We start from the raw sequence: 115,343 nt of genomic DNA on the forward strand, positions 1-115,343 counted from the left end.
CAGTTTGCCCGCGAGTTTGTCCTGGAAAATCTCTCTGGCAAAGCTGGTTTTACCGCAATGCGTCGCCGCGAAGCTGAACACCCCATTGAAGAAGTGGGTAAGGATTTGCGTGCGATGTTTAGCTGGCTGAAGAAAGTGTAGAAAAACCAATTGAAAGGTTTGATTTTCGCGCACGAACAATCAAACCTTTCAATCAGAGCCTAATCCTCTAACACTGGACGTTTCTCACTCCACCGATTCACCGACTCGATCTGAGCTGCCAGAGCAATGATAGTAGCTTCGGCAGCGGGACGACCTACGATTTGTACGCCAACGGGTAAGCCTTCTGGAGTAAAAGTGGCAGGGATGGCGATCGCAGGCTGTCCAGTCGCGTTGAATGGCGGACAGGGCGCAATCCAGTGAATGATTCGCTGGAGCGTTTCTTCAGGAGTTAAGCTTGCAAATTCGCCGACGCGAATTGGGGGATGCAGGTAAACAGGCAATACCAGCACATCATAGTTTTCAAAAAAGGCGATGATGCGACGGGCGATCGTCTGCATTGCCCATACGGCCCTTAAGTAGTCACCGCTAGAGTCGTTGTGAGACAGCAGCCAGCGGTTAAATGAGCCAAGCGCCTCGGCGGGAATACCTGACGCAGCAACACCTGCCCGCCAAACCGCGCTAAATGGCTCAATCAAATCGCTGCAATCAGGACAGGCTTGCTCAACGGTATGACCTAATTCTTGAATGAGAGTAGCTGTTTCTAACACGGCTTGCTGTCCCACCGGATCAGCTTCCCCAATGGGATGAATTCCCGTACTGAAGGCAACTTTAAGCGGCTGAGCTAGTCCCTGCTGTGAGGTTTCGATGAATAGTGAACTGGGAGTCGGCAGCCAGTAAGGGTCACCCGTTTCATAGCCTGCCATCACGTCCAGCAAGGCGGCTGCGTCAGTGACAGTGCGGGCGAGCGGACCGTTAGTAGCAATACCACTTTGACAGTCGCCTACAGGCGCATAAGAAACTCGACCGCGTGACGGTTTGATGCCTACCAAGTTACAGCAGGAGGCAGGACCCCGAATTGAGCCACCCCCATCAGAGCCTTGAGCAATCGAGCAGAACCCGCTGGCGATCGCTGCTGCTGCTCCACCACTTGACCCTCCTGGCGTGTAGTCCAAATTCCAGGGGTTGCGCGTCGGCGGGAACCCTTCCGGCTCCGTATAGGGAAGCGACCCCACCTCAGAAGTCGCTGTTTTGCCTAAGATAATAAATCCGGCTTGCTTCATTCGACTGACAACCGCTGCGTCATGGGTGGCAATCTGATCCTTGAGCATCGGGTTACCGTAGCTACAGGGTACACCCGCTAGCGCATTCAGGTCTTTAATTGCTGTGGGCACACCAAAGAAAGGCGGGAATTTTTCCTCTGGGTCTGCCTCAGTCAGCGATTCAGTCTTAGCTTTTGCATCCTCTAGCGCCAAATCAGCGATCACCGTGAAATAGCTGCCAATCCGAGAATCTAGCCGTTCAATTCGCTCTAGATAAAGCTGCACCAGTTCTAGTGGCGAAACTTCCTTCTTACGAATCAATCGAGCCTGTTCAAGTGCAGGGGCAAATGCTAAATCAACTGGGTTCATAATCCTATCCACGAGTCCTGATGCTGACTTTATCAGCGAATGGTAAACTTCGGTCGCTAAAAGCTACCACATTGGAAATTGGCTAAAGAACTTCCTAGCACGTCAAAATTAGAACGTTGGGTTGCGCTGCGCTTCACCCAACCTACCAAATTACAGGCAGTAGACCTGTAGGTTGGGTTTCGCTCTGCTCTACCCAACGCTTTAGTACTTGCCGCACTCCTCCCTCAGCACGGCGATCGCCCCATTCCATCCAATTACTTTGAGCCTATGGTGCAGGTGGGACATCAGACTTTGGGTCTGGAAAGGCACACTCCACCGTGATTTTGATGTTGCAGCCAGCCGTACCAGAAGCAATGTAGGGTACACCACCCACACCTGTAACGTTTACACCAAACTCCAGAGTTACTTTCTTGACCTCAGCGATCGCCAACTCTTTAAACGCCTTTAGCGTATGTGATGTATATGTGCGAATCGTGCCCTCGATCGCCTGAAAGCTTCGTGCCATCTGCTCTGGCGGTTTAGAGAATGCTCCCTTTGCGCCCCCTCGTCTCACTTCTCCCTCAGTCTCTTGCGGAACGGTGATAGGCGTTTCTACTTCCTCAGTTGCCTCTACATAAATCACCGTGTTTTCGTCAACCTGAATTGCCTGAAGTCTGCTCATGTGAATTTTAGATAAACGCTAGCTGGATTATTCCCGGATTCAAGCTTAGGGTAGTGAGCAGAATCATCACACGGTATTTCACCCATCACTTCAACCCATGCGAAACAGCTGTGTCAGAACTGCGATCGTGACATCAGCTATTTCGTTTTGGCGATCGCCCTTCTGGTAAGCTACATTCGGCGTAACTATGGGAGTTGTAGCTTGCCAACGCAACAACAATCCAATACAGCAATCTTTCTTTGTCAGTTGCTATCCAATCTGTACCAGCCTATTCAAGTTTTCCGTTACGACCAGAAATTGAAGACAATTTACATTCAAGCTGGGGGAGCTGACGAGATCACGTTGATAATTAAAGAAGATGGCAATTGGGATTTTGTCCTATGACACAAAACCTGTATCAGATGACCAATGCAGAACTAAAGCAATTTATTTCAGCACATCGAAACAATGAAGAGGCATTCAGAGCAGCCTTGGAAGTACTGATGAGCCGCCGTGATCCCAATGCTCCATACCAACCTTATCCCTTTGACTTGAATGATCCTGAGGGTGAGGTACAGTCCATTTTTGAAGAGAAGCTTAGAAAGACCGAGCAGTAGCAGTTCAATAGAATATGTCTTCAACGGCGATCGCAAGATGCCAGCTATTGGGAAATCTGTTGTGATAGCAGGAGTTGATAGAGTTCGCTAAGCTGGCTGACGATTTTATTCCAACTAAATTGTTTGCGAACTTGTGCTAATCCACAGGCACCTAGCTGTATTGCCCAAACTTTATTGATTAAGAGGCGATCGATCGCCGTTGCAAAAGCTTCTGTATCTTGAGGCAGAACCCGTAAGCCCGTTTGCTCGGATAGTACTGTAGACTTCAAGCCACCTACATCCGAAGCAATGACAGGGGTGCCACAAGCCATTGCTTCGATCGCGACTAACCCAAACGGCTCGTAGTGGCTGGGAACCACACACACATCAGCCGCTGCATAGTAGAACGGCAACATGTTGTGCTTCACTTGGCCTGCAAATAGAGTTCTCTCATTCAGCCCAATTTCTTGAACAATTCGTTCAATTCGGTTGCGCTCTTGTCCGTCGGGTTGATCTGGGCAACTGCCTCCGACAATGATAAGTCTTAACCGACCTGCAGCAAATGTCTCAGTTTTGACACTAGCGCGAACTAATGTTTCGATTCCCTTGCGAGGATCAAATCGTCCTACGTACAGCACAATCTGCTCATCTAAGTTCAATCCTAATCTGGCTCTGGCTTCGGCTTTAGGGATAGTGTGGAAAATCTCAAGGTCAGTTCCATAAGGAATAATTTCTACTCTTCCCTTACTAGATACCAGGGTGTGAAGATACTCCTGTTCTTGGGGACTGGTTGCAATGACGCAGTCTGCTTGCTCAAGAATTTGTTTTTCAACCGCGAGTCGAGTGAGGGCGATCGCCGGTTGATGAGCCAGCGTTTGATACTTAACAGCTCCCAATGAGTGATAGGTGTGGACAAGTTGCACAGGATGACGAGCTTTTAACTGCAAGCCAATCCAGGCAGAAAGCCAGTAGTTTGTGTGGATGAGAGGATAGTGAACTCCTTCATGACGGCCAAATGCCTCAAATGCTTCTACAAATTGGGGCATATACTCAAAAATTTCATCTCTAGGAATAAACCGCTCCGGTCCCGCAACTAGACGAATGGTGCGGCAATGAGCAGAATGCTGAACAACAGTAGGATCGTCTGGTTTCACTTTGCGAGTGAACATATCCACCTGCCATCCCAGCTTCGCTAGAGTTTCTCCAACATAACGAACATAAACGTTTTGACCGCCTGCTTCTTCAAATCCAATTTCGGCTGCGGGGTCACCGTGGTCGGAGATTAGCGCAATTCGCTGCCTACTTGAGCGTGAATGACTTGGACGATTAGCGTCGCATCCTATATCAAAAGATTGGGGAATTGCCTGACAAACTCTGTTTGAGTAGTAAATCTCACTGTCCATTATTTTATTTACTCAAATGCTCCCAGCGCTTTTAATGAGGCTTTTTGCGGGTCGGTAATGCCCGTAGCTCCGGTGATTTTCGTGTCCTGATAGGGTTTTTCACTGCTCAGAAGAGTGAGAAGTGTTCCCGTTTTAACATCCCAAATAATGATGGATTCGTCATCACTGCCGCTAGCGATCGTTTCACCAGTGGGGCTAAAGGCGATCGCCTTCACCCAATTGGTATGACCTTCTAAAATCTTGAGACATTCGCCCGTTTGAGTGTCCCAAAGCCTAACTGTTTTGTCGCCACTACCACTGGCGAAAATGCGGCCATCTGGGCTGAATGCTACCGACCGGAGAGGACTGCTATGTCCTGCTAAAGCACTGTATTCACCGGAATCAATATTCCATAATCGGGCAGTACAATCCTCATTTCCACTCGCCAAAATACGACTGTCAGGGCTAAAAGTGACAGACCAGACCCAGTTATCATCTTCAAGCGTTTTAACACATTGCCAAGTGCGAACATCCCACAGTCTGACAGTTTTATCATCACTGCCACTGGCGAGGAGCAAACCATTTGGGCTAAAGGCAACTGAACGCAGACGACTCGTATGTGTATTCAATGGAGGGATACATTGCCAGGTGCGAACATCCCATACCCGAATGGTGCAGTCATCACTGCCACTGACAAGCAACATTCCATCTGGGCTAAAAGCAACTGTAGAAACCCAATTGGTATGAGCTTTCAGAATTTTGATACATTGCCAGGTGCGAACATCCCATATCCGAATAGTGCAATCATCACTGCCACTGGCAAGCAACATTCCATCTGGACTAAAGGCAACCGTTCCTACCCGGTTTGTGTGCCCGCCTAAGGCAGCAAAACTTTTGCCAGTGCGACAATCCCAAATTCTCACTTTGCGGTCATCACTGCCGCTGGCGAGAATAAATCCATGCGGACTAAAAGCAACAGTTCCGATGCGATTAGTGTAACCGTTGAGGATTTTGAGGCATTTGCGGGTGTTTGTTTCCCATAGCCGGATCGTTTGATCTTCACTGCCGCTGGCTAGCACATTGTTGGAATTGAAGGCGATCGCCCCAACCCTATTTGTGTGTCCTTTCAGCGTCGCGTCACAAGTGCCATCAGTAACATTCCATAGCTTGATCGTGTGGTCATCACTACTGCTAGCTAGTACCGTTCCATCGGGGCTAAAGGCAACTGACCACACCCAGTTGGTATGCCTTTCTGTTGCCTGCCCAAACACAGTGAGACATTTGCCAAGCCGCACATCCCACAGGCGAATACAGCAGTCTCCACCGCCACTGGCGAGCGTGATACCGTCTGGGCTAAAGGCAACGGATGAAATCCAGTTTTGATGCCCCTCCAAAGTGTGAATACATTGTCCGGTGCGGACGTCCCACACCCGCACGCTGTGATCTTCGCTGCCACTAGCAAGAAGGACACCATCAGCACTGAATGCAACTGACCACACCCAGCCTTTGTGCCCTTTTAAGGTGTTGAGACATTTGCCCGTATTGACATCCCACAGCCTGGCGTGACAGTCATCTCCTCCACTAGTGAGTAGGGTGCCGTCCGCACTAAAGGCAAGCGATCGCACCGGGCCACTGTTTTTCACTTTGTAGGTACGCAAGCAAATTCCTTGATTCACATCCCACAGTTTGATGACCTGATCACCGCCACTGCTGGCGAGACGTGTGCCATCCGGGCTAAAGGCTACAGTTCGCACCCAGCTATTGTGTTTTCCCTGCCACGCTAAATGATGTTTACCGTCCGCGATGTGCCACAACCGAACTTCTCCATCTACATCTCCTGTGGCTAACTGTTGCCCATCAGGACTAAACATGAGCGACAAAATACTGCTCAACGTTTCAGAAAAAACAGATTTTGCCAGATCAGCGCCCGCCAAATTGACATGATGTAAGCTAACAAATCGCAGATCGGCTTGCCAAACCGCAATATCAGAAAAATCATACTCACCACCAATCACCTGCTTAATTTGGCAGAGTAAGTTGATAATATTTCCGCCTGCATATCCTGGTGTGATCGGTCGTTGTTTGGGTAGAGCCGCAAGAATTCGCTTAAGCTGCTGTTCTACCCCTTCTGCACCACCAAAAATAGCAAGTAGTCGATTGATGATTGGTTGAAGAATTGAGCGAATTTGCAAGGCTTTAACATAGTCTTTGGACTCCGCTTTGAGCAGAGCATAGCGATTAAACAGATCGATTTTCTCAGTCTTAATTTCCTGGCAGACCTGTTCAATTAGTTGATCTGTCATGTATTCCATGACCACGGGCTGTAGTGTAAAGGATGATCGTTGCTCAACCTCAATCAGCGATCGCCGTCTCAAGGACTCGATGACTTCTGACAATTCTCCAATAGAAATAGGTAAAACCGTGTCTCTTCGCAGTTCCGCCACTGAAACGGGTTCCAAATTGATGGTGAACCAGTACATCACATCTTTCTCTAACTCAGAAAGGCGCTCAAACTGCTGATCTAACAGGCTACGAATATCTCCTAAAAAGATCGAATCCTCTTCCTGTCCTAAGAAATCTGAAATGTTGCCACCAAAGGTTTCTTGAATTGTGGTTGAAACAATTTTTAAGGCTAATGGGTTTCCTCGATACCGTTCGATCAGTCTCTTGCACTCATCTAGCTCATGTGTTGGAATGGACAAACCTCTCGATTGCAGTAGTGCTTGTGCATCTGTCGCGTGTAACCCTTGTAGTCGAAGCGATCGCACCGTTGATCCTGCTGCTTCTAATAGTGCAACTTCTTTGGGTTTCTCTCGGCTGGTCAGCACCAGGCAGCTTTGATGAGAACTAACTCCTACCCTCGTGAATAACTCACCATAATCCTCATACTCATCTTTATAAGAACCGACCAGCACACCCTGTTGCAGAATTGCCTCTACATTGTCCAGGATTAACAAATAACGATGGCTGTTTAGCCAATCGATGAGTTGTACTAGTCTTCCTTCTACATCTCCAGGCAGTTTAGTTGCGGGTAGATGAGCTAAATTTTGCAGGATATCAGATAAGACATCTTTGAGGAGGGGGGTGTTACGCAGCGATCGCCACAACACCCCTTCAAACTTGTCTTGCGATCGCTCTACTAACTTTGCGGTCAGCGTAGTTTTTCCAATCCCACCCATGCCCAACACAGTCACTAAAGCGCAGTGGTCTACGGTAATCCAGCTTTCTAGCGTCTGTAGCTCAGCTGTGCGCCCAAAGAAAATGGGAGCGCTAGGAATATCTTCTAAACCCGAAGGCAATGCAGTAGACAACGGCTGAAAAGAGCGTTGCTTCTCCAACAAAATTCTTCGCAGCGCCTCTAACTTTCCAGGTGTGCCGCCCGGTATCGCAAATTTGTTGTAGACCGAACCCAACCGTTTACGGACAGCAACCGCGCTAACCCCCAGCGTTTTTGCACTTGCCTCTGCCGTCTGTCCTGCCAGAGCATGACGTAATGCTAGTAGCTCAGCGCTTGATACTTTGTGGGCAACGGCAATGTTATTCAGGAAATCTTCAGGGAACTCGGTCATACAAGAACACCTCTGCACAGGTTCTCAGAGGGCCATTGATTTGAGCTACGACCGAGGAGAACCTAGCTGACTATTTGATAAATCCAATTCTACCGATTGACAAGTCAAATTACCAACACTATACTCATATTATCAACTTGATAAGTCATCTAGAATTAGTTGATAATTCGGTGTGAGGCTGCGTGGCTAAGACACAACCTGATGTAGAGGTATATCGATGTACCTACAGCCCGGTACTCCTGATTCCCTTGATGCACTGTTTGCATCATTAGAGAATGGCATTTATCTATGTCACCACTCTAAAAATGGGGAAGTTGAACTAAATGTTAAAAAGCTGAGTGCTAGCGAAATTGAGATCAGCGTTTATTCGTACTGCGGTTCAATGCGCTGTTCGCCCGACGTGTTGAGAGAGTATTTGGAAAGCTGGACAGATAATGCTAGCAGCGACATTGTTAATCACTGCGGTCATCTCAGACGAGAGGTGCTTAAGGCTTTACCTGAAGGTTACTTGTCTGCAAAGCTGGACTTCTCCAAATGTAAGAGAAGCAATATCTCTCCTGTGCTTTACCTAACGGCTTCTTACCTAACCGATCACAGACGTTGAAATGAAAACTACTCTGTATCAACAATACTAAGTGGCTGTTACAGCTACTAGTTTTGCAATCTATAACTGAATAACTTTTCAGCCAGGAGAGTTGAGTCACTAGCTACAAAGGCTGACAGTGAGATATTGCTGTCAGCCTTTTTGATTAGTACTTGAACTTTCCTTAAAGTCAACAATCACAAAGGATCACAACGTTTGAGAGGTGCATCAAATGGACTTATTTCTACCCGATCGCCCTGAAATCTTTTCAACTCCAACCCAGGGCAAAGTTGATCAAACCATTACTCAAAATCGCCCTGGAAGGGTCGAATGTTTTGGCACCTGTTGGGCTGCACAGCTTTATCCGACAGATTGCATTACAGCGATTTTTCCCGGACAACTTGTCAATGTAATTGGGCGTAAAGGAATCACGCTACTTGTAGTACCGAGTAACTATCGCATGAATGAACTTGAAGATTTGATTGAACCTATCTCGATTTGCGATCGCCAAGACATTTCGTGCTGAAGCATTTTCCAATCAACCAAAACGGAGATTAAGTCATGAAACGGATTAGCTTTAAAGCAACGCAAGGACTTTGCATGGGATGTTTAAGTTTGGCGATCGCCGCTTCCCCTTCTATCCAAGGAACGAAGGCTTTTGCTGTATCGGACTCGGTAAGTTCTAGTTACTCAGTGAATACGTTGTCTGTTAACAACAGACCAATAACAAACGAACCCCAACCCACTCTCTCCTCTAAGGTGACCGGTGGTTTCGTGTTAGGTATAGGAGCAGTACTTGGAATAATTCTGCTCCTTGTAGCATCAAGCCGAAGCAACAGCGGTCAGGCAGGCAACAGTACTCATCTTGCTCGTCCTTCGAGGAGAAAGAACCTTGATTCTGCTGACTTTTGGAGCACCATGCAAGCTACCAATGACGTGAGCAGCAGCAACAGTACGAGCAGTGATTGTAGTAACAGCACTAGCAACAGCAGCTCGGGCGGTGACAGCGGCAGCATCAGTTGGAGTGGCGGTGACTGCAGTGGTGGCAGTAGCTGGGGCGGTGACAGCGGTGGCGGCAGTTGGGGTGGTGGTGATTGCGGTGGCGGCGGTGGTGATAGTGGTAGCGGTAGTTAGGGCAGTGGTTACTAGTATTTCCAAGCGGAATCTGGGAACAAGAAGATAAAAAATGGCACATCTAGTTAGATGTGCCATTCTTGGATTTTTGGGTCAGAAGGGAGATCGCCTCTTATTCACCTTCGCCCAAAATCACCTGGTCAATCACTTCGATTTGACCTGCATCAGTGACAGTCCAGACATCGTAGTTGCCGACCACGTCACCGTTTTCATCAATGTCAACGTTGCCGCTAGCGCCCTGGTAGTTGATGTCTTCACCGTTTCGCAGTGCTTCTAACCCAGCGCAAACGTCAGTGACTTCGGTGCCGCCTTCTGCCACATTACGGAGTTCAGCGGCGATCGCGCTTCCCTCGTTCGAGCCAGCCGCCTCAGCCGCCAACATTAGCAAAGCCGCAGCATCCCAAGTGTGAGGCACAAATGCTCCGGGTGGTTCGCCCTTAGCGTCTTCCCACTTAGTGGTAAAGTCTGCTAGAGCAGGGCCGCCTGCACCAGGTACAGTCCCGATCGCTCCTGCCAGAATATAGCTACCGTCAGCAGTTTTACCCACCGCTTCAGGAAATTCTGGAGTTTGCACCCCGTCAGTTAACAGAATCTGCACCCCTTCAGTCAAGCCCTGTTCGTAAGCCGATTTGAGCAAGAGGCTACCCGTCTCAGCGTAGAGAACTGCAACAACTGCGTCTGGTTCACCACCAAAAGCCGCCGCTGCTTCAGATTCAAAGGTGGTAGCTTTGGGGTCATAACGGGTGGGGTTGTCTTTGTTAACAACTGTGCCGCCACGCTCTTCAAATTCTCTGACAAAGGCTTGCTCAAATCCGACTCCATAGTCGTTGTTGATCACAACAGTAGAGACGTTTTGCCAGCCTTCATCGATCGCCAGTTGAGCTAGCGCTTCTGCCTGATAGGTATCCGGTGGAGCAGTCCGGGCCCAGAAACCATTAAAGTCGCCTGCTGCTGCTTTCTCGGTAAAGACGGGGCTGGTGCTCCCTGGAGACACCATTGGCACCTCAGTCCGAGCCGCGATATCGACTGCTGCGGTAGACACACTGCTAGCAAAAGCTCCTACAACTGCGCCGACCTGGTCTGCTTCAACCAGTTTGGTCATTGCTTCTGCACCAGCAGTTGGGTCAGTCTGGTCATCTTCAACCACCAGGGTGACATCTGCATCATTGACACCACCGCATGCGTTAACCTCTTCCACAATCAGGGGAAGAGCATCTAGCATAGGCTGACCGATAGAGGACAGGTCGCCCGTTGCAGGGAGGAGTGCGCCGAGCTTCAGACCGTCTCCGCTAGCAGCAGCGGTTTCTTCTGTTGCAGGAGCTTCGCCCTCAGCAGCAGGTTCAGTTGGGGCTTCTTGACAAGCCGCAGCCAGGAAACCAACGGTTAAAGTGGCGATCGCTAAATTAATTGCACGAGGCTTAAGAGTGCCTTTGAAATCAAACTTTTTCATCTGAAAATTTTACTCCTCGACTTGTCAAAGGAATGACAGATGGATGACCTGATCAAATCTCAGGTTCCTCCAAATTTCTGTATCTAAGTGAGCCTAATCATAAAACAATATTGCGGAAAAAGTAATCAAATGAAGGGTGACAGGCGAAGAAGCCTATGCTAAGCCTTCAGCTATTTGTCGCTACAGTACTGCCCCTTATAGGGTTGCTGATCCACCAGGACGGATATCAGACAGATACAAAGAGGCGAAGAGGGGCACAGACCAATTCCTTCATAGCTCCTCTTCGCTTATAGCTCCGACTACACGGATCGCTTCCTACAGACTCACTCGTTTTAGGTTGCTGCGTGGGTCAAAGGTGCGGCTGCTGCGAATTTTTTCGTAGTATTCTCGCTCGGTGGCGCTTAGCTCTTGTGGGGCGACGATCACAATTCGTACCAATTGGTCACCGCGATCGCCTTTTGGCTTCGACCAGCCTTTGCCGCGCAGTCGCAGCGTTTGTCCAGAGCGGATTCCTGCCGGAATGTTCATCGTCACATTGCCGTCAGGGGTGGGAACCTCAATCGATCCTCCTAGAACAGCCTCGTCTGGGGCGATCGGCACCTCACACACCAGGTTATCTCCCTCAAACTTGAAGAAAGGATGGGACTGAATTTCCACATTCAGGTACAGGTCGCCTCTCTGTTGCGTGTAGGGGCTAGCCTGTCCCTTGCCTTTTACCCGAATTCGGCTCTTGGGCTTGGCTCCCGGTGGAATTCTTACGTCAATGACTTCACCGCCCAGGTTGAGCCGCTTCTGAACGCCTCTAAAAGCTTCTGATAGCGTAAGTGACAGCGTTGATTCTAAATCTGTGCCTGCGGACATTGAGTCGTCGAACCCAGACGCGTCCTGAAAGCCACCAAAGCCACCGAACGGGGAACTGCCGCCCGGACGGTAGGAGTAGGTGCGTCGTCCCCCTCCTGCTGGCGCACCGCCAAAGCGACCTAGCAATTCGTTGATGAAATCGTCAAAGCTACCGTACTGGCTGAAGTCAAATCCGCCAAAGTCGGTTCCAGCGCCGGACGGCCAGCCACCACGGCCAGCCTGTTTCCAATACTGTCCAAACTGGTCGTATTTTTGCCGCTTGTCAGAGTCAGACAAGACTTCATACGCTTCACTGACTTCTTTAAAGCGGGCTTCTGCAGATTTGTCGCCAGGGTTCATATCAGGGTGATACTGCCGCGCCAACTTCCGATAGGCCTTTTTGATTTCGTCAGCGCTGGCAGTTTTGTTTACTCCCAAAATGGCGTAATAGTCTTTGAAGTCGGTCGCAGCCATCAACCCGTTTCCTCCATAGGCTCTGATTCTAAGCTACCAGGCAGTCAAGTTTGATGCGGTTCGGTTCCTGCCTGATGTGCGATCGCAATTTCCACACCCTCGACCACCATAACCTCTGAATCAAGCTGATCAGCCGTCTTGAGCAACTTATAACTCGCTTTGTGGAAGGCAGAATAGCGGAGCAAGTCGTGCATTCCCTCCTGCACACTGGGTATTGCACCCATTAAACAGCGATGCATTCGCAAGATTACGTCTTCGGGCACATGGCGATCGCGGTTGCGGCTGCGCTCCAGACACGTTTCTAGATCGGTATCCAACCACAGTCCTGTAATTCGGGTAAAACCTGCAACTTTGGCTGCAACAATTACCTGCCGCCGATTTCGCCGCACTGCATTAGTTGCGTCAAAAATTGCCGATCGCGCCTTTCCCTGATTGATTTGATCAACGGCTTGCTGAAACTGTCGCTGCACCTCTGCCCAAATTTTAAGCCAGGAACCCTGAATCGCCTCATCACCAAAGAGCTGTTCTCGAATTGTGTCGGTTGAAATCAGCAAAGCTCCCGACCCAGCAAGCTGCCGCGCCAGGGTAGATTTTCCACTTCCTGGTAATCCAATCAGGAGTATGAGTTGGGACATACAGATAAGGCTACCGTGTATACGCAAGCCTTATCTAAGCCCAAGATGCTGCATTTCGCCCCAATCCCCGAAATCCAGGACTTCTAACCCCTAGCTGACTGACAAATCTTCTAATGTAGTAGCGCGTCAAGCTTAGAACGTTGGGTTACACTGCGCTTCACCCAACCTACCCAACTTACGAATAGTAGAACCGTAGGTTGGGTGGAGCAGAGCATAACCCAACACTTACCTAGATTTCGTTGGGTTAACACACTCGCTTCACCCAACCATGGCATAACCCATAGTTTTGGGAGTTTTGTCAGACAACCAGTTTCCAAGCCTACAAACAGGAGGGTGTTAAATCACTGTCCCATCAGGAATAATGGCATTCTTGTGAATCACAACAATGCCGTTGATGATATGAAACCCATCCTTCTCACGGTCTGCTTCTTCAACGTGATCTTTGTTGATAATTTGCACATCACAACCAATATGAGCATTTTTGTCAACGATGGCGCGACGGATGGTGGTGTTCGCGCCGATTCCTAGAGGAACGTCGGTGCTAGAACAGTCACTCTGCCGCTCTGCGAAAGGTTGGTAATAGTCCGAACCCATAATCAACGTGTCTTGAATCACGCCGCCTGCTTCTACGCGGGTACGAATTCCCAGCACTGAATGATGGATCTGGCAGCTCTTGAGAATGCAGCCATCGCCAATCATCGACTCCGTTACCTGGCAATCCAACAGCTTGGTTGGAGGCAGGTAGCGGGCGCGAGTATAGATCGGAGCACCTTCGTCGTAGAAGCTAAAAGGTGGTTGTGGCTGTTGAGTCAGCGCCAAATTTGCGTCATAGAACGACTCGATCGTTCCGATGTCTTCCCAGTAGCCCTCAAACAAATAAGCCTGAATGTTGTGGTCTTTAGCGGCGGATGGAATGATCTCTTTGCCGAAGTCGGTTTGCTCAAGCGATCGCTTCAAAAGCTTGATCAAAACATCTTTCTTAAACACATAAATGCCCATGGAGGCAATGTAGGGGCTTTCTTTAGCCTGCTCTGGCGTCAGTCCTAGCGTTGTGGTGTCAACCTGCATCCGCAGCAGGTCTTCGCCCTTAGGTTTCTCAGAAAAGCTGACGATCCGCCCAGAGCCATCAATCTTCATCAAACCAAAGCTAGAAGCCCGCTTTTCATCAATTGGCACCACCGAGAGGGTAATGTCCGCATTGGTTTCCCGGTGCCGCTGGACAAACTGGCGATAGTCCATTCGATAGAGATGGTCGCCCGACAAGATTAAATATTCGTCAATATCCCACTCTTCTAGCAGCCAGAGATACTTTCGCACCGCGTCTGCCGTTCCCTGAAACCAACTGGGGCTATCGGGGGTTTGCTGTGCTGCCAACACCTCTACGAAACCGTCTGAAAAGCCTGGAAAGGTGTAGGCACGAGTAATATGGCGATTGAGAGAAGCGGAATTAAACTGAGTTAGAACGTAAATTTTGAGAATTTCTGAATTGATGCAGTTGCTGACGGGGATATCGATCAGGCGATACTTTCCTGCTAAAGGTACGGCAGGTTTTGCCCGCTGTTTTGTCAACGGATACAAGCGGGTACCCGCGCCGCCACCCAGAATAATTGACAATACGTTTTTCACAATGACCTCTTAACTGCCTCTTAACTGCCATTCCATTCCCAAGTCCAGTGTCCAATTGTGAGTGGCAGTTTGCAAGGGGATCAAGGAAGAAAAAGGCTCATTCTTTAGATAGAGGCGGTTTTTTTGACAAAATTTTCCAGAGGATAGATCATTTGCTCTCGCAAGATCACTAAAGATTGTTGATTCTTCGCCTCCGGTAGCTAAGCTTTAGTCGCAAGGCTTCGTATCCCATAAGCGAACATGGATTGAATCAAGGTAAAAATTTTAGGTTGGGGGCTTGCCCCTGCTAATGTCAAACCCGTCTGTAAAGCAGCGGTATCGGTAGGGCGAAGCATTCGGTTACAATCCTTTGCCCCTGAAGCACAATTCTTTTGCCGAATGCTTCGCCCGTACATCAGATAGGGCTTCTTCACAAAATGGCTTCCGGGCTCAATCCACATTTCTGAGTCCGATCGCCTCATGAAGATGGGTTAAGCCATGTTCCTCTAGTTTTTGTACCAGCCCTTCCAAAATGCGGCGCACCATGGCTGGACCTTCATAAATCCAGCCTGTATAGACCTGCACCAGACTGGCTCCAGCAGTAATTTTTTCCCAGGCATCTTCTGCGGTAAAGACACCACCAACGCCAATAATGGGAAGCTTTCCCTGAGTTTGCCGGTAAACAAAGCGAATCACTTCGGTCGAGCGCTGACGTAGGGGAGCACCGCTAATGCCGCCTGCTTCTTCAGTGACGGGCTTACCGGTTTTGCTAATAATTTGGGTTTTAAGTCCATCGCGGCGAATGGTCGTGTTGGTGGCGATGATGCCCGCCAGCTGATGTGCTTGCGCCAAGTTCAGGATGTCGGCGATCGCTTCCCATTCCAAATCGGGCGCAATTTTGATTAGAATTGGCTTGCGCTGGTCATTTTCTTGCTGTAGCACCTGCAAGATTGGTTCGAGTTGTTCTGTTGCTTGAAGCGATCGCAACCCTGGCGTATTAGGAGAAGACACATTCACGACAAAATAGTCTCCCCAGTCTTTCAGCAAACGAAAACTGCCCAGATAATCTGCGGCAGCCGACTCTAGCGGTGTTAATTTAGACTTACCTAAGTTAATGCCCAAAGGAATGTTGGGGCGATCGGCAACCAGCAAGGAACTAGAACCCTCATTTCCTTGCCCTTTTACCCTAGTGGCGATCGCCTGTTTATCGCCCATTGCCTCCAGCCTTACCGCCATTGCAGCTGCGCCCTGGTTATTAAATCCCATCCGATTGAGAGCCGCCTCATCTAGAGGCAGGCGAAACAACCGGGGGCGCGGGTTGCCAGGCTGCGGCTGCAGCGTTACCGTTCCCAACTCAGCAAAACCAAAACCAAAACCAGACCAAATGCCAGCTGCCAGACCATCTTTATCAAAGCCAGCCGCTAACCCGACCGGGTTTGTGACCTCCAGATCCCATAGCTTTTGCTTTAGGCAAGGATGTTCAAAGCAGTAGGCATTCTGAATTTGCTGATAGAGCCAGTGCGGAGGGTCATGATCGCGATTTTGGCTCAGCCAGCTAAATACTTTAATTGTTTGCTGATGCAGCCATTCTGGATCTGCCTTTAAGCCGGAGAATAGAAGAGGACGGATGCCCGTTTGATAAATGTCCAAATTGCCAATTTTGTCGCTAATTCGACTAAAGAATTCAGCTAAAGTTCAGGAGATGTCGAAATGTCTATCTGCCCAAACCAGATGCTCTAACTTCAGAATACCAGTCTATATCAGTCAACTTGACTACATTAGATTGTTCAAACTAGATCGTTCACAGCATTTTGCCCAGCATCAAATTTAGGATAAAAACCATCAATCAAAAATCTGAGCGTAAGGAACTGCGGGAACGATGCAGAAGCCTTGCTACGTCAGAAAGTTCAAAAAAAGTTCAAAAATTGGGGTGCTTTGATTCAAGCAGATCGGGTAAAGGAAAAAGGGCAACCGGGAAAGCAAAACCATACCTTCGACGGGACGCAGCCGAACCAGATGGCTGTAGCAGTTCTACATCATCTGTACTGCGTGTTGGCTTGGCTGCTTTTGGGTAAGATTTTTCCAATCACTTTTCTTTCACTATTCTCAATTTTCTCGATTCAAAGTTAACTTGCATTAGGGGCAGCCCGGACAGAACCGGAGTTAGGTGACATGGGCCAACAAAAAGAGCCATCTGCTTATGAGAGACAACTTGTCGCCTTGGGACGAGCGCTGCAAGTCTTGCGTGAGGAGGAAGATGCAGACGTTCTGATTGAAACGACTCTGACTTATCTCCAGGCTGAATTTGATTATGCGCTGATTTGGATCGGGCTATACGATCGCCTGGATCATCGTCTGCTGGGCAAAGGAGGCAAGACTCCCCTGGGCGATGTCGCTCTACTCAAACAGCGACTTGCCCTACAGCCCGGTGACTTGCTGGAGCAGGTTGTGATTCAGCAGCGGCTTCTGGGTGTGCCTGATTTAAGAGAAGAAGCACGGGCCGGAGAATGGCGCAAGGCAGCTCAAAAATTTAACATTCAAGGCACGATTATTTTTCCGATTCGCTACAAGGACCGATGCTTTGGGGTAGCGCTGTTAGGGTCACACCTGTGGGGCGTTTCTCCCCACTCTGAGGAAAAGGCAAGACTGTCGATGATGCTGGGCGGGCTGGGCGCAGCACTTTACCAAATTGATGCAGACTGGCAGCGACAACAGACGAAGCGGCCAGGGACTCCTCTCCTCACCCTGCTGTCACGGATGCGATCGCTCCCTGCCCTCGATCAGCGGCTAGAGGCAATCGTCACCGAGACGCATCAGTTTATTGGCTGCGATCGCACTAACATTTACTGGTTTGAGCCCAACCAGCGCTTCTTTTGGCGCAGAATGGGCAGACAAAAAAGCACCCTGGGTACGCCAGACGTAAACCCGCCTGCTGCTGAGATTACGGTGCAGGAAGCACCCAACTTTTACCAGGCACTTGCTGCCGACCAGATTGTTTCCATTGGCGAAGCTCACAGTTCCCTCAAAGCGGACACAACCGGGCGACTGATGCAGCAAATTCGGGCGCGATCGCTCCTGGCTGCACCGATTTTATTTCAAGACGAACTGCTTGGTTTCCTGGCATTAGAGGGCAACGACGCTCGAATTTGGCTAGAGGAAGAAAAAAACTACGTGCGCGGAGCCGCCCAACTGGTTGCCCTGACCTCGCCGCTGGAAAATATGGAAGACACCATCCAGCAGGTCAAAACAGACCAAACCCTGACTGCTGAAGTTGCCTATGCCATCTACAGCGATGAAGACTGGGTTTCGACCCTGAGAAAGTGCGCTAATCGCCTTTGTGAGCGGCTTCAGGCAGAACGATTCATCGTCCTGCTTTACGACGCAGACCAGGAAATTTTTGAAATTTGTTTTCAAAGTCAGCCCCAAAATCGCCGTCCTTTCTCTGCCCCTCTGGAAGCCCTGAATGAAGTAGACTGGCAGATGCTCCAGCGCAGCACCGAAGCCGTCGGGGTAGAAAATCTTGATGATGACCTGAAGCTGATGGCGTGGCGGGAGGTCTTGCTTGAACAGGGGGTACAGTCCCTTCTGGTATGCAGTACGGCGATCGGTCGGCCGCTAGAAGGACTGTTGGTAATCGGCCATGAGTCAGCCCGCACCTGGAATCGAGCAGAACGAGAAATCATTCGAGTGGTGAGCCAGCAGATTGGCTTGATCCTGCGGCAGTGGCAGCTTCAGCGCCAGATCGAGCAACAGCAGAAAGTTCACCAGACGATCCAGTGGGGCTTGACCACGATGCAGCAAACCCAGCAGCTAGAGCAGCTGGAGCGATCGGCTGTACAGCATATTTCTCAGGTCTTACAGGTACCATTGGTAACGCTGGTGACGTGGTCGCCAGGGCGAAAGTCTGCCAAAGTTGCAGCCATGTTTTCAAACAGTCAGCCGTTTTCGGTAGCAACCGGCATGGAGATTCCGGTTTACACCGATACGTTGATCCAGTGGGCGCTGCAAACGGATGGGCTATTGCCACTGAGCATCAATGATATCGCCCCAGAAACTCGACAGTGGCTAAACGGGGAAGGCATTGGACAAATCTTGGTAATCGCCATGCGGACTGCTCCAGAGCATGAGCCTGCCGGAATTGTACTAGTTGCCGATCGCCTGGAACGCTACTGGCCCGAGCGACAGCTTAATGCACTGGGAACGTTGGTCAGTCAACTAGCATGGTCACGCCGTTACCTGATTTTGACCGATACCTTAACCGCCCAGCGCCAGGACTTGGAGCGATTGAACTGGTATAAGCATCGGCGGCTTGAAGAAGTGTCTCGATCACTCAGCGTTGGGCTGAGACGGCTAAACGAACTGAGCCACCAAAAAGATGCGCTTGCCAGTATGCGCTATCACCAAATTTTGCGGCAGTTGAGCAACACGCTCTCAACCATGTCCCCACTGCTGAAGAACGAGCAGTGGCAGTTGCATAGTGAGCAGGAGACGATTCCTTTAGCCAGTCTGCTGAAGCGATCGCTAGAGCGGGTCGAGACTTTGATGAAGCAACGCCAAATTTGGTCTCAGGTGCACAACGAGGGAACCGTCACTATCGGCGGTGATATCTGCAAAATTGAGTTTGTGCTGTGTGAGTTGCTTACTGTTGCCTGTCGGCGATCGCCCATCAGTGGTCGAATTGACATCTGGTGCCGCACCCTTGACCCACACTGGCTAGAGCTATCCATCACCGACAATGGCGTGATTGAGCCGCGTTTGTTAGAGGAACTGCACACAGGGCGATCGCAAGACCTACTAGCCCCCTCCACCCTCGACCAACCCCCCGGCTTGCACCTATTCATCTGCCAATCCCTCATGCAGCAAATTGGCGGCGAATTTAACCTCTACAAGCTGGAGGACAGCCGCATCCTCAGCCGTCTAATCATTCCAATTTCCGCCGACAGCAGCAGTGCCAACACGGTCATCGTCCCAAAGACTAGCATCCAGGATGAGTGGTGAAGAGAGGGGTTGGGGTTGGGGGGCTAGGGACGAGCAGAGCGCTGAGAGAGTAAGGAATCATGGAACTGGCAGCAGTCCCTCATCCTTCGTCCTTTTTCCCTACGTCTCCGCTCTAATCTTCACTGCTTCTAAGACAGTCCCTACCTCCGCTTCATCAAGAATTCACTCTGCTGAGGCATTATTGTGATTATGCTGAGATCACGCAGCGAAAGCGGCTAAATTCTACGTGGTTTCCTTGAAACCGGTATAGATTCTTGTATTTCTACTGAACCAAGCAACAAAAGCGACTGCCAGCATGATTAGCCCCTTTGATGAGTTGAACCCCTTGCGCCGCGAGACTTTCAAGTCATCAAGCTAATCGCACAGCGATGGCATCAGCTGATCCAGGTTGTCAGACAGACTTAGACGGAATCCTTCCGACTTACAGGCTCTCCTGGAAGTCTTCGCTTGGAAAAAACTTAAGCAAATTTAGGTTTTCTCAATAGTCTGACTAAGTTTTGCCTGGCAAGCTGCAACTTTCCTTGGTTTAAGTTGTCAAATTCCACATAAAGCAATCGTCAACTCAGGGTGCACAGTTGGAATGCCATTTGAATAAGGTTGAGGTCTTTTGGTTGACAACAGCCATTCTTTTTCTCTAGAGCAACTTCATCACGAAGCAAGAGGTTTGAAGTGTAAAGACTCCGGTTAGCAGTCTTCCGCTTCATCATTCCTTAAAACTTCTTGAGCTAGATGTTGTCATAGATCTGCTGTTGATTTTTGTGAAGGCTTACAGCACAGCCATGCCTTAAATCACAGCAGGCTTAGAAAGAGAGCCCTTAACCTGGTGGCAGACGATCACTTCCACAACGATTTGAATCAACCGGGGAGACGGTTAAACGATGGGAACGGGAAGCGACCTGGGGCACGATTTGGTTAAAAAGGCTTGGGAATTGCTCGAAGACTCGATTATCTATTATGGCGATCGCCCAGTTGGTACGGTGGCTGCACGCGATCGCGAAGTCGAAGCCTTAAACTACGACCAATGTTTTGTGCGAGATTTTGTCTCGTCCGCTCTCCTCTTTTTGATCAGCGGCAGAGCAGAAATTGTGCGTAACTTTCTGATTGAAACTCTGGCCTTGCAAAGTCATGACAAGCAGATGGACTGCTTTAATGCAGGACAAGGACTCATGCCTGCCAGCTTTAAAGTCGAATCTTGGAACGGGCATCAGCACATTGCCGCTGACTTTGGCGAACATGCGATCGGCAGAGTCACTCCCGTTGATTCTTGTTTGTGGTGGATGATTTTGCTTAGAGCATACGTCAAAGCCACTGGGGACATTGACCTGGCCCACCAGCCCGAATTTCAGCGCGGCATCGTACTCATTCTCAAACTTTGCCTTGCCGATCGCTTTGATATGTATCCCACGCTTCTGGTTGCAGATGGGGCGTTTATGATCGATCGCCGCATGGGAGTCTACGGCCATCCGCTGGAAATTCAAGCGCTCTTCTACGCTGCCCTGCGTGCTGCACGAGAACTGCTACTTCCGGGTCGGCGCGGCGACATTTACATTCAGGTGATTAACCAGCGCCTCAGCGTTCTCAACTACCACATTCGTGAGTATTACTGGCTTGACCTGAAGCGGCTCAACAATATCTATCGCTACAAAGGCGAAGAATTCGGCATCGCCGCTGTCAACAAATTCAACATTTACCCCGACTCCATTCCCTACTGGCTCACCGAATGGATGCCTGAGCGAGGCGGCTATTTGGCAGGCAACCTTGGCCCTGCCCAAATGGATTTCCGCTTTTTCTCCCTGGGCAACCTGATGGCGATCATCTGCTCTCTCGCCAGCGTCGAAGAATGCCAATCTATCATTGATTTGATCGAGCAGCGCTGGCACGACTTGATTGGCTACATGCCCATGAAAATCTGCTTTCCTGCTGTCGAAGGCTTGGAATGGAAAATTCTTACGGGCTGCGATCCCAAGAACGTACCCTGGTCATATCACAACGGCGGCAACTGGCCCGTACTACTTTGGACGCTGGTAGCCGCTGCCCAAAAAACTGGACGGACAGAACTTGGCTGGAAGGCGATCGAGATTGCCGAAAGACGACTAGCCGAAGACGAATGGCCAGAATACTATGACGGTCGCAATGGTCGCTTAGTCGGAAAGGCTTCTCGAAAGTATCAAACCTGGACAGTTGCCGGATACCTTTTAGCCAAAGAGCTAATGGCAAACCCTGATCACATGAAGCTGATCAGTTTCGATGAAGATCCTGAAATGCAAGAGCTACTTGGCATTCTTTCAGAATATCGGTGTGGATAGGGACCTGGGTGACTGACAATCTCCTGATGTAGTAGCGCGGCAAGCCTAAAGGGTTGGGTTCCGCTCTGCTCCACCCAACTTACGGTTCTACTGCTTGTAGTTAGGTAGGTTGGGTGAAGCGCAGCGGAACCCAACGTTCTAAGCTTGACGCACTACTACGACATACCCATAGTTCTGGGAGTTCGTCAGTCACCAGGGATAGCGAAAACTCCTGTTAAGGGCGTAGCGGGGCAAGGACTCTGGGACTACTCCAGGGCTATCTGCCGAATGCTACGCCTCTCACAGATTTTGCTCGCTACCAAATTCATTACAAAACTCGTTCCCAGGGTTTACCTTGGGAACAAGTTTTGTCGCCCCGCAAACGCTAAATGATTACAATACAAAGCAAACCTACGGTGCAGGTGTTGCGATGACTTCTGCTTTCACAGATCCTGTCAAATTTGAGCCGCTGCCCGACCACACCCAGCTTCCAGAGTCGGACGGTACGTTTGTGAAAAACTTTCAGGAGCATCCCCAGAGCATTTTGCTGACGGAATCGATTTGGTCCACTCTGGAACGCCTGCACCCTGATGCCCAATTCTGCATTGGTCAAGACTCTGGCATTTACTGGCGGATCACTGAGCCACCCGAACGCGGTGCAGAAGCACCCGACTGGTTCTATGTACCCAACGCGCCACCAACCCTAAATGGAGAAGTTCGTCGCTCCTACGTGCTGTGGCAAGAACACATTGCCCCTCTAATCGTGCTGGAATTTGTCTCGGGTAACGGCTCTGAAGAGCGAGACAAAACGCCCTGGAAGGGCAAATTTTGGATTTATGAACAAGTTATTCGCCCAGCATTTTACGGCATTTACGAAGTGAAGCGAGCCAGCGTTGAGGTGTATCACTTCATTGAAGATCACTATGAGCTATTGCCTGCAAATGAGCGAGGACACTATGCCTTGCCGCAAATGGGTGTAGAACTGGGCATTTGGCAAGGGCAATACAGAAATCTAGATCTACCCTGGTTGCGCTGGTGGGATGACCAAGGAAACCTGCTGTTGACTGGGGAAGAACGGGCTGAACAAGAGCATTTACGAGCTGAACAAGAAAGCCAACGGGCTGAGCGTTTGGCGGCTCAGTTAAGAGCTTTGGGTATAGAGCCAGAAGTTTGAATCAAAAGGGGAACTGGGCGGCAATACCCCTCTAAGCAGGCGTGAACACCGATCCTAGCGATCGCCCCTTACTTCCTACAATTAATTCATACGCTAGTGAGAATGATCTGGAGTTTTGAATTTTGAGTTATGAATTTTGAATTGCTTCTAAAACTCAAAACTCACTACTCAATTCCGCTCTTATAGTTCCTGACTCCCGAACGCCTATGCAACCTACTAACCCCAATCAGTTTACAGAAAAAGCATGGGAGGCGATCGCCCGCACTCCTGACTTAGTTAAGCAGGCGCAGCAGCAGCAGATTGAGACGGAGCATCTGATGCGATCGCTGCTCGAAAAAGAAGGACTCGCTACCAGCATCTTCAACAAAGCTGGGGTGAACGTTGAGCGGCTGCGTGACTATACTGAAGAATTCGTTAACAGCAAGCCCAAAGTGTCGGGGAGCGGCACCTCAGTGTATTTGGGGCGATCACTTGATACTCTGCTCGATCGGGCTGACGAAATCCGCAAAAACTTTGGCGACGAATACATTTCCATTGAGCATCTCTTGCTAGCCTATGCCAGAGACGACCGCTTCGGAAAGGCTCTGTTCCAAGAGTTTAAGCTAGACGAAGCGAAACTAAAGACCATCATCCAGCAGATCCGGGGGAACCAGAAAGTGACCGACCAAAATCCAGAAGGCAAATACGACGCGCTGGAGAAATATGGGCGGGATCTCACCGAATATGCCCGTCAAGGTAAACTCGACCCCGTGATTGGTCGAGACGATGAAATTCGCCGCACCATTCAAATTCTCTCTCGCCGCACCAAAAATAACCCAGTGCTGATCGGTGAACCCGGTGTGGGTAAAACTGCCATTGCTGAAGGCCTGGCTCAGCGGATTGTCAAAGGCGATGTGCCGGAATCCTTGCGCGATCGCAAGCTGATCGCTCTTGACATGGGAGCGCTGATTGCCGGAGCCAAATACCGAGGTGAATTTGAAGAGCGTCTCAAAGCCGTTCTCAAAGAAGTCACCGACTCTCGCGGTCAGATCATCATGTTTATTGATGAAATTCACACCGTCGTCGGCGCAGGTGCAACTCAGGGCGCAATGGATGCCGGAAACCTGCTCAAGCCAATGTTGGCACGGGGCGAACTGCGCTGTATCGGTGCAACCACCCTGGATGAGTACCGCAAGTATATTGAAAAGGATGCTGCCTTGGAGCGTCGTTTCCAGCAGGTTTACATTGACCAGCCGACGATTGAAGATACTGTCTCAATCTTGCGCGGACTGAAAGACCGCTACGAAACGCACCACAACGTCAAGATCTCTGACAGTGCGCTGATTGCGGCGGCGACGCTTTCCACCCGGTATATTAGCGATCGCTTCCTACCTGACAAAGCGATTGACCTGGTGGACGAAGCCGCCGCCAAGCTAAAAATGGAAAGCACCTCCAAGCCTGATGAACTGGACGAGGTCGATCGCAAGATTTTGCAGCTCGAAATGGAAAAGCTATCGCTGCGAAAAGAAGTTGACCCCGCCTCCAGAGAACGGGTAGATCGGCTCGATCGCGAACTGGCTGACCTGAAAGAAGAGCAAAGCGCCCTTAATGCCCAGTGGCAGGCAGAAAAAGAAGTCCTGGAACAGCGCAAATCCTTAAAAGAGGAAATCGACCACATTGTTAACGTCGAAATTCCCCAAGCAGAGCGCGACTATGACCTGAACCGAGCCGCAGAACTGCGCTACGGCAAACTCACCGACCTCCAGCGCAAGCTCGAGGAAACGGAAGAAAAACTGGAGTTGACCCAAAAGACCGGGCGATCGCTGCTCCGTGAAGAAGTCACCGAAGCCGACATTGCCGAAATCATTTCCAAGTGGACAGGCATTCCTGTTAGCAAGCTGGTCGAATCCGAGATGCAAAAACTTCTGCAACTGGAAGACGAACTGCACCGTCGGGTAATTGGTCAGGAAGAAGCCGTCACTGCTGTAGCTGACTCAATCCAGCGTTCTCGTGCAGGACTGGCTGACCCCAACCGCCCCACTGCTAGCTTCATCTTCCTCGGCCCCACCGGAGTCGGCAAGACAGAATTGGCTAAAGCCCTTGCTGCCTATCTGTTTGACACCGAAGAGGCAATGGTGCGAATCGACATGTCCGAGTACATGGAGAAACACGCCGTCTCTCGCCTAATCGGTGCGCCTCCTGGATACGTGGGCTACGAAGAAGGCGGACAGTTGACCGAAGCAATTCGTCGTCGCCCCTACGCCGTGATTTTGTTTGACGAAATTGAGAAGGCACACCCCGACGTGTTTAACGTCATGCTGCAAATTCTTGATGACGGCCGCGTCACTGACTCACAGGGCCGCACAGTGGACTTCAAAAACACCGTGATCATCATGACTAGCAATATTGGCTCTCAATACATTCTTGATGTGGCAGCCGATGATGCCCGTTATGAAGAGATGCGATCGCGCGTCATGGAAGCGATGCGAACCAGCTTCCGTCCCGAATTCCTCAACCGGATTGATGAAATCATCATCTTCCACAGCTTGAAGAAGTCGGAACTGCGCGAAATCGTCAAGCTCCAGGTACAGCGGTTGGCGAAACGGTTGAGCGATCGTAAAATGTCCCTGCGTCTCTCCGAATCTGCCCTCGACTTCCTCGCCGAAGTTGGCTACGACCCCGTATTTGGTGCCCGTCCGCTGAAGCGAGCCATCCAACGCGAACTCGAAACCCAGATCGCTAAACACATCCTGCGCGGCGAATTTATTGACAACGACACCATCTTCGTAGATGTCGAAAATGAGCGGCTGGCCTTCAAACGCCTGCCTGCTGAACTGGTGACGATGTAATTATCTACGCCAAAATTTTCAACAGTGTTAGAGGGTGGTTAATGACCACCCTTTTTTAGTCCCCAAAAACTGAACTGGAGTACCTTAAAATCTGTGCATTCTTTTGCACAAATGGCTCAAAGCGTTTGCCTCTCTCATAGGATTAAAGACATGAGGGAAGCAAACTTTAACGCCATTTTTGAAGAGCTAACGCCTCGACAGCGCAAAGTCCTGCAAGGTTTTCTGGCAGGAGAGACGGACGAGGCGATCGCCACCACACTCTGTGTAGAACCTTCAACCGTTCGCCGTCATCTTGCCAATATCCATAAGGAATTTGGCTTGAGCAACCTGGAAGGAGAACACTATTCTCGTCGGGACGAACTAATCGAACTGTTTACGCGCTATAAGCCAGAAGTGGTCAATCCTGGGTTGGTGAGTGGGAAAGGAGGGCGATCGCCCGATCTCGACTTTCCCGGTAGTTCTCTGTCCTCAGAATCGCCGCTCTATATTGAGCGCCCTCCCATTGAAGCACGCTGTGCAAAAGAAATCCTCAAACCAGGTGCATTAATCCGCGTCCGTGCTCCAAAACAGATGGGCAAAACCTCACTCCTTAATCGCATCATCGCCAATGCTGAAGCTGTGGGATATCAGGTAATTCGCTTAAACCTAAGGCAGGCAGAAGAACAGTTTCTTACCAGCCTGGATACTTTCTTGCAGTGGTTTTGCATTACCGTCAACCACAAATTAAATCTTCCAGTTCAGCTTGATGAGTATTGGGACGATCGCTTTGGCAGTATGGTGAGTTGCACAACCTACTTTCAGGCACATATCCTGGGACAGCTTGACCGCTGCCTGCTACTGGGTTTGGACGAGGTAGATTGGCTATTTGAAGCACCTAAAATTGCCCAAGGTTTTTTTGCTCTGCTGCGAAGTTGGCACGAAGAAGCCAACAATCTAGACATTTGGCAACGGCTTCGACTGGTGGTTGCTCACTCCACCGAAGTTTATATCCCACTGAATATTCATCAATCTCCCTTCAATGTAGGCTTACCCATTCGCCTGACAGAACTTACTGTTGCTCAAGTCCAAACATTAGCGGGACAGTACGGACTGTATCGGCTGTCATCCGCAGAAATAGAACAACTCACAGCTCTGGTTGGAGGGCATCCTTACCTGATCCAGTTGGCACTGTATCACTTACAAAAGGGAGAAACCTCCCTGAATCATTTACTCCAAACTGCGGCAACTCAATCTGGAATCTACAGTAGTGATCTGCGTCGTCAGTGGCAAACACTACGCTCCCACCCAGAACTCATGCAGTCCTTTAAAGCTGTGATTGAAACTAAGGAAGCTAGTAAACCACTAGATCCAATCTTGGCTTACCGATTAGAAAGTATGGGATTAGTTAGGCTGCAAGGCAATCAGATCAGTATCAGCTGTGAACTGTATCAACAGTTTTTTGAGGAACAGCTTTAACTCCTCTCCACTTAAGTTTTATGAGATGAAATATGAGTTTTTCTACCAGCACTGGCTATGAATATCAGGTCGGGGGAAGTCTTAGAATTAACGCACCTAGTTATGTAGCACGTCAGGCAGACCAAGACTTATACCAAGCACTAAAGGCAGGACACTTTTGCTATGTCTTTAACTGTCGGCAAATGGGCAAATCTAGCTTGCGAGTCCGGACAATGCAGCGGCTTAAAGCAGAAGGCTTTATCTGCATCGCGGTTGACATGACCCGGATCGGCAGTGAACACTTAACTCCTCGCCAATGGTATGAACAGGTGATTTCCGAACTATGGAGAGGGGCTAATTTGCCTGGAAAAGTAAGCCTAAAAAACTGGTTACAAGAACATCAGGATCTGGCGCTGGTGCATCTGCTTAATCGTTTTATTGAAGAAGTTTTATTAGTAGAAGTTGCAGCTCAAAATATTGTTATTTTCATTGATGAAATTGACAGTATTCTTAGCCTCAATTTCTCAATCAATGACTTTTTTGCGTTGATTCGAGCTTGCTATAACCAACGAGTTGATAACCCAGAGTATAACCGTATCACTTTTTGCCTGTTAGGAGTCACAACTCCTTCAGATCTAATCAAAGACAAGACTCGTACCCCGTTTAATATTGGACGGGCGATCGCCCTCCACGGATTCCAGCTTGAACAAGCACAAGTACTTACCGGAGGCTTAGGAAGTATTGCCAACCCTCAAGACACTCTGCGCGAAATATTACACTGGACAGGCGGACAACCCCTACTCACTCAAAAAGTTTGTCAACTGGTTGTACAGGAGGTAGAGAAGATAAACAAAACAGTGAGTTTTGGGTCAAATCCAAAAAAACAAAATCTAGAATCTAAAATTCAAAATTCTTCCGCACCTTTGCCTTCTACTTTGGTTCAGCATCTTGTCCAAACTCAGATCATTCAAAACTGGGAATCCCAGGATGAGCCGGAACATCTGCGAACCATTCGCGATCGCCTCCTCCGCAACGAGAAAGTTGCTAGCCGTTTATTAGGACTCTATCAACAGATTTTGCAGCAAGGAGAAATGCCTGCTGATGATAGTGAAGGACAAATCGAGCTGCGGCTTTCAGGGCTGGTAGTCAAGCAGGGAAACGTGCTGCAAGTTTATAACCCTATTTATGCAGCCGTTTTTGATCAGACTTGGGTAGAGCGATCGCTCAACAATCTGCGTCCCTATGTGGAATCCTTCAATGCATGGGTGATGTCTGGCAAACAAGACCACTCACGACTACTACGTGGGCAGGCGCTAGAAGAAGCCCTGAAATGGTCAATGAGCAAAAGCTTGAGTGCCCAAGATGCAGAGTTTCTCCGAGCCAGCCAACAGTTTGAAAATCGAGAAGCTAAACAGTCCAACGAGATCTTAACCAAAGCCAACCGTACAGTTAAACAGCGTCTTCGCATCGGCACAGTTTTTCTCACAACAGCCTTGGTCGCAGCAGGACTCATTGGACTGTGGGCAAGACAATTAGTCGATCGCACTAGAACCATCACCGAAATTGAAAGAGACAGCAATAGTGCTTTAGAACAATTTGAATTTCTGCCGACTGATGCTCTGTTGACTGCCATGCGATCTACACACAAACTAAAACAGATCGCAGAAGGAAAAGTAGAATGGTTTAACTTTCGCTTAGGAATTTTAACTTTTCAGTTTTCAACATATTTCAATATTAGGCAAACAAGCTCAAATTACCCCACTAGTAGTCCAATTCTGGCGCTACAAACTATTCTTGATGACATTCAAGTACAGCAGGTGACGGGCCCATGGGCTAGTCAAACTTGGGTACAGTTTAGTCCACGGGGCGATCGCGTTGCCTTTCTTGACAGCGGAATCGCACCTGACGTAGCAATCATTACAGCTTTAGGTTTGCAGGGCAACCAGTTTTCAAGGATAAAACTACAAGGGTTGTCATACGACAGCTTCATCAGCGGCATTAGAATCAGTCCAGACGCAAAATACATCGCTGTCTACTCAAACTGTCAATCATCTCTATTGGATCTTCAGGGGGATCAGAAATTTGTCCTTCAAACAGAAGGGCGAATCTCTAATGTTCTATTCAGTCCAAATCATAAATACCTTCTCACACTCGAAGCTAGTGTTTCATGTGATAATCCTGACCAAAGTTGGAGTGAGCAAACTGCTCGTCTATGGGATTTACAGGGCAATCAGTTAGCGGTATACGAAGGACTATCATTGTCACAAAATGCCGTATCTTTTAGTCCGCATGGGCAACATATTGCAATGGTTGGAAGAGACAGTATCTCAATTCAAGATTTCCAAGGTAACCAGCTAGCAGCTTTAACAAAGCAAAGTGACGGTAGAAGTTTGGTGCAATTTAGTCCACAGGGCGATCGCATTCTCACAACGGATGAAAATATTGCCTACCTCTGGGATTTGCAGGGCAATAAAGTTGCTACTTTCAGTGGACATCAACACTTCATTGAAGCTGTGCAATTTAGGACTGATGGTCAACGCATTGTTATTGGAGATCGGGAGGGTAACATCCATTTGTGGAATCTTCAGGGAGAACAAATAACAGCGTTTAAGGCACATGCAGGAGGAATCGCAGCAGTACAATTTAGCCCTGATGGACGACAGATCGCCAGCTTTGGAGAAACGGAAGCTAACATTGCAGGAAGCAGTAGTGACCTACGGCTGTGGGATCTCCAAGGCAACTTATTGATAGATTTGAAAAGCCGCGATTTAAGCCTTGAATCGGTTATTCAATTTAGTCCTGATGGCAAACGTATTACCGTAAACGACGATAGTGTAGGCTTCGCCCAAGTGTGGAACCTACAGGGCAATCAGCTAGCTACTTTTGCAGGACAACAAGAGCCAGTTACAGCCTTAAAAGTTAGCCCTGATGGTGAGCATGTTGCTGCAATCCTGGAAAATGGCATAGTTCGAGTTTGGGATATTCGAGGTAATTTACTGTCTGAGTTTAAAGGACATCAGGGTGAACTTAAGAGGATAGAATTTAGTCCAACTGGCGATCGCATTCTTACTCATGGATATTCTTCATTAGGTGAAGGTACAGTAGAAGTTTGGGATTTTGAAGGAAATCAGTCAACAGTTCTATCGGGAAATTGGGGAACGAATTGGCAACGTCCAATTAGCTCAGATGGAAGGTATGTCGCCACCTTTAGGCAGGGCAACACAATTCAAATTTGGGATATGGAGGGAAATCAAATAGCAACCTCACCACCTATCTCTGAAGAACTTGAGTCCTTACAGTTCAACCCCCAAAGCGATCGAATCGTCACAGCAAGCGGCAACGGTATGGTACGCCTGTGGAATCTTCAGGCACAGGAGATAGACTCATTTCAAGCTCATTCTGAGTACGTAAACAGCGCTTATTTTAGCCACGATGGTAAACAAATTATCACCGTTACACCGCCTGATATTTCAAGATCGCTAGACACGGCAGTCAAACTGTGGGACTTGCAGGGCAATCTGATTGGAACGATCCAGGATAGTAATTTTTCCACAGCCACTCAATCGATTTATACCAATGACCTCTCTGATACAATCTTCATTCCAGAAAGCGGAAGGTTTGTTAAACCTTTTGAACAAGTTGCCTTCACCTGGAACATGGAGGGAAATTTGCAGGCGATCAAAGGGCGAACAGGTTGGCTTAAAGAGCCAGTAGAGTCTTATCCAGGGACTTTGCAGGTTAGTTTGAGTGGCGATCGCATTGCCGCGTTAGGTGAAGACAACAGAATTAGAGTTTGGGACAACAACGGCAACCAAATTGCTGAGTATGAAGGATACGCGATGGCACTCAGCCCAGATGGAAAAAGCATTATAGTTGTTTCCCAAGCAGACAACACACCGCGCTTGTGGCGACTGGATGACCTCGATGGGTTGCTGCAACGAGGGTGCAATTGGTTGCAACCCTATTTTGCTCACGGTGACAGTTTTGGTGCTAACAGTGAGCAAGACCGCCAGATGTGTGACTTCAATGATCTAAATGGATGATTTTGAGTGATTGTAAAACGTCCCCACAATTAATTGTGATCCTGGAAGCGAGAGAGCTTGAACAGGCTGATGTCGTGGTTGGTTTTGCCTGCGATCGCCAACTCCATCAAAATCTTGCCTACTAATGTACTGAACTTAAACCCGTGCCCTGAAAAGCCTGCACCAATGATGATTTGAGGATAGTGAGGGTGGCGATCGATCACAAAATGTTTGTCTGGAGTCACAGTGTAAAGACAGCGACGGGTAGAAACAAGTTTGCCATTGGCACCAGGAATGTAGCGACGGGGAAATTCTCGTAAGCGTTCAATCCATTCCAGGTCGGGCGTGTAATCTACTTCACTCGGATCGCTAACAGTCTTCCAACCGTAAAACGGAGTAATTTTTACGCCAGAGCCTTGATAAGTAGGAATGCCGTAAGGACTCTCACCATAGTCTGCATTCAGGTGAGCAATAAATACCGGAAAGCGTCCTGGCTCATAGTCTGTCGGGTTATCGGGTTCAAAAAAGGCAAGTTGGCAGGGCATTACCCTGAGCGGTAGATTGATTCCCTGTTCTGCCAATATTCTTTTTGCCCAACTGCCTGCTGTGATGATCAGGCGATCGCCCCCATATTTGCCCCTAGCGGTTTGCACCTCGACGCGATCGCCCTTCACCCCAATCCGACTAACCGGAGTTTGATCTAGCACCGTTGCGCCACTTGCCTGAGCCAAGCGAATATGGGTCAACACACAGCGAGAAGCAGCCAAAAAGCCTGTGTCTTCCTGGTAAATCGACTCCATTCCCTCGTCAAACCGAAACTGGGGGAAAAGCTTTTGGGCTTCGTGGGTAGAGAGGCGATCGTGCGGTAGATTAGTTTGCTTCAGGCTGGCTTTCAAGTTTTGCATTGTTGGTTCTGAGGGCAAGCCAAAATCAATTCCTCCCGTTTTGAAATAGAGCTGTTCTCCGGCTGCTTCTTGCAGCGCAAACCAGAGCGGATAGGCATCGTGCATCAGGTTCAAATAAATTGGATTGTCGTAGGAATAGCGAATTACTCGTGACAGCCCATGAGAACTGCCCTTCTGATGATCCAGTTCAAACTGGTCTAACAGCAAAACGCGCTGTCTAGCCTGAGTTAAGTAATAGGCTGCGGCACTACCCATCGCGCCTGCACCCAGCACGATCGCATCAAATTCGTTAACGTTTGCAGACATAAGGCTATTAAGTCAGGAAACGGTGACTCAATCAGTGGACTGGTTTATCTACAATACAGGCACAATATGTAGAACTCTTTTAGTGTTCTCAAAAAGATGGAGTCCAGCGTTTAACAGCTTATGGTTACTCTTCCTGCAACTGTCAACGTTAATCTATATGTGCATCGCCAAAAGCCACTGTGGAATGCGATCGCCATTCTCTACAGCTTGTTGAGCTATGTCGGTGGAATTTCTCTGCTGCTGTTGCCTAGCGGTTGGCTCAATGCCGCCGGGGTCATGCTGTTGACTCACGGCTTAGTCTTCTCAGCTTACCTGTCGCACGAATTCATGCACAGTACCATTTTCGGGAATCGGCGCTGGAATGCCATCTTCGGCACCCTAGTGCTGTGGATTACGGGTGGCTGCTACGGGCGCTTTGACAAGCTAGCAAAACGTCACATCGCTCATCACATTGATCGGGTAGATTTTTCTGCGTTCAACCTAGCTGAAACGCTGGAACAAATGCCGAAGCTGTTGCGGCAAACCATCCTCGCATTGGAATGGCTTTACGTTCCAGTGATCTCATTCTGGTTGCAATGGCGCTCCATTTTCAACACATTTCAAGATCCTGAACGTCAGGATGAGCGGTTACGTGTGGCTGCGCTACTACTGATTCGTGGCAGTTTGTTTACACTATTGGCAATTGTTTCACCGAAAGCATTGTTACTTTACTTCTTGTCTTACATTGGCATGATTACAGTGTTGCGGTGGATGGATGCATTTCAGCATACCTATGAGGTTTTTCCACCGGGAACGCCTTTACCAGAGCGCGATCGTGCCCATGAACAGGCAAACACTTTCTCGACACTACTTTCTCAACGCTATCCCTGGCTGAACTTGCTGTTGCTTAACTTTGGTTATCACAATGCTCACCATGAACTGATGAAATGTCCCTGGCATTCACTGCCTGAACTGGATGCAGAACTATTCAGTGGTGAAGAAGTTCACTACGTTTCCCTAGCTCAACTATTGGACAACTATCATCGTTTCCGAGTGACCCGTATCTTTTCAGGGCAAGGACAGGCGGTAGACCATCAAGGAAGCCCTACACCAGATACTTTCTACGGTGCAGTTGGCGTTTCATTTTTAGTTTATTGATGGATGTGAGTAAAACAATGTGCAACCTGGCACTTACTTGAATTTTGTCGGGTTCCGCTTTGCTTCAAATCAACAACGCCGATGGTAATTCTGTAAGCGAATAGATTATGCAGAGGGATGCGAGATTTCGTGTCCCTTCTTTATTATCCCAATTTTCAGCGATACGCATCACCCGCTTAGGGGCTTGGCATTGTCCTGCATTATGCATAACGTTGATAACGGGTCAATTCAACGTTGCACTAACACATAACCCTAGAATATTTCTACAAACGGAGCCTTTATGCCTCAAAAGATTGCAGTCGCGGTAATTCACGGCATTGGAGAAGCAAATCCTGAATTTGCTCAAAAAGATAGCCCCAAATTTACTAGTGGATTTGCAAAAAAGCTAAAGTCAGAGCTTGCCAAAGTGTTAGATGAGGAAGTTGACACGATTGACGCAAAACTGGTGATCGAGCCAATCTACTGGGCTGAGGTAGTGCAAACAATTCAAGATGAATTGTGCGATCGCCTCCAGATTGAAGGCAAGCTCAAAAAATTCTTCCGACTCGGTGAGTTTATTTTTCACTCCCTATCCGACAGCGTTGCCTATCAAGTGACTTCTTCCTCCGCAGCCTCTGACCGCCACATCTACGACGGCATTCACCAGTGTTTTGCCGATACTTTAAAGAAACTAGCTACCAGTGCTGGTGATAAAGCACCACTGTGCATTGTGGCTCACAGCTTGGGTTCTACAATCGCCAGCAACTACATTTGGGATTTGCAAAATAACCAGGCACAGATATCCATAGGCAACACGCCTTTAGAGAAAGGTGAAACCTTATCCCTGTTTTACACCTTTGGTAGTCAAATTGCCTTCTGGTCATTGCGCCACAAAGACTTTGGCACCCCAATTACTGTTCCTTCACCTAAACTTTCACAGCATTACCCCAACCTCAGAGGGGAATGGGTCAACTTTTACGATGAAGATGACTTATTAGGTTATCCAATTCAAAACATTAATGAGAAATACAAGCGGGTCGTGAAGGATAAAAAAGTGAATGCGGGCGGGATGTTGCAAAATTGGAATCCCACATCTCACAATGAATATTGGACTGATGGTGAAGTCATCAAACCGATTGCCAAAACGTTAGCCGATACGTGGCGATCGCTCAATCCCTGAGCTTCTACACATCCATTGTTCCTGGCAGCATAACGTAAAAAGTACTACCCACGCTCAACTGGCTTTCCACCCAAATTTTGCCGTCATGCTGTTCTACAATCGCACTACAAATCGGTAGACCCAGTCCCGTTCCTCCCTTTTGACGAGCATCAGACACATCAACCTGCTGAAATCGCTCAAAGATTAGATCGAGTTTGTCGGCCGGAATGCCGCGTCCCTGGTCTTTGATGCGAATCAGGAGGGTGGGGGTTGGCGATTGGGGGTTGGGGGTTGAGGGTTGGAGGGGAACAGGTGGGGATTGAATTGCAGTTGTGGGCTGATGTGTTGTTGCAGATTGGTTTTGGATTTCGGCGGTGAGCCAAACGGTGCTGCCTTTGGGGGAGAATTTGATGGCATTGCTGAGCAGGTTAGTAAAGACTTGCAGCAGGCGATCGCTATCTCCCATAAACCGAACCGATACCGCAGAAACTAAAAGCGTCACTCCAGCAGTGTCAGCCATTGTCTGCATTGTTTCGGCAGCTTGATGGATCAGGTCAGCTAAGTCACAAGGTTGCTTGGACAGAGTAATCTTGCCAGATTCGATGCGCTCCAGGTCAAGAATGTCATTAATCAGGCGAATCAAGCGATCGGTGTTGTTGATCGCAATTTCTAACATGCGCTGCCCTTTGTCGCTCAAGCTGCCCAGTTTACCCGTTCCCAATAACCCCAGTGAGCCGCGAATTGAGGTAATGGGGGTACGCAGTTCATGACTGACGACAGAAACAAATTCATCTTTCATCCGAGCGATTGCCTGCCGCTCAGTGATGTCATTCAACACCAGCAGCAAGCCATCTAGAGGCAATGCGGTTTGTGAATTGGGAGCCATCGCATAGACCAGCGGCTCTAGCTTGATTTCCAAGCAGCTTTCTCCTCGTTCTAGCTGCCTGGACTGAGCAAAGCCAGACGTTTTCAGGCTATGCAGGTCAGCCTGCCATTCTGCCTCGCTTAGCCAGTGAGGAATTAAGTGAGAATGCAGGCGATCGCCCACCTGCACTCCTAGCCACTTTGCTGCTAAAGGATTGCAAAACCAGATTTGCCCGTTCAGGTCTGCCGCTAAAAGCCCAATAGGTAAACTGCGGGCGATCGCCGCCTGAGCCGACTGGGAGCGTCCAAACTGCTCTGCCAGTTCTGCCAGTTGGGTGACTCGATGCAAAGCAGCAGGACTCTCAGGTAAATCCGAAATCGGCAACGTGTCTTTGCGAGAAACTACTACATCCTGATAGTGACTTTGCCAGAGATGTTCAATTTCTTGCTGGAGTAAGCGATTAAGTTGGAGGCGATCGCCCACCGCCACCACCACTACCGTTCCAGTAAAAAGACCAATTGGTGAAGCGATTGGCAACCAGTAGTTTGCTCGAAACATCAGCAAGCCAAAGATTCCCCAAGCTAGACATAGCCCCAACCACACGGTTGCCTGTAGCTCAGTTCGCCAGTGACTCAAACACCAGCTTAAAACTGGACCCGCAAGGAGCAACCCAAACAGCACCCACCGCTGAGCAAATACATGGAGGAAATTTCCTTGCAGCAAATTGTTGATTGCCGTTGCCTGAAGGTAAACCCCACTCGTAGGCAAATCTTGATCAAATGGAGTCACTAAAGGATCTAAGCCCGTTGCCGTGACGCCAACCAAAATAATTTTGTCTTGAAACGCCTGTAGTGGCACTTTGCCTTGAAGTACATCTACAAATGCATAGTGAGGAGCTTGCTCAACTCGACTCAGCCAATTTATTCGCAGCGGTTGGTTTAAGTCCGGCAGATTAATCGGCTCCTGAATCAGGCTGTAAACCTGAAGCACTGAAACCGATAAAGCAGGCTTCTGCTGAATTTGCAGATTGATAGTATGAGTCAAGCCATCCGGGCTACTGTGCTTGAGAATGTGACCCGTGGCGATCGCCCCTGCCTCCAGATCAGGCGTAGGGGATAGCGGTAAACCGAGCCCATCCCAGGCTTCAGCCAACACAACTAGACTGTGACGCTCCATTGCCGCCTTGAGCTGCAAGTCGTCTGGGCTTGGCTCTGACCAAATCAGGTCAAACGCCACAATGTTAGGCTGCGCCTCCGATAGTCGATCTAAAAGCTGGACATAGCGCTGTCGAGAAAATGGGAAACGCCCCAGTTGCCGCAGACTCGCATCATCAATTTCAATCACAACCACCTGGTCATTCCAGGGCAGCGCCCCTCGCAGCCGAAACAACGCCACATAGGCAGCTTGCTCCAGTGGTTGCCAGCCTCCCCACATCGCCAAAAACACGACTGCCAATGAGGAGATTCCGCCTGGTAATAGTCGCCACCCCATCCGCCGAAGTCGCCTCATACCTGCCCAGATTAAGCTCGAATTACTAAACCTTGACGCAGTAGTGCTTCTGCCATCGTTCGATCAAGCGGCTTGGAGAAGAAAAAGCCCTGCACATATTCACAGCGTAACGCCTTGAGCTGCGCTAGTTGCGCTGCCGTTTCGACCCCTTCAGCAATGACATCCATGCCCAGATTCCAGGCTAATTTGACAATAGCTCTAACGATTTCTAGCTGTTCTCCTTCAGAATCAATCCGGGTAATGAAAGAACGGTCAATCTTCAGCTTATCAATCGGTAGACGATGCAAATACGCTAGAGAAGAATATCCCGTGCCAAAGTCGTCTACGTAAAGCTGTACCCCAAGCGCCTTGAGCTGTTCTAGTACAGCAGTCGCAGTTTCAAGACTGTGCATAATCGCACTTTCTGTAATTTCGATTTTCAGACTTTGTGAGTCTAGCCCCGTCTCCTGGAGAATTTGCTGCACCTGCTCAGGTAAGTCTGATTTTGAAAACTGCTGGGCAGAGAGGTTGACGCTGATAGTCAAGGGTGGCTGACTCGGAAACTGCTGCTGCCACTGGTGCAGTTGGGAGCAAGCCTGATGGAGAACCCACTGGCTAATCAAGCTCACTAGCCCCATTTCTTCTGCCAATGGAATAAATTTTGTTGGAGTTACCAGCCCTCGCTGTGGATGTCGCCACCGAATCAGCGCTTCAAAGCCGCTGATCTTACCGGTTGCGACCGCTACAATCGGCTGATAGTAAAGCTGAAATTCTTGACGCGCCAAGGCTAACCGCAGGTCAGTTTCTAGCCGCAGTCGAGAGGATGCTTTGACTCGTAGCTCAGCATCAAAGAGTTCATAACGAGCTTTGCCTAGCGCCTTTGCCTGATACACAGCGGAGTAGGCGTTGTGTATCAAACTTTCAGACTGATCATGCTTTGTGCCTGTCGCGATGCCAATGCTGACTGAGAGGAATACGTCTTGACCATTGAAATTAAAGGGTGAGGCAAACGCTTGCTGAATTTTTTCGGCAACGGCGATCGCCTCATTCGCATCCTCAATCTGTTCTAGAAAAATGCCAAACTCATCTTCACGCAGGTGAGTAATCGCCTGCACTAGAGGTAAATTTAGAATCAGTCGTTGAGCGATCGCCCGCAGCAATTGATCGCCGACTTCCCGTCCTAAGCTGTCGTTGATTACATTGAAGCGATCGACATCAACTAGCAAAATTGCCAGCGTTTGATCAGCTTGGGCAGTGGCGATCGCCTGCCTCAACTGCCGCATGAACACCATTGGCGTAGGTAAAGCAGTTAACTCGTCATTACAGAGTTTTTGCTGCCAACTTAATGCTGCCAACTGATGCAGCAAAGGTTCTGATCCTGACAGTTGATGAAAAGCACTAAATTCACCGTCTGTTTCCACATCAGACTCCAACACATCAACCAAACGCATCAAGCGCTCTGTATTGCTAAACGCAATCTCCAACATTCGTTGCCCTTTTTCTGGCAAAGTGCCAAGCATGCCGGTCAACAGCAAACCCAGTGCCGCCCGAATTGAGGTCAGGGGTGTTCTTAGCTCATAGCTGACGGCTGAAGCAATGTCGTCTAGCTCTGAATCCAGCTCTAGCGAAAAGCGATGCACTTCTTCAGATTGAGAGTTTGACTCAACGTTTGGCTCAACCATTGCTAAAGACTCCATCCCAACGCGGCGGCAACCTGATCAGCCAGCGCAACGGGGTCAAAAGGTTTAGACAATACAGCCGTCACTCCCAAATCGGCAAATCGGCGCTGATCAGCCGCCTGCACCTTAGCAGTAAGTAGCACAACCGGAATCTGCTGCGTTGCAGGCATTGCCTGGAGCTTTTGAAACGTTGTCGGACCGTCCATGTCAGGTAGCATGACATCTAGCAAGATCGCATCGGGTTGCTCCGCTTCAGCTAGAGCCAGTCCTTCACTGCTAGAACTAGCGGTAATCACCTCCCATCCTCCCATCATCTCAAGACTCGCTTGAGCAACTTCCCGAATATCATCCTCGTCATCGATAATTAGAACTCGCTTAGTTGCCACCAGCTATACCTCCGCTAACTAAATTAAACCGCTCACCACCTGCCGTCGCTCGATTGAGTAGTCGCATGATTAGCGCTTCTAACGCTTCTGGAACAGCCCGGCTTTTGGTAATGAATTCTGTTTGACCCAGGTGACTCAGGTGTAGACGCGATCGCTCCACATCTCCTAATTCTTGGGCAGTGTAGATTATCAATGGCATTTGGCAGAAGTGTTCTTGCTGGCGCAACCACTCTACAACGGCAAATCCACTTCCCTTTGATAAAGTCAGGTCTAACACGAGCAAGTCAGGAATGAAATGCTGGCACAGTTCAATGGCGGCTTGCTGAGTTTGAGCATATGCAGTTTGAACCTGATGGCAACCAAGCATCGCAGCCAAAACTCGTGTTAAGTCTAGGTCATCTTCTACAATTAGCACTCGCCCAACCTGTCCTTGCTGCATCGCGAATTGCTTCAGCATTTGAAACAGAGAAGCGTAATCAGCCGATTGATAAACCCAACCCATTGTGCCCAATAGTTCAAACTCAACTCGTGAAGAGGGGTTATCGAAAATGATTAGGGGAATATCTGGAATGCTATTGCGCTGTTTTAGCAGCGTTAGCAGTTCCCAGTCATCCGTCTTAGGATTATCCAAGTCCAGCAAAATCGCCTTTGGCTGCAAGGCTGCTGCTCTGGCGATCGCCTCTTTCACCGACTTAACGACAACCACCTGATAATTCTGTTGCTCCAGCAAACCTTGCAGCGTCTCAAAATGAGTTGACGCATCGTGGCACATCACAATGGATTGCTTGTTGCCAACAAGCAACCCTTTCAACCCATTGGACTCAGCTAGGGGCAACGTCAGATAAAAGCAACTCCCTTCACCCAACCCACTGTCTACCCAAATTTTGCCGCCGTGTTGCCTGACGATATTGCGGCAAATCGCCAACCCTAGCCCTGTTCCGCCTTTTTGCCGTGAATCAGAAGCATCAACCTGCTGAAACCGCTCAAAGATAGACTCTAGCTTTTCTGGAGGAATGCCACGCCCCTGATCTCTGACCGAAATCAGAAGCATAGGAGGTTTGGCACTACTGTCTTTTGCTCCCGGTGGAACGTAAGTTTCTGCGATCAGCCAGACAGTGCTACCCGCAGCCGAAAACTTAATCGCGTTGCTAATTAGATTGGTAAAAACCTGAATCAATCGATCGGGGTCAACATTGATGCTGACCGAAATGCTGGAGCAGCAGAGAGTCACGCCTGCTCTTTCAGACATGGGCTGCATCATTTCAGCTACCTGTCGCAGCAAATCAGCCGCATTACAAGACTGCTGATGCAGGGTGAATTTATCAGATTCTAGACGCTCCAGGTCAAGGATGTCGTTAATTAGGCGAATCAGGCGATCGCTATTGTTGACAGCAATCTCTAACATCCGATGCCCTTTTTCAGTTAGGGTGCCCATTTTGCCAGTTAGCAACAACCCCAGTGACCCTCGCAAAGAAGTCAGCGGTGTGCGGAGTTCATGACTGACCGTAGAAATAAACTCATCTTTCATGCGCTCTATAGCAGTGCGATCGCTAACATCTCGCCCAATCATCGAAGCCCCCGTAATTTTGCCAGTCTGGTCTTTTACTGGAGACAGGGTTAGAAATACGTCAATCAGCCTGCCATCTTTACGCCGATGTCGGGTTTTGTAGTAATCAAGGTGGGTTTGCGGTTGCAGGCTCTCAGGAATGGGCGATCGCTCATCTTCATTAGGCGGCAGCAGCAATGATGTAACGGTTTGCCCTAGCGCTTCCTCGGCTGAGTAGCCGTAAATTTTTTCTGCCCCCAAGTTCCAGCTTGTAATCCGAGAGTCGAGGCTGGTGCTGAGAATAGCATCATCAGAAGATTCAACAATTGCAGCCAGTTGAGCTAGCGCCACCTCAGCCTGCTTACGATCGCTGATGTCTCTGACGATTACCAGCACTTCGTCTTCACCGCTGACTACTATTCGAGCTTCTTGCGTGTGTAGTACTCCAACCATCTGAAACTGAAACTCATAAATCTGCATCTCACCTGTTTGCAGAGCGCGATTTACATACTGCATTCGTTGATGAGCCAGCTCAAGTGGTATGCACTCGTAAACATTCCTACCCTGCATTTTGTTAAATGGGGCAAACTTTGCTCCATCTTTAGCTGAGACAAAATCTAGGTATGTGCCGTTTCGATTCATCCGAATCAACAAGTCGGGAATTACTTCCAGCAAGGCGTGAGTGGTCGTTTCACTCTTTTGTAGGGCTAACTCCGCCTGACGGCGTTCGGTGATGTCAATCCCAGTTCCAATGATGTATTCCACCGCCCCTTTTGGATTCAGCAGTGCAGTATTTGACCAGGCAATTAGCCGCTGCTCTCCCCATTTGGTCAACCAATAATTCTCGTAGGTGTTTGGAAACTGACCTACCTTTAAGCTGAAAAATTCTGCTTTGACGGGTTCTATCTCTTCAGCAGTCAAAAACACGTTCCAAAAGGGCTTATGTCTAACTTCCTCAAAAGCGAAGCCCGTTGTTTGGACGCAGCGGTTGTTAAAGCGAATAATCTCCCCTTGAGGGTTGAGAACAACGACCAGAGCTCCAACAGTGTCGAGTACTGCCGCACTAAAGTCACGCTCTTGCTCTAGCTTGACTTCTATTTGCCGATGTTTAGCCATCTCCTGACGAATCAGAGAGAAAAACAGCGTTAAAGCTCCAATGTTAAGAGAAGTGATCAGCAGAAATTCACCTCGGTGGGCGATCGCACTCATTCCAATTGCCAGTGCTGCAACCACACCAAACCCTAACGCTAGCCTTTGCCGAAAAGAACCGTGGCGCTTTGTTTTCCTGCGCTCGATCGCCATTCGTTCTAGGTCGGTCAAGTTTCGACGTAGTTCAAGTTGCCGAACAGCCTGTTGTCCTAAAACCTTCAGTGCCTCCACCTGCTCGGCGGTTAGCTCCCGTGGCACCCGATCCAGTACACACAAAGTTCCGAGAGCGTATCCTTCAGAGGTCAGTAGCGTCACCCCAGCGTAGAATCGAATGTGGGGATCGTTTGTCACCAGCGGATTGTCTGTAAACCTTGGATCAGCCAAGGTATCCGGAACAATCAGCATTGATTGCCCAATAGTGTAGCTACAGAAAGCAATATTTCGGGGTACCTGGGGCGTTTCCAAACCAACTTTGGACTTAAACCATTGGCGATCGCCTTCTAACAAACCGACCAAGGCGATCGGAGTCTGACAAATTTGGGCAGCGAGTTGGGTAATGTCATCAAACCCGCGTTCCGCCGCAGTATCCAAAATTCTGTACTGGTGAAGCGCTTGCAGTCTATCTGACTCGTTAGCAGGTAAGGGAGCATTGACCATATTCTTGAGAACTATCCTGAAGCTCACCAGCCCAAAAGTGCAGGTCTGTATGAATGGTTTCGCAAAATTTGCACAGCTTTGGATTTAGCATTCCCTAAATTAGCGATTGGAATCCTGTCCGATTCTTGAAATAGTTGCGGTTGTGAGGGAGTTGGCTTCGTCCGCTCCTACAACCACAATCCATAGAGTTGCAATGCCAGCTATAAATTGTCAGTATCGCTAATTTTTAGGGAATCCTTATGGTGCGGATTGAGTTTCTAGGCTCAGTGATGAATGTCCATGAGAATCTTACTGGTTGAAGATGATGAGCATCTTGCAGAACTGCTCACCGACACGCTAATCGAACAGCACCATACGGTCGATCGAGCCGAGGATGGATTATCAGGTCTGACCCTTGCAGAAGAGCTAGCCTATGACCTAATTTTGCTGGACGTAATGCTGCCCAAGTTGGATGGCATCAGTTTTTGTCGTCAGTTGCGGACGAAGGGCAGTCAAGTTCCAGTCTTGCTCATGACTGCCAGAGATACCAGTACCGATAAAGTCATTGGGCTAGATGCCGGAGCAGACGACTACCTGGTTAAGCCGATTTTTCCTCAAGAACTGCTGGCTCGCATGAGAGCGCTGTTGCGACGGGGAACTTCCTCCCGATCGCCCCTTCTAGAGTGGGGAGAACTATGCCTCGCCCCCAGCACCTGTGAGGTAACTTACAGCGGCACGGTGATGCACTTGACTCCTAAGGAATACGCCATCCTAGAGCTGCTTTTGCGAAATAATCAGCGCGTCTATAGCCGCAGTGCCATTTTGGATCAGCTCTGGGGATTTGAAGACCTGCCCGGAGAAGACACCGTTAAAGCTCACATCAAAGGACTACGGCAAAAGCTCAAAGCAGTTGGAGCAACGGATGTTATAGAAACGGTCTATGGTTTGGGCTATCGCTTAAACATGAATTACTTGAAAAATCCACCGCTGGAAAAGACTGCATCTTTGGTCACCCCTCTTCCCTCAAGCCCGGAGCAGCAAACGCGATCGCTCGTCGCCAAAATTTGGGAAAGAGCCAAAGCCAAAACCCTTCAGCAGATCGAAGTTTTGGAAGCAGCAGTGGGTTTAACCCCAATGCCAGACAAGAGCGATCGCCTATGGAAACGCGCCAAACAAGAAGCACACAAGCTGGCAGGTTCTTTAGGAACGTTTGGTCTGGCAGAAGGCACCCAGCTAGCCCGTCAAATCGAGCAGCTTTTGCAGCTTGAAACGGCACTCAGCCCCGACCAGCAACAGCAGATTCAACAGCAGGTGGTAGACCTGCGCCAACTGTTAGAGGCGGCAATTTGCCCTTCCTTGCCAAAGCAGCCTGAACCTGTAGCAGAAGTTAAAACATTGGTCAGTGCAAATACTCAGGAACCTCTCCTGATGATTGTGGATGACGATCAGACATTGGCAGAACTCCTGAGCGCAGAAGCCCAAAACCGGGGATTTAGAACAGCAATCGCCCCTAACCCTGACATTGCTAGAGTCGAAATCAACCGTAACTCCCCTGATGTGTTGCTGTTAGATTTGTCTTTTGTAGAGTCTGATGAAACAAAATCTAACCACTCAGAACTGGATGAAGCTGGGCTAAAGCTTTTAGCAGAATTGAGTCAGCGCGTTCCTCCCATTCCCGTCCTCGTGTTTACTGGAAGAGGGCAAGAAGTCGATCGGGTTACGGTTGCTCGCCTTAAAGGCAGACGCTTTCTACAAAAACCGACGACTCCCACCGAAGTTTTAGAAGCCGTGACTGAAGTTTTAGCCCAAGACAGAAAAGTAGAGTCGAGCGTTTTGGTCGTCGATGATGACCCGTTAATTTTGCAGGCGCTTCAGACTTTGCTGCAGCCTTGGGGGTTACGGGTAGCAACACTAGATAACCCGTTGCAGTTTTGGGATGCCCTAGAAGCAACCAAACCCGATTTGCTCGTCCTTGACATTGAAATGCCAGAACTAGATGGCATTGAATTGTGTCAGACCCTACGCAACGATCCTCACTGGAATTGGATGCCTGTGCTTTTTCTGACTGCCCATACTGATGCAAGCACAATTCAGCAGGTGTTTGCGGTTGGGGCAGACGATTATGTCAGCAAACCAATCATTGCCCCAGAATTGATTACCCGCATTCTGAACCGCATTGAACGAACTCGACTCCTACGAAATCAGACAGAAACAGACGCACTTACGGGTACGGCGAATCGACAACAATCTACTCAAGAGTTAAGCAAGCTCCTACAACTGGCACAGCGCTCTCAGCAGCCCCTCTCTTTGTCTGTCTTGAGGCTGGATCACTTGAAGCAGATAAACAGCCAGCATGGGCATCGGTTTGGCGACCAGGCATTGCGGCAGGTAGCGCAACTGCTGCGACAAAAGCTTCGCATTGAAGATGTGGTGTCTCGCTGGAGTGGGGCAGAGTTTGTGATTGGCATGTATAGCATCAACCGCAGCGCTGGTATAGAGTGGCTGGCAGAAATTCTAGAAGCCCTGCGGCAGATAGAAATTACGGTCGAAGGTAAAACCTCTCTTCCGATCACGTTCAGTGCAGGAGTGGCTCAGTATCCCGAAGACGGTCTGCTGCTGCGCGATCTTTACCAGTCAGCCAATGCAGCGTTAGATCTGGCTGAAGCAGCGGGAGGCGATCGCGTTCTCCCCGCTTACTGGCAACCAATTCAGGCTGAAGCACTACTCAAAACCGATGTGGTGCTAGTGCATCCCGACCCAAGCTTTGCTCAACCACTGCTGTATGCGCTGGAAACCAGGGGATACCACAATCACTGGCTACAGGATGGCGAGACAGCGATCGAACTTCTAGCGGGAAACGAGCCTGAGGTGCGATCGCAAATTATCTTGATTGGGAGAAACTTACCGGGAATAGACGGACTCGAACTGCTCAAGCACCTGGCGCAAGAGCAGGTGACGCGCCACTCAAAGCTAATTATGCTATCGCTGCCTCCGAGCGAGGCAGAAACGGCTTTAGAACTCGGAGCCTTTGACTACATTTCAGACCCTTACCGCTCGCCTGTTGTGATGCAGCGCTTACGACGAGCTTTTGTGGCTACAAAACTTGACATAAGTTGAATTATCAACTGGCTTTAATGCGATCTCCCCATTCTGATAGACTTTTAGACTGAGGCTCAGTCCGCAAAACGTCGCAAAATCAGTAGTTGGGAGGCATGCCTGGTGGAAAATACACTCGGTTTAGAGATTATTGAGGTGGTGGAGCAGGCGGCGATCGCCTCTGCCCGCTGGATGGGTAAAGGTGAAAAGAACACTGCTGACCAGGTTGCAGTGGAGGCTATGCGAGAGCGCATGAACAAAATCTACATGCGTGGGCGCATTGTGATTGGAGAAGGAGAGCGGGATGACGCGCCCATGCTCTACATCGGGGAAGAAGTGGGAATTTGTACCCAACCCGATGCCAAAGACTTCTGTAACCCCGATGAGCTGATTGAAATTGACATTGCCGTTGACCCCTGCGAAGGCACCAACCTGGTTGCTTATGGTCAGAATGGCTCAATGGCAGTGCTGGCTATTTCTGAAAAAGGCGGATTGTTTGCTGCACCCGACTTTTACATGAAGAAGCTGGCTGCTCCACCCGCCGCTAAGGGCAAGGTGGACATCAACAAGTCAGCCACCGAGAACCTGAAGATTCTCTCGGAGTGCCTCAACCGTTCTATTGAAGAATTGGTCGTGGTAGTGATGAAGCGCGATCGCCACAACGAATTAATCAAAGAAATTCGGGAAGCAGGCGCACGGGTTCGGCTGATCAGCGACGGTGATGTATCTGCTGCCATTTCCTGCGGGTTTACGGGCACCAACATCCATGCGCTAATGGGCATCGGTGCGGCTCCCGAAGGGGTGATTTCCGCAGCAGCAATGCGCTGCCTGGGTGGTCACTTCCAAGGACAGTTGGTCTACGATCCGGCGATCGTTAAAACGGGCTTGATTGGCGAAAGCAAGGAAAGCAATATCGAGCGCCTGACCTCGATGGGCATCACTGACCCCGACAAGGTTTACGATGCTGACGAGTTGGCTTCTGGCGAAACCGTATTGTTTGCGGCTTGTGGCATCACCCCTGGAACGCTGATGGAAGGCGTTCGTTTCTTTCATGGCGGTGCCCGGACACAAAGCTTGGTTATTTCTAACCAATCTCGCACGGTGCGCTTTGTCGATACGATTCACATGCTGTCTGAAGAAGCACCCTCTTTGCAGTTGAGATAAATCAACTCCTCCCCGTTCTTGTAGAGATGGAATTCATCAAGTCTTTTCCTGATGAGTCCCATCCCTGCAAGAACAAATCCCCAGATTCTTGAAGAGTCTGGGGATCTTAAATTCTGCGTAAAAACGACCGACCGTTTTCGTCTACAGATTAGGTACAACAACCAAATTCTTCCCTCGACTTCGTGAGTGTGCCTCTACGAGGTGCATTAGCTGTGTGGAGTTAAAGACGGGCAATCTGAAGAATTGTATCTCAGGGCAATTCATAAAAATTCATGCAGAAAAGTGCGATAGAAGCGGCTTTGGCGCTTTAGCCGCCTACCTTAAGTTGATAAACTTCTTTTAGATTGCTGACTCTTATGGGTTAGTTGTTTATATTACGAAAACTTGATTAATCTCTAGTCTGGCTGATGTTCAAATGCAGTTGTTAGGGTTGAAAAGAGTCGGCTGTTAAAGCGCCTTGTTCGACATACCTAAAAAGACCCCTTTCAGCAGAAGGGCAACCTACTTATCAGCAGACCCGTTCAAAAACTTTGGGAGGAACGATGAATATTGCCGTTGTGGGACTGAGCCACAAAACAGCCCCGGTAGAAGTGCGAGAAAAGCTGAGTATTCCGACTCCGCAAATGGAAGCGGCGATCGCCCATCTCTGTAGCTATCCCCATATCCAGGAAGCTACCATTCTCAGCACTTGCAATCGTCTGGAAATCTACGTTGTCACCAGTGAAACTGAGCATGGAATGCGAGAAGTGGCTCAGTTTTTAGCGGAATACAGCAAATTGCCGATTTACCAGTTGCGCCCTTATCTGTTTACGTTGCTGCACCAGGATGCCGTAATGCATCTGATGCGGGTAGCGGCAGGGCTAGACAGCCTAGTGCTGGGCGAAGGGCAAATTCTGTCGCAGGTCAAGCACACCCACAAAGTTGGGCAGCAGTACAAAGGGATTGGGCGAGTTCTCAATCACCTGTTCAAGAAAGCGATTGAGGCAGGAAAGCGTGTTCGCACTGAAACCAGCATCGGTACAGGGGCTGTTTCCATCAGTTCCGCTGCGGTAGAACTGGCGCAGATGAAGACGCAAAACCTGGCAGCTTGTCGGGTGGCGATCGTCGGTGCAGGCAAAATGTCACGGCTGCTGGTGCAACACCTCTTACCGAGAACACCTGCTCAAATCTGCGTTCTGAACCGATCGCTAAATGGTGCTCAGGAATTAGCCAATCAGTTCAAAGAGGCAGATTTACGGCTGCATACGCTGGCAGATTTGCACACGGTGCTAGCAAATTCTGATGTGGTGTTTACCTGCACTGCTGCAACTGAGCCACTGTTAGACCGCGCCAAGCTAGAGATGATTCTGGAGCCAAATCAGCCATTGATGTTGTTTGACATCTCGGTGCCGCGCAACGTCGATGCTGATGCCAACGATTTGTCTCATGTCCAGGCATTTAACGTAGATGACTTGAAAGCAGTAGTGGCGCAAAACCAGGAAAGCCGCAGGCAGATGGCAATGGAAGCGGAAGCGCTGCTGGAAGAAGAAGTTGAGGCGTTTGAGGTGTGGTGGCGATCACTTGAAACCGTTTCCACCATCAGCAGCCTCCGAGACAAAGTCGAAACTATCCGGGAGCAAGAGTTAGAGAAAGCGCTGTCCCGCCTGGGAACAGAGTTTGCCGAAAAGCACCAGGACATCATCGAAGCCCTTACCAGAGGTATCGTCAACAAAATTCTGCACGACCCGATGGTGCAGCTTCGTGCCCAGCAAGACATTGAGGCACGACGCAAGGCAATGCAGACGCTGCAAGTTCTGTTTAACCTGGAAGGTGCCTCGAACGAGCAGTATAGTTAGGGGCTAGGAACTAAGACTAGGGGCTAGAAACTTAAGTGTTTAAGCCTTTTTTAGAGGGGTGAATTCTTGGGCTGGTTGCTGTTTTGGAGCCAGCTCAAGAATTCATCCCTCTGTCGCATTAGGATTGGGTTAGGCAATCCTGCCCTAAAGCGATCCCAGAGCAGAATCTATGTTTAGCCACAAGCATCTTCTACCCCAGAAAAAAGCAGACTACTGGCGCTGGGCTGTCGGGTTGTTTAGCATTCTGTTTCTGCTGGATCTGGTCAGTTTTCTGATTGCTGAGGGGTTGTGGTTTCAGACGGTTGATTCTCTCCAGGTGTTTTGGGTGCGCGTGCAAACTCAAGGTCTGTTGGGTTTGCTCGCGTTTGGACTGAGTGCGAGTTTGCTATTGAGTAATTTGGCGATCGCCCGTCAACACGCCTGGTTAAAACCGCCCGATGATGCTGATCAGTCAGCCCCGGCAAGAATGGGGTTATTGCAACTTCTGCCATTGACTTTGAGTCTGAGCTTGATTATCGGCGTGATGCTGCTCTATCACGGGCAGGTGGCGGTGAGTCACTGGCATCCTCGGCTCAGTTTGTATAGTGATAATTCTCAAATTCCGGTTAAGTTTCAGCCAGAGTTAGTTTGGCAGATTGGGCAAGAGTTAAGTACTCAGCTCTGGCAGGTGGGGTTTATGGTGGGGCTGGCGATCGCCCTGTTGATTTACCCGCAGCCACTCCTAGTGGGAGCGGCAATTCTGATGAGTCTTGCGTTTGGACTGGTGATTTCAGAACATTGGGCAAAAGTCTTGCCCTACTTTAACCCGACCTCGTTTGGAGAAGTCGATCCGCAGTTCGGACAAGATATTAGTTTTTATATATTCAAACTCCCCGTCTGGGAATTGCTGGAGTTTTGGCTGATTGGGCTATTAACTTTAGCATTTGTTTCAGTTTTGCTGATTTATCTGCTGTCGGGAGATAGCCTCAGTCAGGGCAGGTTTTCTGGGTTTTCGGCAACTCAGCGGCGACATCTTTATGGACTGGGCGGCGGACTGATGTTGGCGATCGCCCTCAGCTATTGGCTCGATCGCTACACCCTGCTTTACTCCAGACAAGGCGTTGTCTATGGCGCAAGTTACACCAACGTCACAGTCCAGCTTCCTGGTTACACCATTCTTAGCCTTTTGGCAGCCCTGATTGGCGCATTTTTGCTGTTTCGCACCCTCTTCTGGACAGCGGCAAGGAGCAATATTTCCCAGCGAGTGTCAACCCGTCAAACGGCATCCCACAAACATCCAGCTTCAACCCCGTCTCGCCCTTTACCCCTCGTTCTCGTCGGGTACCTGCTATTGGCGGCAATGGTCGCGGTTCCTTTGCCGCTTGCCGTACAGCGATTTGTCGTGCAGCCAAATGAGCTAGAGCTAGAGCGACCTTTCATTCAGCGCACGATCACCCTGACGCGCAAAGCGTTCAATCTGGATCAGATTGAGGTTGAAACTTTTGTTCCAGAAGACAACCTGACTACTGAAGAAATTCAGCGAAATGATCTAACGATTAGCAATGTTCGGCTGTGGGATACTCGCCCACTGCTACAGACGAATCGGCAGCTTCAACGAATTCGACTGTACTACGAATTTCCGGGGGCTGACATTGATCGCTACACCTTACTCAACGAAGCGGGTGAAACCGAACGACGGCAAGTGCTAATTGCGGCACGGGAGCTAGACTACAATTCGGTTCCAGCAGAAGCTCAAACTTGGGTCAATAAGCACCTGATCTACACACATGGTTACGGTTTTACGCTCAGTCCCGTGAACACAGCCGGACCAGGTGGCTTACCTGACTATTTTGTTCGAGGAATTGAGCAAATTCCCAGCAGCGATCGCATTCGTGACAGCATTCCCCTGGATAATCCTCGAATTTACTACGGTGAATTAACTAATACCTATGTGATGACGCAAACGCGGGTGAGTGAGCTAGACTTTCCCAGCGGCAGTGAGAATGTCTACAACAGCTATGACGGTCTAGGCGGCGTCGACATTAGCGGCTTTGGGCGACGACTGATTTTTGCTAAGCACCTGCGCGACTGGCAAATGATGCTGACTGAAGATTTTACGCCCCAAACTCGGCTGCTGTTTCGGCGCAACATCATGAGTCGGGTAAGAGCGATCGCCCCCTTCTTGCACTATGACCGTGACCCTTATCTGGTAGTGGCAAACGCAGGTAATGGGCTGGGAATAGACACTGCAGACTCAACTCCTAACTACCTGTATTGGGTGATTGATGCTTACACCACGAGCGATCGCTACCCCTATTCCGACCCTGCCGACAATGACTTCAACTACATTCGCAACTCCGTCAAAGTCGTTGTGGATGCCTACAACGGCAAAGTTCATTTCTACGTTGCAGACCCCGAAGATCCCATTATCAATACCTGGGGCAAGATTTTCCCCAATATGTTTCAGCCGCTCGACCAGTTGCCCACTGCTTTACTGAGTCACATTCGCTACCCGCAGGATTTTTATCGCGTCCAGTCTGACCAGTTGATGACCTATCACATGACTGACCCGCAAGTGTTTTACAACCGGGAAGACCAGTGGCGTGCGCCCAACGAAATCTATGGAGATGAGCAACCGTTGGTAGAGCCTTACTACCTGATCATGAAACTACCTGCGGAAAACAGCGAAGAATTTATCCTGTTGCGCCCCTTTACACCCGTGCAGCGCAACAACATGATTGCGTGGCTAGCAGCTCGTTCAGATGGGGCTGGCGAATCCTCACCTAACCTTAACCGCTATGGCAGACTGTTGCTCTATCGTTTCCCAAAGCAAGAACTGGTGTACGGACCAGAGCAAATTGAAGCGCGAATTAACCAAGATCCAGTCATTTCTCAGCAAATTTCGCTTTGGAATCGGCGCGGCTCCAGGGCAATTCAAGGCAATTTGCTGGTGATTCCGATTGAACAATCTTTGCTCTACATCGAGCCACTTTACCTGGAAGCAGAGCAAAACCAACTCCCCACGCTCGTCAGGGTGATTGTTGTCTATGAAAATCGGATTGCGATGGCAGAAACGCTGGAACAGGCACTAGCAGGAATTTTTCAACCTGATACAAGTAATACACCCACGATCGTGCGTCCTGTAGGAGAACTCTTGCCGCCCGAGGGAGGAGCTTTGTCGCCTTGACAGATTACTATGTTTTCTGAACGTGAAACCTTCTGTTTCGTGTTCAAAATTAAACACATCTCCATTCAGCAATGCCAGCTGAGGCGCTATATGCTGAGAGAAGGAGCCGCTGAGCAATGACCTATGCAAATTTACCTGGACTATAGTGCCACTACACCCACTCGCCCAGAGGCGATCGCCCAAATGCAGCAAATCTTCACGCAGCAGTGGGGCAATCCTTCTAGCCTGCATGAGTGGGGGCAACGAGCTGCGACTGTAGTGGAGCGAGCCAGAGTCCAGGTAGCGGATTTAATCAATGCAACGCCGGATTCTATTATCTTTACGGCTGGCGGCACCGAAGCAGACAACCTGGCAATTATGGGTATTGCACAGCAGTATTCAGTGCCTCAGCATTTGATTATCTCCAGCGTGGAGCATTCTGCAATTTCAGAGCCCGCACGCCTGTTAGAGCAATGGGGTTGGGAGGTGACGCGCCTACCCGTGAATGCTCAGGGACGAGTCAATCCTCAAAATTTGCAGGCAGCACTACGGGCAAACACGGTTCTGGTTTCAGTCATTTACGGACAGAGTGAAGTCGGAACCCTTCAGCCAATTGAAACGTTAGGACGGATCGCTCAGGCTCACGGAGCGCTGTTTCACGTAGATGCAGTGCAGGTAGCAGGGCGATTGCCGATTGATGTACGTCGGCTACCCGTGGATTTGCTTTCTCTGTCGAGCCATAAGATCTACGGTCCCCAAGGAGCAGGGGCGCTGTACGTGCGTCCAGGCGTTGAACTCATGCCGTTGCTAAATGGCGGTGGGCAAGAATTTAAGCTGCGCTCTGGGACGCAGGCGGTTCCAGTGATTGCTGGATTTGGCATTGCAGCTGAACTCGCGGCTGAAGAGATGGCAACCGAAACGCCTAGATTGATTCAACTGCGCGATCGCCTATTTGATCAACTGGCAGACGTACCGGAACTAATGCCCACGGGCGATCGCCTGCATCGATTACCCCACCACGTCAGTTTTTGTTTACTCAATGCTGATGGCGAAAAGCTCAGCGGTAAAACCTTAGTACGGCAGATGAACCTGGCTGGAATTGGCATCAGTGCCGGCTCAGCCTGTCACAGCGGCAAGCTCGTCCCCAGTCCAATCCTGGTAGCAATGGGATATGGCGATCGCACCGCTAAGAGCGGCATTCGCCTCACGCTTGGACGACCGACTACTCTTGAAGACATCGATTGGACAGCCCTGGTATTAAAACAAATCTTGCAGCGAGTCGCCCCTGCTCCCGTTTGTGGCGCTTGTCCTGGCATGTCTTGAGGTATGACTGTTCCCCTGGTATAGCAAGCAACTTGCCCTTTCGACAGAGGTTCAGAGAAATTGCAGCAATTACGCTGCATATCAGTAGAAGGATAAGACTCGGGTAGACAACTGGGAGCTTTACCCACCCAGGGAAAGCAGCTTCAGATTGATCTGTTAGCTGCATCGGATGCGGTAGCATTTCTGATTTAAAGCCCTCAAGAGCCTCCAGCTTGGTGTAAAGCTCTCAGATTACTTTTATTACCCTCAACTTCTTGCCTGACAGAGCATCTTCAGGTCTAGCTAAGAAGCTTATCTTGAACTGGAATTTTAACATCAAGGTTTTCTCACCATGAATCGACTGAATTGCAAAGATTTAATCAAAAGAGCAACTGGCGTTGTTGGTGTTGCCACACTGACTTCCCTGATTGGTCTTCCTGGACTGGCACAAGTCAATCCCAGACCTAGCATCCTTAACGAAGCGCCTTACAACAACAACGCTACCGGGGCAACAGGTGAGTTAAATCCTAATCCCGGTGTTTTTAATGAAGCCCCTTACAACGGTTCCACAACTCCCGGAGCCGTACAGGCTTCTCCCGCAACTACACCTGCCAGCCAAACTCCAACTACTCTATCTGCGGCTCCTGTCAGCAGCTTAGATCAGCAGTTCATGATCATGGCTGCTCAAGGCAACAATGCTGAGATCCAAACTTCGCAGTTGGCGCTAGACCGTTCTGAAAACGAAGAAGTGAGACAATTTGCTCAGCGGATGATCCAGGAACACACTCTGGCAAACCAGCAGCTACAGCAAATTGCTTCCCAGTATGGAACAAACCTGCCTGCTGACCCTGGTCCATTGAACCAGGCGATCGCCGAGCAACTGGCACAGCTTTCTGGCTCAGAATTTGATCGGGCTTACATGGGTGCACAAACTAACGCTCACCTAAGAACGGTCGCCCTGTTCCAAACCCAAATTCAGCAAGGACAGGAAGAATCTCTGAGACAGTATGCAACCCAATTGCTGCCATCGGTCGCAGACCACTACGAAATGGCAAGCACCATGGTGCAACAGTACCGCGCTGACGAGCCTAGCCGTCCGCTTCAGTAGTCCCAGAGACTCAGCCTGATTCAGTCTGAATTTAAAAAGCTGCGCTCCTGTGGAGCGCAGCTTTTTACCTTTCATTTACCTTTCATCCTCAATCCAGGTCAGTTTGTAAGACAGCGGCGATCGCCTTCGATGCCTTTGTGCGAAACTCCTGCACATCCACACGGCTCAGTAGCCAAACTGCGACAAGCATTCCGATCGCCTGACAGGCAAAAACCAAACTAAAGGCAGGGAGCGGACTTTGAAACAAATTTCGTCCCAAGTCGAGCAAAGCTCCTCCTGCGACCGTTGCAGTTGCTTGAGATAGAGCCTGGGACAGTCCCCAGGCACCCACAAATGTCCCGGCAGTTTCTGCTGCGGTCAGGTCTAACATCAGGCTCACCGCACCGTTTGTCAAAATGCCAGAAGCCAGCCCAAACAGCATCACCGCACTCTTGAGCATGACTTGTGTCTCAGTTAAGCCCGACAAAATTACCAGCACAAAACAGCCTGCGGTGAAAAGACAGCCTAATTGGGCAGTTCTTTGCTTACCTAGACGCGGCACGATGACAAAACCTGAAATCGCCATTCCCGCAAGAATGCCATAGCCCCAAAACTGGTTGAGCCCAGCACTTTCACCAAGCGTCATGCCAAACACTTCACGAGCGTAAGGTTCCAGTACGGGCTGCTGTAAAAATAGGCTGATTGTCATTACCATCAGAAAGGTGAAGAAAATTGCCGTTTGTCGGGAAGCCGTGAGAACTTTGAGGGCTGCGCCAAGGGTAATTCGATCTTCCCGTTCGGCAATCGTGGAGCGCGATTGATAGTGGGAATATTTTTTCTCAATCCCAAAGGTTGCCAGCACTCCTAATCCCACAACGGCGATCGGGAAAATAGTAAAGAGGCGATTAATAGAAGGCTGCAACGTCTCTGGAGTGATGCCTTCAAGCATTTTTTCGCCTGCGATCGCCCCCGCTACAATACCCACGATTAGCATTGCCCAGACAATGCCAACTAGCTTTGAGCGGTTTTCTTCCTCCGACACATCCACCAGCAGCGCTGTAAATGGAGTCGAACTGGAGCTAATACACAGCCCGTATAACGCAAACATAAACGCCAGCAATGCTGCCCAACCCGTACTTTGGGCCGTCCAACCCGCAACGGTACTGGCTCCCAATTGCCAAACAACCTGTACTGCTAGATACAAGCAAACCGCCTGAAGCGCCAGTCCAAGCCAGATATAACCCGTGCGATGGTGTCCCAAAATGGGTCTGGAGTCTGACATGTACCCAAACCAAATTCGCGCAGGGGCAACGAACTGATACATGGCGATCGCCCCCGCCGCGATCGTTCCTGGAATTCTTAACTCCGAAATCAAAACCTGGTTTAGTACACCCAGGGTCAATAATGACAGCAGCCCCAATCCCATTTGGAATAATCCCAGGCGGAACATTGTAAACAGCCCAATTTGAGGAACTGCCCTATCTGCTGTGGGTTGAGCAAGCTGCTCATCTGAAAAATTACCTGTCGCCATATTTATAAAACTTCAGTTCTAAAGTTATCAAGCTTTGCTAAAGGATCATCCTGTGGAAGCGTTTCTCTACTCCTTACGATAGAGAATGTTCACGTCCTTGTTAAGAGGCGAACGATGTTAACTTTCACAAGGAACAAAACCATCCATGAGTTTGTTAGGAAACATTATCTGGTTAATCTCTCGCCAGACAACACTTTAAACTGCTGGTTATTGCTCTACTTCCCTTCGGACAGGACTTGCATTAAAAAGCGGTTCTCAAGGTAGAGGCAAGATAAAGTTTTGTAAAGTTACACTCATAGATATCTAACTCTAATTAAGTGGAGGATACTTTGAGTACACAAACCGCACAAACCATTACGCTTGGTACTAATGGTCCAACAGTAGCCGCCCTATGTATTGGGACCTGGGCTTGGGGCGATAAGCTGTTTTGGAGCTATGGCAGAGATTACGATGCAGCTCAGCTTCAAGAAGCATTTAAAGCAGCCTTGGATGCTGGGGTGAATTTCTTTGACACCGCAGAAATCTACGGCTTCGGTGAGTCTGAAAAACTGCTGGGACAATTTATGCAGCAGGCATCACAGCCTGTACAGATTGCTACTAAATACATGCCGTTTCCCTGGCGCTTTAGTGGAGATGCGATCGCCAATACTCTAACCGAAAGCCTCAAGCGCTTGCAGGTTGGTAGCATTCCGCTCTATCAGGTACACATGCCGTTTGACTTTTTCATGAGCAAAAAGACGCTCATGGAAGCTCTAGCAGCAGAGGTCAAACGCGGTCGAATCGGGGCGATTGGTGTCAGTAACTACTCGGCTAGCCAAATGCGAGAGGCATACCAACTGCTGTCAGCACAGGGCGTTCCTCTGGCAGTCAACCAAGTGCCCTACTCCTTGCTGGGTCGGCAAATCGAGACAAACGGCGTGATGGATGCGGCGCGTGAGTTGGGAGTAACCGTTCTGGCATACAGTCCTTTAGCTCAGGGATTGCTGACCGGCAAGTACACGCCAGAAAACCACACCACACCGACAGGGGCACGTCGGATTGATCCTCGCTTCAGCCGTGATGGGTTAGAAAAAATTGCGCCTTTGATCAACCTACTGAAGCGAATTGGGGAAAAGCGCGATCGCACCCCCGCTCAAGTTTCACTCAACTGGCTGATCGCTCAAGGTAATGTGATTCCGATTGCAGGAGCAAAAAACGCAGAACAGGCGCGGCAAAACGCGGGTGCGTTGGGCTGGAGTCTCGACGAAAACGAAATCGCCGAACTCGACCTAATCACCCGTTCCTACCGATAAAGTTAGGTGTAGGGTTTGGTCTTTAAGACATGAAGCTTTGGTCAGACTGGGGATTTAGCCGCGCTGGATGGCGCAATAGTCAGCGGGGTGAATATTGGGTTGTAGCACAAGCGTTACTGATAGTAAGTTTTGTGCTGCTGCCCGTCTACCGACCCGTTGAGCTAGCTCTGTCTCCTGAGTGGCTTTACCTCAGTTGGGCAGTTGCAGGGGCTTTGGGAGTAGGGGCGATCGTCTTCTTCATCAAAGGCATTCTAGACCTGGGCAATAGTCTTACCCCGCTCCCTTATCCTAGAGAGGACGGACAGTTAGTTCAGACAGGCGTATATGCGATCGTGCGTCACCCGCTTTACAGTGGACTGATTTTGGCAGCTTTGGGCTGGACAGTTTTTCAGTTCAGTCTGCCTCATCTGGTTGGCGCGCTAATGTTTGTTCTATTTTTTGATGCAAAAGCAGCCCGTGAAGAAAACTGGCTGATGCAAAAATATCCAGACTATGCAACCTATCGTCAAACCGTAAAGAAGCTGATTCCCTGGCTGTATTAAAGTGCCTCAACTTTACAACAACCCTTAAGAGCTAGGAGTGTATTGCAGCGATCGCTCCTCTGCGGTCAAGTTCGCCTCATTTACATCCCGTCGTAGCACCTGCCCAGTAGGGCTAGCAATCAAGCGGGGAAGCTGCTGCATATCCACCAGTTCCATCGTTCTCATGTCATAGGTAGTGTAGATCGTTTCCTGTGAGTCTAAACCGACATCAACCACCGTTAATGTCTTTTGTGGCGCTAAGTTGCCGTTGAGCAAGCGACGGGCACCAGAACCCAAAAGACCGGAATACAGTAACTCAAGCTGACCCCGATGCCCCGGATAGTAGGCATGATTGTGTCCACTAACGTAAGTGTGAACGTTGTGACGCTCCATTAGGGCGCGTAGCTCTTCTGCTCCGCTCAGATATTCCCCTGGCTCATCTCGCCCAACCGAAATTCCATATAGCGGCAAATGCCCTATCGCAATCCGCAGTTTGGCAGCTTTTGCCGCCTCTGATTCTAACGCTTGCTCAGCCCAAGCCAGCTGTTCTGCCGGGATAGTTGCCGATGATGCGTCCCAAGTTAAGAAGAAAACACCATTTTGTTGAAAGGTGTAATAGAAAGGGAAACCCGCTCGATCGACAAATTCAACCCCCGGATCATGGCTAGGATTGTTCCAATAAGCAGCAGCGATATCCCGGTCCTGTTGGTAAAGTAGCGTCCCGTCGCTGGCGATCGCCCCCGATGCATCGTGATTACCCAAAGTGAAACCGTAGGGAATGTTTGCATTTCGCAGTGGCGCAGCGACATGCTGATCAAATGCTGACCACATTGCTTCAACCTGGGCACGGGGCAAAGACGCATCCTGACCTGCAATCATGTCACCACCACAAAGAACCAGGTTGGGTGCCCAAAAGGGAATCAGCGAAATGGCTTTGTCTACTTCAGGTTCATAGTCGGTAGAGCCATACTGACTGTTGAGGTCGCTGATCACGACAATGCGGGCATCGCCTCTAGGCGGATTAAACAATCCTTCGCTGCCCGGTACGTTTTGAGATACCGGGGTTGGAGTCGCCTCACTCACAGGGCTAGGAGGTTGAGCTTGGGAGGTTTGGGAGGTGACGGGCTGCTGCTCAGTGCTACTGGCAATGATGCGATTGACCAACAGAGCCAGACTACATCCGCCAACGGCTCCACCTAACACCAAGAACTGACGACGTTTAAGACTCATATTCCCAAAGCTAAACCTGTTGCGACACCAATCCTACCTTACTCACACTGCCACTCAAGTTTAAGGGGGCTGTCATAGTGATAGATTGACGTGAGGGGGCAACGATGAGACCGATCGCGTCCGACTGCTTTTTGCTACGCTGAGTTGCTGCATTCGTCGTCGCCCTTAAGCATTGCTGCCCACCAGGGAGGAGTTATGACACCGGATCAGTCAAAGCGTCCAAAGCCAAACCAGCAAAAATTTTGGCAGCAAATCCAGCCTGTCCTTAAAACTCAAAGTCTTCGAGCTTTGCGAACTACGATCCAGGTGCTCGAAGGAATTGTAGAAGAGCTGGAGAAAACACCTGCACCGACTCAGGCAAAATTGTCACCCCCTACAAAACAATCTGCATCTGGAATCAAAGCGGCTCCGGTTGAAACCCTAGAATTTCCAGCTGCACCAACCATGCCAGCAGCTGAGCTGATCGCTAAGCCAGACGAAATTGCTTCAACGCCACCGGAAGTTAAATCTCTTGAAGATGACGATGACAATATCTGGGGCATGGACGAGAGCTTGTCCTTGGATGAACAATCTACTTTAGGTAAACCGACAGAGGCGATCGCCCCTCCCACACCTACTCCTTCAGCCACTCCGCTAACCAGCAGAGCTAATACGCCACTGCCTGCTTCTCAAGGCAGCTTGTGGGCAAAATGGGTAGCGGTGCTTGATTGGGCGCGCGATCGCCTCCCCGATTCGATCAGTGACAGACTATCGGACGCTGTTCTTACCAGTATTGCTGGTGGAGTTTTGGTGCTGCTGGTGTGGACAACGTCTGCCCTGCTACCCAATCAGGCTGAAGAAATAGCTCAAGCACCTCCCGTACAATCGTCTCCCGTAGTTAAACCCACGCCTTCTCCCCAGCTTAAACCCACGCCTTCTCCCCAGCTTAAACCCACGCCTTCTCCCCAGCTTAAACCGACTCCCTCTCCTCAACCCAGCCCGCCAAAACAGGTTGCTCCGGCTCCGACACCCATCGTTGTTCCACCTACTCCAAAACCCACTCCTTCTCCTTCCCCTGTCGTCTCACCGCCTCCAGCTCCACCTCCTTTAGAACTGACTCCCGAACAAAGCTTGATTGCGGCAATTCAAGACCAGGTGGCAGAAGTCACAAATCGCTACGCCAATGGGTTTATTCAATCCATTCAGGCAAACTTCCGTGAGAGTCGGCTAATCGTCAAGGTTAGTATGGGCTGGTATGAGCTAAGTGGCGATCGCCAAAACAAACTGGCTGACGAAATGCTGAAACGAGCACAAGAACTTGACTTCAGCAAATTAGAAATTACTGATACTCAGGGCATACTGCTTGCCCGCAGTCCCGTTGTTGGACCAAGCATGATCATTCTTCAAAGGGAAATGAAAACTAAACTTCCTGCATAAATCATTTTTTGAAGCGTGAATGGTGGTGCGGCTTCGCCGCACCACCATTCACGTAAAAGATTTACTGATCAGGTCTAGCCTCTCTGGTAGCGCATTCCGGGTAGTTGAGAGACAAAGCCCATGAGTTCCAGTTGCACTAGGGCACTGAGAACTGAACCGGTGGGTAGCCCAGATTCCTGAGCAATTACATCAAAAGACGTGGGTTCTGATGGAACTGCCTCCAGAACTTGTTTAATCTCAGGTTCCAGGTCGGTCAGCTGTTCGTCCAGAAGCGAGAGTTGGGAAGGAGGGGAGGGCATGACTTGCAGCCGAGGCATTGCACCCAGCATTTCTAGCAGATGACTTTCACCCAAAATGACGTGAGCGCCTGTATTCAGCAATTCCAGGCAACCTTTAGAACGAGGGTTATCCAATGATCCGGGGAGGGCGTAGACATCGCGGTTATAGTCAGTTGCCAGTCGAGCGGTGATCAAGGCTCCCGATCGATGGGGCGCTTCTAGCACCAAAATGGCACGGCTGAGTCCGGCAATGATGCGATTGCGGCGCGGGAAGTTAGCTCGATCGGGCTGGGTACCTGCGGGATATTCGCTAACGAGGAGTCCCTGTTCGGGAATTCGTTTGGCTAGATTGCGGTTTGACCAGGGATAAACGACATCAACGCCTGTGCCCAAGACAGCGATGGTGCGTCCACCTGCGTTGAGGCAGCTCTGGTGAGCTTCGGTATCCACGCCATCAGCCAAGCCGGATACGACGATGAACCCTGCCTGTGCTAGGGAATCACTGAGTTTGCGAGTCCAACGTCTGCCGTAGTCTGAAGGGTCACGGGTGCCAACGATGGCGATCGCTGGCACCTTCCCCTGGTTCTCTTCTGGAACGACGTTACCGCGATAGTAAAGCACGGGCGGCGGATCAGGAATTTCTAGTAGCAGTCGAGGATAATCGGCATCGGCAGGCGTCCAAAAGTAAGGATTTACCTTTTCATGCTCTTGCAAAATCTCATCAGGATGAAAGCGCGATCGCCTGCTTGCCACGACTGTCGCAGTGTGAGGGCCAAACCCTTCCACCTGCTCTAGTTGTTTGGGGCTGGCTTCCCAGGCTTCTGCCAGACTATCGAAATGGTGATGGAGGCGCATCAGGAGAGTTGGCCCCACTCCTTCAATGCGTGACCAGGCTAGCCAGAATGCACGTTCCCCCAACTGACGCTCCTTAAATGTGACTGAGTCTCAGAAAATTAAAGATTCACTCAACTGCTGCCTGCTGCTTTAAATAAACGAAAACGCTCTTGTCACCAATGTCAGGCGGAATGGGTTGAACTACTTTGCGTAGCGCAAACACGACAAATAAAGCAGCCCAAAGCCCCAGCAGAACTTGCTCTAAAGGAACTGACAAAATTCCAAACAGGTGCCCTAGCAGCAACAAAGGAACCAGAGGGGTCAGCAGCTTGGTTTCAAGACGGTTAAAGCAAAATGCTTCTTTGAAGAAGATACCCGTCAGAGCCGCAAAGATAAAACCAATGCCCAAGATCGTGGTGGGTTGGTGGTAGACCGCCAGAGCAAGGGGTTCGCTGTGAGTGAGGGCAATGGCGATCGCTGCCACAGTGCCAGCCAGCCAAAAAGCCTGCAATGCTCGGTGCAACGGTGCGAGGTAGATGTGAATCGTTAGCAGACTCACCGCTAACCCTATAGAAAAGCAGATATAGAGAACGTTCAAAGCGACAGGAACAAAGGTGTAGTCAGCAAATTTCAGCACCAGAAGAGTTCCCAATGCAAAGCTGAGAGCTGCTGCCATTAGCCCTGCCCGATAGATGATTACGCCCTGGCGATCGCTCTCTGTGATCGTAAATTCGCCAAACTGCCCCTGATAAACTTCTGAATCAGCATTCTGGATAGTGGTCATTGTGTTCCCTCTTCGCAGTGCATTTGTTGTAGCGAATTCTGGTTTTAGGCTCTGCCTGTATTTTAACCAAGTAGGAGGGACAGAATTTTACTTAAAAGTTGTTCAAGCGTAGAACACAAGCTGCACAGAGCTCCCAACGGTCAAATGTAGTTGAGCATCAGCGCTGCCGCCACTGACTGCAATTTCGACCCAACCGTGACTGCCAATCAAAGCTAACAAACTGCCAGGAGAACTATCTGCATAGGTTTGTTTCCCTGGAATCGTCAATTCTGCGATCGCCACTGACCAATTCTTATTAAGAATTTCATATCCAGGAATGTTGGTAATCAGATTGCCAAAATGGTCAATGTGCTGAATTGTGCCTGCGATCGCCCCTTCGGTTCTTATACAGCTCGCTAAAGGGAATTGCTTGAGGGAAGCTAGATCAATCGCAGTTCCCAGTTTCTCTAAAGGAACACCTGAAGCAAGATGTGCCCCCACCGGGGCAAAGATGTCACGTCCGTGAAATGTTGCGCTTGGCTCAGAGGTGCGCCAGTAATTAGAATTCGTTAGCTCAACCGCAGCGATCGCCAAATGCTGATCGAGAACGCCGCTAAACAAACCATTGTCTGGACCTACTAAGAATCCATCTTGAAGCTGAATAGCGATCGCCCTTCTCTCACTTCCTACACCTGGATCGACGACCGCTATATGTACTGTTTCTTTAGGAAAGTACGGATATGCGTTCAGTAGATGAAATCTTCCCGCTGCAATATTTTGGGGTGAAATTTGGTGAGTCAGGTCAACGATGGTTAGGCTTGGGTTAACTTGGGCGATCGCCCCTTTCATCACTCCCACATAAACATCCTGCAAACCAAAATCACTCAGCAGCGTGACTAATCGCCCTGGCAACACCTCATTCATAGGAAGGCTTGAGAAACGGCTTCTGTGTTGATTCTATTGGTTTCCAGCTTACTCAAACAACTGACGCATTCTATTTAGAGAAATGCAATTTGGTGTCCCTGACTCCTCTACACCCCGTTCTGAGTCAGCGAATAAATCTGCGATCGCCGCGTTACTCTACACTTCGTTGAGGTGCTTTTCGTACAAAACCTCATAGGGCTGATATCCAGATTTTTGATAAAACTTAGCTGCAGATTCGTTACTGCATAATAGACCCACTCTGACAATTTTCAAATGCAAGTCAAAAAAGTGCCGTTCAGCCGCTCGCATCAACTCAGCCCCTGCCCCGTATTTTCGCATCGTAGGGACAACATACAGATCGGAAATATAACCGTACTCCCGCTCTTGTTCAACAATATGGAGGTCGCCTTCATCGAGTTTTTCAACGAAACAAACGACAAAGCCGACGATGCCCTCTTGAGACTCTGCTACATAAATCTGACCATTTTGCTGTTCAACGGTTTCTTCGAGATACGCCAGATGAGCATCACCCATCTCAGAACCTGGTGTCCTGTTGGGAGATAACTCACGTTCAGCATCTTGAAGTGCTGCCATTAACGTAACTAGAAACAGTCGGTCTTCAGATTTAGCAGTACGAACCGTAAAACTAGACAATAGCCATGCCTCTCAACTCTCATATAAGATAGTTCAGAGAGGACTACCGCACTGAGCCTGTAATTGACTTTCTGATAAACCAAAGTTTTGCTGGCGACAGAGCAGCACTTGTGCCATGCGCTGCTGAACGTATAAGCGGTGTGCAAACCAGCCAAGGGGCGCACCTAGAAGGATTGCACCAAGGGCAACGCCAATCAGCAGGCTGTTGAGCAAATCTCGCCGCCGAATCCGTTCTCTCTCGTGATGATCATGCTCTGGGGCAACTGTTGAACGTTCCATCGGAGTTATCCACCGGGGTGATAAACAGATCACCTTCTAGCTAAACAACTAAAACTTGAAACTTTATCTCTCTTAAGGTGAAGGTCGTTTGCGCAATAGACAGAGCTTAGACTCAGTCCGCTTCTACGCTGTAAGAGTCTGGTTAATCTAACGTCCGATATAGGTGCTGCTATTCGAGACAGCATTAACATGACTTTCAGTTGTATTTTTGGATAGAGCAGATGACCTCTCAATTGAACCGTGACTTAGAGAAAACTGAAGCGAAGGGAGCCTCACTGTTTGATCGCACCTTTCGAGACAGCGAAGGCAACATTGTAATTGCTCAGATGCCCAATCTGCCTATTCTGCTTGGTTCAGCAGCAGCTTTCCTTCAATTTGTGCTGCCCAGTGGCAAAATCCAAACCGCGTTTGCTCTAATCGCGTTCGGCACTCTGTTCACCTGGGCATGGCAAGAACTGTTTGAGGGAGTTAATTATTTTCGGCGATCGCTTGGTTTACTCGGATTAGTCAGTCTGATCGCGATAGGACTTAACCTCATGGGAGTGTGAGTCTCTGAAGCGAACTCACTAAGCGAATCGCCCCACTCACACTGCGATCGCCACTCAACAGTTTTATTACTCACGTCCTGGCTTGCAATCTGCAAAACCTAATGCCTGTGTATCGAGAAAACTTGCGATCGCACTCAAGGTTGAAAGCGGAGGTGCTGAAGCGATCGCACTTGAGCAATAGTTTCAAAATCACGATCGTTGTGAATCAAAAGTAAATTGTTTTCTAAAGCTGCTTGAGCAATACAGCAATCAATTGGGCTACGAACGGTAAGTCCTTGTCGCCGTAGCTCGTAGTGAATGCGGGCAGCCGCTTGCCAAGAATAGGGCGTGAGTTCGACGTAGCTTTGGGCTTCAAGATAATTAGCAAGAAGAGTCCACTCTTGCTCGTTTAAGCTCCCTTGCAGTAATTCAAGCTGAGTGAAGCGGGTCAGTAAAATGTCGCGGTTAGCAATTAGAGTCTCAAGTTGCTGACGGCTTTGACCGCTGCGATCGCGAAAAACACTAATCCAAACAGATGTATCAATCAGCAACATGACGAGTTTCGCGCAGAGCTTTGTGGTCAAAGTCTGAACTGAACTGAATTTGTCCTGATAGGTCGAGAAGATTTCTCTTGCGGCGCGATCGCACAAGCTCTTGCAGAGCAAGTTTGATTAGTTCTTCTTGAGTGGTAAGGCTAGTAAGTTCGAGGGCTTCATTGACGAGTCCTTCGTCGAGATTTAGAGTAATTTGCATAAGACAACTACTAGGGAAATTGGTTCCAGGAGTGATCAATTTGAGTCTAGTGTAGCTAAACCTCACGCTCTGTTTTTACCATTTCTGTCACGTCATCTGTTCAGGATCTTTCAATCTGCTGTATGTAGCGGTGTGATCGCCTGTCACTAATGCTTCTTAGAAAATGGCGATCGCACCCCTCAAATTACGATCGCCACTCAACAGTTTTATTGCCCGTGTCCTGGCTTGCAATCTGCAAACCCTAACGCCTCTGTATCGAGAAAACTGGCGATCGCCATCTCAATCACTGCTTCGATGGGGTACTCAATTTCAGCAGCATGAGCAATGAGAGCGGTACGAATTCGGTCCGGTAAACGCCCTAAGATCACTTCGGCATCAGTGGGGGAAAGTTGCTCTTGAAGTTTAGCTTGCATCAGCTTTACCTTTCGGTTGGAATTTGGACGTTATATGGAGGTTCAGTGGCTCTCAAAATGATGGCTTCTAGCTCCAATAGTAACGCAGGGTTCCCCCAGTAAGAGACCGTTTGCACTGCAATCCGAATATCTTCATCGCTATACTTATCGAGCCATGCCCACAAGAAAGCTTTGTGTCCACCACTGAAGCGTCCTCGTAAACTCTTCGTTTTACCGATGTAGAGCAATCCGTCGGTTCTGTGCCTGATTGCATAGATGCCAGGACGAGCAGGAATGTTTTCAAATTCACGGTTTAACGGTTGGCACTGTTCAAAAGAAGTGAAGGCGATCGCATCCAAAATCTTCCGAGCTTGAACTTGAAGTTCAAAATCATTTGCTGGCATGAGAGCAAGAGGGCGATTACACAGAAGTTATGCTCTCACGAATTCTGTTACAGTCTACGATCTCGCTACAGATAAGATGTGAGAATCTTTAACAAGATGGCGATCGCCCCACTCACAATGCGATCGCCATCCGATGACTGCTTCGATGGAACAATCAATTTCAGCAGCACGAGCAATCAGCGCGAATCGCTACTCTTTAGTAATTATGTTTAGTAATTATGCATTAAATAATTTTTGAAGAGGAGACAGGTTAGTTGTCCAATAAAAGAATGCATTTGCTTGTTGGCAATGTAGTCTGTGAGATGGCGATCGCACTAGTTCCTATATTTTTTAGGCAAATAGCACGTCCTACAAGACGGTACGCACTGTTAAGCAATCAAAGTTACAGGTTTAACACGTACAAATCTATTTCACTCTCTGTACCATATACGCACACACTGATGCCAACTGACAGAGCCAGCAGAATACTCTGCTACATACAGACCATCATTCATATCTTGTGAACTGTATTTGGGTAAAACAACCGTTTCAACGTTTATTACCTGTATTGGATTATGTTCAATCCACTGATTCATGGCACTAACAACCGCAGAAAAGGGTTCAACCTCTGTAGGTCTGCCGAGAAATCCCCATGCTGTAGCTTGAGGAGCAAAGTCTTTGTACTTAATCAACTTATTCACCTCTTTAGAGAAAACAGCCACAAGTGTTTCAAGAGAAGAATAGCAGTACTACAGCAAAACGTAGCGGCAACGGTTAACCTTCGCTACTCTTTAATGGGACATTGAACATTTTTGAAGAAGGGAACAGGTTAGTATGTCCAACAAAATGGTGCGTTTGCTTGTTGGTAATATATTTTGTGAGATGGCGATCGCACTAAGTCTACTACTAGAGACTGAAGAAACTCCTGCAATATTTTGCTTAAAATTTGCCAATAGTATTGGTGTAACAGTGAAACTAGTGCTAATGTACTACTAAAGTGCATGTGCTGCTGTTACACCTATCTGCTATGTTTGCCTAAATTCTGGTAAAGCAAGACAGATTGTCCTGATGCATGAGACTTCCCTGTGGAGAACTAGGTGTCCCTCATTGCAGGATGGTGTTTGTATGGCTTCCAATTATCAAAAGGTAAAAGCGAGAGTTTTCATTTCCATAGTTTTTGAAATTGCAGGTGAGAGTATTAGTACCATGCCTAATCATGAAGAAATAAAGAGTTTACTTGCCCAAGCAGATTTGACAGATGAAGAGAACCAAGAGTTCAGTAGCTTATTCGAGCAATTAGCATTGAAGGTTAAAAATGATGAGGAAGCACTTGCTCTGATTGCAGATAAACTAGATGAGTATAAGAGACGTATATATAACGCTTTAGAAAGTGAACAAATTGACTTTAATCCTAAAACTTTCTACAAAGACACTTAGACTCTAGCTATTAAGGGTATGAGCAGTTATGTTTCTCGTTAACTCACCAAAGTCAAACGAACGAACTACCAGCTAATATCAACTAAGTCTTATGAAAGCTAAAATTTAGCAGCTTCATCATAAGAATATTGATCAATTAGATCAAGAAATTGGTTCAAATAATCAACGATTGTGTTCTTTATAAGTTCAGAGGACAAAGGATCGCTTTTCGGGTAAAAACTGAGTTTTTTGAACTGATCGGATAGGATACAATTCGCTATTGCTCGAACAATTTTTCTGTAGGTTTCTTTATCAGGCTTACCTTTTTCGTTTATATACCTCATGCCGATGGGCTGTATTGGCATGAGGAAGCCAAGGTCGTTATCAATACTGCAAATTAGCCAAGCACTAAGATATGCATATATATCGACTCTAAGTGAATGAAGATCGTTTCCTACTCTGGTTCTTTCAAGAACCTCTTCGAGTTCTAGATTAAGCCCATCTATAATACCTTGTATAGCAAGCTGCTGTAAAAACTCCTTGTTTAAATCATGAATAACGCATCTTACCTCTCTTGAAGCCTTATTATTTCTAAACTCCTCGTCCAACTTCTTCCCAAATGCAAGTCTATCTTCGGAATAGGCTTCTTTTAATTCCGAATTAACCTCTTGAAGTTTTAGATTTTCATATCCTAGAGATTGCTTTAAATAGGAAAGATAGTTTTGATCTAAACGTTGTCTAAGATTTGAGTTCTTAAGCTGAATTCGAAGTGCTTGTACTTCCTGGTGAAATTCATTTCTTACGCTTTCCTCGATACTTTTAGTAGCAGCATCAAATTCAGTTGCTATTACATCTTTAACTAAGTCATATCCTAAGATAACTAAAGTGGCAGTAGTCATCAGCCCAAGAATATCCTGTTCAACTGGGATTTCCCAAACATTTATTGCTGCCAATAGGAAGGTAAAACTGACGGAGAACAAGTAAAATGCAACTAGATGAGTTATGGTTTGCTCTCTTGTCTGAACTATTCTCTTACCTCTAATACGACTATATATCCTCCACCAAGGCTTAGTAACAGCATTTCTCAACTTACTCATAGGAACTTATTCGCTAGTTTTGGTAGATACAAACTGGTCAGTAATGAGCCGCTTCATGTAATCTTGACATTTCTCGTTATCTTATCAAATTCTTTTATCACGGAATATTATTTACTCAGAACAAACACAACATTAACCAGGTACCCTAACCCTAACTACTTCTCCTTTTGATATCCGCACCATTGCCAATGCCCTTATAAACATCCCAACCAGCGCTCAGGAGGATAACAATCTCACTAGACTAATTTGCTTAAACTGGCAATCAGAAATTTCTAATTAGCAAAAATCTTTAACTTAACTGGAAAATTCTAAAATTAGAATGATATTCTCAATCTAATTTAGGGGTATGAGAATTAGACCAACTTATATTTTTCGCATATTAACTCCTGAGTAGAGATTTTGCCTAGATTGTTCAGTATTCTTTCTGGTTTGTTACACATTTTTCAATACTAGTGTACTAACAGCGATCGCTCCCCACCCCACTCCTTGCAAAACAACCAAATCAAAGCCCATTCCTCAAATCTTGCTCCTCTAATAGATAGGCACAAATAGAACGAGGCAGAGTCTCTGGCGCAGTATTGCTAACCGCAGCCCAGCAACGAGACATGAAGCTCCTCAGTTATTGTCATCAACACAAAAGTTTCTGACATCAAGACAGAAACTTCTGACATGGTTACAGAAACTTCTGACATCAAGACAAAACTCGCCGACATCAAGACAAAAACTTCTGACATGGTTACAGAAACTTCTGACATCAAGACAGAAACTTTTGCAAGCATGTCGCTATAGTTTTAGCTGACTTCTAGGTAGACCGACTAGGATTCTAGTGAGAAGGCGATCGCTCCTTCAAATGCCCTCAGAAAATCCACTTAACTTTATTTAAGGAGCAACAAAATTAGTGTGAAAGTTCGGTGAATTGCACACGTATCGTTTCTGAAATTTGCGGGCAATCTATTCCTATAAGTGTTTTATAGGAGCCAAAATTATATGCCTCGTAAGCGTCGTGCATCTCGCGGTCTTGAGAAAGCTGAGCTTCGTGCTGCTGGCTTGAGAGCGATCGATCCTCAACTGAGTTTTGGTAATTCAGTCACGCTGAGTGAGTTCACCCGAACCATTGACCAACTGCGTCTGAGAATGGAAGCTTACAATACTGCTCTAGCCGTGATTGATGCTTCACAAACTGAGATGGCAGAACTGGAGAAGAAGCTAGGCGAACTAGGTGAGAAACTGATGATTGCCGTTGCCTACACCTACGGCAACGATAGCCGCGAATATGAATTGGCAGGCGGCATTCGCAAGAGTGAGCGAGTTCGCAAAATTAGAAAGGGTCGAACTCGTTCAGAGGCAACTAATTCATCTAATGGTGGTTCTTTAACGGCTTAAGTGAGAACTGTTGAGGCGATCGCCCTTCGCTTCAAAAGCGATCGCCCCCATAAACCTTGTACATCGGGTGGGCAAAGCAACACCGCAATTATCTCAAGCAGCACCATACTCTGTATACTGTCGTTTGTAGGGCGGTTGCAAACCCAGCACAATATCTTCTCTGGGAACACCCATTTCAACTAGTTCCTCAGCAGGATTTAAATCTGTCAGGTTTTGCTGAAGCCAAATCTTTCCGTCCTTGATATCAAAATGGACGATACAACGGTAAACTCGGTCAAACTGTTGCCAACCCACATTTATCCACTGATAGTGATCTCGCTCAGTGTCAAAGATCAGTTGCACTTCGACCTCATCATCTGAAACATCATCCTTGACATATTGGCTTAGTAACGTTTGAATGTATTCCCGATATTGAGCTACCTTGTCCATTGCACTATTACCTCATTAACTGGGTCATACACAATTATCAAGACCTGATATCGTTGTACCGCAGTTTGAGTAAATTCGTATTGAAAAAACGTTTGGTAAACGTCAACGGGAACTGCTAAATACAGGCTCCGCTCTGGTTCAATAGATTCCAAAGCAAGACGATAGCTGAGAAACTGCCCCAATGCGGCGTAGAAGTCTGTAACCGCAGAAGGATTCAAAAAGCTTTTGACTTCAACTGCTATTTTCTCTCCTGCCCGTTCTGCTGCAAATAATCGCTCTGCACCGAGATCTACTCGGAAGTTGACGTTACCAAACTTAAATCTGAGTGGGTCATCAGTAATCGTCCACTGCTCTTTTTGCAGCGCTTGTTTAACAGCTTCGTGAAAAACATCTTTGGCGGACACAGACTCAACCTATAACAATGCATTTCTAATGATACTGATTGATTTTCAAGACTCTTTTTGAGGCGATCGCCCTTCTCCTCAAAAGCGATCGCCCCCTCTTCTTCCTATCCTTCTCGCTTGCGATAACGGGTCAAGATACTCATCACTTCACCTACGTCAGGTGCAGGTAAGAGTGGACTCCATGCGCCGACTTCAGCGAAACCACGACGATGTAAGTTATGGATCGTTTCAATCACACCATCACGAGAACCGATTACTAACACCTGCAAGCGTTCGCGTTCTGGAAGTGGGGCAGTAGAAGGGTTCTCCTCCACGGGTAATGAGTGAGGAGATTCCAAAAAACAGTGAGACATAAGTTGTGACTCCTTAGGGTTTTCAAGGAAACCCAAAAACCTAGCCACCCCGCATTGATTCACACGTTGCAACAGTGAGTGAGAGAACAAAAAGTGAGTTTAAATCTTTCACTTTCATGTCCTGAAGAGTAAGCAACGCTTTTTTGACATGACAAGTCGGGGTGGCTAAGGGAGTGTTAAAATTCACCGTTAGCCGCCAGACTGCCGTTAACAGTTTGGGGGTTAGCTGCTCAAGGCTGCCGTTAACAGCTTTGAGTAGCGCTAGATCCTTGAGTATGGTGGGGTCGTCTGCGTGTAAAGTGACAACCTTAACGTGAGAGCATATCTGGGATGTGAGTCTCTCGTCAAGGTGTTGAGCTACGGATTTTTGAACGAGAGATGAGGGAGCGACCGCTCAAAAAAGACAAGTTTTGTCGGTTAATCGAGGAAATTCACTCAAGATTCAAGAAAAGTTGTCTCAAGTGAATTTTGTGTGAACTTGCAATATCTAAATTTGGTGGGTCACATAGAGAAGCGTCAAACTGTAGCAAAATTAACCTTTCTCAAATGGGGGCAAGGATGACGTACGTCTCTACCGGTAGTGGACAGGTTGGTGTTCTCAACAGTCGCGGTGTGTTTAGGTCGCTCAGAACTGGACCCGTTCTCACAGACATCGCCGAGTCGAAGGGAGGTGCCGTTTTTGGCGTAAATTTTGGCAGTTTGTTTCGAATCAACAGACGATCTGGTGCAGCAACTCGCATAGGCAGCCTGGGAACCAACAACATGAATGCTCTAGAGTTTGATGCTCAGGGCAGACTCTACGGTGCTGGGGGCAATGGCTTTTACCGCATCAACACTAACACGGGCAGAGCTACTCTCGTGTCTCGCATCTCTCGCTTCAACAGCAGCGGTGATATCGCCTATGACGCGCGCCGCAACCGTTTCTTTGCCACCTCCAACGCTCGAACTGCCACAACTGATGACCTGTTTTCCATCACTCCAGGCGGCAGAGCCAGCCGAGTCGGAGCAATTGGCAGGCGCAATATCTTTGGATTAGATGTTAAGGACAATAGGCTGCTCGGCTACACACCCGGTGGGGTAGAAATCACGATTAGCATGAGAACAGGACGCGGCACGTTTAAGCGGAACTTGCAAATTAGCAGCCCGATTTTCGGAATCGGTTAACTTAACTGTCAGGCTTGGGATTGAAAGTTCGGCAACCAGCACTGCATATCCACAGTGCATTTGCACTATCCTAAGAGGTAAGGTGAACTTGCTGTTGGCGATCGCTTGTGACTACTTCTCCCAAGCCCCTCACTCTAGTTAAAGACCCCGAACGTCTGGAGACGCGCCTCAAGGAAATTCCTCCAGAGCCGGGGGTCTATTTCATGCGCGACGCAAACGACAACATCTTATATATCGGCAAGTCAAAGAAGCTGCGAGCGCGAGTTCGCTCTTACTTTCGCGACAATCACGACCACAATCCGCGCATTGCCCTAATGGTGATACAGATTGCCGAGATTGAATTCATCGTCACCGACACCGAAGCCGAAGCACTGGCGCTAGAAGCCAATCTAGTGAAACAGCATCAGCCTCACTTCAACGTGTTGCTGAAAGACGACAAGAAATATCCCTATCTCTGTATTACCTGGTCAGAAGAATATCCACGCATTTTCATCACCCGCAGACGACAAAAGGGCAAAGGGCAAGACCGCTACTATGGCCCTTATGTCGATGTCGGCTCACTGCGGCGAACGCTGCATCTGGTGAAACGCATCTTTCCACTGCGGCAGCGACCTCAGCCATTGTTCAAAGACCGTCCCTGTTTGAACTACGACATGGGACGCTGTCCGGGGGTGTGTCAAAAGCTGGTTTCGCCTGAGGACTATCACAAGATCATGCAAAAAGTGGCGATGATCTTCCAGGGGCGAACGCAGGAGCTAGAAGACATCCTGTCGGCGCAAATGGAAAAAGCCGCTGAAGACTTGAACTTTGAATATGCGGCACGACTGCGCGACCAGATTCGCGGACTGCAATCATTGGGGGCAGATCAAAAAGTGTCGCTGTCAGACGATACCGTATCGAGAGATGCGATCGCCCTCGTTGCAGACGATCAGCACGCCTGCATTCAGCTTTTCCAAATTCGGGCAGGTCGCCTCGTCGGACGGTTGGGCTTTGTGGCAGATGCTCAGTCGGGTACACCCGGAGCCATCCTGCAACGGGCACTAGAGGAACACTTCCAAACCGTTGATCCGGTAGAAATTCCCTCAGAGATTTTGGTACAGCACGAACTGCCCGACGCAGAAATTCTGGCAGACGTGCTTTCCGAGAAACGCGGGCGTAAGGTAACAATCATCGTTCCCCACCGCCAAAGCAAAGCAGAACTGATCGAAATGGTTGAGCGCAACGCCGGATATGAGCTAGCCCGAACCCAACGTTTTGCTGACCGCAACAATCAAGCCATGCTCGACCTGGCAGGATTGTTAGACATGCCCGACATGCCCCACCGCATTGAGGGCTACGACATTTCTCACATCCAGGGTTCCGATGCGGTTGCTTCTCAGGTCGTGTTTGTGGATGGCTTACCCGCCAAGCAGCACTACCGTCACTACAAAATCAAAGATCCCACGGTGACAGCAGGACACTCTGACGACTTCGCCAGTATGGCAGAAGTCATCGGGCGACGATTCCGCCGCTATGCCCAAGACCCAAATCTAAAGCGAGTTGGCAATCCTGACTTCCCCGACTTGGTCATGATCGACGGTGGCAAAGGACAGCTTTCGGCTGTCGTAGAAGTGCTGCGCGAAATGAACCTGATGGAAGACGTAAAGGTCGTCAGTCTAGCCAAACAGCGCGAAGAAATCTTCCTACCCGGAGAATCGAAGCCACTACTCACCGATGCAGAACAGCCCGGAGTGCAGCTTTTGCGCCGTCTGCGAGATGAAGCACACCGATTTGCAGTTAGCTTCCACCGTCAGCAAAGGAGCGATCGCATGAGACGCTCCCGTCTCGACGAAATTCCCGGACTGGGACACTATCGCCAAAAACAGTTGCTTGCCCACTTCCGCTCAATCGACTACCTGCGCGAAGCCAGCCCCAAACAAATTGCAGAAGTACCAGGAATTGGCGATCGCATGGCCCAACAGATTTACGAATACTTCCACCCCTCAGCATCTTCTGCCTCTACAGAAGAATCTGTTTCGTAATCCGTTCGATCAGAGCATCCTACCCTTCTTTCATTCGCATCACCATCCTGCGGAGCAACTGTGGCAAAAAAAGCAGACATCGGCGGTAAGCGGCTAATTGGGTTAGCTCCAACCGCTTGGGTGCAATGGGTGACACAGCAACCCGATGTCGTTGCTGAGGAAATTCTAGGTTCCGAGTTTCAATGGATCAGCCGAGAAAATGATGTGCTGGTGAAAGTGAGCAGTCCGATTCACGGTCAGTTTCTGGTGCTCAACGAGTTGCAGTTGCGCTACACCTCCAAACTGCCATTACGAATGCGAACCTATGCAGCCCTTGCAGAAGAAAAGTACGCTTTGCCCGTCTATCCGGTTCTGGTCAATATTAGACCTCCTGCATGAATCGATTTTTTCCTACGAAACTATCAAGATCGAGCTTCAAAGTTCCCCAAAAATGCAGGATTTAGGAGGCGATCAAATATTCGTGCAGGAGGTCTATTCTTCCTCCCCCTGCAACGGTGACCATTGCCAATCACTTTGAATCCAACTTTCTAGGCATCCATGCTTATCAGGACTACCGAGTCATCAACCTCTGGGAAGTTGAAGTCGCGATCGTATTTGAGCAGTCCTTAAGTGCTTTACTACCCTTTGTGCCCGTATTGAAGCAAGGGGCAGAAGTTTCCGCAGTACAGCAGGCTTTGACCTTACTCCGTCAAGATGAGCAGCTAATTGAGTTGGAATCTCTACTAGCATTTTTTGCTAGCTTTGTTGTTGGGTAGTGAAGTCGTCAGGCAAATCATGAGGTGGGATATGGCAGTGCTACAAGAATCACCCTGGTATCAGGAGATCTTGAAAGAAGGTGAGCGGATAGGCAGACAAGAAGGCAGACAAGAAGGCAGACAAGAAGGCAGACAAGAAGAGGGGCGATCGCTAATCCTAAAACAACTCACTCGTCGCATAGGCACCCTTCCCCCAACAGTGGTGACACAAATTCAGTCTCTTACACTGGAGCAGCTTGAGACGTTAGGGGAAGCGTTGTTAGATTTCAGCACTCTAGCAGACTTAGAAACCTGGTTAGCAGGTCATTTGTAAAGCGATCGACTGTCTCAACTTCAATCCATTAGCGAAGTGGATAAAAATAAGGCAGAGCAAGTTGTTCTTTTGAGAAGATTCACGGTGCTTTCCTTAAGAAGAGATTTACGAATTTTCGTAAAACTGTTTACATCTATCGCCAGATCGGGAGGTGCTATAGTCTGCAGGATGAAGCATAAAGAATAAAAGTTCTTGCTGCTAAAACCCTCATCAGGGGTGCAACGATGTCCACCAGTACACCTTCCACTGCCGCGCAAGCTAACGTGCGCCAAATCAAACCTCAAAACGACGTGTTTATCTCCTACTCACGGCGAGATAAAGCATTTGTCGAAAAATTAGACGCTGCGCTCAGAAGTCTTAACCGTGCCCCTTGGGTTGATTGGGAAGACATTTACAAAGGCGAAGAGTGGTGGAAGGCAATCCAGCGGGGAATCGAATCAGCCAACACCTTCATTTTTGTAATCAGTCCAGATTCCGTCGCTTCGGCTGTCTGTCGGGATGAGGTGACTTATGCGGCGGAGTGCAACAAGCGGTTTTTGCCAATTGTTTGGCGAGAAGGGTTTGATCCAAAGCTGCTGCATCCGGCGATCGCCAGCCACAACTGGCTCTTCTTCCGCGAAACAGACGACTTTAACCCCGCCTTGCAAGAATTGATCCAGGCAATGGATACGGATCTGGTTCACCTTCGTGCCCACACTCGGCTGTTGATGCGGGCACTCGAATGGCAGTCTAAAGCCCAAAACAGCAGCTATTTGCTGCGCGGTCATGACTTGCAAGAAGCAGAGCAGTGGCTCATGCAAGGAGTAAACAAAGATCCCAAACCAACTCCACTGCAAACTCAGTACATTAACAGCAGTAACGAAGCTGAGGCACTAGTTCTTAAGGCAAGACAAAAAGCAAAACGGACGGTCGTATTAGCGACGGTTCTAGTTAATATGCTGCTGGTGACAGGAGCCTGTTTCTGGCTTTACAGCTCAGCTTCGAGTTGGGCTAGACGATGGGTCGAGCGACAATTGCAGGATGCGCTGAATGTGGGACTGGTAGGAATTAACGGAGACGAGTTTGAGGCGATCGCCTACTCCCCCCCCAGTTCAACCAGTGAGGAGTTTTACCAAAACCATCAAGACTGGCTTGTAAAAGTAAACACAGCTCTTCCCAACGCCTTCCCACGCACCTATGCGCCAACTGGAAATCCTAATTCTAATGAGATTATTTGGGTGGGCGACTCTTTTAGAGATCCTGCCCGTGACACCGCCAGTCAGTCAGTCAGCGCAACTCAATATCGTCAGCCCTACACCGTTGATTCTACTTCTCAATATTGGTTAGCCGCAGGGCTAATCGAGCCAACCCTTACCCGCTCCATTTACACCGACGAATTTGGTAGCTGGCTCTCGATTTGTGGACCAATCCAAAACTCTGCTGGACAAGTCGTTGGTGGACTAAGGGTTGACCTTCGCGCAGACTACGTTCGCCGAATCGAGCAGCGAGTCCGAAATGCGTTGCTTACCGCCTACGTCATCGTCTTCATCTGGCTCTTCATTCTCAGCCTGATCATTCTGCGAGCCACCCGTCTCCCCACAGATTCCTTTGCATTAAAAGCAGCCCCATCTCAGAAAAACCAAACCGAGTAACCATCGGCTTAGCTCAAGAATTTACACAATCAGAAGAAAATAGGCGATCGCCTTGCAGCGACCTCCAGCTAGAGCTATGTTTTTAGCTTATGCCAACTCAGAAATTGGAGCTACAAATAAGAGCAACACCCCGACGGGACGTCACTCTTAGTTTGTAACCCCAATTTTTCCTGAAGCGGTGTTACTGAGATACTTCAGCAGTGAGGGGCAAGCCGTTCTGAGAAACGGGTTGGTTGTGCAGCACCATTGTGGTAGTCGTGTTTTCCTCGAAGCCGATGCGCTCGTAAAATTTTTGTTGATGCGTGGTCATCAGGTAGACTCGCTCAACCCGATTCACATGAGGATGCATCAGGACAGTTTCAACCAGCTTACGTCCCAATCCTGCGCCCTGATAGTCAGGGTGAACGACAACGTCCCAAATTGTTGCCCGATAGATGCCATCTGATGTAGCGCGGGCAAATCCAATTAACCTGCCATTATCCCAGACCGTCACAACGGGTTTGCTGTTGGCGATCGCCACTGCCCAATCTTCTAAACGGCGATCGCGTGCCCAGAAAGCCGCAGCTTCAAACAATGCTCGGAGTTGATCAAGGTCAATTTCAGCAGGGCAATTTCCCTGCAAAGCCCCTTCATGAACACAAAATTGAACGTGGCGGCAATCCATCGCGGTCAATCCCCTTCGTTTATTGTCTAGGCTAGACGAGCAACATTCGTACTGACGTTGACCGTCTGGTAGAGAAATGTAGATGTATGTAGGTGGACTGTTTAGTTTTAATAAGTCCCAAGAACCCAGGATAATCCTAATTTTTTAAATCAGGTCAGGATGGGGATACCTACGTATGGAATTCATGACAAAATCTAGATTGCAAACGAGTTAGGTATGTTCAATTCTTTGAAGCTGTTCCGTCGCACCCATCCAAAACCAGTAGTCAAGCCGCGCCGGACTAAGCAGCGGCGATCGCCAATAATTCTTTTCCTGATGCTCCTGCTGTGGAGCCTCGTTTTAGGCTGGGGGCTTGCACAAGCCACAGAAACTAACCCAGGCACCATTGATGTCATAGCGCCACGCTACGAACTAGGACAAGATCTTTACTTAGAGAATTGCGCCACCTGTCATATCGGTGTACCACCAGGAATCATGCCCACCGAAAGCTGGCGACAAATCTTGCAAGACCCGGAACACTACGGAATCCAGCTACCGCTGCTCGTCGATCCACCTCGTCTGCTCGTGTGGGACTACCTGGGGCAGTACTCGCGTCCTGAAGCCGAAGGCGAGCAGATTCCCTTCCGCATCGAAGAATCCCGCTACTTCAAAGCCCTCCACCCCAGAGTCGAATTACCTCAACCCACCCGTTTAGGAAGCTGCATCAGCTGCCATCCCGGTGCAGAGCAGTTTAATTTCCGCAGCTTATCCCCAGAGTGGGAAGACGCACCGTAAAGAGGACAGAATGGGTACTCCGCATCTAGCTCCTAACCCCTAGCACCTCTTCCCGCCCCTAGCCTCTGTTCCAAATGATAGGATTAGGAAAATGATGGCCTGTCTATAACGTCCTCCTTACTATGTTGAAAAATCTGCTGGGTGATCCCAACTCACGTAAATTAAAAAAATATAAGCCCGACGTTGTAGAAATTAATCTACTTGAGGAAGAGATCAAGCCCCTGTCAGACGAAGCGCTGACCGGAAAGACCACAGAATTTAGGCAACGCCTGGAAAAAGGCGAGTCACTCGATGCCATTTTGCCAGAGGCATTTGCAGTCGTGCGCGAAGCCGCAAGGCGCGTCTTGGGAATGCGGCACTTTGATGTCCAGCTTATCGGCGGCATGGTGCTGCACGATGGGCAGATCGCCGAGATGAAGACTGGGGAAGGTAAAACCCTGGTGTCTACGTTGCCTGCCTATCTCAACGCGCTTGAAGGCAAAGGCGTTCACGTCGTCACGGTAAACGACTACTTGGCAAGACGAGACGCAGAATGGATGGGTCAAGTCCACCGCTTTTTGGGACTAAGCGTGGGGTTGATTCAGCAAGGGATGAATCCGGCTGAGCGCAAAAAGAATTACGACTGCGATATTACCTACGGCACCAACAGCGAGTTGGGCTTTGACTACCTGCGTGACAACATGGCCTCCTCTATGCAGGACGTAGTGCAGCGACCCTTTAACTACTGCGTCATCGACGAAGTTGACTCCGTGCTGATTGACGAAGCCCGAACACCGCTGATCATCTCAGGACAGGTAGAGCGGCCCAGCGAGAAGTATGTAAAGGCGGCCCAAGTTGCGAATGCGTTGCGCCGAGGCGAAAAAGATGGTGCTGAAGAGCATTATGAGGTAGACGAAAAAGCGCGCAACGTGCTGTTGGCGGACGAGGGCTACATTGAGGCAGAGCAGCTTTTGGGCGTAAAGGATTTGTTCGACCCGCAAGACCCCTGGGCGCACTATATCTTCAACGCTATTAAAGCAAAGGAACTGTTCATTAAAGACGTAAACTACATCGTTCGCAATGACGAAATTGTGATTGTAGACGAGTTTACTGGACGGGTAATGCCCGGTCGTCGCTGGAGTGATGGACTGCACCAGGCGATCGAAGCCAAGGAAAGGGTGGAGATTCAGCCGGAAACTCAAACTCTGGCAACAATTACCTACCAAAACTTCTTCTTGCTTTATCCCAAGTTGGCTGGAATGACGGGTACTGCCAAGACTGAAGAGGCAGAATTTGAGAAAATCTACAATCTAGAAGTAACCATTGTCCCAACTAACCGCACGACCAAACGGCGGGATGTGTCGGATGTGGTCTACAAGACCGAAGACGCTAAGTGGAAGGCGATCGCCGAAGAGTGCGCCGATATGCACAAAGTCGGTCGTCCTGTCCTGGTTGGCACAACCAGCGTAGAGAAATCAGAAGTGCTGTCTCGTCTGCTGAGTGAGCGGGAAATTCCTCACAATCTACTCAACGCTAAGCCAGAAAACGTCGAGCGAGAATCTGAAATCATCGCTCAGGCGGGGCGCAAAGGAGCCGTCACGATCGCCACCAACATGGCAGGACGAGGAACCGACATTATTCTGGGTGGTAACGCCGACTACATGGCGCGACTCAAGGTGCGGGAATACTTCATGCCTCGCGTCGTTCAGCCGGAGGATGAAAACAGCTTTGCGGTTGCTCGTGGTCCTATGGGCAAAGGCAATCGTGGTGGTGGCAAAGGCTTTACGCCTGGTGAGGGTAAGGTAAAAACCTGGAAAGCTTCCCCTCAGATTTTTCCAACGGAGCTGTCCCTAGACACCGAGCGCTTACTACGAGAAGCAGTTGACTTTGCCGTGCAGCAGTACGGAGAGCGATCGCTCCCTGAACTCGAAGCCGAAGACAAAGTTGCCACCGCTGCCGAAAAAGCACCGGTAAACGATCCGGTCATCATGCGCCTGCGTCAGGTCTACAACCTGATTCTGAACGAATACGAACAGTTCACCGAAGCAGAACACGAAGAAGTGGTGCAACTGGACGGACTGCACGTCATCGGCACTGAGCGTCACGAATCGCGCCGGATTGACAACCAATTGCGCGGTCGGGCAGGACGGCAAGGCGACCCCGGTTCTACTAAGTTCTTCCTGAGCTTGCAGGACAATTTGCTGAGGATTTTTGGGGGCGATCGTGTCGCAGGGTTCATGCAAGCCTTTCGAGTTGAAGAAGACATGCCCATCGAGTCAGGAATGCTCACCCGTGCCCTAGAAGGCGCACAGAAAAAGGTTGAGACCTACTACTACGACATCCGCAAGCAGGTGTTTGAGTATGACGAGGTGATGAACAATCAGCGCCGCGCCATCTACGCTGAGCGTCGCCGTGTCCTAGAGGGGCAAGACCTGAAAGAGCAGGTGATTAAATACGCTGAGAAGACAATGGACGACATCGTCGAAGCGTACATCAACCCCGACCTGCCACCTGAGGAATGGGAACTCGACAAGCTCGTCAGCAAAGTCAAAGAGTTTGTGCATTTGCTCTCAGATATGGAGCCTGACCAGCTAGAAGACTTGACCGTTGGTGAAGTCAAAACCTTCCTGCATGAGCAAGTACGTATCGCCTATGACCTCAAAGAGGCACAGGTCGATCAAATTCAGTCAGGGCTAATGCGTCAGGCAGAACGATTCTTCATCCTGCAACAAATCGACACCCTTTGGCGTGAGCACCTGCAGCGCATGGATGGACTGAGAGAGTCGGTAGGTTTGCGTGGCTACGGTCAGCAAGACCCGCTGATCGAGTACAAGAGTGAAGGCTACGAACTGTTCCTGGACATGATGACCGACATTCGGCGAAACGTCGTCTACTCGCTCTTCCAGTTCCAGCCACAGGTTCCAGCGGCTCCTCAGAAGCCCTCTGAGGTAGTCTAAGCGATTGATTTTGCTGGGAAACCCTGGTTCCAATCCTCAGGGTCCCAGCAAGATTTCAATCGAGACGGCAAAAAACACTGCAGAATTAAAATTTACCCCTCCCAGAGTGAACGAAATTCTGCTAATATAGCGATTCTGTGGCTCTAATTGAGTTGCAGTCGATCTCCAGGAGAGATGGCCGAGCGGTTGAAGGCGCAGCACTGGAAATGCTGTTTGGGCGAAAGTTCAACGAGGGTTCGAATCCCTCTCTCTCCGTTTCATAGCGATATTCACTTTCCAGCTAGCTTGTTTCTAGCTGACCGTTGAATCGTTTCCTCACAATAATGTAATAGATTGAACCTGCTGCTCGGTGCGACAGCTTTCGACCTTATTCTCGATTACATCTGCTGCATATTGAACCCCACCTGCATGGCGAATGGCTCTCTGTAAGCGGGCCGCATTTTGTCTGTAAGACTCGTTCATCAGCACCCGTCGAATGACCTGTCGCAACCTGACGACGTTGGCACTAGATAAGGGCAAAAATTCCCCCACTCCGACCCAGGCAAGCCGTGCCGCAACGCCTAGCTGATCGTCGGCTAATGGAATGGCAACCAGAGGCACTGCATTGCTCAACGCTTCTAGCGTTGTGTTTAGTCCAGCATGAGTGACACAGAGGGAAGCCCGCTCTAGCAATTTCAACTGTGGGGCGTATTTAACCACGATTGGGTTGCCTGGTAGTTTCGGTAATGCTTCTGGCTCCAGCCCTCCTCCCAAAGAAATGACAACCTGAGCTTCTAAATCGACACAGGCTTCTGCAATGGCTTGAAACAAGTGTTTAATTTGGTTGCGTGAAGTGCCTAGTGAGATGTAGATGAGACGCAGATTGCTTAACTTCTCAAAGGGAAAGTCCGTTCTAGGACGACCTGTAGAGTTATGGAACGGACCCGTGAAATAGAAGTAGGAAGGTAATTTGCGGTAAGGATATTCCAACTCAGGGACATGCTGGCTGATGATTGCCAGTTTGGAAAAGCAGTCGTTGTAGCTTGAGTAGGCGGGCAAGTTCCACAATTTCCGATAGCGCGCTATGACTGATATGACAGGACGGCTGATTAGCAGAAGCAACCCGTAAGTAATCTGATTGCGAAGCCGCGCCCACCAGCGAGGGTTAAAAGTCCAGTCTGTTAAGGCAGGTGGAACGTAGCTATCTTGGTAGAGTACCAAAGCGCTACAGATGGTGATGAAAGGCAAATTCAAATGCTCAGCGATGGTTCCTCCTTCAAAGGCAGACATGTCTATAAGTAAAGCCTCAATCCCTGCTTTGCGGATTGCCCTGGGAGCTTCTCGCAGACTGGTAGCTACTCTTATTTTGAAAAAACTGATGCCGCGCCAGAGTGCCTGCAGTCCTGTCAACTCTGCCCGTTTTGGATCGACTCCTGTGTAAGCGATCGCCTCAAAGCCAAGACCTGCCTCTCTTGCTTTTGCTTCTGCACGAGCATCACTCAGAACAGTAACTTGGTGCCCCCGCCGCTGAAGCTCATACCCTAATGGCAGTAGCGTATTCAAGTGTCCCGTTCCACCCAGGCAAAGAATGCCGAAATGAGTCATGCTTGTATCTCTTAATTTTTCTTTGTGAAAGTTTTATAGCAGGTTTCACTAATATTCAGATAGATAGAATGCTGCCTAAATAAGCTTTTTACTCCGGTCTGATTTAGGAAAGCTGAGAATTGCCTTACAAGGCAAACCACTCTAATCACTTGAACTGCTAAGGTAAAAACCTCTTCTTAATTGAGAACTAAGCATTAGAGAGTATCGAGGTACTGTGGGGTGACTGATTAGTCCAGAGTTGTGACTAATGAGCTGAAGGGCTGTCTAAGCATCGCTATATAGTATGAATTGTCAGTTTTTCTTCACTGAAGCTTCATACTTGAACCAGCGACCTTACTTCACATTTACTTGATAATACTGACCTGCTAATCGTGATTGAGAACTTTTGATGAAATTAATCGTCATGAGTGTTTATGCTTAGGGGAAAAAGTTGAAGGCGGACCTATGAAGCTACTTAAATTACTTCGAAACTCTGTCCTCATCTGGCATCTGACCTGCGGAACTTGTGCGATCGCCTTGGTTGGCAGTTTAACTGTTTACCAACGGTCAGTCCTGGCAGATCCACTCACCATTGTTCAAAATCACTGGGATGCGATCGCCTCTCGAAATGCTGATAGAACTGTCCAGCAATATAGCCAGGATGCTGTCCTGTTATGGACTCACGGTTCATTAAGAGGAAGGTATCAGGGGAGCCAAATTTATCAGAACTGGCAGACCTTTTTTAAGAAATATCAAATTGAAAGCAGTCGTATTGTTGAACAGAACAGTAGCGATCGCACCGTTAAAGCAGAAATTGTGGTTATTTCCAAGTCAAATGCAAGCTCTAATCAACAACTTCATCTTTTCTACGAAGTTCGAATTGATGAGCAAGGAAAAATTCTTTATGAAGTCTGGCAAACGAAGGCTCAATAGGGCAGACGAACGCCTGATCATGTGACTAGAATTGTCTGTAGCGTTCAGCAAACTCATCTACCTTGAGCAGAAGTTAATCTTACTTAAGCTCCATTTCAAAACACGCTAACTCTGCCACGAATCAACCTGTACTATCATGCCCACTCAGCACTTGAAACTGACTTGGGAAAAACCTCTGAAGATTTTTTCAAAGTTCTGTTTAGGTTGCTCTATTTGAGTCGTTGGATGAGTACTGAATTGTTTGTAAGTAAGCTGTGCATCTATTTCATGTTAGAAAGCTGAGGTCTGTTTCCTAAACCATTTAGGAGGGTTTTACACGACGAGGTTAACTCGCAGGCAGTTAGTTTTACCTTCTAAAAACTTCATTGTTTCCCAGATTTTATGCTGTGGAACGCAGTAATGAATGGCCCCCACTCGTCTCTTACTGTGCGTGAAGTAATTGCTTGTTCCTGATTGATTGATCATGGGTCTGGATGAGCCATATGACGTTTGAAGATATCTATCAGTTTTTCCGCAATCCACCTCCGTTTTATCTCAATAAAGAACTGGCGGTTTGCTATGTATTGGCCGTTTTACTGCGACAGGATTCTTACGGCACTGAACTGATTCAACTGCTAGAAACTGAATATCCTGTCTATCGCCTTTCTGATACCGTCTTGTATAGCGCTTTGAAGTTTTTGGAAGACAAGGCTGCAATTACAGGCTATTGGAAAAAAGTTGAAGGACGGGGACGACCCCGCCGCATGTATCAAGTTCATCCCGATTGGACGCACCAAGCTCAAGAGTTGGCTCGTCTCTGGCGCGACTATGCTCTGGGGAAAACGCCAAGCCTTCAGCGGTAGCAAAACCACTGGATTGAGGCAAACTTCTACCATAACGGACGAAACGTATGGTGCGATCGCCCCTTATACCTAAGAGCTACCCGTTCGCTTTTGTGAGGGCTTTGCCGTTCAAAGCCCTTACAAGCGACTTTTTCATTAGAAAGCTTTGTATATAAAAACTTGATTGTTAGGGAAAATTTCCCTATGGTCACTACTACTTTTATCGATCTGCAAACTTAGAGCTTCTTCAACAAAAAGTTCTGATTTCAGCAGCTTATCCTGCTTGTCTAGGTATTCGTCTTAGTCCCTCTAACATCAGGAGATTTTCTATCAGTTTTATTCCTGTAGGGACAGATCAACGCTTGCCCAGCCCCAATCACTTCCAACTGGGCGACAGTTCTAAAGATCGCCTTTGGTTCAGTATCTCTGCTAAGCCCTTCAGCAATTGCTACAGACAACAACCCCTTTTATCTAGAGAATGTTGTTCTGGAATGCATTCTGTAGAAAGTCTAAAATTCTTCAAATTCCAGGAATTTTACTGATATTCCTCATCTCCTTAGGAATACATTAGCTGTCCTATTGCAAAGATTACATCCGTCCTTTTCCGCAATTCTACGAGTGCGAGTTGTGGTGTAAGTCTAAGCAAATGTTCTTAGCAGAGGTGCCCCCCTAATGACAGAACAAAAGTTAGAAGCAATTGTCCGTAAGTTCGTGCCCCGACGTGGAATGACTCCTGGTGGTACGGCTGATTATGTCAACATTCCAGGCGGACACCCAGATTTTGAGTTTGAGAATGCGCGTACGACTGGTGCAGTTAAAGGCATTGTCAAATCAACGTTACGCAAAAACGAAGAGGATGGCTTGTTTAAGCCTCAATATTCTGGGCAGTCTCAAGGTACAGTCAGCAGCGAAGCAAGCTTCAATCAGTGGTTTACTACCTACGGAGTCACGGATACCAGCTATGGCAACAGTGAACAAAAAATTATCTTGCCTCTAGCGGAGAAGGCTGGGCAACCTGGTGTTTTTGAATACAGTTCTGAAGCTTTTTTCCCGCTGGATGAGGAAAACCTTTTTGTTAGAACGGATCAGGGACAACCTCAGGTTACGTGGCTGAACACAGAGGGCTTTGAGTGGCGACGCATTCCCACCGCCTCAGGTAGCACGTCTCTAAGAACAATATTTGCGGATGCCCGGGGTGGACAGATTGAGTGGCGCGATCGCCAAAACAAACTGTTGCCCCATACCTATCACTTTACGCTTGAGCTACACCACACCTTTGCTTACAAACCAGGAGCCGAAAACTGGACTTTTGAATTTAGAGGCGACGATGACTTGTGGGTATTTATTGCAGGCAAACTGGTGATTGATCTGGGCGGCGTTCATAGCTCGCTAGATGGACGAGTGCGTCTGGGCGATTTAAAGCTGAACGATCAGGATGAAATTGATCCCAATGGCACTAAGCCTCTCCTGGAGTTTGGCAAAGAATATTCTTTTGACCTGTTTTACGCAGAGCGTCACACGTCCGGAGCTAGATTTAGAATTACGACCTCGATTCCATTTGATCCCAAGGTTGAGATCGAGGCGGGCAAAGATGCTCAGGAGCCTGCACCAGGACAGGTTGCGGTTCCTGCTCAAATGGGCGAATTTACCGTCAGGCTGACCGGAGACAAAACTTCTAACAAACCCCTCGTTGTCAGTTTTCAAACTAGCGGACAAGCCACCATCGGCACGGGTGCTCAAAACAATGACTATCGCTTGAAGCTGAAAGACGCAAACGGCAATCCCCCAGGCGATTGGTTAACGAACAGTGTCACAATTCCAGCGGGGCAAAAAGAGGTCAAGATTGCAGTCGTACCCTTCAGCGATGAATTTACCGAAGAACAAGAAAGCGTAATTCTGACGCTGATTGATGGGCTAGATTATGATTTGGCTGACAAAACAGAAGCTGAGATCAAGATCATTGATTTTGTGCCGCCGCTACCCGTGGTAACGATCCGGGCGACGATTCCTGAAGCAAAAGAGCCAGCCCCCGGACAAGCCGCCCTATCTGAAGATATGGGCGAATTTACTATTAGGCGGGTCGGACAAAATTTGCGAAGACCTCTGACGGTCAAGTTTCGCCCACCCGAAGGGACAGCAACTCTGAACACGGATTATCGTTTAAGGCTTAAGGCTGCTAATGGGGCGCTTCAGGATTGGCTGGCAGCCAATAGCGTCATTATCCCAGCAGGGCAAAGCGAAGTCAGGATTGCGGTAGTGCCAGTTGGCGATCGCAATCAACGCAACCGACCCGTTCGAGAGCCTGACGAAACGGTCATTCTCACACTCAATAATGACCCTGCTTACCAGCGCGGCAGACCTTTGAGGGATGAGGTCGTGATCAAAGATTATGTTGCCCCTTCAAAACCCATCGTCACGCTGCGGGCGATTGATGATGAAGCGGAAGAACCTGCTCCAGGTCAGGCTGCTACTCCGCAACAGGTAGGCGCATTCCTAATTAGCGTTCGGTCGGCAGTTGCCCATTCAGGACTGACAGTAAGATTCAGGTTATCGGGTGATGCTCGTCGGGGCAGCGACTATGTGCTGAAAGATGAATCGGGCAACCTGATTGCGGAGAATACCTTGGCGATTGCTCCTGGCAAAGACAGAGTCAGAATTACAGTCGTACCCCTTGCCGACCGCCTCGGTAGCGAGGGATACGAGTATGTGATCATGACCCTGTTGCGCAGCACAGGTTATGACCTCGGTAGGGAATATGCCGATACTGTGCGAATCAAAGATCGAACCATTTCATCTCGGATGTTGGCAGAGATCGAAGCGATCGACGACAGCGCAGAAGAACCCTTCATCGTCAATGGTCAAGTTGTAGAACCTGGAGACAACGGCACATTTCAGATTCGACTGAGTCAGAAGGCCCCTTCAGGAGGGGTAACAGTCCACTATGCCATTAGTGGAACGACGGAGCGCAGTGACGGCACACGAGATTTCGTTTTAGACCCCAATCGCACCTGGGTACACATTCCTGAAGGCAAACGGCACGACAACATCGTCGTCAGACCCATAGCAGATACGCAGTTTCAAGAAGCTACTGAGACAGTCAGGCTAACGCTCCAACCGGGTTCCAAATACTTCTTACCTGAAAACAAGAAGAAGAAGAGATGGGATGAGGTGTCTATTTCCAACAGGAACCGTGAAGGCAGAATAGGCAGCTAGCACTGAGTCATTGAAGCTGAACGCAAAGCTGAACTGCGTTTCAAACGATTATTACCCTTTGAGTTGCGGAGTATACACAGCGTATACACCGTAGACTCTTTGGGAGAGGAAAAATTGAGGATTTTGGGATTTGGGCAAGGCTTATTCTACGTCCCACTTCCCATTTCCCATTCCACACCCCCTTTACCTGTGAGGTGCTGAACAAATGGCATTCAAATTACTGTGGTCTTTGCTGATTCGGTCGAGCGTTGTTGGAGCAATTTTGTTGGCTGCGACAGGGGCGATCGCCGCTGATATGCCCGTCCCTGCTAAACCCGTCACCGATGCTGAACTCCTGACCTCCAATGGCTCTTCTGAGTCTGAGCAGCCCACAGCACCCGCTGCAATCCCTGCTGTAACTCCGATCGTACAGGTTCTTTCGCCCGTGCCGTCAGAAACTGCGATCGCAGATGAAATTTCTACCGAAGATAAAATTTCTACCGAAGTTAATGAATTTGAGCTAGATTTTGCCGAGCAAGAGCCGGTTGAGCAGAATCTAGTTGAGCAGAATTTGGAGCCAGTGGGCGATCGCTTCGGCAACGACTCAATGGCTCAGATTACCTCCGTCTCTCAGCTTTCGGACGTGCAGCCGACCGATTGGGCGTTTCAAGCCTTGCAATCTTTGGTAGAAAGGTACGGGGTCATCGCTGGATATCCTGACGGCACCTTTCGGGGCAACCGGGCATTGACCCGCTACGAATTTGCCGCAGGTCTAAACGCCGCCCTCGATCGGATCAACGAATTAGTGCAAGCAGGTGTTGAAGACCTTCCTACTCAAGCAGACCTGGATGTCTTGATACGATTGCAGGACGAATTTGCCGCTGAATTAGCCACCCTACGTGGTCGCGTTGACAACCTGGAAGCTCGAAGCGCTGAGCTAGAAGCGAACCAGTTTTCAACCACTACAAAGTTGGTCGGGGAAGCAATTTTTTCAGTCTCTGATTACTTTGGCGACAGTGACAATAATCAAGCTGTTTTTCAGCATCGAGTTCGGCTTGATTTAGTAACCAGTTTCACGGGCGAAGATGCCCTATATACTCGAATTGCCACAGGTAATGCGCGGCAATTCTCACAGCAGCCAACGCTTCCCGTTGATCTTTCACCGGGCACGCCTGATTTGACGGCCACTGCAGAAGGTTCCCTTACGCCCAGAATAGGCGGAGCAACTGACAATGACTTTGTTTTAGATTGGCTTGCCTACTATTTTCCGATCAGTGCAAATGTGAACGCCTACGTTTCTGCGACCGGTGGAATCCATAGCGATTATGTATTTAGCACCGTCAATCCTTTCTTTGAAGACTTTGATGGGGGCAGTGGCTCAATCAGCACCTTCAGTCAGGAAAGCCCCATCTATCGAATCGGGGGCGGTGCAGGCGCAGCCTTAAACTTTGCCTTTGATGAGGATGACACTTTTGTCTTAAGTCTAGGTTACCTGGCTGAGACAGCTAATGACCCCAGCCCCGGTAGCGGCTTGTTTAATGGTGACTATGCCGCATTGGGGCAGCTTACGTTTACCCCAAGCGATCGCTTTCAGTTGGGTCTAACCTACGTTCACGGCTATCATTCCTCCGACAATCCGATTTTTGATTTAGGCGTTGGAGATGAAATTTTTGTCGGCACCTCTCCCGCCAACTTGGTGCATATCGACCGCAACGTGCCTGCTGTCACCAATTCCTACGGCATCGAAGCATCTCTTCAGCTTAGTCCTCGATTAGTAATTAACGCTTTTGGGGGCTACACAGATTTGACCTTGATTGGCACTGAAGGGGGTGAAATTTGGTACTACGGCTTAGGTATAGCCCTCCCTGACCTATTTCAGCCAGGCAATTTGGGCGGCATCTTTGTCGGCGTAGAGCCATATCTGGGTGGGCTGGATGGTGGACTCACCTATCGCAGCGCTGGCTTTGAAACAGACACGACCTTGCAAAACGATACTTCACTGCACGTTGAAGCCTTCTACAAGCTACAGCTCAGCGACAATATTTCCGTTACTCCTGGTTTGGTTTGGATTACGGCTCCGGACCAAAATAGCGGTTTGGACGACTACGTCATCGGCACTATCAGAACTACCTTCACTTTCTAATCACGCTAATAACGTGAGTTTGATAGCGCCATTTTAGCCACACTTTTTACGGCTGAAATGGCGCTTTGTTTGGCTCGTTCAAAAGTGCGATCGCTCCTTCCTGATACCGATTTAAGCTGATACCGATTTAAACGAGTTTCGTGACACATCAATTTCTGTAAGGGCGCACTGCGGTTGCCTACCAGCGTTGAGCCAATTAGCTGAGACGTGATAAAGATCACTCATTTAGCTCACAATTCTCACATTTTTGTGAGTTGAGAATCACCAGGCTCACCACGGAAAGTTGCGATTCTTATCTGTATGAGAGAAATAACGACGGAGTGCTTTACCACTTACTAGAGGATGCCCCCATGACGAACGTGCTGGATCGACCCTATGTAGAAGAAGAACTCGTCGAGACTGTTGAACCCATTGATGAGGGTGTTGAGTCAATTGACGTTAAAAAGCTACTGCCCTTTGATTGGCGCAAGCTGATGATATTGGGTGTATCAATTGATGATGCCAAAAGAATCGCAATCAATCTGATTGTGCGAGAAATTGTGCCGGTCTACTGGCGCAAGCTGATCGAGTTGGGCGTACCCATTAATGAAGCTCACGATATTGCTGAGGCGATCGCCCGCTATGACGCTGCCAAAAAACGCCCCAACCATGAGCAAAAGGAGTTGATCAAGCGCTACTGCCCAACCATCTGCCGGGCTGAACTTTGGCGCTCCAAACTACTCCTGGCATAACTTTTCTAAGTTCAGTTTCAAATTCAGGGTGCATTAGTCTTTGAGTAGTTAACTCAATCGTTGAATCTTAGATAGATACCGAAACAATTTTAATATCCAAACAAATATTGAACAGATACCCGAAAAACAGATGTCCTAAGAGAGTACCAGTTCGTTATTAGGATGTTGTCACGAAATCATGACTGACCTGTCAACGGCAATTCAACCTGAAACTCTGCACCTTGTCCAGGCTGACTGATACAGCGAAGCTGACCGCCATGCCCTTCAACTACAATGCGGTGAGCAATCGACAATCCCAAACCTGTACCTTGTCCTACTGCTTTGGTTGTAAAGAAAGGATCAAAGATTCTAGCTTGAATATCCACAGGAACTCCCGCTCCATTGTCCCGAATCGAGACCGTCACAGAGTTGGAATCGTGCCAAGTATGGACTGTGATTTCGCCCCTACTGCCTGCTGCATCCAGAGCATTATTCAACAAATTTAGAAATACCTGATTGATTTGTCCAGCGCGACATTCTACTTTTGGCAACGCACCATAGTGTTTGTCTATCCTGACTCCTGTTCGGAGACGATGTTGCAGAATGACAAGACTACTTTCAATCCCCTCGTGTAGGTCGACGGGCTTTCGGTCTGCTTCGTCCAGTCGAGCAAAATTTCGTAGGGTTAGCACTAATTCTTTGAGTCGATCGGCTCCTATCTTCATAGACTGAAGCAAATTCGGAAAATCTTCTCGGACAAACTCTAGCTCAGATTGGGAGTTGAACTGGGCGATCGCATCCGGTGGGTCTGGAAACGTCGTTTTATACAGAGAAAGTGCTTCTATCATTGACTCTGCATAAGTTTGAGCGTAAGGCAGATTAGCATAAACAAAAGTAGTGGCATTGTTCAATTCATGAGCAATACCAGCAACCATCTGCCCCAGACTAGACAATTTCTCTGTCTGAATTAACTGCGCCTGCGTTGCCCGTAAATCGTATAGCACTTGCTCTAGCTGACGCGCTTGTGCTTGAGCCTGAATGGCTGATTCCTGTACCTGAGCATGCAATTCTGCTTGGTGAATGGCGATCGCCACCTGGTTTCCAAGCTGCTGTAGCAGATCCATTTCCCAGTTTTGCCAAACCCTTGGTCCGGAACACTCGTGGGCAATCAACAAGCCCCAAAGCTTCGTCCCAATGAGGATCGGCACAATTAAATTAGCCTGAACCTGTAAACGTCTCAAAAAGTTGATGTGGCAGTCATCCAACCCTGCTTGCAGAATGTTGTTAATTGCTCGAATCCGTCCTCCCTGGTACAGATTGGCATATTTGCTAGAAAAGCAATTGTCTTGCCCCATTTCTCCCAGCACCGATACCCAAGGCTCAGCAACGTCTTCCACCACAACCGAGCCTTGCCAGTCTTGAAAAAACTGATAGATTACAACTCGGTCAGTGTCGAGCAACTGCCGCACTTCTCGAACCACCGTTTGCAAGATTGTATCTAGATCAAGCGTGCTACGAATTTGGTTCGTCACAAGGCGCAGCAAGCCTTCTCGCTCTACCTGGCGACGAGTCTCACTGTAGATTTTGGACTGGTTGATGGCGATCGCCACCTGGTTGCCGACTTCCTCTAAAAGCTGTTGCTCCCAGTCCAGCCATTCTCGCTCGCGATCGCACTGGTGTAGCCCAATAATGCCGTTGACTTGCCCTCGATACCACATTGCTGTAGCGAGCGTTGAGCGGATTTCTAGCGATTCTGCGAGCTGGCACGCTTGCTTACTTAAGCCAGGAAATTCTGAATAGCGTCTCAAGCCCAGCGCTCTTGGCTGCTGCATTAGCAGCCGTAAGTAAGAATTTCCCTCAATTGGAACGCGATCACCGATTTGAGTAGGATAGTCTCCCCGACAGTACTCGCCCTGACAGATCAACGTTTTTTGTTCACCCGGTTCTGTAATTAGAATGTCAGCTCGGCTACAGTTAAGCACTTGACACAAGATTCGACAAGCGGAGTTAAGCACCTCATCTAAATCCAAAGTGCTACGAATCTCGTTGTTGATTTGGCTTACCAAATTAGACAGTTGAACCTGCCGTTGCAACTGTAGTGCAACAACCTGTTCGCCATCGACGATTTGCTGTAGACGTAAGCTCTGACTTTCTGCACTCAGGTCAGAAGGTTGAACAGGCTCAGTCACGAATAGCTGACTCAAAAACCAGGGTGTTTCAGGAGACATAAACTTGCTAATAGGTAACCCTGCCCTGGAATCACTCCATTGCAGAATCAGTGGAAATCTCAACCAATGCACCCTAGTTAAGCGATCGCATCTTGAAGTAAATCTACGAGTAAACTCTGATTAGAGCATAAGCACAGCGAACACTCGTCAGCATTTTGGCTTAAACTCTCTGTCACCGCCAGCCTAAATATCAGGCAACACCAGCAGGGAACTCAACCGTCTTAAGTCTAATCGAAAAGTTAGGCTTAAGACCTCTTGACTAACCCAACAACTTTCAGGTTTCCAGCACTGCCAAGTGCGCTTTTTGCGACTTTTGATCCACTCGCCACACTCCGATAATTAAAAAAAGCCACGCTCAGACTAGAAAACCCTATTTGAGTTAGACTGATTGCTTCTATTTCAATTATGAATTGATGCGTAGTATAGCTACTGCAAACACTATTAGAAATCCACCGTTAGATAGAAACGTGAATATTTGTGTTCCAACAAGGTGACTCACCAGAAACTCTTAGCGGACGGTTCTGAGCGATCGCTGTCGGGGCTAACTTTCTCCAATTCTTTGCTTGAGCCTGCAATCTTATTGGCTCCATTTAGCAGGTTGCTGTCGCATCAAATGCAAGGGGGTGCTACTAGTGTCAAAATGAATCCAAAGTACTTCAGAATATGTCCACTCAATCAACCTGGAAGCAAATTTACCCCTCAATTAAAACAGCAGTCGCTTATCTAGAGTCAATCGATCTGCTGTTAACACAAGCTGTCAGAACTCTTGCTGCGTTCTACCAAACAGATTGTTTGCTGTGGGCAGGGTTAGAGACAGAAAATCCAGATTCATTTCAAGTTTACGCAACCTCGGGAGCACGACACTTCGTTACAGGACGTGCCGTTCAACAGTCTTTGTCTCCAACAGAGCTAGTTCTCAAAGACGATTTATCCTCAAACGATTCATTTCCGGCGGTTTGGCAAATTTATCCAGAGACTCTACCGGAGTGGCTGGTCACACAACAGCGACTTCCTCAAGTAACCCAACTAGAAACAGGCGAACTGATTGTACCTGCCACCCACAACGGGCGTTTAAGTGCTGACTTTACCGGCAGTTTTAGCGTTGGGGCGGTCGCCACCAGTGCAGACTCGGTTCGTTCACTCCAGCTTGTACTCTTGCTCAATCGACCGTTGCCTTCCCAAGCGACTGAAGCAATAAGCAAAACTGACCCTGCGGCCCCTGCATCCCCTCAAGGTTGGTCTTTAGCAGAAGTTGAGTCCTTAGAAGTTATCTGTAGCCAGTTAGGCTTAGCTTACAGCGCTCTATACTGGCAACAACGCTTAGAACAAGCCCGACGGCAGGCATCTTTAGTAGGACGCATCGTCCGGTTGCTGAACTCCAATCTTAATCCTGATGAAATCGTTGGGCGAATTGTTGCAGAGTTAGGGCAAGGGTTAAACTGCGATCGCTGTATCCTGATCGATCTACGCAGCACCCCGCCGAGCATTTTGGCAGCCTGGGAACACCCAGACCAACAGTTGCCGCCACTGGAGCGACAGGTGGATCTCGCCCGCTGGCAAAGCGTCGTTGACATATTTATTCAAGATGGGGTTTCTTACCTGGAAGTAGAGCAAGACGGAGTTAATCCTGACCCCTTGCAGGATTGGCTGCACACAATTGGGGCAGTTTCAGCGCTGATTGTACCGTTGTTTATCCAAGCAGAATTTTTTGGGGCAGTTTCGCTATTGTCTTATCAATCTGACAGGGTTTATCAGCTAGATGAATTGCAAACGATTCGCCAAGTGACAGATCAGGCGGCGATCGCCCTCACCAATGCCCAGCACTACCAGAGCCTCTGGCACAAACAAGAAGCGCTGCGAATGCAAAACAATTCAGTTCAGCTAGAAATCGTTCGTGATGATCTCACCCAGTTGATGAATCGCCGTTCTTTAGAACGAGAGCTAGAGCAATTTAGTACCAAAGCAGTTTGGGCTGTACAAGAAAATTTCTGTGTCATTATCCTCGACATCGACTACTTCAAATTGGTCAATGACACCTACGGGCACTCAGTTGGGGATGAAGTGCTGCAACATCTAGCTCAACGGCTCCAGCGCCAGTTGCGGAAAGAAACAGCTATCTATCGCTATGACGGCGAAGAATTTGTGGTGCTATTAGCCGAAACGACGTTAACAGAAGCAGTCGATGTTGCAGAACGATTACGGCAGGCAATTCGGGCGGCTCCGATGAAAACAAGCGCAGGTGAAATCAGCATCACGGCTAGCTTTGGCATCGCTCAGCAAAATTCAGCCCACGATCGCAACGCTTGGGATGTTTTGCAGCGGGCTAATCGGGCACTTGATCATGCCAAACGCCAGGGGCGCGATCGCGTCAAAACCCTCTAAAAGAGCCAACATTACTAAACCAGCATTGCTCAATTTGAGAAAGTTCAGTCACCTTTAAACTGGCGGAGCTAGTGACTCCCCGGATAGACTCGAAGCGGCGTTAAAGTTTTCATTTGAGGCAGAACGTGTATGGCAGTTCACCCTTCCCCCGCTTCTCTGGCCACTAAACCCATTGCATTTGGGACAGATGGCTGGCGAGGCTTGATTGCAGCCGATTTTACTTTCGAACGCTTAGTTCACGTTGCGCCTTTGGCCGCAAAAGCGTTGGAAAAAGAATACGGCAGCAAGGTGGGCACCCGTACCATTGTGGTCGGGTACGACCGCCGATTTCTCTCAGAAGAGTTTGCTCAGGCAACCGCTGAGGCAGTTCAATCCGCAGGGTTTGATGTGCTGCTGTCAGAAAGCTACGCCCCAACTCCGGCTTTCAGTTGGGCAGCAAAGCAGCATGATGCATTGGGTGCGCTCGTCATTACCGCAAGCCATAATCCAGGTGGCTACTCCGGGTTAAAAGTTAAAGGGTGCTTTGGCGGCTCCGTTCCACCTGAAGTCACTAAGCAGATCGAAGCAATGCTGCAAGCAGGTGAAACGGTTACAAATACCGCCACTGGAACACTACAAACGTTTAACCCGTGGCAGAGCTACTGTGAAGTTCTTCGCAGCAAGGTTGATATTCCAGCCCTGCAAGCGGCGATCGCAGGGGGCAAACTGACTGTCTTTGCCGATGTCATGCATGGAGCGGCAGCAGGAGGGTTGGGTCAACTGCTAGGAGTTCCCATTCAAGAACTCAACAGTAACCGCGATCCCTTGTTTGGGGGTGGCGCTCCAGAACCTCTACCGCGTTACTTGTCTGACCTGTTTCAGCAGATTCGCTCCTATCAGCGAAACATACCGGGTGGTCTAACCGTAGGATTGGTGTTTGACGGAGACAGCGATCGCATCGCCGCTGTAGACGGACAGGGAAATTTCCTCAGTTCTCAAATTCTGATTCCAATTTTGATGGATCACCTGGCGACCCAACGCGGTTTCACCGGAGAAATTGTCAAAACAATCAGCGGCTCCAACCTGATTCCGCTGGTCGCCAAGATGCACAACCTATCCGTTCATGAAACTCCCATTGGCTACAAGTACATCGCTGACCGAATGCTCGAAACTCCTGTATTGCTGGGCGGTGAAGAGTCCGGTGGCATCGGCTACGGCAATCACATTCCCGAACGAGATGCGCTGCTTTCCGCACTATATGTGCTAGAAGCAATTGTCCAATCGGGAATGGATTTAAGCGACCTCTACCAAAAGCTTCAGGAAAAAACAGGCTTCACTGCTGCCTATGACAGGATTGACCTACCTCTTGCCAGCATGGAGGTGCGATCCCGCCTACTAGAGCAACTCAAAACCCAAACCCCTAAGGAAATAGCGGGTGCTGAGGTAACTGACTGTCTTGCAATTGATGGTTACAAATTCCAGCTTGCTGACCAAAGCTGGCTATTGATTCGATTCAGCGGTACAGAGCCTGTCCTGCGTCTCTACTCTGAAGCCGCCACCTTGGAGCGAGTCCACCAGATTCTTGGTTGGGCAAAAGACTGGGCAGTCTAGGAAAATGCACGCTTAAGGGGGCACGACATACAGTAGTGGTGTACCATGCCACTGCTGTATGTCGTACCACTGAGAATTGCTATAGCTCAAGCCCTTTACTTGTTCAAAGTCAGGCTTGTTCCTCTTCAGGTATCAGTAAGGACTGCACAAATTCATATAACTCTGCTTCCGATCGCCCTTCTAGCTGTAGATCCTTCAGGTTAATCAATCCTTGGGCGAGTTCTGGCGATCGCTTCTTATAAAGATTATTCGCCGCTAGCAAATCCATAAAGACTTCCTGCTCAATCTGCGTCCGGCTAGCCTCTTCAGAAAGCGGGGAAGCGTAAGCCACAGCCTCCACTTCATACTTGAGCAGAAAAATAATCGCACCGCTGAGCCGTTGAAGCTGTTGCTGGAGCTTTCGGACATCCAGGTCTAATCGGTCAAACCCAACCTGCCCTTCAATCCGCAGTTCCACAATCGGCTTCTGAGACGGATCAAGCTGTTTGGATTGGATAGCCTCTGTAACTTTGGCGATCGCTTCCTGCTCCACCTCTTCCTGGCTTTCCTGACCCCGGGTCATAAACCTCAGGCGCACAATCGGACGCTGATAATAATCCTGCTTTAGCTCGGCTTGAACGCCAGAACCATTCATCTCGACCAGGTAAACACCCCGCTCATAACGAGACTCCTCAACGCTATTTGCCTCTACCGAACCGGGGTTAAAAATCCACCCTTCTACTTCATAGTTCTTGTGAATATGCCCCAATGCCAAGTAGTTAACACCAGCCTGCTTCAAAGGCAACAAATCTGCATAGCGTAAGGCTCCCGCATAACGAGCGATCTGCCCCTCCAAACCATGATGAAACAGCATCAGCGTATGCATCGCCCCAGACGGTAATGCCTCAATTGCAACCGCAATTTGCTCAATCGACTTAGGCGCAGCCGCACCATACCAGTTAGATCCCAGCACCCGCACACCGCAATCCAGGTCAATATAGCCGCCCCGCCGACTCTCCAAATCCCAAGGCTGATAAAACGGTTCTCCCGCCGAAATATCGCCTGGTTCTAGCAATAACAGCAATTCCCAATCTGCTAAATAGCGTAGCCAGCTTGTTTTAGTGCCGTAGGGACGATTATCGTGATTACCCTCGATTGCCAGTACCGGAATTCCAGCCTGCTTCAGCATTTGCAAGCACGTCTGAGCCTGGTTTAAAGTTGCAGGTTGAATGTTGCGGTGTTCGAACAGATCCCCCGCGATGACAACAAAATCAACATCTGCGGCAACTGCGTACTTCTCTAATGCATCGTTAAAGGCGTAGAAAAAATCTCGCGTTCGCTCCTTGCTGTCGTAGCGATCAAAACCCAAGTGAACGTCAGCTAGGTGCAAAAAACGAGGCACAGCTTAATTCCTACACAGCGAAGATCAAGTAGTTTAGATCGAGACAGGAGAAGAAGTTGAAGCTGCCAGTTCTTCAAGTCTTTCCTGTTGATCTTGGGAAATACAAGACTGAATCATCGTCTCTAAATCACCCTCCAATACCGGAACTAGAGTGAAATTCTGCCCCAGGCGATGGTCGGTAACGCGATTGTCTTTGTAGTTATAGGTACGAATTTTTTCAGAACGAGCGCCCGTACCGACCTGCGATCGCCGCATAGAGGTCACTGCCTCCTGCTGTTCTCGCAGCTTCATCTCGTAAAGCTTTGCCCGCAAGATCTGCATTGCCCGCTCTCGGTTTTGCAGCTGCGATCGCTCCTCAGTACAGAAAATCCTAATTCCAGTTGGCTTATGGAACAGGTCAACCGCTGTTTCTACCTTGTTAACGTTTTGCCCACCGGCACCGCCTGATCGTGCCGTAGTCAATTCGATGTCTTTGGGGTCGATCTCAACTTCCACATCGTCTACCTCTGGCATAATCGCCACTGTCGCCGTAGACGTGTGAATGCGGCCCCCCGCCTCGGTTACCGGAACTCGCTGTACCCGGTGAACCCCAGCCTCAAACTTAAGCTTGCTGTAAACGCGATCGCCCTGAATCTCCAGAATCGCTTCTTTAAAGCCGCCCATGTCGGCCAAAGATTCACTCACCAGCTTGACTCGCCAGCTTTGAGTCTCCGCATAGCGCGAATACATCCGCACTAGATCTCCAGCCCAAATACTAGCCTCGTCCCCTCCGGTACCTGCCCGGATCTCCAGCATGATGTTCTTGTCATCATTCGGATCGCGGGGCAGCAACAGAATCTTTAAGCGAGTCTCCAGTTGGGCAGTCTTCTCTTCCAACTCTTCCAACTCCAGAGCAGCCATTTCCCGCATCTCTGGATCACTACCTGCCTCCTTAAGGATCTGCTTGGTTCCAAGTAATTCCTCTTGAGTGGTCTTCCAATCCTCAAAAGCCATTACTGTCTCTTCTAAGGACGAACGAGCCCTTGCCACGCGCTGAAACTCGTTGGGATCGGTTGCCACATCAGGATCAGCTAATCGACGAGTCAACTCATGGAAAGTCTGTTCAACAGACTTTAACTTTTCTAGCAGATAGGACTCAGCCATCGGAAAACCTTCGCATTATCCAGGTAGTAGGGATCTGAACAGTTCTCCATATTCAACCTCAGTTGCATACAGTACAACCAGGCTAAATATGACAGCCAGCATCTCTACTTTTCCTTTTCCTGGGGTGTCTCAGAAGTAGATTGTTGAGTATCCATCATGCCGTATTTCCGCAAGAACCGCTCCACTCGACCCTCAGTGTCAATGATTTTCTGAGTTCCGGTGTAGAAGGGATGATTGCCCGACCAAACGTCTACATGAAGTTCTGGCTTAGTAGAACCAACGGTCATCACGAATTCACCGTTGCAATAAACCTTTGCCTCTGGATACCACTGGGGATGAATATCAGCCTTAGCCACAGCTTTTCTCTGTCCTAATTGATTACTTTGTACAATTCTAACTTTTTTGCATTAGCCTTAAGCGCTATGACGCTATAGACATCTAGCCAAACTTTAGCGCTTAGAGTATTGAGGAGCCTTACGAGCCTTGTGCAAGCCATATTTTTTCCGCTCTTTAGCACGAGGATCACGGGTTAAATATCCTTCAACCTTAAGCGGCTTACGGTTCTCTGGGTCTAGCTCACACAACGCACGCGCAACTCCGAGGCGAATAGAATCTGCCTGTCCAGTCAAGCCACCGCCTCTCGCGTTCACGAGGATGTCGTACTCGTTCTCCAAGCCCAACGTTTCAAGCGGAGCTTTAGCTGCTGAAAGATACGCAGGATTGAACTGAAGATACAGGTCGCCAGGCTTACCATTGACTGTAATTTGACCACTTCCTGGAACCAAACGAACTCGCGCTACAGATGACTTGCGTCGCCCCGTTCCCCAATACACAACTTGATTTGACTTTTCGGTGGCTTGCATTACTCTTCTCCTGGAATGGTCTTAATTTGCAATACTTCGGGCTTTTGAGCTTGGTGAGGATGGTCAGGGCCTACGTAAACTTTGAGCTTCGTAAACAGTTGCCGGCCCAATGTGTTCTTAGGTAGCATCCCTTTAACGGCTTGCTCAATGATTCGCTCCGGCACACGGGCTTGCAGCTTTGCAAATGTCTCAGTTTTCATTCCACCAGGACGACCCGAATGGCGACGATAAAGCTTTTGTGAATACTTCTTGCCAGTAACGCTGACTTTTTCAGCGTTGACCACAATCACAAAATCACCTGTATCCAAATGAGGCGTATAAGTTGGCTTATTCTTACCTCGCAGAACCATAGCAATCTCGCTGGCTAATCGCCCTAGACGCTGCTCAGCAGCGTCTACGACGTACCAGTTTCGTTCTAGAGAAGCTTTTTCGGGGACGTATGTTTTGTTCACAGCTCTAAATATCCTTCAATCATTCAGTATAGAAAATCAAATTGAGAACTTATGATCTAACCGAGCAAATGTTCGAATCTCAACTCATCCACAGTAGGCAAGACAAACTTGGGCTGCGTATCAAACCAAAGCTCAGTAGGAAAAGGGAAGTCGGGGTAGCCAACCCGTAACAAACAAAGACCATGCGGGGGAGCGGCATATCTAACTTGGTCTCGCCTTTCGGAAATCCAAAGTTCGGTAAATTCAGCAGGCGATCGCAACCCTCGCCCAACCTGCACCAGCAGACCCACGAGCAACCGCATCATCCCATATAAAAACCCGCTTGCTTGCAGCTCAATGTGAATAAACGCTCCATCGCGACTACATTTCGCTGTTTGAACCTCCACCCAAGAATGAGGACGACTTGATCCTGCTCGATGGAAAGCTGCCAGATGATGGCGTCCGATCATCGGCGTTAGCGCCTCTTGCATCAAACCCTCATTCAAAGGAGCTTGATAATAATGCCAGGAAAAGGGGCGCACAAACAAGTTGGGACGTTTGTCAGTATAGAGCGAGTAACGGTAGCGTCGCCACAAAGCTGAAAATCGAGCGTGCCAATTGGAATCAACCGCGGCCGAAGCTCGAACCACAATATCTGACGAAAGCCGATGATTGAGGATATCTGCCCATCGATGGGTTGGAACAATTGCAGGCGCATCAAAGTGAGCAACCTGTGCCGCTGCATGTACTCCAGCATCAGTCCTACCAGCCCCATGCAACGTGACTGAGTATCCTAATACAGACTGCAATGCATTTTCGATTTCTTCTTGTACGGTCCGCTGCTGAGGTTGACGTTGCCAACCATGAAAGTGAGTGCCTAAGTATTGAATCACCAAGGCAACTCTCTGTAACTTTACCGGTGTTGGTTCAACATCAGAACTAGGAGCAGCTGTTACCCATGAAGACTGCATAGCAGGTGTAGACATGACAACAGCTTAAGTCAGTTCAATAATTGCCATTTCAGCATTATCACCTCGACGATTAACGGTGCGAAGAACGCGAGTGTAACCTCCTTGGCGATCTCTGTAGCGCTCTTTGGCTTGCTCAAATAACGCATGAACGAGTTGCTTATCGTAAAGATAACCCAACGCTTGACGGCGAGCAGACAGAGAGCCGTCCTTAGCCAGAGAAATCATTTTGTCTGCTTCAGAACGAACTGCTTTAGCCCGTATCTTGGTCGTAGTAATACGACCGTGACGAATCAACTCAGTAGTTAAAGCTCTTAAGAGAGCTTTACGCTGGTCAGCGGGTTTTCCAAGCTGATGAACACGACGACGATGACGCATGATACCAATGTAGAAATAGAAGATGAATTTGAAATCGATTTGACTGCTACAGAAACTTAGAACTGCAAGAGATTAGCTAGTCTTAGCTGGTTTCTCATGAGGCAGAGTAATGCCAAGCCGAACTTGCAGTGCTTCAATTACTTCTTCAGCCGACTTAGCACCGAAATTCTTGATTTCCAAAAGATCCTCTTGGCTGTAATCCAGAAGATCCGCCACTGAATTAATCTGTGCCCGTTTCAAACAGTTGTACGCTCGAACCGACAGCTGAAGCTCTTCAATAGGAATTTGATTGGTTGGGTCTTCGTCCTCTGGGAAGTCATCCCTCAACGGCTCAAAAGTGACATCCTTGAGAGGATTGAATAGATCAACTAGAATACTTGCGGCTTGACTCAATGCTTCCTGAGGAGTTAAGCTTCCGTTCGTCCAAACCTCCATAATCAGACGGTCTTTTTCAAGGGAACCGCCGACTCGAGCATCTTCAATCGTGTAATTGACCCTACGGACAGGCATAAAAACTGAATCGATTTGAAGAAAGTCCAAAGCTGCCGTTTCATCGCGTCCCTTTTCAACAGCCCGGTAGCCAATGCCCTTCTCAATCCTAAATTCCATTTCTAGAGTCGAGTTAGTTCCAACTGTGGCGATATACTGAGTCGGATCAATAATCTCAACTTCAGAAGGAAGCTCGAAATGTTCCGTTGTGACAGTCGCAGGACCTTGGACGAGCAAGCGCCCAATTTGAGGCTGAGAGGAGTAACTCTTCAGCACAATCTCTTTCATGTTCAAGATAATGTCCAAGACATCTTCACGGACGCCAGGAATGGTCATGAATTCGTGCGTTACCCCAGCAACACGCACAGCCGTTACTGCCGCTCCTTCTAAATTCGAGAGAAGCACTCGACGCAAAGCATTTCCGACTGTAATGCCTTGACCTCTTTCCAACGGTTCTAGAATGAATCGCCCATAAAGATTTCGATCATCAACATTATCTGTTTCTACGCACTCGACCTGAAACTGTGCCATAGACCAACCTCCCTCTTCCCTAGCATTGGAAAGGCAAACAACACTTTCCTGACTCAATTTATCTCCCGGTAGGTTACCGGATGCACCGCTCTCAATATCTCTCGAACTGTTTACTTCCAGTTCGCCTCAAACCCGCCGTCGCTTAGGAGGACGACAACCATTGTGAGGAATGGGAGTAACGTCACGGATAAGCGTAATCTCTAGTCCAGCGCCCTGTAGGGCTCTAATTGCGGTTTCCCTGCCAGATCCTGGACCACTTACCATAACCTCAATCTGACGCATACCTTGATCAACAGCCCGCCGAGCTGCACCCTCAGCAGCTGTCTGAGCAGCAAACGGTGTACCCTTCTTGGCACCTTTAAAGCCACTAGAACCAGACGAAGCCCACGAAATAGCTTCCCCATTAATATCTGTAATCGTAATGATGGTGTTATTGAAAGTTGACTGAATATGTGCAACACCACTCGGCACATTCTTTTTCTGCTTCTTTGCCCCGGACTTACGAGTTGGTTGTCTCGCCATACTTTACTCTCTGGATAAAAACTTAAACTTTGTATCTAGGGAAGCCAAAATCTCATTTTCCTAGCCTTATGGAGCTGATCAGGTAGGACAGAAGAAGCTCAAACCTATACTTAGCTCCATACTCGAACATGCACTTAGACCAAAAATAGATTGAGGCAATCCAGCAAATTTTTGATCATGCAAGAGCCAATGTTCGCAATTTGCTCCTATGCAAGAACCTAGGGATATTGTGGCGCGTGTCTGGAGCCCTAAAACTATTTCTTGCTTGGAGCCTTCTTCTTACCAGCAACTGTTCGACGACCACCCCGGTTTGTGCGGGCATTAGTTCGAGTTCGCTGACCACGAACGGGTAATCCCATACGGTGACGACGTCCTCGATAGGTTCCGATGTCCATTAGACGCTTAATGTTCATCTGGTTCCAGCGCCTAAGATCACCTTCTACCTGGTAATCGGCTTCAACGACCTCCCGAAGCGCACCAACGTCCGCATCACTAAGGTCCTTAACCCGCGTATCTGGGTTCACACCTGTTTTAACTAGGATTGCTTTAGAACTCGACAACCCAATTCCAAATATATAAGTCAGACCAATTTCGACACGCTTGTCACGTGGAAGGTCTACTCCGGCAATACGTGCCACTCTGCCATCTCCCCCTAACGTTAAATTCTGGAATACTGCTCTATCTACCAATAAAAGCGATTTTCTCGCTTAAACCCAAACCGTCTACTAGTAACACAGCTAACCTTGACGCTGCTTATGTTTTGGGTTGGAGCAAATTACCATAACCCTGCCACGTCGACGAATGACGCGGCATTTTTCACAAATCTTACGAACGGATGCGCGAACCTTCATCTCTTAGGCTATTCCAATCTTGTACAAAGTTGTCATTATAGCAATTATTCTTGCTCTGGTCAAACTGCGAACCGACTTCTGAGGAGGCTGTTTGTTATTTCTTCTACTCAGAAGATAGCTACCTCTACTTTTTGCGAAGCCGATAAGTGATTCGACCTTTTGTCAAATCGTAAGGAGTTAATTCAACCTTCACTCGGTCGCCCGGAAGAATCTTGATGTAGTTTCGCCTAATTTTGCCCGAGATATGAGCCAAAACATTAAAGCCGTTATCTAGGTCAACCCGAAACATTGCGTTAGGTAACGAGTCTGTTACCGTACCTTCCATTTCAATTAGATCTTGTTTAGACAATGCGCTTTTCCTCAAACTAAAGTACAAAACGATCTCGGAAACTTAGAAATTCACAATTTGACCTGAGTCTACGAATTTTCTATGGTTTCTGCTCATTAACGCTTATTTCAAGATTAACAAATCTCTATACTAAACAGCTTTAAGGAGAATTAGCGAAAACAGCTTCACTTGACCCAATTGCTTTTCGACGGTTGACACACTCAAGACTTAGAGAATTTAATATCTCAGTCTTGAATAATCTGCTGAAGATCTACATTAACGTGCTCAACGGAGCGATTTCCATCTACAGAAATTAGCTGCTGGCGATCGCTGTAAAAATCAATCAGAGGAGCGGTTTGCTCTCGATAAACCTGAAGTCGGTTGCGGATTACCTCTTCGCTATCATCTTTGCGCCCTCGACTTAAAAGACGAGCTACTAGAACATCATCGGGGACTTCCAGATTGACAACACAGTCGCACGTTTGCTCAATCTCTTGCAGAAGCTCATCTAGAAACACAGCCTGATTCACATTTCTAGGAAAGCCGTCAAGAATCCAACCTTTTTCTATATCAGGTTGACCAAGGCGATCGCGCACCAGATCCAAAATCAGCTGATCTGGCACTAGCTCACCTTGGTCCATATAAGACTGAGCCTTTATGCCAAGATCAGTTTGTTGGGAAACTGCACCACGTAAGATGTCCCCAGTAGAAATGTGAGGAATATTACACAGATGGGCAAGGGTATCTGCCTGAGTCCCTTTTCCTGCACCTGGAGGCCCCAGAAAGATCAATCTTGCCACTACTGCTTCACCATCCCTTCATAGCGCTGAGAAATCACATAAGTCTGAATTTGCTTCGCTGTATCGATGGCTACACCGACTAGGATTAACAGTGAAGTCGCTCCTAATCCTTGGAAAGTCCTGATTTGGGTTGCACCTTCGACCGCAGTTGGAATGATTGCAACTAGTCCCAAGAATACAGCGCCTAAAAAAGTTAAACGATTCAAAACGCGTTCAATGTATTCACTCGTTGCTTTACCGGGGCGAATTCCTGGAATACTAGCTCCCATCTTCTTGAGGTTCTGGGACATGTCCACAGGATTAACAATCAAGGAAGCGTAGAAATAACTGAAGAACAGAATGAGCACCAAGTAAACCACTATATAAACCCATGTACCAGGGCTCAGGTAGCTGACAACCTGTCCTAGAAACTGGTTGGGAATGAACTGCGACAAGGATGCTGGCACAACCATGACTGCAGAAGCAAAAATGATTGGCATCACCCCACCTTGGTTCAGGCGAAGTGGCAAATAACTGCTTCTTTCTAAGTAGAGTCTGCGCCCCACCTGCCGTCGAGCAGAAATGATAGGAATTCGACGAGTTCCCTCTTGGACAAAAACGATGCCAACAATCATAACCAGGAAGACCAGCATCAGAATGATGATGCCGCCAACAAGGCTGCGATCGCCACCCTGAGCAAGTTCAACAGTATTACCTAATGAACGAGGCAGGGTTGAGACAATACTTACAAAAATCAGTAGAGAAGCTCCATTGCCAATTCCTCGCTCTGTAATTAGCTCACCAACCCACATCACAAACATGGAACCTGCTGTGAGCGCCAAAGCAGTTTCTACAACAAAAAGGATGCTTGGGTTTTCGGCAAATTGACGAACGAACAAAGCGATGCCAACACTTTGAATTAATCCCCAGCCCAAGGCAACATAACGAGTAATCTGGGAAATTTTGCGCCTTCCTGCTTCGCCTTCGTTCTTCTGCAAGTCTTCTAGAGCTGGAATCGCTGCCGTTAGAAGCTGTAAAATAATGGATGCGTTGATGTAGGGCAAAATTCCTAAAGCAAATATCCCTACCGCAGAAATTCCGCCGCCTGCCAGGATGTCTAAAAAGCTAAGTAGACCTCCCAAGCCACTGTCACTGAGTGCTGCTTGCAAGGCATCGCGGTTAATTCCAGGTACGGGAATTACAATACCTAGACGAACCAGAAGTAACATCCCAACGGTAACAAGCAGCCGACCTCTCAGTCCTGCTGCTTGCGCCATTTGCATGAACGTTTCTTGAGCCGTTGGGGCTTTATCTTTACTAACGACCATTTAAGGAGTTCCTCTACCGATATATGCGATCGCAGCTTTCCTCAGAACAGCTTCTTTGAGTTGTGCCTAATCCAAGCATGACAGCATCGCTGAAATACTCTGCCCTTTGATCAAAGTAGAACTCTCAAGCATAAGGTACAAGCTATTTATTAATCTAGCAGCTTGCAGGTACCGCCTGCCGCCTCAACCTTGGTGCGAGCCGATGCCGTAAAAGCAGCAGCCGTCACTTCAAGCTGAGTAGTTAGGTCACCATTTCCCAAAACTTTCAAAGGTCCATCATCTGAGGTAACAATTCCTGCTTCCATCAAAGACTCAAGCGTCACTTCAGATTTAGCAGGCAGTGACTCTAGGTCGCCAACATTGATGACGGTGTAATGCAGACGATTGATTACTGTAAAGTGCTTAAGTTTGGGAATACGCCGATACAAAGGCATTTGTCCCCCCTCGAAGCCAGGACGAGTACTGCGACCAGAGCGCGATTTTTGACCCCGCATTCCAAACCCACCGCTAGCACCCTGACCAGCAGAGATACCTCTACCGATGCGTCGCCGCCGTCTTCGAGAACCTTTTTGAGGTGAAGCGTCTTCTAATCTCATAAGCTTGTTCTTCTCCAAAAAAGAATTTAGTTAGTCGTTTGCTTATGCTTTGTCGTGAATAGCAATCGGTGTGCACTAACCATTAATTCAGGCATAGAGAGATTCGATAGGAACCCCTCGCTCTTCTGCAACTTCAGAAAAAGTTCTTAAAGATGCCAGCGCATTGGCAGCAGCTCTGGCATTGTTTAAAGGGTTGTCTGACCCTAGCTGCTTTGCCAAGATATTACGCACTCCAGCTAGCTCCAGTACAGTTCGCACCGCTCCACCAGCAATTACCCCAGTTCCCGGGGCTGCAGGACGCATCATCACTTTGGCACCGCCACCCACTCCATTAACGGGATGGGGAATGGAGTTAGCTTTGGTTAGGGGCACATCAACTAAATGCTTCTTTCCATCTGCTACGCCTTTGCGAACTGCACCAATTACGTCACTAGCTTTACCAACACCAACACCGACTTGCCCTCGTTCATTGCCAACTACAACAATGGCTCGAAAGCTCAGCTTTTTACCACCTTTAACAACTTTAGTGACCCGGCGAATCTGAACAACCCGCTCCTGCCAATCTGTTTCTTTCTCTTTCGCTTTATTGTTTTTGCGACGATTTGCCATGTCTTTAATCCTTAAACTTAGCTTGGTCTGCTTAGAGGGCTTGCCTTTGACACATTTTTAAAGGACAACAGTTCAATAAAAATCTACTTAGAAGTCCAAACCACCCTCTCGAGCAGCATCTGCAAGAGCTTTGACTCGTCCGTGATAGAGTTTGCCGCCTCGATCGAAGACAACCTGGCGGATACCTTGCTCAATCGATCGCTGTGCAATTAGCTTGCCTACTTGCACGGATGCAGCACAGTTGCCGCTAGAATTCAATTCTGACTTCAACGATGGCTCCAAAGTAGAGGCAGAAACTAGAGTGTGATGGCGAGTATCGTCTATGATCTGAGCGTAAATATGCTGGTTTGAACGGAAAACAGCCAAACGAGGACGCTCTGCGGTTCCAATGACTTTGCGCCGGATACGACCATGACGACGCTGTGTTGATTCTCTTCGAGTAAGTTTCATTTTTACTTCTTCCCTGCCTTTCCAGCTTTGCGTCTGACCATCTCGCCTGCATAGCGAATTCCCTTACCCTTATAAGGTTCGGGCGGACGAACCGCTCTGATTTGAGCTGCGATGTTACCAACAATCTCTTTATCGATGCCGCTGATCAAAACGTTGGTATTGTTTTCTACTGCTAGTTGAATGCCTTCCGGAGGAGCGATCTGTACAGGATTGCTATAACCGACGTTTAGCGTCAAGTTACGGCCCTGAACTTGAGCACGATAACCAACCCCCTGAATTTCTAGACGACGCTGAAACCCTTGAGAGACTCCTTCAACCATATTGGCAACCAGAGTTCGGCTAAGTCCGTGACGTTGCCGAGCCACACGGGAATCGTTGCGGCGCTTAACCAGCAGAGTTTCTCCTTCCTGGCTCACCTCTACTTCGGCGGGGAGGATACGAGACAATTCACCTTTTGGACCTTTTACTGCCACCTGCTGACCTGCAATGGTGACAGTCACCTTGGCAGGGAGAGGGATAGGACGTTTTCCGATACGAGACATAACTGAAAATTGCTCCTGAACAACAGTGATTAATTGCTAGTAGTTGATGGTCGTCAGCTCTCACCGCCTATCTGACCGCAAAGAACTAACAGCTAACAACTGCTCTGAGTAATGCCTACCAGATGTAGCAGAGCACTTCTCCTCCTAAACCCTGGCGGCGTGCATCTCGATCAGTCATGATTCCGCTGGATGTAGAAATAATTGCAATACCGATCCCACCCAAGACTCTCGGCAGCTCTTTGCGGTTGGAGTAAACTCGTAAACCTGGCTTGCTGACGCGCTTTAAAGTATTGATAATAGGCCGACGATTTTTGCCTCTGTACTTAAGGGAGAGTACTAAATTGCGCTTAACTCCCTCCCCAGATTCTGAGAAATCAGCAATAAAACCTTCTTCTCGTAGAACCCTAGCAATATCGCGAGTCATCCGAGTTGACGGAACCTCTGTTGTCTGGTGCCGTGCCAAAGTCGCATTTCGGATGCGCGTCAGCATGTCTGCAATCGTATCGTTAACCGCCATAGTTTCCTCTTTATGAAACTGCCTCAATTGTCTCGAAAGGGCATACCGATTTCTTTCAGCAAAGCGCGGCCCTCTTCGTCGGTGTTTGCAGTGGTGATGATTGAAATATCCATCCCGCGAATCTGGTCAATTCTGTCGTACTCCACTTCAGGAAAAATGAGCTGTTCTCGCAGACCCAAAGTGTAGTTGCCACGACCATCAAAGCTTTTAGGACTAATCCCACGAAAATCTCGGATCCGGGGTAGGGACAAATTGATCAACCGTTCCAGGAATGCGTACATCCGGTCTGAACGCAAGGTGACCATAATACCTACAGGCATTCCTTTACGAATTTTGAAGCCTGCGATCGCCTTTTTCGCACGAGTAACAACAGGCTTTTGCCCTGTGATCATCGCAATCTCATTCAAGGATGCTTCTAATGCTTTCGCATTTTGAGCAGCTTCCCCTAACCCTCGGTTAACAGTGACCTTAACAAGCTTAGGAACTTGATGAACGTTTTCGTACTGAAACTGTTCCATCAGCTTTGGAACAATTTTTTCTCGATAAGTAACTTTGAGCTTTTCTGCCATATTTTTATCCTTGATGCTTCCTGGGCTTTGTCAGGATTGCTGCTTGATGAACTACTTAGTCAAGAATTTCGCCGGTCTTCTTTAACATCCGAACCTTGCGTCCATCAGAGTTGTAGGTGTAACAGATACGACTCGCTACTTTCTGTTTGGTCGAATAAAGCATCACGTTTGAGCTGTGAATCGGACCCTCAGTCGTCGTAATCTGACCTGACTCTCCCTCTTGCTGAGGCTTAACGTGCTTGGTCTTGATGTTGACCCCTTTGACGATGACCTTGCTCAGTTTTGGAAAAGTCTGCAAGACTTCACCAACTGTGCCCTTCTCCTTTCCGGAGATTACCTGAACGGTGTCTCCCTTCTTGACGTGCATTTTGTATCCAACTTTGGGTTGCTTAGCTTTTGGCATCACAGCACCTCCGGAGCTAGAGAAACAATCTTGGTGAAGTTTTTGTCGCGCAGCTCGCGGGCTACAGGCCCAAATACACGAGTTCCTCTAGGGTTGCCCTCGGCATTAATGATGACAGCTGCATTATCGTCAAAGCGAATGCTCATGCCGCTGTCGCGACGTAGCCCTTTGCGAGTACGAACCACAACGGCTCGCACTACGTCCGACTTTTTGATCGCCATGTTTGGGATCGCATCTTTGACAACAGCAATGATGACATCGCCTACGCCAGCATAGCGACGGTTGCCACCTAGAACTCGAATGCACATCAGCTTGCGAGCACCGCTGTTATCTGCCACGTTAAGGTAAGACTCTTGTTGAATCATGGTGAATCTCCGCGGTTAAACTTTGGGGGCGGTGCTAATGATGTCAGTTACAACCCAGCGCTTAGTCCGACTAAGGGGGCGGGTTTCCTGAATACGAACGCGATCGCCCTCTTGACATTTATTTTCTTCGTCATGCGCTTTGTACCGCTTGGTGCGAACCATAATTTTGCGGTACTTGGGATGAGGGGCGCGGTTTTCCACAGCCACCACCACCGTTTTGTCCATTTTGTTGCTGACAACTAAGCCAACTCTCTCTTTGACTGCCATTGAAACCTACTCCTCTTCTGCATCCGATTTTGAATCTGAAGATGCAGCCCCAGAACCGGATGTCTGTTTAATAGAAGCTGCTAACTGACGCTCTCTCTCCAACGTCATCAGTTGAGCGAGACGATGGCGCATATGCTTAAACTGATGAGGCTTCTCTAACTGTCGAGTAGCTTTTTGAAACCGCAACTCAAACAGCTGCTTTTTGGTTTCTACAATCTGATCGCTGAGTTCTTGATCACTCAGATCCCTAATTTCCTCAATCTTAGGCAGAGGCATGGCTTATACTTCCTCCGCTTCGCGCGTAATGAACTTCGTTTTGATAGGCAGTTTAAAGGCAGCAAGGCGCATCGCCTCACGCGCAGTCGCCTCCGGAACGCCAGCGATTTCGAACAGAATCCGACCTGGCTTAACTACTGCAACCCAAAACTCTGGGTTTCCCTTACCTGATCCCATTCGGGTTTCAGCTGGGCGCATGGTTACCGGCTTGTCTGGAAAGACACGAATCCAAATTTTTCCACCCCGGCGGATATATCGCGTCATTGCTCGTCGGCTAGCTTCGATCTGACGAGCAGTGATCCAGGAGGGTTCGAGTGCTTGAAGGGCAAAATCACCAAAGTTCAAGTCATTGCCCCGGTTGGCCAACCCTCGCATCCGGCCCCGATGCTGCTTCCGAAATTTAGTTCTTCTAGGACTTAACATGACTCGCCTTACCCCTCATTTGAACGATCTTCAAACTGTTGACGGCGACGCTGCTGCTGCTGGCGGCGACGGGGCTGAACATTTCCGGGAGTAGCAGGTTCTTCTTCTCCTGGAATAATTTCTCCTTTGAATACCCAAACCTTGATGCCCAATACACCATAAATGGTTTGAGCTGTTCGGTAGGAGTAGTCAATGTCTGCCCGGAGTGTATGTAGCGGCACCTTACCCTCGCGGGTGTATTCTGTCCGCGCAATTTCTGCGCCGTTCAAGCGACCACTGACCTGAACTTTTATCCCTTGGACTCCGGCCCGCTGTGCCCGTTGAATGGCTTGTCTAACCACTCGGCGGAAAGAGACTCGGCGCTCTAGCTGCTGAGCAATATATTCAGCAATAAGTCCTGCGTCTGCGTCGACACGGGCTACTTCTACGACATTGATGCGAATTTGGCGATCGCTACTTCCCAATTCTTTCTGAAGTCCGGCACGCAAGTTCTCAATGCCTGCACCACCTCGACCCACTACAACGCCTGGTCTAGCTGTTCTAACCTCTAAATCGATTTGGTCAGCTTTCCGCTCGACACGTACTTCGGAAATCCCAGCGTTGCTGAGATTTTTATCTGTAGCGATGTAGTTACGGATTTTGTAGTCTTCCTGTAACAGGTCTGGATATCGACCAGAGTCGGCAAACCATCGAGAACGATGTTCTTGAGTGATGCCGAGGCGGAAGCCAACTGGATGTATCTTTTGTCCCACGACTCGTCCTCTGAAATGTAAGCAGTAAAAGGGTTAGTTAGATAAGAGCAATATTTACAGAACAGATATAAATACCTGGCTATTCCTCTTCTGCTCCGGGAGCAACCGCAATAGTGATATGGCAAGTCGGCTTCCGAATCTGATAGGCCCGCCCTTGTGCCCGAGGGCGAAAGCGCTTGAGCACAGGGCCTTGATCTGCGTAGGCTTGGCTAACAATCAGGTCAGCAGGGGTGTGGCCCACATTATGTTCTGCGTTAGCCACAGCCGAGCGAAGAACCTTGAGAACAGGCTCACAGGCTCTATAGGGCATAAACTCCAGGATAATCAGAGCTTCCCGGTAGGAACGTCCACGAATTTGGTCTAAGACCCGACGCACCTTGTGAGGTGACATCCGAATATATCGAGCAACAGCTTTAACTTCTTCAGCAGCGGTGATAGCCATGATTTTCTCCTACAGTCCTTAACTCCAGCGGTGGCTGACTGCCATTTGCTGGCAGCTAACGACTTTTAGCGACGGGCCTTCTTGTCACTTTTGGCGTGACCTCGGAAGGTGCGAGTTGGGGCAAATTCTCCCAATTTGTGTCCTACCATTTGCTCCGTTACGTAGACCGGAACATGTTGACGCCCATTGTGAACGGCAATCGTGTGCCCAATCATCTGGGGCAAAACAGTTGATGCGCGTGACCAGGTTTTGATCACTTGCTTGTCGCCCTTTGCATTGAGGGCTTCAATTTTTGAGAGCAGATGGTCTGCTACGAACGGGCCTTTTTTCAGAGAGCGAGACATAGCTGGGTCAACCTAATGAAGTAACTATCGCTTAACAGAATTTGATCGCTCAGGTTTAGGGTTTGCAGATTGCCAGCCAGCTTATGCATCCCGACCGCCACGACCTCTCTTAGAAGAACGACGGCGACGACGCACAATCAAAGCATCACTAATTTTCTTCTTCTTGCGAGTCTTATAACCCAGAGCTGGCTTACCCCAAGGAGTAACCGGTCCACTACGACCAATCGGAGCACGACCTTCACCACCACCATGAGGGTGATCCACAGGGTTCATCACGCTACCGCGGACCTCTGGACGGCGACCTTTCCAGCGCTTACGACCCGCCTTACCAAGGCTGACGTTGCGAGAATCGGTATTACCCACCTGTCCAATGGTTGCGTAACATTCGCGTCGAACCAGGCGAACTTCAGTAGAAGGCAGTCTGAGGGTTACAAAATTACCTTCTTTAGCGACAACTTGCGCTGAAGCACCCGCTGCTCGGACAATCTGTCCACCTTTACCAGGAACTAGTTCCACATTATGAACAGCAGTTCCTAGAGGAATGTTGCCCAGAGGAAGCGCATTACCCACTTCAAAAGGGGCATCTGGTCCAGAAATGATAGTGGCGCCAACAGCCAATCCAAGGGGATGGATAATATATCGCTTCTCACCATCCTGGTAATAGACCAAAGCAATTCGAGCGTTGCGATTGGGATCGTATTCAATCGCTGCTACTTTCGCTGGGATGTTGTGCTTGTTGCGGTAGAAATCAATGATTCGGTAAAGGCGCTTGTGCCCACCGCCTCGATGACGGGTCGTGATTACACCACGATTGTTCCGACCTTTGGGACGGTGTACCGAACGGGTTAGAGATTTTTCTGGCTCAGTTTTGGTAATTTCGGAAAATTCCGAAACTGTGCGTTCGCGGGTGCCAGGTGTATATGGTCGATAGTAACGAATACCCATAACTCAAATTTGGTTGCACTGCTAGACGGCATTCAGTTGGCGGAGGTTAGTATAGGCACTAAACTTCGGGGAACAACGTGATCGAATCTCCGGGGGCGAGGGTCACGACTGCCCGCTTGTAGCTGGAACGGAATCCTACAAATCGACCCATGCGCCGCTTCTTGCGAGGCGGATTTTGAGTATTGATTTGTATGACTTCGACCTCGAAAAGTTGTTCGATCGCAGACTTGATTTCTGTCTTAGTCGCGCGGGGATCAACCTCGAATGTGTACTGGTTGTTCTCCAATAGCAAGGTTGCTTTCTCAGTCACAATCGGGCGACGCACCAGGTCTGCTAGCGCACGGGAGTCAAACTTAGTCACCGTAAACCTCCTGAATTTTTGCAAGAGCAGACGCAGTTGCCAAAATTTTGTCTGCGTCTAGCAGGTCATAGACATTAAGACTGCTAGCAGAAATCAGCTTAAGGTTGACAATATTTCGAGCTGAAAGGTAAACCGTCTCATCTCTCTCTGAGAGAATCAGCAGAATTTTAGCGGTAGGATCAATTCCCCAACGGGCGATCGCCTGCGTCAACTCTTTCGTCTTAGGACGAGGCAACTGATCAGCAAAGTCTTGAACGATAACCAGGTCTCCAACACGGCTCTGGAAAGCTGTCCGCAAAGCTAGTCTGCGCTCTTTGCGGTTCATTTTGGTGCTGTAGTCTCTGGGCTTGGGTCCAAAGATTACGCCACCCCCCCGCCATAGCGGAGAGCGGTTAGAACCTGCACGAGCACGTCCTGTACCTTTTTGTCGCCAAGGCTTGCGACCTCCACCGCTCACTTCTGCGCGAGTCTTTGTTGAGGCAGTGCCTTGTCGAGCATTGGCCAATTGCCGTACAACAGCTCGATGCACAATGTGAGAAGCACTTGCTTCACTCGCAACTTTCAACTCTAAGGAGGCTTGTCCAACCTCTTCGCCTTGCCAATCTCGAACTATACAATCAACCATATTTTTCCCTCCGACTGATGAGCCTTGGAATTAATCAGCTTTGAGCGACAGGTTTTCAGATTG

General features: G+C 48.8%; 107 protein-coding genes and 1 tRNA gene (1 of these 108 only partly in view). 41 read left to right on the top strand and 67 right to left on the bottom strand.

Going from position 1 to position 115,343, the window contains the following annotated elements; translation table 11 throughout:
- Window positions 1-141, top strand: the 3' end of a protein-coding gene (gene ilvC / locus H6F93_RS08210; RefSeq protein WP_190641642.1) for a ketol-acid reductoisomerase. The gene continues 855 nt to the left of window position 1, outside the view; 141 of the gene's 996 nt are visible here — the last part of the coding sequence; its start codon lies beyond the left edge, outside the window; the stop codon is at window positions 139-141.
- Between the two features lie 59 nt (window positions 142-200).
- On the opposite strand, the gene H6F93_RS08215 is transcribed toward ilvC, so the two are convergent.
- The 3 genes from H6F93_RS08215 to H6F93_RS34590 form a co-directional block, all read right to left on the bottom strand.
- Complete coding sequence (locus H6F93_RS08215; protein ID WP_190680034.1) at window positions 201-1,610, bottom strand: amidase; 1,410 nt, start codon at window positions 1,608-1,610, stop codon at window positions 201-203.
- 265 nt (window positions 1,611-1,875) lie between these two features.
- On the bottom strand, window positions 1,876-2,271 hold the full coding sequence (locus tag H6F93_RS08220) for a CU044_2847 family protein (RefSeq protein ID WP_190680035.1): 396 nt from the start codon (window positions 2,269-2,271) through the stop codon (window positions 1,876-1,878).
- A gap of 90 nt (window positions 2,272-2,361) precedes the next feature.
- Entirely contained in the window at window positions 2,362-2,484 is a 123-nt protein-coding gene (locus H6F93_RS34590) for a hypothetical protein (RefSeq protein ID WP_277882834.1), read from the bottom strand.
- 33 nt (window positions 2,485-2,517) lie between these two features.
- On the opposite strand from H6F93_RS34590, the gene H6F93_RS35085 reads away from it, so the two are divergent.
- Together H6F93_RS35085 and H6F93_RS08225 are read left to right on the top strand one after the other, a co-directional pair.
- On the top strand, window positions 2,518-2,655 hold the full coding sequence (locus tag H6F93_RS35085; protein WP_524537917.1) for a DUF6888 family protein: 138 nt from the start codon (window positions 2,518-2,520) through the stop codon (window positions 2,653-2,655).
- Window positions 2,652-2,867 (top strand): DUF6887 family protein, encoded by a 216-nt coding sequence (locus tag H6F93_RS08225; protein ID WP_190680036.1) that lies wholly within the window; start codon window positions 2,652-2,654, stop codon window positions 2,865-2,867. Before H6F93_RS35085 ends, H6F93_RS08225 begins: the two co-directional genes overlap by 4 nt.
- Before the next feature lie 44 nt (window positions 2,868-2,911).
- Here the strand turns inward: H6F93_RS08225 and H6F93_RS08230 are convergent, their stop codons facing one another.
- On the bottom strand, window positions 2,912-4,249 hold the full coding sequence (locus H6F93_RS08230; RefSeq protein WP_190680037.1) for a glycosyltransferase family 4 protein: 1,338 nt from the start codon (window positions 4,247-4,249) through the stop codon (window positions 2,912-2,914).
- Window positions 4,250-4,257: 8 nt separating this feature from the next.
- Window positions 4,258-7,797, bottom strand: a complete 3,540-nt coding sequence (locus H6F93_RS08235; RefSeq protein ID WP_190680038.1) for an eIF2A-related protein — start codon at window positions 7,795-7,797, stop codon at window positions 4,258-4,260.
- A 217-nt stretch (window positions 7,798-8,014) separates the two neighbouring features.
- Here H6F93_RS08235 and H6F93_RS08240 point away from each other — a divergent pair, with 217 nt between their 5' ends.
- Together H6F93_RS08240 and H6F93_RS08245 are read left to right on the top strand one after the other, a co-directional pair.
- Complete coding sequence (locus H6F93_RS08240) at window positions 8,015-8,401, top strand: hypothetical protein (RefSeq protein WP_190641648.1); 387 nt, start codon at window positions 8,015-8,017, stop codon at window positions 8,399-8,401.
- 211 nt (window positions 8,402-8,612) lie between these two features.
- A complete protein-coding gene (locus H6F93_RS08245) occupies window positions 8,613-8,906 on the top strand; it encodes an NfeD family protein (protein WP_190680039.1) in 294 nt (97 codons plus the stop codon).
- Between the two features lie 296 nt (window positions 8,907-9,202).
- Here the strand turns inward: H6F93_RS08245 and H6F93_RS08250 are convergent, their stop codons facing one another.
- The 6 genes from H6F93_RS08250 to H6F93_RS08275 all read right to left on the bottom strand — a co-directional run bounded on the left by H6F93_RS08250 (window position 9,203) and on the right by H6F93_RS08275 (window position 16,168).
- Window positions 9,203-9,538: a hypothetical protein gene (locus tag H6F93_RS08250; RefSeq protein WP_190680040.1), complete on the bottom strand. Its 336-nt coding sequence runs from the start codon at window positions 9,536-9,538 to the stop codon at window positions 9,203-9,205.
- Window positions 9,539-9,626: 88 nt separating this feature from the next.
- Complete coding sequence (locus H6F93_RS08255; protein WP_190680041.1) at window positions 9,627-10,964, bottom strand: ABC transporter substrate-binding protein; 1,338 nt, start codon at window positions 10,962-10,964, stop codon at window positions 9,627-9,629.
- Window positions 10,965-11,279: 315 nt separating this feature from the next.
- Window positions 11,280-12,278: a DnaJ C-terminal domain-containing protein gene (locus H6F93_RS08260; RefSeq protein ID WP_190680042.1), complete on the bottom strand. Its 999-nt coding sequence runs from the start codon at window positions 12,276-12,278 to the stop codon at window positions 11,280-11,282.
- A gap of 44 nt (window positions 12,279-12,322) precedes the next feature.
- Window positions 12,323-12,913, bottom strand: coding sequence for an AAA family ATPase (locus H6F93_RS08265; RefSeq protein WP_190680043.1), 591 nt, complete (start codon window positions 12,911-12,913; stop codon window positions 12,323-12,325).
- Between the two features lie 336 nt (window positions 12,914-13,249).
- On the bottom strand, window positions 13,250-14,539 hold the full coding sequence (locus H6F93_RS08270; RefSeq protein ID WP_190641654.1) for a glucose-1-phosphate adenylyltransferase: 1,290 nt from the start codon (window positions 14,537-14,539) through the stop codon (window positions 13,250-13,252).
- A 429-nt stretch (window positions 14,540-14,968) separates the two neighbouring features.
- Complete coding sequence (locus H6F93_RS08275) at window positions 14,969-16,168, bottom strand: quinone-dependent dihydroorotate dehydrogenase (protein ID WP_190680044.1); 1,200 nt, start codon at window positions 16,166-16,168, stop codon at window positions 14,969-14,971.
- A 522-nt stretch (window positions 16,169-16,690) separates the two neighbouring features.
- Between H6F93_RS08275 and H6F93_RS08280 the strand changes: the two genes are divergently transcribed.
- The 6 genes from H6F93_RS08280 to H6F93_RS08305 all read left to right on the top strand — a co-directional run bounded on the left by H6F93_RS08280 (window position 16,691) and on the right by H6F93_RS08305 (window position 31,280).
- Window positions 16,691-19,516 carry a sensor histidine kinase gene (locus H6F93_RS08280; protein WP_190680045.1) on the top strand — a complete coding sequence of 942 codons (2,826 nt, stop codon included), beginning with the start codon at window positions 16,691-16,693 and terminating at the stop codon, window positions 19,514-19,516.
- An 878-nt stretch (window positions 19,517-20,394) separates the two neighbouring features.
- Window positions 20,395-21,822 carry a glycoside hydrolase 100 family protein gene (locus tag H6F93_RS08285; protein WP_190680046.1) on the top strand — a complete coding sequence of 476 codons (1,428 nt, stop codon included), beginning with the start codon at window positions 20,395-20,397 and terminating at the stop codon, window positions 21,820-21,822.
- A 334-nt stretch (window positions 21,823-22,156) separates the two neighbouring features.
- Window positions 22,157-22,975 carry a Uma2 family endonuclease gene (locus H6F93_RS08290; protein ID WP_242042203.1) on the top strand — a complete coding sequence of 273 codons (819 nt, stop codon included), beginning with the start codon at window positions 22,157-22,159 and terminating at the stop codon, window positions 22,973-22,975.
- A gap of 206 nt (window positions 22,976-23,181) precedes the next feature.
- Entirely contained in the window at window positions 23,182-25,803 is a 2,622-nt protein-coding gene (gene clpB / locus H6F93_RS08295) for an ATP-dependent chaperone ClpB (protein ID WP_190641658.1), read from the top strand.
- Between the two features lie 150 nt (window positions 25,804-25,953).
- Complete coding sequence (locus H6F93_RS08300) at window positions 25,954-27,258, top strand: AAA-like domain-containing protein (protein ID WP_190680048.1); 1,305 nt, start codon at window positions 25,954-25,956, stop codon at window positions 27,256-27,258.
- Window positions 27,259-27,290: 32 nt separating this feature from the next.
- The gene (locus H6F93_RS08305; protein WP_190680049.1) at window positions 27,291-31,280 is read left to right on the top strand and encodes an AAA-like domain-containing protein; all 3,990 of its coding nucleotides are present in this window, start codon (window positions 27,291-27,293) and stop codon (window positions 31,278-31,280) included.
- A 29-nt stretch (window positions 31,281-31,309) separates the two neighbouring features.
- Here the strand turns inward: H6F93_RS08305 and solA are convergent, their stop codons facing one another.
- Window positions 31,310-32,470 carry an N-methyl-L-tryptophan oxidase gene (gene solA, locus H6F93_RS08310; protein WP_190680050.1) on the bottom strand — a complete coding sequence of 387 codons (1,161 nt, stop codon included), beginning with the start codon at window positions 32,468-32,470 and terminating at the stop codon, window positions 31,310-31,312.
- Window positions 32,471-32,590: 120 nt separating this feature from the next.
- Between solA and H6F93_RS08315 the strand changes: the two genes are divergently transcribed.
- Together H6F93_RS08315 and H6F93_RS08320 are read left to right on the top strand one after the other, a co-directional pair.
- Window positions 32,591-33,607, top strand: coding sequence for a fatty acid desaturase family protein (locus H6F93_RS08315; protein WP_190680051.1), 1,017 nt, complete (start codon window positions 32,591-32,593; stop codon window positions 33,605-33,607).
- A 280-nt stretch (window positions 33,608-33,887) separates the two neighbouring features.
- Window positions 33,888-34,766 carry a hypothetical protein gene (locus H6F93_RS08320; RefSeq protein WP_190680052.1) on the top strand — a complete coding sequence of 293 codons (879 nt, stop codon included), beginning with the start codon at window positions 33,888-33,890 and terminating at the stop codon, window positions 34,764-34,766.
- Window positions 34,767-34,770: 4 nt separating this feature from the next.
- Here H6F93_RS08320 and H6F93_RS08325 read toward each other — a convergent pair whose 3' ends face one another.
- From H6F93_RS08325 to H6F93_RS08340, 4 genes are read right to left on the bottom strand one after another with little or no spacing between them, the layout of a single operon-like run.
- Window positions 34,771-37,119 (bottom strand): CHASE2 domain-containing protein, encoded by a 2,349-nt coding sequence (locus H6F93_RS08325; protein ID WP_190680053.1) that lies wholly within the window; start codon window positions 37,117-37,119, stop codon window positions 34,771-34,773.
- 11 nt (window positions 37,120-37,130) lie between these two features.
- Window positions 37,131-38,780 carry an EAL domain-containing protein gene (locus H6F93_RS08330; RefSeq protein WP_190680054.1) on the bottom strand — a complete coding sequence of 550 codons (1,650 nt, stop codon included), beginning with the start codon at window positions 38,778-38,780 and terminating at the stop codon, window positions 37,131-37,133.
- Window positions 38,781-38,782: 2 nt separating this feature from the next.
- On the bottom strand, window positions 38,783-39,163 hold the full coding sequence (locus tag H6F93_RS08335; RefSeq protein WP_190680055.1) for a response regulator: 381 nt from the start codon (window positions 39,161-39,163) through the stop codon (window positions 38,783-38,785).
- Window positions 39,153-42,515, bottom strand: a complete 3,363-nt coding sequence (locus H6F93_RS08340; protein WP_190680056.1) for a PAS domain S-box protein — start codon at window positions 42,513-42,515, stop codon at window positions 39,153-39,155. Before H6F93_RS08340 ends, H6F93_RS08335 begins: the two co-directional genes overlap by 11 nt.
- Before the next feature lie 279 nt (window positions 42,516-42,794).
- On the opposite strand from H6F93_RS08340, the gene H6F93_RS08345 reads away from it, so the two are divergent.
- The 6 genes from H6F93_RS08345 to H6F93_RS08370 all read left to right on the top strand — a co-directional run bounded on the left by H6F93_RS08345 (window position 42,795) and on the right by H6F93_RS08370 (window position 54,144).
- The gene (locus H6F93_RS08345) at window positions 42,795-45,611 is read left to right on the top strand and encodes a response regulator (RefSeq protein ID WP_190680057.1); all 2,817 of its coding nucleotides are present in this window, start codon (window positions 42,795-42,797) and stop codon (window positions 45,609-45,611) included.
- Window positions 45,612-45,713: 102 nt separating this feature from the next.
- Entirely contained in the window at window positions 45,714-46,754 is a 1,041-nt protein-coding gene (gene glpX, locus H6F93_RS08350) for a class II fructose-bisphosphatase (RefSeq protein ID WP_190641667.1), read from the top strand.
- Window positions 46,755-47,296: 542 nt separating this feature from the next.
- Window positions 47,297-48,589, top strand: coding sequence for a glutamyl-tRNA reductase (locus H6F93_RS08355; RefSeq protein ID WP_190641668.1), 1,293 nt, complete (start codon window positions 47,297-47,299; stop codon window positions 48,587-48,589).
- A gap of 169 nt (window positions 48,590-48,758) precedes the next feature.
- Entirely contained in the window at window positions 48,759-51,755 is a 2,997-nt protein-coding gene (locus H6F93_RS08360; protein ID WP_190680058.1) for a UPF0182 family protein, read from the top strand.
- A 123-nt stretch (window positions 51,756-51,878) separates the two neighbouring features.
- On the top strand, window positions 51,879-53,057 hold the full coding sequence (locus tag H6F93_RS08365; RefSeq protein ID WP_190680059.1) for a cysteine desulfurase family protein: 1,179 nt from the start codon (window positions 51,879-51,881) through the stop codon (window positions 53,055-53,057).
- A 331-nt stretch (window positions 53,058-53,388) separates the two neighbouring features.
- Window positions 53,389-54,144: a DUF4142 domain-containing protein gene (locus H6F93_RS08370; RefSeq protein WP_190680060.1), complete on the top strand. Its 756-nt coding sequence runs from the start codon at window positions 53,389-53,391 to the stop codon at window positions 54,142-54,144.
- Between the two features lie 88 nt (window positions 54,145-54,232).
- Here H6F93_RS08370 and H6F93_RS08375 read toward each other — a convergent pair whose 3' ends face one another.
- Window positions 54,233-55,654, bottom strand: a complete 1,422-nt coding sequence (locus H6F93_RS08375) for a BCD family MFS transporter (RefSeq protein WP_190680061.1) — start codon at window positions 55,652-55,654, stop codon at window positions 54,233-54,235.
- Window positions 55,655-55,983: 329 nt separating this feature from the next.
- On the opposite strand from H6F93_RS08375, the gene H6F93_RS08380 reads away from it, so the two are divergent.
- Window positions 55,984-56,946 (top strand): aldo/keto reductase, encoded by a 963-nt coding sequence (locus H6F93_RS08380; protein ID WP_190680062.1) that lies wholly within the window; start codon window positions 55,984-55,986, stop codon window positions 56,944-56,946.
- A 29-nt stretch (window positions 56,947-56,975) separates the two neighbouring features.
- Window positions 56,976-57,488 carry a methyltransferase family protein gene (locus tag H6F93_RS08385; protein WP_190680063.1) on the top strand — a complete coding sequence of 171 codons (513 nt, stop codon included), beginning with the start codon at window positions 56,976-56,978 and terminating at the stop codon, window positions 57,486-57,488.
- 24 nt (window positions 57,489-57,512) lie between these two features.
- On the opposite strand, the gene H6F93_RS08390 is transcribed toward H6F93_RS08385, so the two are convergent.
- Window positions 57,513-58,697, bottom strand: coding sequence for a metallophosphoesterase family protein (locus tag H6F93_RS08390; RefSeq protein ID WP_190641861.1), 1,185 nt, complete (start codon window positions 58,695-58,697; stop codon window positions 57,513-57,515).
- 195 nt (window positions 58,698-58,892) lie between these two features.
- Between H6F93_RS08390 and H6F93_RS08395 the strand changes: the two genes are divergently transcribed.
- Window positions 58,893-60,113, top strand: coding sequence for a hypothetical protein (locus H6F93_RS08395; protein ID WP_190680064.1), 1,221 nt, complete (start codon window positions 58,893-58,895; stop codon window positions 60,111-60,113).
- 74 nt (window positions 60,114-60,187) lie between these two features.
- Here the strand turns inward: H6F93_RS08395 and dprA are convergent, their stop codons facing one another.
- The 5 genes from dprA to H6F93_RS08420 all read right to left on the bottom strand — a co-directional run bounded on the left by dprA (window position 60,188) and on the right by H6F93_RS08420 (window position 63,845).
- Window positions 60,188-61,309 carry a DNA-processing protein DprA gene (dprA, locus tag H6F93_RS08400; protein WP_242043353.1) on the bottom strand — a complete coding sequence of 374 codons (1,122 nt, stop codon included), beginning with the start codon at window positions 61,307-61,309 and terminating at the stop codon, window positions 60,188-60,190.
- Between the two features lie 43 nt (window positions 61,310-61,352).
- Window positions 61,353-62,009: a DUF2301 domain-containing membrane protein gene (locus tag H6F93_RS08405; RefSeq protein ID WP_190680065.1), complete on the bottom strand. Its 657-nt coding sequence runs from the start codon at window positions 62,007-62,009 to the stop codon at window positions 61,353-61,355.
- Between the two features lie 102 nt (window positions 62,010-62,111).
- Entirely contained in the window at window positions 62,112-62,912 is an 801-nt protein-coding gene (locus H6F93_RS08410) for an SAM hydrolase/SAM-dependent halogenase family protein (protein WP_190680066.1), read from the bottom strand.
- Window positions 62,913-63,068: 156 nt separating this feature from the next.
- A complete protein-coding gene (locus H6F93_RS08415; protein ID WP_199313560.1) occupies window positions 63,069-63,566 on the bottom strand; it encodes a GNAT family N-acetyltransferase in 498 nt (165 codons plus the stop codon).
- A 33-nt stretch (window positions 63,567-63,599) separates the two neighbouring features.
- Window positions 63,600-63,845: a hypothetical protein gene (locus H6F93_RS08420; protein ID WP_190641678.1), complete on the bottom strand. Its 246-nt coding sequence runs from the start codon at window positions 63,843-63,845 to the stop codon at window positions 63,600-63,602.
- A 221-nt stretch (window positions 63,846-64,066) separates the two neighbouring features.
- On the opposite strand from H6F93_RS08420, the gene H6F93_RS08425 reads away from it, so the two are divergent.
- Window positions 64,067-64,393: a hypothetical protein gene (locus H6F93_RS08425; RefSeq protein WP_190641679.1), complete on the top strand. Its 327-nt coding sequence runs from the start codon at window positions 64,067-64,069 to the stop codon at window positions 64,391-64,393.
- A 134-nt stretch (window positions 64,394-64,527) separates the two neighbouring features.
- Here the strand turns inward: H6F93_RS08425 and vapC are convergent, their stop codons facing one another.
- The 5 genes from vapC to H6F93_RS08450 form a co-directional block, all read right to left on the bottom strand.
- Window positions 64,528-64,926 carry a type II toxin-antitoxin system VapC family toxin gene (gene vapC, locus H6F93_RS08430; protein ID WP_190680067.1) on the bottom strand — a complete coding sequence of 133 codons (399 nt, stop codon included), beginning with the start codon at window positions 64,924-64,926 and terminating at the stop codon, window positions 64,528-64,530.
- Complete coding sequence (locus H6F93_RS08435) at window positions 64,913-65,125, bottom strand: type II toxin-antitoxin system VapB family antitoxin (RefSeq protein WP_190680068.1); 213 nt, start codon at window positions 65,123-65,125, stop codon at window positions 64,913-64,915. Before H6F93_RS08435 ends, vapC begins: the two co-directional genes overlap by 14 nt.
- Before the next feature lie 206 nt (window positions 65,126-65,331).
- The gene (locus tag H6F93_RS08440) at window positions 65,332-65,538 is read right to left on the bottom strand and encodes a hypothetical protein (RefSeq protein WP_190680069.1); all 207 of its coding nucleotides are present in this window, start codon (window positions 65,536-65,538) and stop codon (window positions 65,332-65,334) included.
- A gap of 5 nt (window positions 65,539-65,543) precedes the next feature.
- Window positions 65,544-65,921 (bottom strand): GIY-YIG nuclease family protein, encoded by a 378-nt coding sequence (locus H6F93_RS08445; RefSeq protein ID WP_190680070.1) that lies wholly within the window; start codon window positions 65,919-65,921, stop codon window positions 65,544-65,546.
- A gap of 410 nt (window positions 65,922-66,331) precedes the next feature.
- Entirely contained in the window at window positions 66,332-66,622 is a 291-nt protein-coding gene (locus H6F93_RS08450) for a hypothetical protein (RefSeq protein ID WP_347277264.1), read from the bottom strand.
- A 403-nt stretch (window positions 66,623-67,025) separates the two neighbouring features.
- On the opposite strand from H6F93_RS08450, the gene H6F93_RS08455 reads away from it, so the two are divergent.
- A complete protein-coding gene (locus H6F93_RS08455) occupies window positions 67,026-67,337 on the top strand; it encodes a hypothetical protein (RefSeq protein WP_190680071.1) in 312 nt (103 codons plus the stop codon).
- A gap of 98 nt (window positions 67,338-67,435) precedes the next feature.
- On the opposite strand, the gene H6F93_RS08460 is transcribed toward H6F93_RS08455, so the two are convergent.
- Entirely contained in the window at window positions 67,436-68,413 is a 978-nt protein-coding gene (locus H6F93_RS08460) for a hypothetical protein (protein WP_190680072.1), read from the bottom strand.
- Between the two features lie 987 nt (window positions 68,414-69,400).
- Here H6F93_RS08460 and H6F93_RS08470 point away from each other — a divergent pair.
- Window positions 69,401-69,796: a hypothetical protein gene (locus H6F93_RS08470; RefSeq protein ID WP_190641686.1), complete on the top strand. Its 396-nt coding sequence runs from the start codon at window positions 69,401-69,403 to the stop codon at window positions 69,794-69,796.
- Window positions 69,797-69,889: 93 nt separating this feature from the next.
- Here H6F93_RS08470 and H6F93_RS08475 read toward each other — a convergent pair whose 3' ends face one another.
- The 3 genes from H6F93_RS08475 to H6F93_RS08485 all read right to left on the bottom strand — a co-directional run bounded on the left by H6F93_RS08475 (window position 69,890) and on the right by H6F93_RS08485 (window position 70,982).
- Entirely contained in the window at window positions 69,890-70,225 is a 336-nt protein-coding gene (locus H6F93_RS08475; RefSeq protein WP_190680074.1) for a XisI protein, read from the bottom strand.
- On the bottom strand, window positions 70,213-70,629 hold the full coding sequence (locus tag H6F93_RS08480) for an element excision factor XisH family protein (protein WP_190680075.1): 417 nt from the start codon (window positions 70,627-70,629) through the stop codon (window positions 70,213-70,215). Before H6F93_RS08480 ends, H6F93_RS08475 begins: the two co-directional genes overlap by 13 nt.
- 104 nt (window positions 70,630-70,733) lie before the next feature.
- Window positions 70,734-70,982: a hypothetical protein gene (locus H6F93_RS08485; protein ID WP_190680076.1), complete on the bottom strand. Its 249-nt coding sequence runs from the start codon at window positions 70,980-70,982 to the stop codon at window positions 70,734-70,736.
- A gap of 558 nt (window positions 70,983-71,540) precedes the next feature.
- Between H6F93_RS08485 and H6F93_RS08490 the strand changes: the two genes are divergently transcribed.
- The 6 genes from H6F93_RS08490 (at window position 71,541) to H6F93_RS08510 (ending at window position 76,866) form a co-directional block, all read left to right on the top strand.
- On the top strand, window positions 71,541-72,146 hold the full coding sequence (locus tag H6F93_RS08490) for an SMP-30/gluconolactonase/LRE family protein (protein ID WP_190680077.1): 606 nt from the start codon (window positions 71,541-71,543) through the stop codon (window positions 72,144-72,146).
- 107 nt (window positions 72,147-72,253) lie between these two features.
- Window positions 72,254-74,167 carry an excinuclease ABC subunit UvrC gene (gene uvrC, locus H6F93_RS08495; protein WP_190680078.1) on the top strand — a complete coding sequence of 638 codons (1,914 nt, stop codon included), beginning with the start codon at window positions 72,254-72,256 and terminating at the stop codon, window positions 74,165-74,167.
- A gap of 60 nt (window positions 74,168-74,227) precedes the next feature.
- On the top strand, window positions 74,228-74,545 hold the full coding sequence (locus H6F93_RS08500; protein WP_242043354.1) for an RpnC/YadD family protein: 318 nt from the start codon (window positions 74,228-74,230) through the stop codon (window positions 74,543-74,545).
- A 116-nt stretch (window positions 74,546-74,661) separates the two neighbouring features.
- Window positions 74,662-74,922 carry a hypothetical protein gene (locus H6F93_RS35705; RefSeq protein WP_199313561.1) on the top strand — a complete coding sequence of 87 codons (261 nt, stop codon included), beginning with the start codon at window positions 74,662-74,664 and terminating at the stop codon, window positions 74,920-74,922.
- A 31-nt stretch (window positions 74,923-74,953) separates the two neighbouring features.
- Window positions 74,954-75,235, top strand: coding sequence for a DUF4351 domain-containing protein (locus H6F93_RS35710; RefSeq protein ID WP_242043355.1), 282 nt, complete (start codon window positions 74,954-74,956; stop codon window positions 75,233-75,235).
- A 224-nt stretch (window positions 75,236-75,459) separates the two neighbouring features.
- A complete protein-coding gene (locus tag H6F93_RS08510) occupies window positions 75,460-76,866 on the top strand; it encodes a toll/interleukin-1 receptor domain-containing protein (protein ID WP_190680079.1) in 1,407 nt (468 codons plus the stop codon).
- Window positions 76,867-77,047: 181 nt separating this feature from the next.
- Here the strand turns inward: H6F93_RS08510 and H6F93_RS08515 are convergent, their stop codons facing one another.
- Entirely contained in the window at window positions 77,048-77,530 is a 483-nt protein-coding gene (locus tag H6F93_RS08515) for a GNAT family N-acetyltransferase (RefSeq protein ID WP_190680080.1), read from the bottom strand.
- 216 nt (window positions 77,531-77,746) lie between these two features.
- On the opposite strand from H6F93_RS08515, the gene H6F93_RS08520 reads away from it, so the two are divergent.
- The 3 genes from H6F93_RS08520 to H6F93_RS08530 all read left to right on the top strand — a co-directional run bounded on the left by H6F93_RS08520 (window position 77,747) and on the right by H6F93_RS08530 (window position 81,495).
- Entirely contained in the window at window positions 77,747-78,304 is a 558-nt protein-coding gene (locus tag H6F93_RS08520) for a diheme cytochrome C (RefSeq protein WP_190680081.1), read from the top strand.
- 122 nt (window positions 78,305-78,426) lie between these two features.
- The gene (gene secA, locus H6F93_RS08525) at window positions 78,427-81,240 is read left to right on the top strand and encodes a preprotein translocase subunit SecA (RefSeq protein WP_190680082.1); all 2,814 of its coding nucleotides are present in this window, start codon (window positions 78,427-78,429) and stop codon (window positions 81,238-81,240) included.
- A 168-nt stretch (window positions 81,241-81,408) separates the two neighbouring features.
- Window positions 81,409-81,495, top strand: a tRNA-Ser gene (locus tag H6F93_RS08530).
- A gap of 60 nt (window positions 81,496-81,555) precedes the next feature.
- On the opposite strand, the gene H6F93_RS08535 is transcribed toward H6F93_RS08530, so the two are convergent.
- A complete protein-coding gene (locus tag H6F93_RS08535; RefSeq protein WP_190680083.1) occupies window positions 81,556-82,824 on the bottom strand; it encodes a glycosyltransferase in 1,269 nt (422 codons plus the stop codon).
- A gap of 444 nt (window positions 82,825-83,268) precedes the next feature.
- Here H6F93_RS08535 and H6F93_RS08540 point away from each other — a divergent pair, with 444 nt between their 5' ends.
- The 4 genes from H6F93_RS08540 to H6F93_RS08555 all read left to right on the top strand — a co-directional run bounded on the left by H6F93_RS08540 (window position 83,269) and on the right by H6F93_RS08555 (window position 89,892).
- Entirely contained in the window at window positions 83,269-83,736 is a 468-nt protein-coding gene (locus tag H6F93_RS08540) for a nuclear transport factor 2-like protein (RefSeq protein ID WP_190641696.1), read from the top strand.
- 482 nt (window positions 83,737-84,218) lie between these two features.
- Window positions 84,219-84,578, top strand: a complete 360-nt coding sequence (locus tag H6F93_RS08545) for a PadR family transcriptional regulator (protein ID WP_190641697.1) — start codon at window positions 84,219-84,221, stop codon at window positions 84,576-84,578.
- Window positions 84,579-85,229: 651 nt separating this feature from the next.
- Window positions 85,230-87,770 carry a fibro-slime domain-containing protein gene (locus tag H6F93_RS08550; protein WP_190680084.1) on the top strand — a complete coding sequence of 847 codons (2,541 nt, stop codon included), beginning with the start codon at window positions 85,230-85,232 and terminating at the stop codon, window positions 87,768-87,770.
- 205 nt (window positions 87,771-87,975) lie between these two features.
- Window positions 87,976-89,892, top strand: a complete 1,917-nt coding sequence (locus H6F93_RS08555) for an iron uptake porin (protein WP_190680085.1) — start codon at window positions 87,976-87,978, stop codon at window positions 89,890-89,892.
- Window positions 89,893-89,897: 5 nt separating this feature from the next.
- On the opposite strand, the gene H6F93_RS08560 is transcribed toward H6F93_RS08555, so the two are convergent.
- Entirely contained in the window at window positions 89,898-90,113 is a 216-nt protein-coding gene (locus tag H6F93_RS08560; protein WP_190680086.1) for a hypothetical protein, read from the bottom strand.
- Window positions 90,114-90,242: 129 nt separating this feature from the next.
- Between H6F93_RS08560 and H6F93_RS08565 the strand changes: the two genes are divergently transcribed.
- Window positions 90,243-90,623, top strand: a complete 381-nt coding sequence (locus H6F93_RS08565) for a hypothetical protein (protein WP_190680087.1) — start codon at window positions 90,243-90,245, stop codon at window positions 90,621-90,623.
- Between the two features lie 176 nt (window positions 90,624-90,799).
- On the opposite strand, the gene H6F93_RS08570 is transcribed toward H6F93_RS08565, so the two are convergent.
- Window positions 90,800-92,830 carry a GAF domain-containing sensor histidine kinase gene (locus H6F93_RS08570; RefSeq protein WP_190680088.1) on the bottom strand — a complete coding sequence of 677 codons (2,031 nt, stop codon included), beginning with the start codon at window positions 92,828-92,830 and terminating at the stop codon, window positions 90,800-90,802.
- 663 nt (window positions 92,831-93,493) lie between these two features.
- Between H6F93_RS08570 and H6F93_RS08575 the strand changes: the two genes are divergently transcribed.
- Both H6F93_RS08575 and H6F93_RS08580 read left to right on the top strand, forming a co-directional pair.
- The gene (locus H6F93_RS08575) at window positions 93,494-95,212 is read left to right on the top strand and encodes a GGDEF domain-containing protein (RefSeq protein ID WP_190680089.1); all 1,719 of its coding nucleotides are present in this window, start codon (window positions 93,494-93,496) and stop codon (window positions 95,210-95,212) included.
- A gap of 129 nt (window positions 95,213-95,341) precedes the next feature.
- On the top strand, window positions 95,342-96,802 hold the full coding sequence (locus H6F93_RS08580; RefSeq protein WP_190680090.1) for a phosphoglucomutase/phosphomannomutase family protein: 1,461 nt from the start codon (window positions 95,342-95,344) through the stop codon (window positions 96,800-96,802).
- Window positions 96,803-96,911: 109 nt separating this feature from the next.
- On the opposite strand, the gene H6F93_RS08585 is transcribed toward H6F93_RS08580, so the two are convergent.
- From H6F93_RS08585 to rplD, 31 genes are all read right to left on the bottom strand, one after another.
- On the bottom strand, window positions 96,912-98,183 hold the full coding sequence (locus tag H6F93_RS08585; protein WP_190680091.1) for a metallophosphoesterase: 1,272 nt from the start codon (window positions 98,181-98,183) through the stop codon (window positions 96,912-96,914).
- 33 nt (window positions 98,184-98,216) lie between these two features.
- On the bottom strand, window positions 98,217-99,326 hold the full coding sequence (gene prfA, locus H6F93_RS08590) for a peptide chain release factor 1 (RefSeq protein ID WP_190641705.1): 1,110 nt from the start codon (window positions 99,324-99,326) through the stop codon (window positions 98,217-98,219).
- A gap of 104 nt (window positions 99,327-99,430) precedes the next feature.
- Window positions 99,431-99,682, bottom strand: coding sequence for a 50S ribosomal protein L31 (rpmE, locus tag H6F93_RS08595; protein ID WP_190641706.1), 252 nt, complete (start codon window positions 99,680-99,682; stop codon window positions 99,431-99,433).
- 93 nt (window positions 99,683-99,775) lie between these two features.
- Window positions 99,776-100,189: a 30S ribosomal protein S9 gene (rpsI, locus tag H6F93_RS08600; RefSeq protein WP_190641707.1), complete on the bottom strand. Its 414-nt coding sequence runs from the start codon at window positions 100,187-100,189 to the stop codon at window positions 99,776-99,778.
- The gene (gene rplM, locus H6F93_RS08605) at window positions 100,189-100,641 is read right to left on the bottom strand and encodes a 50S ribosomal protein L13 (RefSeq protein WP_190641708.1); all 453 of its coding nucleotides are present in this window, start codon (window positions 100,639-100,641) and stop codon (window positions 100,189-100,191) included. Before rplM ends, rpsI begins: the two co-directional genes overlap by 1 nt.
- 56 nt (window positions 100,642-100,697) lie before the next feature.
- Entirely contained in the window at window positions 100,698-101,606 is a 909-nt protein-coding gene (gene truA, locus H6F93_RS08610) for a tRNA pseudouridine(38-40) synthase TruA (RefSeq protein ID WP_242043356.1), read from the bottom strand.
- A 9-nt stretch (window positions 101,607-101,615) separates the two neighbouring features.
- A complete protein-coding gene (gene rplQ, locus H6F93_RS08615; protein ID WP_190641709.1) occupies window positions 101,616-101,966 on the bottom strand; it encodes a 50S ribosomal protein L17 in 351 nt (116 codons plus the stop codon).
- Window positions 101,967-102,038: 72 nt separating this feature from the next.
- Window positions 102,039-102,986 (bottom strand): DNA-directed RNA polymerase subunit alpha, encoded by a 948-nt coding sequence (locus H6F93_RS08620; protein ID WP_190641710.1) that lies wholly within the window; start codon window positions 102,984-102,986, stop codon window positions 102,039-102,041.
- 126 nt (window positions 102,987-103,112) lie between these two features.
- Complete coding sequence (gene rpsK, locus H6F93_RS08625; protein WP_190641711.1) at window positions 103,113-103,508, bottom strand: 30S ribosomal protein S11; 396 nt, start codon at window positions 103,506-103,508, stop codon at window positions 103,113-103,115.
- Between the two features lie 254 nt (window positions 103,509-103,762).
- A complete protein-coding gene (gene rpsM, locus H6F93_RS08630) occupies window positions 103,763-104,197 on the bottom strand; it encodes a 30S ribosomal protein S13 (RefSeq protein WP_199313563.1) in 435 nt (144 codons plus the stop codon).
- A gap of 48 nt (window positions 104,198-104,245) precedes the next feature.
- Window positions 104,246-104,359, bottom strand: a complete 114-nt coding sequence (rpmJ, locus tag H6F93_RS08635) for a 50S ribosomal protein L36 (RefSeq protein WP_071782548.1) — start codon at window positions 104,357-104,359, stop codon at window positions 104,246-104,248.
- A 124-nt stretch (window positions 104,360-104,483) separates the two neighbouring features.
- Complete coding sequence (infA, locus tag H6F93_RS08640) at window positions 104,484-104,708, bottom strand: translation initiation factor IF-1 (RefSeq protein ID WP_036002386.1); 225 nt, start codon at window positions 104,706-104,708, stop codon at window positions 104,484-104,486.
- A gap of 224 nt (window positions 104,709-104,932) precedes the next feature.
- On the bottom strand, window positions 104,933-105,487 hold the full coding sequence (locus H6F93_RS08645; RefSeq protein WP_190680092.1) for an adenylate kinase: 555 nt from the start codon (window positions 105,485-105,487) through the stop codon (window positions 104,933-104,935).
- Window positions 105,487-106,794, bottom strand: a complete 1,308-nt coding sequence (gene secY / locus H6F93_RS08650; protein WP_190641713.1) for a preprotein translocase subunit SecY — start codon at window positions 106,792-106,794, stop codon at window positions 105,487-105,489. Before secY ends, H6F93_RS08645 begins: the two co-directional genes overlap by 1 nt.
- Window positions 106,795-106,943: 149 nt before the next feature.
- Window positions 106,944-107,390 (bottom strand): 50S ribosomal protein L15, encoded by a 447-nt coding sequence (gene rplO, locus H6F93_RS08655; protein ID WP_190641714.1) that lies wholly within the window; start codon window positions 107,388-107,390, stop codon window positions 106,944-106,946.
- Between the two features lie 87 nt (window positions 107,391-107,477).
- Window positions 107,478-107,999, bottom strand: a complete 522-nt coding sequence (rpsE, locus tag H6F93_RS08660; protein WP_190641715.1) for a 30S ribosomal protein S5 — start codon at window positions 107,997-107,999, stop codon at window positions 107,478-107,480.
- An 87-nt stretch (window positions 108,000-108,086) separates the two neighbouring features.
- Window positions 108,087-108,449, bottom strand: coding sequence for a 50S ribosomal protein L18 (rplR, locus tag H6F93_RS08665; protein WP_190641716.1), 363 nt, complete (start codon window positions 108,447-108,449; stop codon window positions 108,087-108,089).
- Window positions 108,450-108,451: 2 nt separating this feature from the next.
- A complete protein-coding gene (gene rplF / locus H6F93_RS08670; RefSeq protein WP_190641717.1) occupies window positions 108,452-108,991 on the bottom strand; it encodes a 50S ribosomal protein L6 in 540 nt (179 codons plus the stop codon).
- Window positions 108,992-109,106: 115 nt separating this feature from the next.
- The gene (gene rpsH / locus H6F93_RS08675; protein WP_190641718.1) at window positions 109,107-109,508 is read right to left on the bottom strand and encodes a 30S ribosomal protein S8; all 402 of its coding nucleotides are present in this window, start codon (window positions 109,506-109,508) and stop codon (window positions 109,107-109,109) included.
- Window positions 109,509-109,531: 23 nt separating this feature from the next.
- The gene (gene rplE, locus H6F93_RS08680) at window positions 109,532-110,077 is read right to left on the bottom strand and encodes a 50S ribosomal protein L5 (protein WP_190641719.1); all 546 of its coding nucleotides are present in this window, start codon (window positions 110,075-110,077) and stop codon (window positions 109,532-109,534) included.
- A 55-nt stretch (window positions 110,078-110,132) separates the two neighbouring features.
- The gene (gene rplX / locus H6F93_RS08685; protein ID WP_242042198.1) at window positions 110,133-110,480 is read right to left on the bottom strand and encodes a 50S ribosomal protein L24; all 348 of its coding nucleotides are present in this window, start codon (window positions 110,478-110,480) and stop codon (window positions 110,133-110,135) included.
- Complete coding sequence (rplN, locus tag H6F93_RS08690; RefSeq protein WP_190641720.1) at window positions 110,480-110,845, bottom strand: 50S ribosomal protein L14; 366 nt, start codon at window positions 110,843-110,845, stop codon at window positions 110,480-110,482. The genes rplX and rplN overlap by 1 nt, the downstream gene beginning before the upstream one ends.
- Before the next feature lie 15 nt (window positions 110,846-110,860).
- Window positions 110,861-111,112, bottom strand: coding sequence for a 30S ribosomal protein S17 (gene rpsQ, locus H6F93_RS08695; RefSeq protein ID WP_190641721.1), 252 nt, complete (start codon window positions 111,110-111,112; stop codon window positions 110,861-110,863).
- A 6-nt stretch (window positions 111,113-111,118) separates the two neighbouring features.
- Window positions 111,119-111,388 (bottom strand): 50S ribosomal protein L29, encoded by a 270-nt coding sequence (rpmC, locus tag H6F93_RS08700; RefSeq protein ID WP_190680093.1) that lies wholly within the window; start codon window positions 111,386-111,388, stop codon window positions 111,119-111,121.
- 3 nt (window positions 111,389-111,391) lie between these two features.
- Window positions 111,392-111,811: a 50S ribosomal protein L16 gene (gene rplP, locus H6F93_RS08705; protein ID WP_190680094.1), complete on the bottom strand. Its 420-nt coding sequence runs from the start codon at window positions 111,809-111,811 to the stop codon at window positions 111,392-111,394.
- 8 nt (window positions 111,812-111,819) lie between these two features.
- Window positions 111,820-112,563, bottom strand: a complete 744-nt coding sequence (gene rpsC / locus H6F93_RS08710) for a 30S ribosomal protein S3 (protein WP_190680095.1) — start codon at window positions 112,561-112,563, stop codon at window positions 111,820-111,822.
- Window positions 112,564-112,642: 79 nt separating this feature from the next.
- Window positions 112,643-113,005, bottom strand: a complete 363-nt coding sequence (gene rplV / locus H6F93_RS08715; protein ID WP_190641725.1) for a 50S ribosomal protein L22 — start codon at window positions 113,003-113,005, stop codon at window positions 112,643-112,645.
- Between the two features lie 65 nt (window positions 113,006-113,070).
- Window positions 113,071-113,349 carry a 30S ribosomal protein S19 gene (gene rpsS / locus H6F93_RS08720; protein WP_190641726.1) on the bottom strand — a complete coding sequence of 93 codons (279 nt, stop codon included), beginning with the start codon at window positions 113,347-113,349 and terminating at the stop codon, window positions 113,071-113,073.
- An 81-nt stretch (window positions 113,350-113,430) separates the two neighbouring features.
- Window positions 113,431-114,294: a 50S ribosomal protein L2 gene (rplB, locus tag H6F93_RS08725; RefSeq protein WP_190680096.1), complete on the bottom strand. Its 864-nt coding sequence runs from the start codon at window positions 114,292-114,294 to the stop codon at window positions 113,431-113,433.
- Between the two features lie 58 nt (window positions 114,295-114,352).
- Window positions 114,353-114,655, bottom strand: coding sequence for a 50S ribosomal protein L23 (locus H6F93_RS08730; protein ID WP_190680097.1), 303 nt, complete (start codon window positions 114,653-114,655; stop codon window positions 114,353-114,355).
- Complete coding sequence (gene rplD, locus H6F93_RS08735) at window positions 114,648-115,280, bottom strand: 50S ribosomal protein L4 (protein WP_190641729.1); 633 nt, start codon at window positions 115,278-115,280, stop codon at window positions 114,648-114,650. Before rplD ends, H6F93_RS08730 begins: the two co-directional genes overlap by 8 nt.
- Between the last annotated feature and the right edge of the window lie 63 nt (window positions 115,281-115,343).

This window comes from Leptolyngbya sp. FACHB-671 (genome assembly GCF_014695745.1).
Classification (GTDB): Bacteria; Cyanobacteriota; Cyanobacteriia; order Elainellales; family Elainellaceae; genus JAAUTN01.

Excerpts from the sequence above, each read along its gene's own strand:
- H6F93_RS08215 (WP_190680034.1), bottom strand. The coding sequence starts at position 1,610 with ATGAACCCAGTTGATTTAGCATTTGCCCCTGCACTTGAACAGGCTCGA.
- H6F93_RS08220 (WP_190680035.1), bottom strand. The coding sequence starts at position 2,271 with ATGAGCAGACTTCAGGCAATTCAGGTTGACGAAAACACGGTGATTTAT.
- H6F93_RS08225 (WP_190680036.1), top strand. The coding sequence starts at position 2,652 with ATGACACAAAACCTGTATCAGATGACCAATGCAGAACTAAAGCAATTT.
- H6F93_RS08230 (WP_190680037.1), bottom strand. The coding sequence starts at position 4,249 with ATGGACAGTGAGATTTACTACTCAAACAGAGTTTGTCAGGCAATTCCC.
- H6F93_RS08235 (WP_190680038.1), bottom strand. The coding sequence starts at position 7,797 with ATGACCGAGTTCCCTGAAGATTTCCTGAATAACATTGCCGTTGCCCAC.
- H6F93_RS08240 (WP_190641648.1), top strand. The coding sequence starts at position 8,015 with ATGTACCTACAGCCCGGTACTCCTGATTCCCTTGATGCACTGTTTGCA.
- H6F93_RS08245 (WP_190680039.1), top strand. The coding sequence starts at position 8,613 with ATGGACTTATTTCTACCCGATCGCCCTGAAATCTTTTCAACTCCAACC.
- H6F93_RS08255 (WP_190680041.1), bottom strand. The coding sequence starts at position 10,964 with ATGAAAAAGTTTGATTTCAAAGGCACTCTTAAGCCTCGTGCAATTAAT.
- H6F93_RS08260 (WP_190680042.1), bottom strand. The coding sequence starts at position 12,278 with ATGGCTGCGACCGACTTCAAAGACTATTACGCCATTTTGGGAGTAAAC.
- H6F93_RS08265 (WP_190680043.1), bottom strand. The coding sequence starts at position 12,913 with ATGTCCCAACTCATACTCCTGATTGGATTACCAGGAAGTGGAAAATCT.
- H6F93_RS08280 (WP_190680045.1), top strand. The coding sequence starts at position 16,691 with ATGGGCCAACAAAAAGAGCCATCTGCTTATGAGAGACAACTTGTCGCC.
- H6F93_RS08285 (WP_190680046.1), top strand. The coding sequence starts at position 20,395 with ATGGGAACGGGAAGCGACCTGGGGCACGATTTGGTTAAAAAGGCTTGG.
- clpB (WP_190641658.1), top strand. The coding sequence starts at position 23,182 with ATGCAACCTACTAACCCCAATCAGTTTACAGAAAAAGCATGGGAGGCG.
- H6F93_RS08300 (WP_190680048.1), top strand. The coding sequence starts at position 25,954 with ATGAGGGAAGCAAACTTTAACGCCATTTTTGAAGAGCTAACGCCTCGA.
- H6F93_RS08305 (WP_190680049.1), top strand. The coding sequence starts at position 27,291 with ATGAGTTTTTCTACCAGCACTGGCTATGAATATCAGGTCGGGGGAAGT.
- solA (WP_190680050.1), bottom strand. The coding sequence starts at position 32,470 with ATGTCTGCAAACGTTAACGAATTTGATGCGATCGTGCTGGGTGCAGGC.
- H6F93_RS08315 (WP_190680051.1), top strand. The coding sequence starts at position 32,591 with ATGGTTACTCTTCCTGCAACTGTCAACGTTAATCTATATGTGCATCGC.
- H6F93_RS08320 (WP_190680052.1), top strand. The coding sequence starts at position 33,888 with ATGCCTCAAAAGATTGCAGTCGCGGTAATTCACGGCATTGGAGAAGCA.
- H6F93_RS08325 (WP_190680053.1), bottom strand. The coding sequence starts at position 37,119 with ATGAGGCGACTTCGGCGGATGGGGTGGCGACTATTACCAGGCGGAATC.
- H6F93_RS08330 (WP_190680054.1), bottom strand. The coding sequence starts at position 38,780 with ATGGTTGAGCCAAACGTTGAGTCAAACTCTCAATCTGAAGAAGTGCAT.
- H6F93_RS08340 (WP_190680056.1), bottom strand. The coding sequence starts at position 42,515 with ATGGTCAATGCTCCCTTACCTGCTAACGAGTCAGATAGACTGCAAGCG.
- H6F93_RS08345 (WP_190680057.1), top strand. The coding sequence starts at position 42,795 with ATGAGAATCTTACTGGTTGAAGATGATGAGCATCTTGCAGAACTGCTC.
- H6F93_RS08355 (WP_190641668.1), top strand. The coding sequence starts at position 47,297 with ATGAATATTGCCGTTGTGGGACTGAGCCACAAAACAGCCCCGGTAGAA.
- H6F93_RS08360 (WP_190680058.1), top strand. The coding sequence starts at position 48,759 with ATGTTTAGCCACAAGCATCTTCTACCCCAGAAAAAAGCAGACTACTGG.
- H6F93_RS08365 (WP_190680059.1), top strand. The coding sequence starts at position 51,879 with ATGCAAATTTACCTGGACTATAGTGCCACTACACCCACTCGCCCAGAG.
- H6F93_RS08370 (WP_190680060.1), top strand. The coding sequence starts at position 53,389 with ATGAATCGACTGAATTGCAAAGATTTAATCAAAAGAGCAACTGGCGTT.
- H6F93_RS08375 (WP_190680061.1), bottom strand. The coding sequence starts at position 55,654 with ATGGCGACAGGTAATTTTTCAGATGAGCAGCTTGCTCAACCCACAGCA.
- H6F93_RS08385 (WP_190680063.1), top strand. The coding sequence starts at position 56,976 with ATGAAGCTTTGGTCAGACTGGGGATTTAGCCGCGCTGGATGGCGCAAT.
- H6F93_RS08390 (WP_190641861.1), bottom strand. The coding sequence starts at position 58,697 with ATGAGTCTTAAACGTCGTCAGTTCTTGGTGTTAGGTGGAGCCGTTGGC.
- H6F93_RS08395 (WP_190680064.1), top strand. The coding sequence starts at position 58,893 with ATGACACCGGATCAGTCAAAGCGTCCAAAGCCAAACCAGCAAAAATTT.
- H6F93_RS08405 (WP_190680065.1), bottom strand. The coding sequence starts at position 62,009 with ATGACCACTATCCAGAATGCTGATTCAGAAGTTTATCAGGGGCAGTTT.
- H6F93_RS08410 (WP_190680066.1), bottom strand. The coding sequence starts at position 62,912 with ATGAATGAGGTGTTGCCAGGGCGATTAGTCACGCTGCTGAGTGATTTT.
- H6F93_RS08420 (WP_190641678.1), bottom strand. The coding sequence starts at position 63,845 with ATGGAACGTTCAACAGTTGCCCCAGAGCATGATCATCACGAGAGAGAA.
- H6F93_RS08425 (WP_190641679.1), top strand. The coding sequence starts at position 64,067 with ATGACCTCTCAATTGAACCGTGACTTAGAGAAAACTGAAGCGAAGGGA.
- vapC (WP_190680067.1), bottom strand. The coding sequence starts at position 64,926 with ATGTTGCTGATTGATACATCTGTTTGGATTAGTGTTTTTCGCGATCGC.
- H6F93_RS08435 (WP_190680068.1), bottom strand. The coding sequence starts at position 65,125 with ATGCAAATTACTCTAAATCTCGACGAAGGACTCGTCAATGAAGCCCTC.
- H6F93_RS08440 (WP_190680069.1), bottom strand. The coding sequence starts at position 65,538 with ATGCAAGCTAAACTTCAAGAGCAACTTTCCCCCACTGATGCCGAAGTG.
- H6F93_RS08445 (WP_190680070.1), bottom strand. The coding sequence starts at position 65,921 with ATGCCAGCAAATGATTTTGAACTTCAAGTTCAAGCTCGGAAGATTTTG.
- H6F93_RS08455 (WP_190680071.1), top strand. The coding sequence starts at position 67,026 with ATGGCTTCCAATTATCAAAAGGTAAAAGCGAGAGTTTTCATTTCCATA.
- H6F93_RS08460 (WP_190680072.1), bottom strand. The coding sequence starts at position 68,413 with ATGAGTAAGTTGAGAAATGCTGTTACTAAGCCTTGGTGGAGGATATAT.
- H6F93_RS08470 (WP_190641686.1), top strand. The coding sequence starts at position 69,401 with ATGCCTCGTAAGCGTCGTGCATCTCGCGGTCTTGAGAAAGCTGAGCTT.
- H6F93_RS08475 (WP_190680074.1), bottom strand. The coding sequence starts at position 70,225 with ATGGACAAGGTAGCTCAATATCGGGAATACATTCAAACGTTACTAAGC.
- H6F93_RS08485 (WP_190680076.1), bottom strand. The coding sequence starts at position 70,982 with ATGTCTCACTGTTTTTTGGAATCTCCTCACTCATTACCCGTGGAGGAG.
- H6F93_RS08490 (WP_190680077.1), top strand. The coding sequence starts at position 71,541 with ATGACGTACGTCTCTACCGGTAGTGGACAGGTTGGTGTTCTCAACAGT.
- H6F93_RS35710 (WP_242043355.1), top strand. The coding sequence starts at position 74,954 with ATGGCAGTGCTACAAGAATCACCCTGGTATCAGGAGATCTTGAAAGAA.
- H6F93_RS08510 (WP_190680079.1), top strand. The coding sequence starts at position 75,460 with ATGTCCACCAGTACACCTTCCACTGCCGCGCAAGCTAACGTGCGCCAA.
- H6F93_RS08515 (WP_190680080.1), bottom strand. The coding sequence starts at position 77,530 with ATGGATTGCCGCCACGTTCAATTTTGTGTTCATGAAGGGGCTTTGCAG.
- H6F93_RS08520 (WP_190680081.1), top strand. The coding sequence starts at position 77,747 with ATGTTCAATTCTTTGAAGCTGTTCCGTCGCACCCATCCAAAACCAGTA.
- secA (WP_190680082.1), top strand. The coding sequence starts at position 78,427 with ATGTTGAAAAATCTGCTGGGTGATCCCAACTCACGTAAATTAAAAAAA.
- H6F93_RS08535 (WP_190680083.1), bottom strand. The coding sequence starts at position 82,824 with ATGACTCATTTCGGCATTCTTTGCCTGGGTGGAACGGGACACTTGAAT.
- H6F93_RS08540 (WP_190641696.1), top strand. The coding sequence starts at position 83,269 with ATGAAGCTACTTAAATTACTTCGAAACTCTGTCCTCATCTGGCATCTG.
- H6F93_RS08545 (WP_190641697.1), top strand. The coding sequence starts at position 84,219 with ATGACGTTTGAAGATATCTATCAGTTTTTCCGCAATCCACCTCCGTTT.
- H6F93_RS08550 (WP_190680084.1), top strand. The coding sequence starts at position 85,230 with ATGACAGAACAAAAGTTAGAAGCAATTGTCCGTAAGTTCGTGCCCCGA.
- H6F93_RS08555 (WP_190680085.1), top strand. The coding sequence starts at position 87,976 with ATGGCATTCAAATTACTGTGGTCTTTGCTGATTCGGTCGAGCGTTGTT.
- H6F93_RS08565 (WP_190680087.1), top strand. The coding sequence starts at position 90,243 with ATGACGAACGTGCTGGATCGACCCTATGTAGAAGAAGAACTCGTCGAG.
- H6F93_RS08570 (WP_190680088.1), bottom strand. The coding sequence starts at position 92,830 with ATGTCTCCTGAAACACCCTGGTTTTTGAGTCAGCTATTCGTGACTGAG.
- H6F93_RS08575 (WP_190680089.1), top strand. The coding sequence starts at position 93,494 with ATGTCCACTCAATCAACCTGGAAGCAAATTTACCCCTCAATTAAAACA.
- H6F93_RS08580 (WP_190680090.1), top strand. The coding sequence starts at position 95,342 with ATGGCAGTTCACCCTTCCCCCGCTTCTCTGGCCACTAAACCCATTGCA.
- prfA (WP_190641705.1), bottom strand. The coding sequence starts at position 99,326 with ATGGCTGAGTCCTATCTGCTAGAAAAGTTAAAGTCTGTTGAACAGACT.
- rpsI (WP_190641707.1), bottom strand. The coding sequence starts at position 100,189 with ATGCAAGCCACCGAAAAGTCAAATCAAGTTGTGTATTGGGGAACGGGG.
- truA (WP_242043356.1), bottom strand. The coding sequence starts at position 101,606 with ATGTCTACACCTGCTATGCAGTCTTCATGGGTAACAGCTGCTCCTAGT.
- rplQ (WP_190641709.1), bottom strand. The coding sequence starts at position 101,966 with ATGCGTCATCGTCGTCGTGTTCATCAGCTTGGAAAACCCGCTGACCAG.
- H6F93_RS08620 (WP_190641710.1), bottom strand. The coding sequence starts at position 102,986 with ATGGCACAGTTTCAGGTCGAGTGCGTAGAAACAGATAATGTTGATGAT.
- rpsK (WP_190641711.1), bottom strand. The coding sequence starts at position 103,508 with ATGGCGAGACAACCAACTCGTAAGTCCGGGGCAAAGAAGCAGAAAAAG.
- rpmJ (WP_071782548.1), bottom strand. The coding sequence starts at position 104,359 with ATGAAGGTTCGCGCATCCGTTCGTAAGATTTGTGAAAAATGCCGCGTC.
- secY (WP_190641713.1), bottom strand. The coding sequence starts at position 106,794 with ATGGTCGTTAGTAAAGATAAAGCCCCAACGGCTCAAGAAACGTTCATG.
- rplO (WP_190641714.1), bottom strand. The coding sequence starts at position 107,390 with ATGAGATTAGAAGACGCTTCACCTCAAAAAGGTTCTCGAAGACGGCGG.
- rpsE (WP_190641715.1), bottom strand. The coding sequence starts at position 107,999 with ATGGCAAATCGTCGCAAAAACAATAAAGCGAAAGAGAAAGAAACAGAT.
- rplR (WP_190641716.1), bottom strand. The coding sequence starts at position 108,449 with ATGAAACTTACTCGAAGAGAATCAACACAGCGTCGTCATGGTCGTATC.
- rplF (WP_190641717.1), bottom strand. The coding sequence starts at position 108,991 with ATGTCTCGTATCGGAAAACGTCCTATCCCTCTCCCTGCCAAGGTGACT.
- rpsH (WP_190641718.1), bottom strand. The coding sequence starts at position 109,508 with ATGGCGGTTAACGATACGATTGCAGACATGCTGACGCGCATCCGAAAT.
- rplE (WP_190641719.1), bottom strand. The coding sequence starts at position 110,077 with ATGGCAGAAAAGCTCAAAGTTACTTATCGAGAAAAAATTGTTCCAAAG.
- rplX (WP_242042198.1), bottom strand. The coding sequence starts at position 110,480 with ATGCCAAAAGCTAAGCAACCCAAAGTTGGATACAAAATGCACGTCAAG.
- rplN (WP_190641720.1), bottom strand. The coding sequence starts at position 110,845 with ATGATTCAACAAGAGTCTTACCTTAACGTGGCAGATAACAGCGGTGCT.
- rpsQ (WP_190641721.1), bottom strand. The coding sequence starts at position 111,112 with ATGGCAGTCAAAGAGAGAGTTGGCTTAGTTGTCAGCAACAAAATGGAC.
- rpmC (WP_190680093.1), bottom strand. The coding sequence starts at position 111,388 with ATGCCTCTGCCTAAGATTGAGGAAATTAGGGATCTGAGTGATCAAGAA.
- rplP (WP_190680094.1), bottom strand. The coding sequence starts at position 111,811 with ATGTTAAGTCCTAGAAGAACTAAATTTCGGAAGCAGCATCGGGGCCGG.
- rplV (WP_190641725.1), bottom strand. The coding sequence starts at position 113,005 with ATGGCTATCACCGCTGCTGAAGAAGTTAAAGCTGTTGCTCGATATATT.
- rpsS (WP_190641726.1), bottom strand. The coding sequence starts at position 113,349 with ATGTCTCGCTCTCTGAAAAAAGGCCCGTTCGTAGCAGACCATCTGCTC.
- rplB (WP_190680096.1), bottom strand. The coding sequence starts at position 114,294 with ATGGGTATTCGTTACTATCGACCATATACACCTGGCACCCGCGAACGC.
- rplD (WP_190641729.1), bottom strand. The coding sequence starts at position 115,280 with ATGGTTGATTGTATAGTTCGAGATTGGCAAGGCGAAGAGGTTGGACAA.